At 67.0% G+C, this 110,412-nt stretch carries 112 protein-coding genes, 2 tRNA genes and 2 pseudogenes (2 of these 116 cut by a window edge); 77 read left to right on the forward strand and 39 right to left on the reverse strand.

Annotated elements, in window-relative coordinates; translation table 11 throughout:
• A protein-coding gene (locus QM789_RS02980) for a flagellar hook-length control protein FliK (RefSeq protein WP_420350474.1) crosses the window boundary here: on the reverse strand, window positions 1–678 show its 5' portion. It extends 561 nt beyond the left edge of the window; the window shows 678 of its 1,239 coding nt (coding positions 1–678); the start codon lies at window positions 676–678; its stop codon lies off the left edge, out of view.
• Between QM789_RS02980 and QM789_RS02985 the strand changes: the two genes are divergently transcribed.
• The 6 genes from QM789_RS02985 to QM789_RS03010 all read left to right on the forward strand — a co-directional run bounded on the left by QM789_RS02985 (window position 657) and on the right by QM789_RS03010 (window position 4,174).
• Window positions 657–983: a rod-binding protein gene (locus QM789_RS02985; RefSeq protein WP_420350475.1), complete on the forward strand. Its 327-nt coding sequence runs from the start codon at window positions 657–659 to the stop codon at window positions 981–983. The two genes, QM789_RS02980 and QM789_RS02985, sit on opposite strands and share 22 nt — an antisense overlap.
• Entirely contained in the window at window positions 970–1,314 is a 345-nt protein-coding gene (locus QM789_RS02990; RefSeq protein WP_420350476.1) for a hypothetical protein, read from the forward strand. The genes QM789_RS02985 and QM789_RS02990 overlap by 14 nt, the downstream gene beginning before the upstream one ends.
• 209 nt (window positions 1,315–1,523) lie before the next feature.
• Complete coding sequence (locus tag QM789_RS02995; RefSeq protein WP_420350477.1) at window positions 1,524–2,477, forward strand: flagellin; 954 nt, start codon at window positions 1,524–1,526, stop codon at window positions 2,475–2,477.
• Window positions 2,478–2,562: 85 nt separating this feature from the next.
• Window positions 2,563–2,940 carry a flagellar biosynthesis regulator FlaF gene (flaF, locus tag QM789_RS03000; RefSeq protein ID WP_420350478.1) on the forward strand — a complete coding sequence of 126 codons (378 nt, stop codon included), beginning with the start codon at window positions 2,563–2,565 and terminating at the stop codon, window positions 2,938–2,940.
• Window positions 2,937–3,341, forward strand: coding sequence for a flagellar biosynthesis repressor FlbT (gene flbT, locus QM789_RS03005; RefSeq protein WP_420350479.1), 405 nt, complete (start codon window positions 2,937–2,939; stop codon window positions 3,339–3,341). Before flaF ends, flbT begins: the two co-directional genes overlap by 4 nt.
• Window positions 3,338–4,174: a DUF1217 domain-containing protein gene (locus QM789_RS03010; protein ID WP_420350480.1), complete on the forward strand. Its 837-nt coding sequence runs from the start codon at window positions 3,338–3,340 to the stop codon at window positions 4,172–4,174. Before flbT ends, QM789_RS03010 begins: the two co-directional genes overlap by 4 nt.
• Here QM789_RS03010 and QM789_RS03015 read toward each other — a convergent pair whose 3' ends face one another.
• Window positions 4,175–4,729: an ActR/PrrA/RegA family redox response regulator transcription factor gene (locus QM789_RS03015; RefSeq protein WP_420350481.1), complete on the reverse strand. Its 555-nt coding sequence runs from the start codon at window positions 4,727–4,729 to the stop codon at window positions 4,175–4,177.
• 142 nt (window positions 4,730–4,871) lie between these two features.
• Here QM789_RS03015 and regB point away from each other — a divergent pair, with 142 nt between their 5' ends.
• The 13 genes from regB to QM789_RS03080 all read left to right on the forward strand — a co-directional run bounded on the left by regB (window position 4,872) and on the right by QM789_RS03080 (window position 22,584).
• Window positions 4,872–6,233, forward strand: a complete 1,362-nt coding sequence (gene regB / locus QM789_RS03020; RefSeq protein ID WP_420350482.1) for a sensor histidine kinase RegB — start codon at window positions 4,872–4,874, stop codon at window positions 6,231–6,233.
• Window positions 6,234–6,308: 75 nt separating this feature from the next.
• Window positions 6,309–7,862 (forward strand): PAS-domain containing protein, encoded by a 1,554-nt coding sequence (locus QM789_RS03025; RefSeq protein ID WP_420350483.1) that lies wholly within the window; start codon window positions 6,309–6,311, stop codon window positions 7,860–7,862.
• 51 nt (window positions 7,863–7,913) lie between these two features.
• On the forward strand, window positions 7,914–8,387 hold the full coding sequence (tsaE, locus tag QM789_RS03030) for a tRNA (adenosine(37)-N6)-threonylcarbamoyltransferase complex ATPase subunit type 1 TsaE (protein WP_420350484.1): 474 nt from the start codon (window positions 7,914–7,916) through the stop codon (window positions 8,385–8,387).
• Window positions 8,384–9,367, forward strand: coding sequence for an aminoglycoside phosphotransferase family protein (locus QM789_RS03035; RefSeq protein WP_420350485.1), 984 nt, complete (start codon window positions 8,384–8,386; stop codon window positions 9,365–9,367). The genes tsaE and QM789_RS03035 overlap by 4 nt, the downstream gene beginning before the upstream one ends.
• Window positions 9,343–10,023 carry a nucleotidyltransferase family protein gene (locus tag QM789_RS03040; RefSeq protein ID WP_420350486.1) on the forward strand — a complete coding sequence of 227 codons (681 nt, stop codon included), beginning with the start codon at window positions 9,343–9,345 and terminating at the stop codon, window positions 10,021–10,023. The genes QM789_RS03035 and QM789_RS03040 overlap by 25 nt, the downstream gene beginning before the upstream one ends.
• The gene (gene addB / locus QM789_RS03045; protein ID WP_420350487.1) at window positions 10,016–12,913 is read left to right on the forward strand and encodes a double-strand break repair protein AddB; all 2,898 of its coding nucleotides are present in this window, start codon (window positions 10,016–10,018) and stop codon (window positions 12,911–12,913) included. The genes QM789_RS03040 and addB overlap by 8 nt, the downstream gene beginning before the upstream one ends.
• Window positions 12,910–16,254, forward strand: coding sequence for a double-strand break repair helicase AddA (gene addA / locus QM789_RS03050; RefSeq protein WP_420350488.1), 3,345 nt, complete (start codon window positions 12,910–12,912; stop codon window positions 16,252–16,254). Before addB ends, addA begins: the two co-directional genes overlap by 4 nt.
• Window positions 16,223–16,630: a thioredoxin gene (gene trxA / locus QM789_RS03055; protein ID WP_420350489.1), complete on the forward strand. Its 408-nt coding sequence runs from the start codon at window positions 16,223–16,225 to the stop codon at window positions 16,628–16,630. Before addA ends, trxA (QM789_RS03055) begins: the two co-directional genes overlap by 32 nt.
• A 59-nt stretch (window positions 16,631–16,689) precedes the next feature.
• Complete coding sequence (locus QM789_RS03060) at window positions 16,690–17,181, forward strand: hypothetical protein (RefSeq protein ID WP_420350490.1); 492 nt, start codon at window positions 16,690–16,692, stop codon at window positions 17,179–17,181.
• A 79-nt stretch (window positions 17,182–17,260) separates the two neighbouring features.
• Entirely contained in the window at window positions 17,261–19,045 is a 1,785-nt protein-coding gene (locus tag QM789_RS03065; RefSeq protein ID WP_420350491.1) for an ABC transporter transmembrane domain-containing protein, read from the forward strand.
• Between the two features lie 74 nt (window positions 19,046–19,119).
• Window positions 19,120–19,563, forward strand: coding sequence for a peptidoglycan-binding protein LysM (gene lysM, locus QM789_RS03070; RefSeq protein ID WP_420350492.1), 444 nt, complete (start codon window positions 19,120–19,122; stop codon window positions 19,561–19,563).
• A gap of 126 nt (window positions 19,564–19,689) precedes the next feature.
• Window positions 19,690–21,570 carry an acyl-CoA synthetase gene (locus QM789_RS03075; protein WP_420350493.1) on the forward strand — a complete coding sequence of 627 codons (1,881 nt, stop codon included), beginning with the start codon at window positions 19,690–19,692 and terminating at the stop codon, window positions 21,568–21,570.
• A 120-nt stretch (window positions 21,571–21,690) separates the two neighbouring features.
• Window positions 21,691–22,584 carry a methyltransferase domain-containing protein gene (locus tag QM789_RS03080; RefSeq protein WP_420350494.1) on the forward strand — a complete coding sequence of 298 codons (894 nt, stop codon included), beginning with the start codon at window positions 21,691–21,693 and terminating at the stop codon, window positions 22,582–22,584.
• Between the two features lie 16 nt (window positions 22,585–22,600).
• Here QM789_RS03080 and ettA read toward each other — a convergent pair whose 3' ends face one another.
• Window positions 22,601–24,256, reverse strand: coding sequence for an energy-dependent translational throttle protein EttA (ettA, locus tag QM789_RS03085; RefSeq protein ID WP_420350495.1), 1,656 nt, complete (start codon window positions 24,254–24,256; stop codon window positions 22,601–22,603).
• A gap of 257 nt (window positions 24,257–24,513) precedes the next feature.
• Between ettA and QM789_RS03090 the strand changes: the two genes are divergently transcribed.
• The gene (locus QM789_RS03090) at window positions 24,514–24,918 is read left to right on the forward strand and encodes a hypothetical protein (protein ID WP_420350496.1); all 405 of its coding nucleotides are present in this window, start codon (window positions 24,514–24,516) and stop codon (window positions 24,916–24,918) included.
• Window positions 24,919–25,429: 511 nt separating this feature from the next.
• Here QM789_RS03090 and QM789_RS03095 read toward each other — a convergent pair.
• A tRNA-Arg gene (locus QM789_RS03095) sits at window positions 25,430–25,506 on the reverse strand.
• A gap of 377 nt (window positions 25,507–25,883) precedes the next feature.
• On the opposite strand from QM789_RS03095, the gene QM789_RS03100 reads away from it, so the two are divergent.
• Window positions 25,884–26,906 (forward strand): LacI family DNA-binding transcriptional regulator, encoded by a 1,023-nt coding sequence (locus QM789_RS03100; RefSeq protein ID WP_420350497.1) that lies wholly within the window; start codon window positions 25,884–25,886, stop codon window positions 26,904–26,906.
• Here QM789_RS03100 and QM789_RS03105 read toward each other — a convergent pair.
• Window positions 26,903–27,724 carry an ABC transporter permease gene (locus QM789_RS03105; RefSeq protein WP_420350498.1) on the reverse strand — a complete coding sequence of 274 codons (822 nt, stop codon included), beginning with the start codon at window positions 27,722–27,724 and terminating at the stop codon, window positions 26,903–26,905. The genes QM789_RS03100 and QM789_RS03105 overlap by 4 nt on opposite strands.
• Before the next feature lie 117 nt (window positions 27,725–27,841).
• On the opposite strand from QM789_RS03105, the gene cysQ reads away from it, so the two are divergent.
• The 14 genes and pseudogenes from cysQ (at window position 27,842) to QM789_RS03175 (ending at window position 41,908) form a co-directional block, all read left to right on the forward strand.
• Window positions 27,842–28,636 carry a 3'(2'),5'-bisphosphate nucleotidase CysQ gene (gene cysQ / locus QM789_RS03110; RefSeq protein WP_420350499.1) on the forward strand — a complete coding sequence of 265 codons (795 nt, stop codon included), beginning with the start codon at window positions 27,842–27,844 and terminating at the stop codon, window positions 28,634–28,636.
• Window positions 28,636–29,433 carry a 3-deoxy-manno-octulosonate cytidylyltransferase gene (locus tag QM789_RS03115; RefSeq protein ID WP_420350500.1) on the forward strand — a complete coding sequence of 266 codons (798 nt, stop codon included), beginning with the start codon at window positions 28,636–28,638 and terminating at the stop codon, window positions 29,431–29,433. Before cysQ ends, QM789_RS03115 begins: the two co-directional genes overlap by 1 nt.
• A 115-nt stretch (window positions 29,434–29,548) precedes the next feature.
• Window positions 29,549–31,252, forward strand: coding sequence for a type I secretion system permease/ATPase (locus tag QM789_RS03120; RefSeq protein WP_420350501.1), 1,704 nt, complete (start codon window positions 29,549–29,551; stop codon window positions 31,250–31,252).
• Window positions 31,253–31,290: 38 nt separating this feature from the next.
• Window positions 31,291–32,262: pseudogene (locus QM789_RS03125) on the forward strand (HlyD family type I secretion periplasmic adaptor subunit); the annotation flags it as partial.
• A 432-nt stretch (window positions 32,263–32,694) separates the two neighbouring features.
• Entirely contained in the window at window positions 32,695–34,002 is a 1,308-nt protein-coding gene (locus QM789_RS03130) for a replication-associated recombination protein A (protein WP_420350750.1), read from the forward strand.
• A 45-nt stretch (window positions 34,003–34,047) separates the two neighbouring features.
• A complete protein-coding gene (crcB, locus tag QM789_RS03135; RefSeq protein ID WP_420350502.1) occupies window positions 34,048–34,428 on the forward strand; it encodes a fluoride efflux transporter CrcB in 381 nt (126 codons plus the stop codon).
• The gene (locus QM789_RS03140; RefSeq protein ID WP_420350503.1) at window positions 34,425–35,465 is read left to right on the forward strand and encodes an RluA family pseudouridine synthase; all 1,041 of its coding nucleotides are present in this window, start codon (window positions 34,425–34,427) and stop codon (window positions 35,463–35,465) included. Before crcB ends, QM789_RS03140 begins: the two co-directional genes overlap by 4 nt.
• Window positions 35,462–36,118, forward strand: coding sequence for an HAD-IA family hydrolase (locus QM789_RS03145; protein WP_420350504.1), 657 nt, complete (start codon window positions 35,462–35,464; stop codon window positions 36,116–36,118). The genes QM789_RS03140 and QM789_RS03145 overlap by 4 nt, the downstream gene beginning before the upstream one ends.
• Window positions 36,115–36,825, forward strand: a complete 711-nt coding sequence (locus QM789_RS03150; protein WP_420350505.1) for an ATP12 family chaperone protein — start codon at window positions 36,115–36,117, stop codon at window positions 36,823–36,825. The genes QM789_RS03145 and QM789_RS03150 overlap by 4 nt, the downstream gene beginning before the upstream one ends.
• A gap of 199 nt (window positions 36,826–37,024) precedes the next feature.
• Window positions 37,025–38,041, forward strand: a complete 1,017-nt coding sequence (locus QM789_RS03155) for an amino acid ABC transporter substrate-binding protein (RefSeq protein ID WP_420350506.1) — start codon at window positions 37,025–37,027, stop codon at window positions 38,039–38,041.
• A gap of 111 nt (window positions 38,042–38,152) precedes the next feature.
• Window positions 38,153–39,418 carry an amino acid ABC transporter permease gene (locus tag QM789_RS03160; RefSeq protein ID WP_420350507.1) on the forward strand — a complete coding sequence of 422 codons (1,266 nt, stop codon included), beginning with the start codon at window positions 38,153–38,155 and terminating at the stop codon, window positions 39,416–39,418.
• 1 nt (window position 39,419) lies between these two features.
• Window positions 39,420–40,727 carry an ABC transporter permease subunit gene (locus QM789_RS03165; RefSeq protein WP_420350508.1) on the forward strand — a complete coding sequence of 436 codons (1,308 nt, stop codon included), beginning with the start codon at window positions 39,420–39,422 and terminating at the stop codon, window positions 40,725–40,727.
• Window positions 40,728–40,738: 11 nt separating this feature from the next.
• Entirely contained in the window at window positions 40,739–41,509 is a 771-nt protein-coding gene (locus QM789_RS03170) for an amino acid ABC transporter ATP-binding protein (RefSeq protein WP_420350509.1), read from the forward strand.
• Window positions 41,510–41,548: 39 nt separating this feature from the next.
• Window positions 41,549–41,908 carry a hypothetical protein gene (locus QM789_RS03175; protein WP_420350510.1) on the forward strand — a complete coding sequence of 120 codons (360 nt, stop codon included), beginning with the start codon at window positions 41,549–41,551 and terminating at the stop codon, window positions 41,906–41,908.
• A gap of 20 nt (window positions 41,909–41,928) precedes the next feature.
• Here QM789_RS03175 and QM789_RS03180 read toward each other — a convergent pair whose 3' ends face one another.
• From QM789_RS03180 to QM789_RS03190, 3 genes are all read right to left on the reverse strand, one after another.
• On the reverse strand, window positions 41,929–42,102 hold the full coding sequence (locus tag QM789_RS03180; protein ID WP_420350511.1) for a DUF1328 domain-containing protein: 174 nt from the start codon (window positions 42,100–42,102) through the stop codon (window positions 41,929–41,931).
• Between the two features lie 310 nt (window positions 42,103–42,412).
• Window positions 42,413–43,798, reverse strand: coding sequence for a glutamine synthetase family protein (locus QM789_RS03185; RefSeq protein WP_420350751.1), 1,386 nt, complete (start codon window positions 43,796–43,798; stop codon window positions 42,413–42,415).
• On the reverse strand, window positions 43,795–45,147 hold the full coding sequence (locus QM789_RS03190) for an aspartate aminotransferase family protein (protein ID WP_420350512.1): 1,353 nt from the start codon (window positions 45,145–45,147) through the stop codon (window positions 43,795–43,797). The genes QM789_RS03185 and QM789_RS03190 overlap by 4 nt, the downstream gene beginning before the upstream one ends.
• 343 nt (window positions 45,148–45,490) lie before the next feature.
• Between QM789_RS03190 and QM789_RS03195 the strand changes: the two genes are divergently transcribed.
• From QM789_RS03195 to QM789_RS03210, 4 genes are read left to right on the forward strand one after another with little or no spacing between them, the layout of a single operon-like run.
• A complete protein-coding gene (locus QM789_RS03195; RefSeq protein WP_420350513.1) occupies window positions 45,491–47,080 on the forward strand; it encodes a glucan biosynthesis protein in 1,590 nt (529 codons plus the stop codon).
• On the forward strand, window positions 47,077–47,301 hold the full coding sequence (locus QM789_RS03200) for a hypothetical protein (protein ID WP_420350514.1): 225 nt from the start codon (window positions 47,077–47,079) through the stop codon (window positions 47,299–47,301). The genes QM789_RS03195 and QM789_RS03200 overlap by 4 nt, the downstream gene beginning before the upstream one ends.
• A gap of 4 nt (window positions 47,302–47,305) precedes the next feature.
• Window positions 47,306–49,075, forward strand: coding sequence for a glucans biosynthesis glucosyltransferase MdoH (gene mdoH, locus QM789_RS03205; protein WP_420350515.1), 1,770 nt, complete (start codon window positions 47,306–47,308; stop codon window positions 49,073–49,075).
• Window positions 49,068–50,267: an OpgC family protein gene (locus tag QM789_RS03210; protein WP_420350516.1), complete on the forward strand. Its 1,200-nt coding sequence runs from the start codon at window positions 49,068–49,070 to the stop codon at window positions 50,265–50,267. The genes mdoH and QM789_RS03210 overlap by 8 nt, the downstream gene beginning before the upstream one ends.
• Here the strand turns inward: QM789_RS03210 and QM789_RS03215 are convergent.
• Complete coding sequence (locus tag QM789_RS03215; RefSeq protein ID WP_420350517.1) at window positions 50,264–51,154, reverse strand: LysR family transcriptional regulator; 891 nt, start codon at window positions 51,152–51,154, stop codon at window positions 50,264–50,266. The genes QM789_RS03210 and QM789_RS03215 overlap by 4 nt on opposite strands.
• Before the next feature lie 99 nt (window positions 51,155–51,253).
• Between QM789_RS03215 and QM789_RS03220 the strand changes: the two genes are divergently transcribed.
• The 14 genes from QM789_RS03220 to QM789_RS03285 all read left to right on the forward strand — a co-directional run bounded on the left by QM789_RS03220 (window position 51,254) and on the right by QM789_RS03285 (window position 59,696).
• Window positions 51,254–51,826 (forward strand): FMN-dependent NADH-azoreductase, encoded by a 573-nt coding sequence (locus QM789_RS03220; protein ID WP_420350518.1) that lies wholly within the window; start codon window positions 51,254–51,256, stop codon window positions 51,824–51,826.
• Window positions 51,827–51,998: 172 nt separating this feature from the next.
• The gene (gene ffh, locus QM789_RS03225; RefSeq protein WP_420350519.1) at window positions 51,999–53,495 is read left to right on the forward strand and encodes a signal recognition particle protein; all 1,497 of its coding nucleotides are present in this window, start codon (window positions 51,999–52,001) and stop codon (window positions 53,493–53,495) included.
• Window positions 53,492–54,028 carry a GNAT family N-acetyltransferase gene (locus QM789_RS03230; RefSeq protein WP_420350520.1) on the forward strand — a complete coding sequence of 179 codons (537 nt, stop codon included), beginning with the start codon at window positions 53,492–53,494 and terminating at the stop codon, window positions 54,026–54,028. The genes ffh and QM789_RS03230 overlap by 4 nt, the downstream gene beginning before the upstream one ends.
• Window positions 54,025–54,321 carry a chorismate mutase gene (locus tag QM789_RS03235; protein WP_420350521.1) on the forward strand — a complete coding sequence of 99 codons (297 nt, stop codon included), beginning with the start codon at window positions 54,025–54,027 and terminating at the stop codon, window positions 54,319–54,321. Before QM789_RS03230 ends, QM789_RS03235 begins: the two co-directional genes overlap by 4 nt.
• 40 nt (window positions 54,322–54,361) lie before the next feature.
• Complete coding sequence (gene rpsP / locus QM789_RS03240) at window positions 54,362–54,715, forward strand: 30S ribosomal protein S16 (RefSeq protein ID WP_420350522.1); 354 nt, start codon at window positions 54,362–54,364, stop codon at window positions 54,713–54,715.
• Window positions 54,716–54,788: 73 nt separating this feature from the next.
• Entirely contained in the window at window positions 54,789–55,298 is a 510-nt protein-coding gene (rimM, locus tag QM789_RS03245; RefSeq protein WP_420350523.1) for a ribosome maturation factor RimM, read from the forward strand.
• 158 nt (window positions 55,299–55,456) lie between these two features.
• Entirely contained in the window at window positions 55,457–56,215 is a 759-nt protein-coding gene (gene trmD / locus QM789_RS03250) for a tRNA (guanosine(37)-N1)-methyltransferase TrmD (RefSeq protein ID WP_420350752.1), read from the forward strand.
• 49 nt (window positions 56,216–56,264) lie between these two features.
• Window positions 56,265–56,636 carry a 50S ribosomal protein L19 gene (rplS, locus tag QM789_RS03255; RefSeq protein ID WP_420350524.1) on the forward strand — a complete coding sequence of 124 codons (372 nt, stop codon included), beginning with the start codon at window positions 56,265–56,267 and terminating at the stop codon, window positions 56,634–56,636.
• An 11-nt stretch (window positions 56,637–56,647) separates the two neighbouring features.
• Window positions 56,648–56,869 (forward strand): 50S ribosomal protein L31, encoded by a 222-nt coding sequence (gene rpmE, locus QM789_RS03260; protein ID WP_420350525.1) that lies wholly within the window; start codon window positions 56,648–56,650, stop codon window positions 56,867–56,869.
• A gap of 95 nt (window positions 56,870–56,964) precedes the next feature.
• Window positions 56,965–57,732: a hypothetical protein gene (locus QM789_RS03265; protein ID WP_420350526.1), complete on the forward strand. Its 768-nt coding sequence runs from the start codon at window positions 56,965–56,967 to the stop codon at window positions 57,730–57,732.
• A gap of 52 nt (window positions 57,733–57,784) precedes the next feature.
• On the forward strand, window positions 57,785–58,096 hold the full coding sequence (locus QM789_RS03270) for a hypothetical protein (protein WP_420350527.1): 312 nt from the start codon (window positions 57,785–57,787) through the stop codon (window positions 58,094–58,096).
• Entirely contained in the window at window positions 58,096–58,437 is a 342-nt protein-coding gene (locus QM789_RS03275; RefSeq protein ID WP_420350528.1) for a hypothetical protein, read from the forward strand. The genes QM789_RS03270 and QM789_RS03275 overlap by 1 nt, the downstream gene beginning before the upstream one ends.
• A 111-nt stretch (window positions 58,438–58,548) precedes the next feature.
• On the forward strand, window positions 58,549–59,355 hold the full coding sequence (locus QM789_RS03280; RefSeq protein ID WP_420350529.1) for a division plane positioning ATPase MipZ: 807 nt from the start codon (window positions 58,549–58,551) through the stop codon (window positions 59,353–59,355).
• Window positions 59,356–59,471: 116 nt separating this feature from the next.
• Window positions 59,472–59,696, forward strand: coding sequence for a hypothetical protein (locus tag QM789_RS03285; protein WP_420350530.1), 225 nt, complete (start codon window positions 59,472–59,474; stop codon window positions 59,694–59,696).
• On the opposite strand, the gene aroQ is transcribed toward QM789_RS03285, so the two are convergent.
• Together aroQ and QM789_RS03295 are read right to left on the reverse strand one after the other, a co-directional pair.
• The gene (gene aroQ, locus QM789_RS03290) at window positions 59,693–60,118 is read right to left on the reverse strand and encodes a type II 3-dehydroquinate dehydratase (RefSeq protein WP_420350531.1); all 426 of its coding nucleotides are present in this window, start codon (window positions 60,116–60,118) and stop codon (window positions 59,693–59,695) included. The two genes, QM789_RS03285 and aroQ, sit on opposite strands and share 4 nt — an antisense overlap.
• A gap of 51 nt (window positions 60,119–60,169) precedes the next feature.
• The gene (locus QM789_RS03295) at window positions 60,170–62,467 is read right to left on the reverse strand and encodes a Tex family protein (protein WP_420350532.1); all 2,298 of its coding nucleotides are present in this window, start codon (window positions 62,465–62,467) and stop codon (window positions 60,170–60,172) included.
• Between the two features lie 105 nt (window positions 62,468–62,572).
• Between QM789_RS03295 and pepT the strand changes: the two genes are divergently transcribed.
• Window positions 62,573–63,790 (forward strand): peptidase T, encoded by a 1,218-nt coding sequence (gene pepT, locus QM789_RS03300; RefSeq protein ID WP_420350533.1) that lies wholly within the window; start codon window positions 62,573–62,575, stop codon window positions 63,788–63,790.
• Here pepT and cobA read toward each other — a convergent pair.
• Window positions 63,787–64,503, reverse strand: coding sequence for a uroporphyrinogen-III C-methyltransferase (gene cobA, locus QM789_RS03305; RefSeq protein ID WP_420350534.1), 717 nt, complete (start codon window positions 64,501–64,503; stop codon window positions 63,787–63,789). The genes pepT and cobA overlap by 4 nt on opposite strands.
• Window positions 64,504–64,570: 67 nt before the next feature.
• Between cobA and QM789_RS03310 the strand changes: the two genes are divergently transcribed.
• Complete coding sequence (locus QM789_RS03310) at window positions 64,571–66,001, forward strand: cobyric acid synthase (protein ID WP_420350535.1); 1,431 nt, start codon at window positions 64,571–64,573, stop codon at window positions 65,999–66,001.
• Here QM789_RS03310 and cbiB read toward each other — a convergent pair.
• Both cbiB and QM789_RS03320 read right to left on the reverse strand, forming a co-directional pair.
• Window positions 65,998–66,909: an adenosylcobinamide-phosphate synthase CbiB gene (gene cbiB, locus QM789_RS03315; RefSeq protein WP_420350536.1), complete on the reverse strand. Its 912-nt coding sequence runs from the start codon at window positions 66,907–66,909 to the stop codon at window positions 65,998–66,000. The two genes, QM789_RS03310 and cbiB, sit on opposite strands and share 4 nt — an antisense overlap.
• Window positions 66,906–67,466, reverse strand: a complete 561-nt coding sequence (locus tag QM789_RS03320) for a histidine phosphatase family protein (RefSeq protein ID WP_420350537.1) — start codon at window positions 67,464–67,466, stop codon at window positions 66,906–66,908. Before QM789_RS03320 ends, cbiB begins: the two co-directional genes overlap by 4 nt.
• 70 nt (window positions 67,467–67,536) lie before the next feature.
• On the opposite strand from QM789_RS03320, the gene cobU reads away from it, so the two are divergent.
• From cobU to cobS, 3 genes are read left to right on the forward strand one after another with little or no spacing between them, the layout of a single operon-like run.
• Window positions 67,537–68,034, forward strand: coding sequence for a bifunctional adenosylcobinamide kinase/adenosylcobinamide-phosphate guanylyltransferase (cobU, locus tag QM789_RS03325; protein WP_420350538.1), 498 nt, complete (start codon window positions 67,537–67,539; stop codon window positions 68,032–68,034).
• Window positions 68,034–69,032 carry a nicotinate-nucleotide--dimethylbenzimidazole phosphoribosyltransferase gene (gene cobT, locus QM789_RS03330; RefSeq protein WP_420350539.1) on the forward strand — a complete coding sequence of 333 codons (999 nt, stop codon included), beginning with the start codon at window positions 68,034–68,036 and terminating at the stop codon, window positions 69,030–69,032. Before cobU ends, cobT begins: the two co-directional genes overlap by 1 nt.
• Window positions 69,029–69,733 (forward strand): adenosylcobinamide-GDP ribazoletransferase, encoded by a 705-nt coding sequence (gene cobS, locus QM789_RS03335; protein ID WP_420350540.1) that lies wholly within the window; start codon window positions 69,029–69,031, stop codon window positions 69,731–69,733. Before cobT ends, cobS begins: the two co-directional genes overlap by 4 nt.
• A gap of 24 nt (window positions 69,734–69,757) precedes the next feature.
• On the opposite strand, the gene QM789_RS03340 is transcribed toward cobS, so the two are convergent.
• The gene (locus tag QM789_RS03340; RefSeq protein WP_420350541.1) at window positions 69,758–70,174 is read right to left on the reverse strand and encodes a hypothetical protein; all 417 of its coding nucleotides are present in this window, start codon (window positions 70,172–70,174) and stop codon (window positions 69,758–69,760) included.
• Between QM789_RS03340 and QM789_RS03345 the strand changes: the two genes are divergently transcribed.
• Entirely contained in the window at window positions 70,173–70,598 is a 426-nt protein-coding gene (locus tag QM789_RS03345) for a hypothetical protein (RefSeq protein ID WP_420350542.1), read from the forward strand. The two genes, QM789_RS03340 and QM789_RS03345, sit on opposite strands and share 2 nt — an antisense overlap.
• Here the strand turns inward: QM789_RS03345 and QM789_RS03350 are convergent.
• Entirely contained in the window at window positions 70,595–71,650 is a 1,056-nt protein-coding gene (locus QM789_RS03350) for an AI-2E family transporter (protein WP_420350543.1), read from the reverse strand. The genes QM789_RS03345 and QM789_RS03350 overlap by 4 nt on opposite strands.
• A gap of 261 nt (window positions 71,651–71,911) precedes the next feature.
• Here QM789_RS03350 and QM789_RS03355 point away from each other — a divergent pair, with 261 nt between their 5' ends.
• Window positions 71,912–72,070 carry a hypothetical protein gene (locus QM789_RS03355; protein ID WP_420350544.1) on the forward strand — a complete coding sequence of 53 codons (159 nt, stop codon included), beginning with the start codon at window positions 71,912–71,914 and terminating at the stop codon, window positions 72,068–72,070.
• Window positions 72,071–72,268: 198 nt separating this feature from the next.
• On the opposite strand, the gene QM789_RS03360 is transcribed toward QM789_RS03355, so the two are convergent.
• The 5 genes and pseudogenes from QM789_RS03360 to QM789_RS03380 form a co-directional block, all read right to left on the reverse strand.
• Window positions 72,269–73,300 (reverse strand): phosphotransferase, encoded by a 1,032-nt coding sequence (locus QM789_RS03360; RefSeq protein ID WP_420350545.1) that lies wholly within the window; start codon window positions 73,298–73,300, stop codon window positions 72,269–72,271.
• Window positions 73,301–73,364: 64 nt separating this feature from the next.
• A pseudogene (locus QM789_RS03365) lies at window positions 73,365–74,142 on the reverse strand (MetQ/NlpA family ABC transporter substrate-binding protein).
• 24 nt (window positions 74,143–74,166) lie between these two features.
• On the reverse strand, window positions 74,167–74,841 hold the full coding sequence (locus QM789_RS03370) for a methionine ABC transporter permease (protein ID WP_420350546.1): 675 nt from the start codon (window positions 74,839–74,841) through the stop codon (window positions 74,167–74,169).
• The gene (locus QM789_RS03375) at window positions 74,831–75,880 is read right to left on the reverse strand and encodes a methionine ABC transporter ATP-binding protein (RefSeq protein ID WP_420350547.1); all 1,050 of its coding nucleotides are present in this window, start codon (window positions 75,878–75,880) and stop codon (window positions 74,831–74,833) included. Before QM789_RS03375 ends, QM789_RS03370 begins: the two co-directional genes overlap by 11 nt.
• Before the next feature lie 134 nt (window positions 75,881–76,014).
• Window positions 76,015–76,632: a short chain dehydrogenase gene (locus tag QM789_RS03380; protein ID WP_420350548.1), complete on the reverse strand. Its 618-nt coding sequence runs from the start codon at window positions 76,630–76,632 to the stop codon at window positions 76,015–76,017.
• 273 nt (window positions 76,633–76,905) lie between these two features.
• On the opposite strand from QM789_RS03380, the gene QM789_RS03385 reads away from it, so the two are divergent.
• On the forward strand, window positions 76,906–78,891 hold the full coding sequence (locus QM789_RS03385) for an FAD-dependent oxidoreductase (protein ID WP_420350549.1): 1,986 nt from the start codon (window positions 76,906–76,908) through the stop codon (window positions 78,889–78,891).
• Here QM789_RS03385 and QM789_RS03390 read toward each other — a convergent pair.
• On the reverse strand, window positions 78,888–79,481 hold the full coding sequence (locus QM789_RS03390; RefSeq protein WP_420350550.1) for a DUF6478 family protein: 594 nt from the start codon (window positions 79,479–79,481) through the stop codon (window positions 78,888–78,890). The genes QM789_RS03385 and QM789_RS03390 overlap by 4 nt on opposite strands.
• 60 nt (window positions 79,482–79,541) lie before the next feature.
• Window positions 79,542–79,976: a hypothetical protein gene (locus QM789_RS03395; RefSeq protein ID WP_420350551.1), complete on the reverse strand. Its 435-nt coding sequence runs from the start codon at window positions 79,974–79,976 to the stop codon at window positions 79,542–79,544.
• A 285-nt stretch (window positions 79,977–80,261) separates the two neighbouring features.
• Here QM789_RS03395 and QM789_RS03400 point away from each other — a divergent pair, with 285 nt between their 5' ends.
• Complete coding sequence (locus QM789_RS03400) at window positions 80,262–81,071, forward strand: BadF/BadG/BcrA/BcrD ATPase family protein (RefSeq protein ID WP_420350552.1); 810 nt, start codon at window positions 80,262–80,264, stop codon at window positions 81,069–81,071.
• Window positions 81,059–82,162: an N-acetylglucosamine-6-phosphate deacetylase gene (nagA, locus tag QM789_RS03405; protein ID WP_420350553.1), complete on the forward strand. Its 1,104-nt coding sequence runs from the start codon at window positions 81,059–81,061 to the stop codon at window positions 82,160–82,162. Before QM789_RS03400 ends, nagA begins: the two co-directional genes overlap by 13 nt.
• On the opposite strand, the gene serB is transcribed toward nagA, so the two are convergent.
• Together serB and QM789_RS03415 are read right to left on the reverse strand one after the other, a co-directional pair.
• On the reverse strand, window positions 82,138–83,010 hold the full coding sequence (serB, locus tag QM789_RS03410; protein ID WP_420350554.1) for a phosphoserine phosphatase SerB: 873 nt from the start codon (window positions 83,008–83,010) through the stop codon (window positions 82,138–82,140). The two genes, nagA and serB, sit on opposite strands and share 25 nt — an antisense overlap.
• Before the next feature lie 30 nt (window positions 83,011–83,040).
• Window positions 83,041–83,685, reverse strand: coding sequence for an HAD family hydrolase (locus tag QM789_RS03415; RefSeq protein WP_420350555.1), 645 nt, complete (start codon window positions 83,683–83,685; stop codon window positions 83,041–83,043).
• A 151-nt stretch (window positions 83,686–83,836) separates the two neighbouring features.
• On the opposite strand from QM789_RS03415, the gene QM789_RS03420 reads away from it, so the two are divergent.
• From QM789_RS03420 to QM789_RS03450, 7 genes are all read left to right on the forward strand, one after another.
• On the forward strand, window positions 83,837–86,101 hold the full coding sequence (locus tag QM789_RS03420) for an FdhF/YdeP family oxidoreductase (RefSeq protein WP_420350556.1): 2,265 nt from the start codon (window positions 83,837–83,839) through the stop codon (window positions 86,099–86,101).
• A gap of 11 nt (window positions 86,102–86,112) precedes the next feature.
• Window positions 86,113–86,409, forward strand: coding sequence for a hypothetical protein (locus tag QM789_RS03425; protein WP_420350557.1), 297 nt, complete (start codon window positions 86,113–86,115; stop codon window positions 86,407–86,409).
• The gene (locus QM789_RS03430) at window positions 86,406–87,194 is read left to right on the forward strand and encodes an exodeoxyribonuclease III (protein WP_420350558.1); all 789 of its coding nucleotides are present in this window, start codon (window positions 86,406–86,408) and stop codon (window positions 87,192–87,194) included. Before QM789_RS03425 ends, QM789_RS03430 begins: the two co-directional genes overlap by 4 nt.
• 64 nt (window positions 87,195–87,258) lie before the next feature.
• Window positions 87,259–88,158: a thioredoxin gene (trxA, locus tag QM789_RS03435; protein WP_420350559.1), complete on the forward strand. Its 900-nt coding sequence runs from the start codon at window positions 87,259–87,261 to the stop codon at window positions 88,156–88,158.
• 26 nt (window positions 88,159–88,184) lie between these two features.
• On the forward strand, window positions 88,185–88,823 hold the full coding sequence (locus tag QM789_RS03440; RefSeq protein ID WP_420350753.1) for an LON peptidase substrate-binding domain-containing protein: 639 nt from the start codon (window positions 88,185–88,187) through the stop codon (window positions 88,821–88,823).
• On the forward strand, window positions 88,820–89,005 hold the full coding sequence (locus QM789_RS03445; protein WP_420350560.1) for a Trm112 family protein: 186 nt from the start codon (window positions 88,820–88,822) through the stop codon (window positions 89,003–89,005). The genes QM789_RS03440 and QM789_RS03445 overlap by 4 nt, the downstream gene beginning before the upstream one ends.
• Before the next feature lie 67 nt (window positions 89,006–89,072).
• Entirely contained in the window at window positions 89,073–90,563 is a 1,491-nt protein-coding gene (locus tag QM789_RS03450) for an inorganic phosphate transporter (RefSeq protein WP_420350561.1), read from the forward strand.
• Here the strand turns inward: QM789_RS03450 and pncB are convergent.
• Window positions 90,560–91,867 carry a nicotinate phosphoribosyltransferase gene (gene pncB / locus QM789_RS03455; protein ID WP_420350562.1) on the reverse strand — a complete coding sequence of 436 codons (1,308 nt, stop codon included), beginning with the start codon at window positions 91,865–91,867 and terminating at the stop codon, window positions 90,560–90,562. The two genes, QM789_RS03450 and pncB, sit on opposite strands and share 4 nt — an antisense overlap.
• A 4-nt stretch (window positions 91,868–91,871) precedes the next feature.
• A complete protein-coding gene (gene pncA, locus QM789_RS03460) occupies window positions 91,872–92,477 on the reverse strand; it encodes a bifunctional nicotinamidase/pyrazinamidase (protein WP_420350563.1) in 606 nt (201 codons plus the stop codon).
• 94 nt (window positions 92,478–92,571) lie between these two features.
• Here pncA and QM789_RS03465 point away from each other — a divergent pair, with 94 nt between their 5' ends.
• Both QM789_RS03465 and QM789_RS03470 read left to right on the forward strand, forming a co-directional pair.
• Window positions 92,572–93,474 (forward strand): rhodanese-related sulfurtransferase, encoded by a 903-nt coding sequence (locus QM789_RS03465; RefSeq protein WP_420350564.1) that lies wholly within the window; start codon window positions 92,572–92,574, stop codon window positions 93,472–93,474.
• Window positions 93,475–93,778: 304 nt separating this feature from the next.
• Complete coding sequence (locus QM789_RS03470) at window positions 93,779–93,922, forward strand: recombinase family protein (RefSeq protein WP_420350565.1); 144 nt, start codon at window positions 93,779–93,781, stop codon at window positions 93,920–93,922.
• A gap of 904 nt (window positions 93,923–94,826) precedes the next feature.
• Here QM789_RS03470 and QM789_RS03475 read toward each other — a convergent pair.
• Together QM789_RS03475 and QM789_RS03480 are read right to left on the reverse strand one after the other, a co-directional pair.
• Complete coding sequence (locus QM789_RS03475) at window positions 94,827–95,165, reverse strand: hypothetical protein (RefSeq protein ID WP_420350566.1); 339 nt, start codon at window positions 95,163–95,165, stop codon at window positions 94,827–94,829.
• Window positions 95,166–95,303: 138 nt separating this feature from the next.
• Window positions 95,304–96,233 (reverse strand): L-lactate dehydrogenase, encoded by a 930-nt coding sequence (locus tag QM789_RS03480; RefSeq protein ID WP_420350567.1) that lies wholly within the window; start codon window positions 96,231–96,233, stop codon window positions 95,304–95,306.
• Window positions 96,234–96,424: 191 nt separating this feature from the next.
• Here QM789_RS03480 and QM789_RS03485 point away from each other — a divergent pair, with 191 nt between their 5' ends.
• The 3 genes from QM789_RS03485 to murC are packed head-to-tail and all read left to right on the forward strand — an operon-like array spanning window position 96,425 to window position 100,107.
• Window positions 96,425–97,585 (forward strand): peptidoglycan glycosyltransferase FtsW, encoded by a 1,161-nt coding sequence (locus QM789_RS03485; RefSeq protein WP_420350568.1) that lies wholly within the window; start codon window positions 96,425–96,427, stop codon window positions 97,583–97,585.
• 9 nt (window positions 97,586–97,594) lie between these two features.
• Complete coding sequence (locus QM789_RS03490; protein WP_420350569.1) at window positions 97,595–98,698, forward strand: UDP-N-acetylglucosamine--N-acetylmuramyl-(pentapeptide) pyrophosphoryl-undecaprenol N-acetylglucosamine transferase; 1,104 nt, start codon at window positions 97,595–97,597, stop codon at window positions 98,696–98,698.
• The gene (gene murC / locus QM789_RS03495) at window positions 98,695–100,107 is read left to right on the forward strand and encodes a UDP-N-acetylmuramate--L-alanine ligase (protein WP_420350570.1); all 1,413 of its coding nucleotides are present in this window, start codon (window positions 98,695–98,697) and stop codon (window positions 100,105–100,107) included. The genes QM789_RS03490 and murC overlap by 4 nt, the downstream gene beginning before the upstream one ends.
• Window positions 100,108–100,110: 3 nt before the next feature.
• Here the strand turns inward: murC and QM789_RS03500 are convergent, their stop codons facing one another.
• Together QM789_RS03500 and dksA are read right to left on the reverse strand one after the other, a co-directional pair.
• Window positions 100,111–101,277, reverse strand: a complete 1,167-nt coding sequence (locus QM789_RS03500) for an FAD-dependent monooxygenase (RefSeq protein ID WP_420350571.1) — start codon at window positions 101,275–101,277, stop codon at window positions 100,111–100,113.
• A 70-nt stretch (window positions 101,278–101,347) separates the two neighbouring features.
• Window positions 101,348–101,770 (reverse strand): RNA polymerase-binding protein DksA, encoded by a 423-nt coding sequence (dksA, locus tag QM789_RS03505; RefSeq protein ID WP_420350572.1) that lies wholly within the window; start codon window positions 101,768–101,770, stop codon window positions 101,348–101,350.
• A gap of 192 nt (window positions 101,771–101,962) precedes the next feature.
• On the opposite strand from dksA, the gene QM789_RS03510 reads away from it, so the two are divergent.
• Window positions 101,963–102,802, forward strand: coding sequence for an AAA family ATPase (locus QM789_RS03510; protein ID WP_420350573.1), 840 nt, complete (start codon window positions 101,963–101,965; stop codon window positions 102,800–102,802).
• A gap of 55 nt (window positions 102,803–102,857) precedes the next feature.
• Window positions 102,858–102,931, forward strand: a tRNA-Gly gene (locus QM789_RS03515).
• A 1,321-nt stretch (window positions 102,932–104,252) separates the two neighbouring features.
• Here QM789_RS03515 and rplQ read toward each other — a convergent pair.
• From rplQ to QM789_RS03555, 8 genes are all read right to left on the reverse strand, one after another.
• Window positions 104,253–104,666: a 50S ribosomal protein L17 gene (gene rplQ, locus QM789_RS03520; protein WP_420350574.1), complete on the reverse strand. Its 414-nt coding sequence runs from the start codon at window positions 104,664–104,666 to the stop codon at window positions 104,253–104,255.
• Window positions 104,667–104,808: 142 nt separating this feature from the next.
• Window positions 104,809–105,825: a DNA-directed RNA polymerase subunit alpha gene (locus QM789_RS03525; RefSeq protein ID WP_420350575.1), complete on the reverse strand. Its 1,017-nt coding sequence runs from the start codon at window positions 105,823–105,825 to the stop codon at window positions 104,809–104,811.
• 118 nt (window positions 105,826–105,943) lie between these two features.
• Window positions 105,944–106,333, reverse strand: coding sequence for a 30S ribosomal protein S11 (gene rpsK, locus QM789_RS03530; RefSeq protein WP_420350576.1), 390 nt, complete (start codon window positions 106,331–106,333; stop codon window positions 105,944–105,946).
• A 15-nt stretch (window positions 106,334–106,348) separates the two neighbouring features.
• Window positions 106,349–106,717 (reverse strand): 30S ribosomal protein S13, encoded by a 369-nt coding sequence (gene rpsM / locus QM789_RS03535; RefSeq protein ID WP_420350754.1) that lies wholly within the window; start codon window positions 106,715–106,717, stop codon window positions 106,349–106,351.
• Between the two features lie 161 nt (window positions 106,718–106,878).
• Window positions 106,879–107,535, reverse strand: coding sequence for an adenylate kinase (locus QM789_RS03540; protein WP_420350577.1), 657 nt, complete (start codon window positions 107,533–107,535; stop codon window positions 106,879–106,881).
• Between the two features lie 18 nt (window positions 107,536–107,553).
• Complete coding sequence (secY, locus tag QM789_RS03545; RefSeq protein WP_420350578.1) at window positions 107,554–108,915, reverse strand: preprotein translocase subunit SecY; 1,362 nt, start codon at window positions 108,913–108,915, stop codon at window positions 107,554–107,556.
• 104 nt (window positions 108,916–109,019) lie between these two features.
• A complete protein-coding gene (rplO, locus tag QM789_RS03550) occupies window positions 109,020–109,490 on the reverse strand; it encodes a 50S ribosomal protein L15 (protein ID WP_420350579.1) in 471 nt (156 codons plus the stop codon).
• 117 nt (window positions 109,491–109,607) lie between these two features.
• Window positions 109,608–110,412: the 3' portion of a hypothetical protein gene (locus tag QM789_RS03555; RefSeq protein WP_420350580.1), read on the reverse strand. 254 nt of this gene lie beyond the right edge of the window; 805 of the gene's 1,059 nt are visible here — the last part of the coding sequence; its start codon lies off the right edge, out of view; its stop codon occupies window positions 109,608–109,610.

Consider the following 110,412-nt stretch of genomic DNA (forward strand, 5'->3'; position numbering starts at 1 on the left):
ATCGTCCGAAGCTTCCCCGCCCGAGGCATCAGCCCCCTCCCCGGCTGGTCGGATCTCCACCTCTCCCGCCTCTTCTCCGGCGGATTGGGGCTCTCCCGTCGCGGCCCTCGGCCCGGCCTCCCGCGGCTTCTCAGCCACGGCGACCTCCGGCTCCGGCATCGCCCCCGAAGCATCCGGCCCATCAACGGTGAACTGCGTGGCCTCACCCGCCGGATCTCCGGAATCCGCGGGGGGCGCAATCTCCCCGGGAGCCCCGCCGACCGCGGGCATCATGTCCAAACTTCCGGTGGCCTCCGCGCCGGATTGGAGCCGCGCCCCGCCAAGCCCATCCACAGGATTTGCCGTACCCTCGCCCACCGGGTCCGAATCGGTCGGCAGGAGCAAGCCGGACAAGCAGATCACCCCGGACGCGGGCGCGGCCTCATCCGCCGTATCGTCCCGCTCCTCCTCCGACCGGACGGGATCGGCATCCCCCACCAAAGCCTCGAAGGCCCCCGCCCCTTCGTGGACATCTCCTGCGGCAACCTGCTCCGCCGGAGGCGGAAGGCTGGTCATATGATCGAATGCGGCAATGGCTTGCATGGGCTCACGACTTCTGTCTGCGATTTCTCCTTCATGACAGCACAAGATTACCGCTTCTTTACTTCGTTCAGGCAATGATCGGGAAAATCGCGCCAATTGAAGGGATCCGAATGGCGAACGGCATTCAACTCACGACCGCGCCCCCCCCTGCCAGCCGGGCGGACGATACTCTCCTGCGCAAGAAGGCGGTGGAGCTGGAGGCGAATTTCCTCTCCGAAATGCTCGGCCATGCGGGATTCGGGGAAATGCAGGGCGGCTTCGGCGGCGGGATCGGGGAGGAACAGTTCTCCTCCTTCCTGCGCAGCGCCTATGCCCAGAAAATGTCGGAGGCCGGTGGAATTGGCCTCGCCGAATCAATCTTTCAGGCCATGTCCAAAGGGGCCCCCAATGTCCGCGAATGAAACGACCACGCTTGCCGAACTGAAGACCCTGCTCGCGCAGGAGCGCGATGTCATCCGGACCGCGGATTTCGCCCGGCTCGGCTCTCTCGTGCAGCGCAAGCAGGACCTGATTGACGCGCTTGCAGGCACCCCGACCGCCGCCCTTGGGAATATCCGGGCCGAGGCCGAACAGAATCAGCGCCTGCTCGAAGCGGCCCTGCGCGGGGTGCGCAATGCCCAGATCCGCTTGCAGCAGATCCGCGAAGGCGCGCGCGGCTTCACCGGATATGACCGCCACGGCCAGGCGCAGCATATCACCCGCGCGGAAGGCACCGTGGAAATGCGCGCCTGACGCGAACCGTGAAAATCTTAAATAATCTCGGGCCGACCTTCGGGTCGGCCTTAGCTTTTCATTAGTCCCCCGAGTGCAAGGATGACAACGCATCCAAAAGGATGGCGCGGCACCGAAACCATCGCCGCACCTGTCAGAACGCAGGATGCCGTCATGGGACGGCGGATCAACCCCGGCGCAAAAGCGCCAATTGCATGAAGGACGACGACATGACCAGCATTCTGACGAATACCAGTGCCATGACCGCGCTGCAAACCCTCAAGAACACCAACAACAATCTGGCCAAGGCGCAAAGCGAGATTTCGACTGGTAAATCCATCGCCACGGCGAAGGACAATGCGGCAATCTGGTCGATCACCAAGGTCATGGAAGCGGATGTCAACGGCATCAACGCGATCAAGAGTGCGCTCAATCTGGGCGGTTCCAGCGTCAAGGTTGCCAGCGACGCCTCCGATGCGGTCGTGAAGGAACTGAAGGGCATCCAGGGCCTTCTGGTCAACGCTCAAGCAGAGAACATGGATCGCAAGACTCTGCAAACCTCGATCGACAATGCCAAGGCCAGCATCAGCGGCTACGTCACGAGCGCGCAGTTCAACGGCCTGAACCTGATCAACGGCAAAGATTCCGCCGGTGCGGATTATACGCCCGATGCGGATGGCACCGGCCCGGCCGGGACCGAAGTCAACGTTCTGGCGGCCCTCAACCGCTCGCCGACCGGAACTGTCAGCACCGAATCGATCTCGATCGAGCGTATGTCGCTTGCCTATGTCAAGCCGGCGGCCGACGCTGCGCCGACCGGAAGCCCTGCTGCCGGCGCCTCGTTCCAGGATCTGATGGACGGGATCGTCGTCAACATTGGCGGGGGCACCGCGCTGACTTCGGAACAGCTGGGACAAGCGCTGGAATTTGTCAACGCGGCCCTTTCCTACGCGACCAATGTCGCGTCCTATTTCGGCGCCAAGGAAGCTCAGATCTCCAACCAGGCGGATTTCATGAGCAAGATTTCCGATGCGATGACCGCGGGTATCGGCTCGCTCGTTGACGCGGATATGGAAGAGGCTTCGGCGCGCCTGGCTGCACTGCAAACGCAGCAGCAGCTCGGCGTTCAGGCACTGTCGATTGCGAACCAAACCCCGCAAACGCTCCTGTTGCTGTTCCGCTAACGCGAAAGCGGAGGGCCGCAATGGCCCTCCGCCCCTCCCCCGAGCAACACCCCTCCTGAAACTCCCATTTGCAGGATGATTCATCGTGAACGCCACTCTCATGGCCCGATCGGCCTATGCCGGTACCGACAGCGCCATTCGCACCCCGCGCGATATCGAATACGAGGCCTTCGCACGCGTCACGCATCGGCTCAAACGGGCTGGCCAGCACGCCAAGGAAGACTATCCCGGTCTGGTTCGCGCCATTCACGACAACCGGGAGCTGTGGTCCCTGCTGGCTGCGGATGTCGCGCTTCCGGAAAACGGACTACCGCTCGAATTGCGCAAGCGGGTGGCCTTTCTAGCCGAATTCACACGCGTCCAATCGCGCAAAGTTCTGTCTGAAAACGCCTCTCTGGACATCCTGATCGAAGTCAACACCGCGATCATGCGAGGACTGCGAAACGACGGTGGCACCGCATGACCGGGCTGGTCCTGAAGCTCGCGCCAAAGGAACGGGTGCTCATAAACGGCGCCGTGATCGAGAATGGCGAACGGCGCTCGCGCCTCGCCATCATGACGCCCAACGCCCATATCCTCCGCCTGCGCGACGCCATTCACCCCGAGGAGGTGAACACCCCGGTTCGCCGCGTGGTCTATATCGCACAACTGGTTCTCTCGGGCGACATCACCCCCGACGAAGCCCGCCTGCAACTGCTGCGGGGCATCGAACAACTTAGTCAGGTGCTTGTCGATCCCGACAGCCGCAAACAATTGGCACTGGCTACCGCGGCAGTGATCGAAAATCAGCATTACAATGCGCTCAAGGCCCTTCGCAGCCTGCTGCCCCGGGAAGAGCGGATCCTTGCAGCGGGGCGGAAATGAGCTACAAACCGGTCATCGCGCTGAGTGGATATTCCGGCTGGGTGGTGCTCAACAAGACGATGGAGCGCCAAAAGGCCACCTTCAACGCCTCGTCACAGAGCCAGAACCTGTCGGATTACTTCCGCGCGAAGATCGGCAGCATTTCCTCGGCGGAGGAGCTCGTCAATGACCGCCGCCTGCTTACGGTCGCACTTGGCGCCTTCGGCCTGGAGAGCGACATCAACAGCAAGGCGTTCATCCGCAAAGTGCTGGAACAGGGCACATTGGACGAAACGTCCTTTGCCAACCGGCTCGTCGACAAGTCCTATTACAAACTGTCCGCCGCCTTTGGCTTCGGCGATTTTAAAACTCCGCTGTCACAGAAAACCGGCTTCGCCGACAAGATACTGACCCAATATCAGAGCCACGCTTTTGAGGCGGCCGTCGGCGATTCGAATAAATCCTATCGGATTGCCATAGCGGCTCAGCGGGATCTTCCGGCGCTGGCCAAAAGCTCATCTTCCGAAAACACGAAATGGTATTCGGTCATCGGCTCGAAAATCCTCAGCAGCTTCATGCGCACGGCACTGGGCCTTCCGGCATCCGTTTCGAGCCTGAACGTCGATCAGCAGCTCCAAGTCTACAAGAACAAGGCCAAAACCATGTACGGGGCAGATAAATTCGCCGATCTTCTTGCCGATGGCGGCATGGAGAAATTGACGAAAAGCTATGTGATCCGCGCCGAATTGGTCGATGGCATCACATCCACCACAGCCACGCCACCTGTTCTCGCGCTCTTTCAGGGCGGTGCATCCGGAAACGCGGGGAACACCGTCCTCTCGCTTCTGCTCTGATCAGCGCGGGCTTCGCTTCGCAAGAATCCGCTGTAGGGTCCGGCGGTGCATGTTCAGCCGCCGCGCCGTTTCCGACACATTCCGGTCGCACAACTCATAGACGCGCTGAATATGTTCCCACCGAACGCGATCGGCGCTCATCGGGTTCTCCGGCGGCGGGGGAAGGTCCACGCCTTTGGCAAGCAGGGCAGTCGTGATGTCATGCGCATCCGCGGGCTTCGACAGGTAATCCGTCGCGCCCATCTTGACCGCGGCGACGGCCGTCGCGATCGCCCCATAGCCGGTCAGCACGACGATTCGTGCTTCGGGCCGCCGCTCGCGCAGCAGTTCGACCACTTCGAGGCCATTCCCGTCTTCAAGCCGCAAATCAATCACGGCATAGGCGGGGGGCCGCGCATGCACGACCGCCTTCCCTGCGGCCACGGTTTCGGCTGTCTCCGTCTGGAACCCGCGTTTTTCCATGGCACGCGCGAGCCGGGTCAGAAAGGGCGCGTCATCATCCACCAGAAGCAGCGTCCGGTCCTGTCCCAGTTCCGCGAATTCATCCTCAGACATGCCAGCCCTTTCGTCCAGAACGCCTTGATCTTCTAATGCCTTCGTCCCGCAGGGTCAATTTGCCACACCGGCCCGCGCAGCGCCATTGCCGCGCATGCGTTGCGCCGGTATCCCGGAGCGGTGTGCATGCGAGGGGAAAACCATGAGCAAACCGACCCGGCGCGGCCTGTGGCGCGCGACCGGCAATCAGGACTGGGTGCGCCTGCGGACGCTGATCTTCCTCAGATGGGCGGCCATCGCGGGCCAGTGTGCCGCGGTCCTGATCGCGTGGCAGGTCTACGACATCTCCCTCGACCTGCCGCTCTGCCTGGCCGCGATCGGCGCCTCGGTCGTGGCGAATCTCGCGGCGATCTTCGTTTTTCCGCAAAGCCGCCGCCTCAGCCAGACCGAGATGACCGCCACCCTGCTGTTCGACACCGCGCAGCTTGCCCTGCTGCTCGCGCTGACCGGCGGGCTGAACAACCCCTTCGCGCTGCTGATCCTCGTGCCGGTCACCATCGCCGCCACGGCGCTCGAACTGCGCCCGACGATCTTCCTCGGCGTCTGCACCATCGCGATGATCAGCCTGGTCGCGGGAATCAACATCCCGCTGATGCGGCGCGACGGGTCCGAAATGGCCGTGCCGCCGCTGTTTGAATTCGGCTACTGGCTGGCGATCGTGATCGGGGTGGTGTTTCTGGGCGCCTATGCCCACCGGATCGCGGCGGAAATCCGGGCGATGGCGGATGCGCTGCTGGCGACTCAGCTCGCGCTTTCCCGCGAGCAGAAGCTGACCGATCTCGGCGGTGTCGTGGCCGCGGCGGCGCATGAACTCGGCACGCCGCTCGCGACCATCAAGCTCGTCTCCTCGGAGCTTGCCGACGAACTCGACGGCGATGCCCGGGACGACGCCCTGCTGATTCGCGAGCAGGCGAATCGGTGTCGCGACATTCTCCGCTCGATGGGGCGTGCCGGAAAGGACGATATGCAGATGCGATCGGCGCCGCTTCTGGCCGTGCTGCGCGAGGCCGCCGAACCGCATCTGGACCGCGGCAAGACGCTGCATTTCGACCTTGCCCCCGGCCCCGGCGGCAGCGAGCGCCAGCCCACTATCTACCGCACCCCCGAATTGATCCACGCGCTGCGCAACCTGATCCAGAACGCCGTCGATTTCGCCCGCGGCACCGTCTGGATCCGGGCGGAATGGACCGAAAGGACGATTCGCCTGCGGATCATCGACGACGGGCCGGGCTATGCGCCGGGCGTGCTTGGGCGGATCGGCGATCCCTATCTGCACGACCGCTCCGGAGGGCAGCGCGGCGAATATGAGGGCATGGGCCTCGGCCTGTTCATCGCCAAGACGCTGCTGCAACGCACGGGCGCCCAACTCCGGTTTTCCAACGGCCCCGACGCGGGCATCCCGCCCGAAGGCACCGGCGCGATCGTCGAGCTGCGCTGGCCCGCGCACCGCCTGGTCGCCCCCGATACCGGCCCGCTCGGCGAGAACCGGCAGATCACTGTGTAACCGGCCCGGCTCGATTTAACGGCACCTTAACCACTTATCCCCAAATATCCCGCAACGAGGCTTGCGAGGATTCAGATGCAGATCGAATGGATTCAGTCGGTGATGATCGCCGCGACATCGGTTGGTTCGGCGCTTCTGGCGATGATGGTGCATGCACGCCTGTCGGCCCGCACGGCGCCCCGGACGAAGGCCTCTGCCCTGCCTGCGCCGGAACCCGCCGTCTTTCTGTTCGAGAATCACGAACTGGTCGATGCCACCGGTCCCGCGCGGACCCTGCTCGACTGCGCTCCGGTTTCCGGCAGTGACTGGGCAAGGCTGGTGGCTTTCGTCACGCCGCGTTTCAACAATTTCGAAGCGGCGATCGCGACCCTGCCGCTGCGTGGCCGCGTCGATCTGACGGCCCCCGGGGAGCGGGACCAGCATCTGCGCATCGTGGCCGAGGATGTGAACGGCCTGTCCCGAATCACCCTCATCGACCCGGAGGCGGAGGGGCGGGGCCTGCTCGTCGATGCGCTCTCCCATCGCGCGTTCGAGGATGAACTCGACATGATGCGCGAGACGCTCGACCGCCTGCCCGCCCTCGCCTGGCGCGAGGGCGAGAATGGCGCCGTCACCTGGGCGAACCGGGCCTATATGCTGCAATCGCAAGCCCTCTCGCCCGATGTCGAGGGGCTGGTCTGGCCCCTGCCCCGGCTGTTTCCGCTGATCGAACCCGTCCCCGGCGAGGGGCCGCGCCGCGCCAAGCTCGACATGGGCGCGGACAAGGCGATCTGGTTCGACCGCTTCAGCTTCCCGCTCGACAATGGCAGCCTGCAATTCGCCCTTCCCGCCGATGCCGCCGTCCGGGCCGAACGCTCGCTGCGCAGTTTCGTGCAGACCCTGACCAAGACCTTCGCGGATCTGCCGATCGGGCTCGCCGTCTTCGACCGGCAGCGCAAGCTGCAACTGTTCAATCCCGCGCTGATCGACCTCACGCAGCTCTCGACCGAATTCCTTTCGGCGCGCCCCTCGCTCTATGCCTTCCTCGACCGCCTGCGCGAAGCCCGGATGATGCCCGAACCGAAAGATTACCGCAGTTGGCGGCTGCAAATGACCGAACTCGAACAGGCGGCGGCAGCGGGATTCCATTCCGAGACATGGAGCCTGCCGGGTGGTCAGACCTATCGCGTCACCGGCCGGCCCCATCCGGACGGCGCCGTCGCCTTCCTGTTCGAGGATATCACCTCGGAAATCTCGCTGACCCGGCGTTTCCGGGCCGATCTGGAACTGGGCCAGGAAGTGCTCGACCACATGCAGGAGGCGGTGGCGGTCTTTGGTCCCTCCGGGGAACTCGCATTGTCGAACGCGGCCTATGACCAGCTCTGGGGGGTCGAGCCATCAACGACGCTGGCGCGGGTGACGATCCTGGATTCCGTGCGGATCTGGCAGCAGGAGAGCGAGGCGCATCCGGTCTGGAGCGAGGCGCGCGGCTTCTGCTTCAAGGCGGGCGACAGGGCTCCGGTGACCGGCGAAGTGCGCAAACGCGACGGCACCACCCTGTCGTGCCACTTCACGGCGATCGGCGGGGGCGCGATGATGGCCCGCTTCATGACGGTCCCCGTGGCGGCCATGGCGCGCGAACTCGGCTGACCCTCTCGCGTTTACGGTTGCCCGTGCCGGTGGCGCGGGTAGATTGCGCCCATGTCCAGCGCAGCCCCCTTCCTGACCCTCGACCTGCCCGGTCCCGACGCCACCGACCGGCTGGGCCGTGCGCTTGCCGCGACCCTGCGCGCGGGCGATGTCCTTCTGCTCGAAGGCCCGATCGGCGCGGGCAAGAGCCACCTCTCCCGCGCCCTCATCCGCGCCCGACTGGGGCGGGAGGAAGACGTCCCCTCGCCGACCTTCACCCTGATCCAGACCTACGACGCCACCCCGGACATCTGGCACGCCGACCTTTACCGGCTGACCCATCCGGACGAAGTGGTGGAACTGGGCCTTGAGGAAGCCTTCGATCAGGCGATCTGTCTCATCGAATGGCCCGACCGGCTGGGCTCCCTGCGCCCGGCCAAGGTGCTGACGCTGCGCTTCACGCTGACCGAAGACGGCGCCGCCCGAAAACTCTCCTTCTTCGGCCCCGCCGATTGGGCAGACCGGCTGACGGGGCTTACACCATGATCGCCGATTTCCTCGCCGCCGCGGGCTGGGCCGATGCCGCCCGGACCCCGCTGGCCGGAGACGCCTCCGCCCGCCGCTACGAACGGCTGCGCCGGGGCGACGACCGCGCCGTGCTGATGATCGCCCCCCCCGGTCCCGAGGTTCGCCGCTTCGCCGAGGTGGACGACTGGCTCCGGATGCGCGGTTTTTCCGCGCCGCAGATCCTCGCCGCCGACCCTGCCCTCGGCCTGATGCTTCTGGAGGATCTGGGCGACGATCTGCTGTTTACCCTGCTTGACCGCGACCCTACCCGCGAAGCCGCGCTTTACGGCCAGGTCACCGATTTCCTGCTCGATCTGCACCGCCATGCCCCGCCGGGGTTCATCACCCCGCTCGACGGCCCCGCGCTTGGGCACCTGCTCGACCTCACCGCCGACTGGGCGCCGGTGGCCGCGTGTGATGCGGCGCGGGCCCTCCCCGGCCTCGTCGCCGAACAATTCACCGCGCTGGACGACCTGCCGCCGGTGATGTGCCTGCGGGATTTCCACGCGCAGAACATGCTTTGGCTGCCGGAGCGGAGCGGGACCGCCCGCCTCGGCCTGCTGGATTTTCAGGACGCGGTGGCGGGGCATCCGGCCTATGATCTCGTTTCCGCACTTCAGGACGTGCGCCGCGATGTTTCCGCCGCCGTCGAAACCCGCGAATGCGCCCGCTACATCGCTGCCCGGGGCCTCGATCCGGAGCGTTTCGGCACCGTCTATGCCCTGCTCGGCGCGCAGCGCGCCCTGCGCATCCACGGCATCTTCGCCCGGCTCTGCCTCGCGATGGGCAAGGCACAGTACCTGGACCTGATGCCGCGCAACTGGCGCAACCTGGAGCGCAACCTGTCCCACCCCGCGCTCGCCCCGCTCGCCGCCACCGTCCGCGCCGCCTATCCGGCGCCGACCCCGGACATATTGCACAGCCTGAGGACCGCATGCGGAACCCGCCCGACGCCCTGATGCTTTTCGCCGCCGGGTTCGGCACCCGGATGGGCGCGCTGACCCGGACCCGCCCGAAGCCGCTGGTCGAGGTCGCCGGACGGCCGCTGATCGACCATGCGCTGAACCTCGCGCAGGGCGCGGGTATCCGCCGGATCGTCGCCAATACCCATTATCTGGGTGATCAGATCGCCGCGCATCTGGCGGGCCGCGATGTGGCGATTTCCGATGAAACGGACCGGATTCTCGACACCGGTGGCGGGTTGCGCAAGGCGCTGCCGCTGCTTGGCCCCGGGCCGGTCTTCACGCTCAATACCGATGCGGTCTGGACCGGGCCGAACGTGCTGTCCGCGCTGCGCGACGCCTGGCGGCCGGGGATGGCGGCGCTGCTCGCGCTGATCCCGGCGGAGCGAGCGACGGGCCATGCCGGGCCGGGCGATTTCACCCTTGCGCCGGATGGGCGGATCGCGCGCGGGCCGGGCCATATCTATACCGGCGCGCAGATCATCGACCCTTCGGGCCTGTCGGGCATTCCCGAAGACGTGTTTTCCCTGAACCTGCTGTGGGACCGGCTGCTGCCCGGGGGGCAGGTTTTCGGACTGGTCCACACCGGCGGCTGGTGCGATGTCGGCCGGGCGGAGACGATCCCCCTGGCCGAGGCGATGCTGCATGGGTAGCCTCTATGCCCTGCCCTCGGGCGTGGATTTCCCGGCCGAGCTGGTCGCGGGCCTGATCGAGCGGATGCGCCCGGAGCCGCCCGAGGCGATGGCACGGCTCAGGCTGTTCCTGAACTCCGGCCGGATGCTGCGCCGCGTGCGCGAGGAATTCGACCGGCACGGCGCGCGCTACCTGCCGCGGCTGGGGCTGATCGCCGATCTGGCGCGGCTGCCGGTGGCGGAGATCCCGCCCGCCGTCCCGCCCCTGCGGCGGCGGCTGGAGCTGGCGCAGCTGGTCGCCGGTCTGGCCGCGCGGATGCCGCAGTTCGAGCCGGGCGCCGGGGTGTTTTCGCTGGCCGACAGTCTGGCCGATCTGCTGGCCGAGATGCAGGACGAAAACGTTCCCCCCGCTGCGATCGAGGCGCTGGACATTCAGGACAGCCATGCCGCCCATTGGCAGGCGAGCCTTGGCTTCATCCGCATCGTCGCGCGCTATTTCGAGGACGAGGCCGAACCCGACCCCACCGGCCGCCTGCGCCGGGTGATCGAGGCGATGGCGCGGAACTGGGCCGCGCGCCCGACACAGGATCGTATCGTCATCGCCGGCTCCACCGGCTCGCGCGGCACCACGGCGGAATTCATGCAGGCGGTCGCGGCGCTGCCGAACGGGATGATCGTGCTGCCGGGCTATGATTTCGACATGCCGGATTTCGCCTGGGACGCGCTGGATGCCGGAACCGTGCCGATCGAGGATCATCCGCAATACCGCTACCGCGCGCTGCGCCGCCGTCTGGGGATGGAGATCACCCGCTGGACCGAGGCGCGCTCCCCCGCCCCCGGGCGCGATGCGCTGGTGTCGCTGGCGCTGCGGCCCGCGCCGGTCACCGATCAGTGGATGCGGGAGGGCGCGGCGCTGAGCGACCTCACCGGCGCCTGTTCCGGCCTGACCCTGATCGAGGCGCCTGACGAACGGCACGAGGCGCTGTCGCTCGCGCTGGTGCTGCGCCGCGCGGTCGAGGAGGGGCAGACCGCCGCGCTGATCACGCCGAACCGGATGCTGACCCGGCGGGTAGCGGCGGCGCTCGACCGCTGGGGGATCGTGCCCGACGATTCCGGCGGCGAGCCGTTGCAACTCACCGCGCCCGGTCGGTTCCTGCGCCATATCGCGCGGCTGCGCGGGCGCAAGCTGATGCTGGAGCCGCTGCTGGTGTTGCTGAAGCAGCCGCTGACGGCGACGGGCTGCGCCACGCGGGGGTATCATCTGCTTTACGCGCGGGAGTTGGAACTCTGGCTGCGGCGGCGGGGTCCGGCCTTTCCCGACCGGGCCGCGCTGACCCGCTGGGCCGGGGCGGAACCGGCGCGCCAGCTTTGGGCCGATTGGGTGGCGGATGTGATCGAAGCCTTCACCGAGGGCCCCGAAGCGCCGCTTGCGCATGTGATCGCCGCCCATCTGGATCTTGCCGCGCGGCTGGCCGCAGGCCCGGGCGGTTCGGTCGCGGCCAGCAGCCTGTGGCAGCGCGAGGCCGGGCAGGAATGCCTGCGCATCCTTACCGACCTGACCGAAGAGGCGCCCCATGCCGGGCGCTACGGCGCCGCCGATTATGCCGATCTGCTGGACACGCTTCTGGGCACCGGGCAGGTGCGGCGGACGGCGGCGGTCCATCCCGGGGTGCTGATCCTCGGCACGCTGGAGGCGCGGGTGCAGGCGGCGGATCTGGTGCTGCTGGCCGGGCTGAACGAAGGCAGCTGGCCCGAGGCGCCGACCCCGGACCCCTGGCTCAGCCGCCGGATGCGGCTCGATGCCGGGTTGTTGCTGCCGGAGCGGCAGATCGGCCTGTCGGCGCATGACTTCCAACAGGCGATCGCCGCGCCGCGGGTGGTTCTGTCACGCGCGCGCCGCGATGGCGGGGCGGAGACGGTGCCGTCGCGCTGGCTCAACCGGATGACCAATCTGCTGTCCGGCCTGCCGCCCGAAGGCCCCGAGGCGCTGCAACAGATGCGCGCGCGGGGGGCGGAGTGGCTGGCGCTGGCGAGTGCGCTGCAACAGCCGCGCGCGCGGACGGAACCGGCGCCGCGCCCCTCGCCCCGCCCGCCCGCCGAGGCCCGCCCGCGCGAACTCCCGGTGACGGCGATCAAGACCCTGATCCGCGACCCCTACGCCATTTATGCGCAGCGGATCTTGCGGCTGCGGCCGCTGAACCCGCTCCGGCCGGAGCCCGATCCGCGCCTGCGCGGCGAGGTGCTGCACCTGATCGTCGAACGGTTCCTGCGCGACCGGCCCACGGCCGAGACGCTGGCCGAGGCCGAAACCCGGCTGATCGCCATTGCGCGCGCCGTTCTCGAAGAAACCATCGCCTGGCCCGGGGCGCAGGTGCTCTGGCTCGCGCGGATCCGGCGGATCGCGGCGAAGCTGGTGGCGGATGAGGCGGAGCGCCAGGCCGCCGGAACCCCCGTGGTGATCGAGGAACGCGGCGCCGTCACCCTGCCGAACGGCTTCCGCCTGACGGCGAAGCCCGACCGGATCGACATCCTGACCGGGGGCGAGGCGCATCTGTTCGACTACAAATCCGGCAAGCCGCCCACGGATGCCGAGATGCTGCATTTCGACAAGCAGCTTCTCCTGGAGGCGGCGATGATCGAGCGCGGCGCCTTTGCCGCCATCGGCCCGCGCGCGGTGTCGGCGATGACCTATGTCCATCTCGGCGGCAATGGCGAGACGCGCGATGCCGATCTGCTCGCCGAGGTCGCCCCGACATGGGCGAAATTCGAGCGTCTGATCGCGCGCTACCTCGACCCGCGGACCGGCTATACCGCGCGCCGGGCGCTGCGCAAGGTGAGCGATCCCAGCGATTACGACCACCTGTCGCGCTATGGCGAATGGGATCTGTCCAACCTGCCGGAGGGCAAATGAACCTCGCGAGTGAACGGCAGATCCGCGCGGCGGAACCCACGGCCTCGACCTGGCTTTCGGCCAATGCGGGCTCGGGCAAGACCAAGGTACTGACCGACCGGGTGGCGCGGCTGCTGCTCAACGGGACCGAACCGCAGAAGGTGCTGTGCCTGACCTATACCAAGGCCGCCGCGAACGAGATGCAGAACCGGCTGCTGAAGCGGCTGGGCGAATGGGCGATGCTGCCCGAAGGCGATCTGCGCGGGGAACTGTTGCGGTTGGGCGAGCCCGAGGGGATCGGCACCGACCGTCTGGCACAGGCGCGGCGGCTGTTCGCGCAGGCGATCGAGACGCCGGGCGGGCTGAAGATCCAGACGATCCATTCGTTCTGCGGCGCGCTCCTGCGGCGGTTTCCGCTGGAGGCCGGGGTGCCGCATGGCTTCAGCGAGCTGGACGACCGTTCCGCCACCGAAATCCGCGCCGATATTGTCGAGGAAATCGCCGCCGGGCCGGATCGCCCGGTGCTGGACGACCTCGCGCTGTTCCACGGCGGCAATGACCTGAACAGCCTGATCGCCGCGATCACCCGCCATGCCGATGCCTTCGCCACCACGCCCACGCGCGAAGCGGTCCTGCGCGCGCTGGACCTGCCGCCGATCACGGTGGCGGACCTGCCGGGGATGGTGTTCGACGGCAGCGAAAGGGCGCTCTTCGATCAGGTGATCCCGGTCCTGAAGGGACAGGCAAAGACGATGCAGGCGCTGGCCGCGACGCTGGCCGGGGTGAGGCCGGGGCCGGAGGGGCTGGCGGTCCTGCAAGAGGCGCTGCTTTACAAGGGAAAGGCCGAGGCAAAGACGCCCTCAATCCCGACCAAGGTTGCCGTGCGCGAGCTGGGCGAGGATCTGACCGAGGAATTCCACGCCTTCATGGCCCGCGTCGCCGAGACCCGGGCTGCGCAATTCGGCCTCGCCGTGGCGGAGCGGACGCTCGCGCTCGCGCGGTTCGCCGCGGTGTTCCTGCCGCGCTACCGGGCGCGGAAGGCGGCGGGCGGCTGGCTCGACTTCGACGATCTGATCGAACGGGCGGGGGCGCTCCTGTCCTCGCCCTCGGTCGCGCAATGGGTGCTGTTCCGGCTCGATGGCGGCATCGACCACATTCTGGTGGACGAGGCGCAGGACACTTCCCCCGGCCAGTGGCAGGTGATCGAACGGCTGGCCGATGAATTCACCGCGGGCGAAGGCGCGCGGGCCGAGACCCGGACGATCTTCGTCGTCGGCGACCGCAAGCAGTCGATCTATTCCTTCCAGGGCGCGGACCTGCAACGGTTCGAGGCGATGCGCACCCATTTCAGCGACAAATTCGCCGCCATCGACCGCCCCCTGCGCAGCGCGGAATTGCAGCATTCGTTCCGCTCATCGCTCGCGGTTCTGCGGCTGGTGGACCTGACCTTCGCGGGCGGGGGCTCGGTCGGGTTGGGGGGGGCGCCGGAACATGTGGCGTTCTTCGACGCGCTGCCGGGGCGGGTGGATCTGTGGCCCGCCGTGCAGCCCGCCGATGCGCCCGGCGATGACGATTGGGAAGACCCGGTGGACCTGCCAGGGGCCGAAGACAAGGATGTCGTCCTCGCCCGCACCATCGCCGCAGAAATCCGCGCGATGATCCGCGCGGGCACCCGCATCCCGGATCGCGGCGACTCCCGCCCGATGCACGAGGGCGACGTTCTGATCCTGGTGCAGCGCCGCTCCGCCCTGTTCGGCGAAATCATCCGCGCCTGCAAGGCCGCCGGGCTCGCCGTTGCGGGGGCGGACCGGCTGAAGCTGGGGGCGGAACTGGCGGTGAAGGATCTGTGCGCGGTGCTGGCCTTTCTGGCGACGCCGGAGGATGACCTGTCGCTCGCCTGTGCGCTGCGCTCGCCGCTGTTCGGCTGGACCGAGGAGGAGCTTTATGCGCTGGCCCATCCGCGCAAGGGCTATCTGTGGGCCGCGCTGCGGGCCTCCGGGCGCGAGGACACCTTGGCGGTGCTTCAGGATCTGCTCGACCTGACCGACTTCCTGCGGCCCTATGATCTGGTCGAACGGCTGCTGAACCGGCACGGCGGGCGCGAACGGCTGATCGCGCGGCTGGGGCCGGAGGCGGAGGATGGCATCGACGAGCTGATCGCGCAATCGCTGGCCTATGAGGCGACCGAGATCCCGAGCCTGACCGGCTTCCTCGGCTGGCTCGGCGCGGATGAGATCGAGGTGAAGCGGCAGATGGAGGCCGGGGGCCGCGCGATCCGGGTGATGTCCGTCCATGGCGCGAAGGGGCTGGAGGCGCCGATCGTCATCCTGCCCGACACCGCGAAACCCGGGCCGCCGCGCAGTGCCGAGACCTATCGGACCAATGACACCGTGCTGTGGAAGGGCGGCCCCGGCACGCCCCCGGCGCTGCGCGCGCTGATGGAGGACGAGACCGCCCGCGCCCGCGAGGAGAAGATGCGGCTGCTTTACGTTGCGCTGACCCGGGCGGAGACCTGGCTGATCGTCGCGGCGGCGGGAGAGACCGGAACGGGCGAGGACAGTTGGTATTCGCTGATCGCGGAGGGGATGGCGCGTGCGGGCGCGACCGAGGCGCAGGCGCTCTCCGATGAGGCGCAGGCGCTTGGCCCCCTGCGCCGCCATGCGCATGGCGACTGGCCCGAGCCGGGCGCGTCCGAGACCGCCGCCGGGGCGCCGCCCGTCCAACTGCCCGACTGGGCGTTCACCCGCGCGGCGCATCCGGAACGGGTGGTGGGGGCGCTGTCGCCTTCGGACCTGGGCGGGGCGAAGGCGCTGCCGGGGGAGACGGAATTCGCCGATGACGAGGCGTCGAGACGGCGCGGGCGGCAGTTGCACCTGCTGCTGGAGCATCTGCCCGGCGCGGAACCCGACGACTGGCCCCGGCTGGCCACCCGGCTGCTGGGCACGGGACCGGACCGGGCGAGCGAGGCAGAGGCGGTCGCGCTGCTCACCACGGCGCGGCGCGCGCTGGAGGTGGCGCAAAGCGAGGGGTTCCTGAGCGCCGACACGCTGGCCGAGGTGGAGATCACCGCCGAACTCCCGGAACTGGACGGGCGGCGGATCCATGGCACGATCGACCGGCTGCGGGTGATGCCGGGGCGGGTGCGGGTGCTCGACTACAAATCGAACGCGGTGGTGCCGGGCGATGCGCAGGCGATTCCGCTGGGTCTTGTGCGGCAGATGGCGGCCTATCGCGCGGCGCTGCGGCAGGTGCATCCGGGGGCGGTGGTCGAATGCCTGCTGCTCTGGACCGCGACGGGGGCGCTGATGCGGCTGTCGGATGCACAGATGGATGAGGCGCTGCGCACATGGGCCGCGCCTTGACGCCCCGGGGGGCGAGACATACCTTCGCCGCAACGCGACATTCAGGAGAGCGCTCATGGCTACCGTCAAAGTTACCGACACCACCTTCGACGCCGAGGTCCGTCAGTCCGACGTGCCCGTCGTCGTGGATTTCTGGGCCGAATGGTGCGGCCCGTGCCGGATGATCGGCCCCGCGCTTGAGGAACTGGCCGAGGAATACGGCGGCAAGATCAAGATCGCCAAGGTCAACGTGGATGAAAACCCCGACGCTCCGGCAACGCTGGGCGTGCGCGGCATTCCGGCGCTGTTCCTGTTCAAGAACGGCGAAGTGGTGTCGAACAAGATCGGCGCCGCGCCGAAGGCCGCGCTGAAGGCCTGGATCGACTCGGCGATCTGAACCGGGCGGCGCCGCGCCCATATTATCCAGGCCCATATTATCCAGGACGGAGGAATGCGATGAGTGGACAGGATGCCTTCACCCCCGAGGAATGGGCGCGGATCATCGCATCGCCGATGCTGGTCGGCATGGCGGTGACGGCGGCCGACCCCGGCGGGCTGTTCAGCGCCTTTCAGGAGAGCGCGGCGGTTGCCGGGGCGATCGCGGAGGGCCGTGACGCCGGAAACGGCCTGATCGCGGCGGTCTCCGGCGGCTATGCCAGCCCCGACAACCGTGCCGCGTTGATGGAGAGCATCCGCACCGCCATCGGCCCCGCGACGGCACCCGCCGATGTGGTCGCCGCCTGCGAAACGGAACTGGGCCGGATCGCGGGGATCGTCCGGGCCAAGGCGGAGCCCGATGCGCCTGCCTTCGCGGACTGGCTGCTGGGCATCGCGCGGAGCGTGGCCGAGGCGGGCAAGGAAGGCGGCTTCCTGGGCTTTGGCGGCGTCGCCGTCAGCGCCGCCGAAACCGCGACGCTCGAAAGACTGCGCCAGACGCTTACCGCCTGACGAGGCCGCCGTGCGACCAAAGGCCGCTTGCCGCCCGCGCGGCAGGCGCCTAAACGGGCGCAAAGCGACAGGAGAGCCCATGGCGCGCAGAGCACAAGCCCCGATCGACCGCCCGACATCGAAACGCATCGGCGCGCTGCGGGGGCTTGCCCCGTTCATCCGGCCCTATCGCGCGATGGCGACGGCGGCGCTTCTGGCGCTGGCGCTCACGGCGTCGATCAGCCTGATCCTGCCGATCGCGGTGCGCCGCGTCGTCGACGGGTTCCAGCAGGGCGGCGGGCTGCTCGACTATTACTTCGAGGCGGCGCTGATCATCGCGGCGGCGCTCGCGGTGGGCACCGGCGCGCGCTACTGGCTGGTGACGCGGTTCGGCGAACGCGTCGTGGCCGACATCCGCAAGGCGGTGTTCGACCGGGTGATCGCGATGTCGCCCGCATTTTTCGAGCGGATCCTGACCGGGGAAATCATCTCCCGCATCACCACGGACACCACGCTGATCCTGTCGGTGATCGGCTCTTCGGTCTCGGTCGCGCTGCGCAACCTGATGATCTTGCTGGGCGGCATGGTGATGCTGCTGTTCACCTCGGCCAAGCTGACGGCGCTGGTGCTTTTGCTGGTGCCGCTGGTGGTGGTGCCGATCGTGGTGATGGGGCGGCGGCTGCGCGGGCTGAGCCGGGAAAATCAGGACTGGATCGCGGCTTCTTCGGGCGCGGCATCGGAGGCGCTGCTTTCCGCGCAGACGGTGCAGGCCTTTACCCATGAACCGCTGACCCGGCGCAAGTTCGACGAGGTGACGGAGAAAAGTTTCGTCTCCGCGCAGAAGCGGATCACCACCCGCGCCTTCATGACGATGATCGTGATCTTCCTGGCCTTCGCCGGGGTGGTCGGCGTGCTCTGGGTCGGCGCGCGGGATGTGCGCGAGGGCGCAATGTCGGTGGGCGAGCTGGTGCAGTTCGTGATCTATGCCGTCATGGTCGCCGGGGCCGCCGGGGCGCTGTCGGAGATCTGGGGCGAGTTGCAACGCGCGGCGGGCGCGACCGAACGGCTGGTGGAGCTTCTGGGGGCCGAGGACACGATCCGCGATCCGGACCATCCCCTGCCGCTGCCGATGCCCGCGAAGGGCGCGATCCGGTTCGAGGATGTCAGCTTCCACTACCCGTCGCGTCCCGATGCGTCGGCGCTGCGCGACGTGACGCTGGAGATTCCGCCCGGCGAGACGGTTGCGCTGGTCGGTCCCTCGGGCGCCGGCAAGACCACGGTGATCCAGTTGATCCAGCGGTTCTGGGATCCGGAGAGCGGGACGGTTTCGATCGACGGCCATGACCTGCGTTCTCTCGCGCGGGCCGATTTCCGCAAGGCGATCGCGCTCGTGCCACAAGATCCGGTGATCTTTGCCGCAACGGCGCGGGAGAACATCCGCTTCGGCCGCCCGGAGGCGAGCGACGCCGATGTCGAACTGGCCGCCCGTGCCGCCCATGCGCATGACTTCCTGACCGCCCTGCCCGAGGGCTACGACACCTATGTCGGCGAGCGCGGCGTGATGCTGTCGGGCGGGCAGAAGCAGCGGATCGCCATCGCCCGGGCGATCCTGCGCGACGCGCCGATCCTACTGCTGGACGAGGCGACATCGGCGCTGGATGCGGCCTCGGAACGCGAGGTGCAGGCGGCGGTCGACCGGTTGTCGGTCGGGCGCACCACAGTCATCGTCGCGCACCGGCTGGCCACGGTGAAGCGCGCGCATCGGATCGTGGTGTTCGACGCCGGGCGGATCGTCGCGCAGGGCACGCATGAGGAACTGGTGGCGCAGGGCGGGCTTTATGCCGAACTGGCGCGGTTGCAGTTTACCGATGGGAAAGGCGTCTGAGTTTTCCCTCTGTTTTCCCGATCCGTTCCGGGGCATGCTTCCGCCGGAGGAACGCCAGCAGAAAGGAGACTGCCATGGGTCTGTGGAACTTTGTGAAGGACGCCGGGAAATCGCTGTTCGGCTCCAAGGCCGAGGCCGCCGAGGCACCGAAGGAAGAGGTGCTGAAATCCGAGCTGAAGGGCCTTGGCCTGAACACCGACGGGATCGACCTGAAGGTCGAGGGCGACAAGGTTACCGTTTCCGGCAAGGCGGTCGATGCGGCGACGAAGGAAAAGATCATCCTCGCGGTCGGCAATGTGGATGGCGTCGCCAATGTCGAGACCGACCACGATGACGACACCACCGAGGCGGTGTTCCACACGGTGGCGAAGGGCGACACGCTTTCGGCCATCGCAAAGAAATATCTGGGCAATGCCAACCGCTTCAACGAGATCTTCGAGGCCAACAAGCCGATGCTGACCCATCCGGACAAGATCTATCCCGGGCAGGTGCTGCGGATTCCGGGCGGCAAGGCCTGATCCGCTTGCCCGAACGTCATGCGGTTGTGACGTGACGTTCGGGTCAACTCGATCTTGCCGAGGACGGGCTGAGTCCTTCATGCTCGTCCTGTGCGCCGGGGAGGACGGGGCACGGTGGAGGGAACCATGCCGGATGTTTTCGCAACCGTCGCCGACCGCGACCGTGTTGAACACGAAATGCCGTGGGACAGCCGTGACCGGGCGACCACGATCTATGAATTTGTCAGCCGCGCCGCAGCGCGCCACGGACCGCGGCCAGCGCTGTCGTTCCAACTGACCTCCGGGCCCACGGATCCGGCGGTCACGCTGAACTGGAACGATCTGCACGGGCGGGTGACGCAGGCGGCCAACCTGCTGCGCAGCCTGGGGGTGGGCGAAGGCGATACCGTCGCCTATATGCTGCCGAACTGCCTTGAAACGGCGGTCGTGCTGCTGGCGGGGGCAACGGCGGGGATCGTCAATCCGGTCAACCCGCTGCTGGAACCCGAACAGATCGCCGCCATCCTGCGCGAGACGAAGGCGAAGGTTCTGGTCACACTGAAGGCTTTCCCGAAGACCGACATCGCGCAGAAGGCCGCGCTGGCGGTGGCACAGGCGCCGGGGGTTCAGGCGGTGCTGGAGGTGGATCTGAACGCCTATCTGCCCCCGCCGAAACGCTGGATCGTGCCCTTCATCCGGCCAAAGGTTCCGACGCGGCATCAGGCGAAAGTGCTGGATTTCGCCCGCGAATGCGCGCGCCAGCCGCGCGCCCTGACATTCCCGGACAGCACGGGCGACCGCGTGGCGGCCTATTTCCACACCGGCGGCACGACCGGCATGCCGAAGGTCGCGCAGCACAAATATTCCGGCATGATCTACAACGGCTGGCTGGGCGGAACGCTGCTGTTCAGCGAGAACGACGTGCTGATCTGCCCGCTGCCGCTGTTCCATGTCTTTGCCGCCTATCCGATCCTGATGTCGGCGATCCAGTCGGGGGCGCATGTGGTGATGCCCACGCCCGCGGGCTATCGCGGCGAAGGGGTGTTCGACAATTTCTGGAAGCTGATCGACCGGTGGAAGGTGACCTTCCTGATCACCGTTCCCACGGCGATTTCCGCGCTGATGCAGCGGCCGGTGAATGCGGATATCTCGTCGCTGCGGACCGCCATTTCGGGCTCGGCGCCGCTGCCGGTGGAGCTCTACAACCGCTTCCACGAGGCGACCGGGGTCGAGATCTGCGAGGGCTACGGCCTGACCGAGGCGACCTGTCTCGTCTCCGTCAACCCACCCGACGGGGTAAAGAAGGTGGGCTCGGTGGGCATCCCGCTGCCCTATACCCATGTCCGCATCCTGCGCCGGGTGGATGGCCAGTGGCTGGAATGCGCGACCGACGAGGTGGGCGAGATCTGCATCGCCAATCCCGGCGTGTTCGAGGGCTCAACCTATACCGAGCGCGACAAGAACCACGACCTGTTCGCCGAGGACCGCTTCCTGCGCACCGGCGATCTGGGGCGGCTGGATGCCGACGGCTACCTGTGGATCACCGGGCGGGCCAAGGATCTGATCATCCGGGGCGGCCACAACATCGACCCCGCCGAGATCGAGGAGGCCCTGCTGCGTCACCCCGCCGTGGCCTTCGCGGGCGCGATCGGCCAGCCGGACGGCTTTGCCGGGGAACTGCCCTGCGCCTATGTCGAACTGGTCGCCGGGGCGCAGGTGAGCGCCGAAGACCTGATGGCCTTTGCCGCCGATGCCATCCACGAACGCGCCGCCGTGCCGAAGGTGATCGAGATCCTGCCCGAACTGCCGAAGACCGCCATCGGCAAGGTGTTCAAGCCCGACCTGCGCAAGCGGGCCATCACCCGCGTGCTGAACGCGACCCTTGCGGCGGCGGGCCTGCCGGCGCAGGTGGTTTCCGTGACCGAGGACCGCAAGCGCGGGCTGGTCGCCAGCATTTCGGGCGCCGACGAGGCGCAACTGCGCGCGGTGCTTGGCGCCTTTACCGTGCCCTGGGATCGGGTCGGCTGATCATGCCCCCTTGACGGAAAGGCCGCGCCGCGCCACATGCGGCGCAGCTTTTTTCGTGGACCCGGATGCGCGAACCCTAGCCCTGCCTCCCTGCCCTTTCACAGGACTTGCGGAGGCATCATGACACCTTTGGAATTTTCTTCCGGCGATCTGATCGCCGACCGGCGTGCGGATTACGCCGAGGGGTTGCTGGCGGCGGGCGATCCGCAGGCGGCGGCGGATCTGTATGCGCAGGCGCTGGAGGTTTCTCCCGGCTGGGCGGTGGGCTGGTATCGGCTGGGGGAAATTCGGGCCGATCATGGCCTGCCCGGAGCCGAGGAGGCGCTGGCCGAGGCGCTGCGCCGCGACCCGGCCGATACGATGGGCGCGGGGCCGAAGCTCGACCTGCTGCGCGGCAAGGTGGCGGCCCTGCCCCCGGCCTTCGTCGAGGCGCTGTTCGACCAGTATGCCGGGCGGTTCGAGGACTCGCTGGTCGGCGCGCTCGGGTATCGCGCGCCGCAGCGGCTACGGGCCGGGCTGCCCGGGCGGTTCGGGCGCGCCCTGGATCTCGGCTGCGGAACCGGGCTGATGGGGGCGGAACTGCGCCCTGCGGTGGATTGGCTCGAAGGCTGGGACATTTCCGCCGAGATGCTGCGCGAGGCCGGGGCGAAGGGGATCTATGACCGGCTGGAGAAACGCGACCTGTCGGCCCCGCCCGCCTGTGCCGGAGCCTGGGATCTGATCACGGCGGCGGATGTGTTTTCCTATCTGGGCGCGTTGGAAGGGATCATCGGCTGGGCGGCGGTGGCGCTGCGCCCGGCGGGACGGCTGGCCTTCACCGTCGAGCGGCACGACGGCACGGGCTATGTCCTGCGCGACAGCCGCCGCTATGCCCATTCCGAGGTCTATGTTCGAAAACTGCTGGCCGACCACGGTTTCGCCGCCGATTTCGACCGTGCGATGTTGCGAATGGACAGGGGCGCGCCGATCGAAGCGCTGTTCGTTCAGGCCCGGCGCGAAGCCCCCCGCCCATAGGGCGAGGGGCAGAAGATCAGCGGCTGAACTTCTTGTACTTCACCCGCTTCGGTTCCAGCGCATCCGGGCCGAGGCGGCGCATCTTGTCCGCTTCGTAATCCTCGAAGTTGCCCTCGAAATACTCGACATGGGCATCGCCCTCGAAGGCCAGGATATGGGTGCAGAGCCGGTCGAGGAAGAAACGGTCGTGCGAGATGATGATCGCGCAGCCCGCGAAATCCTCGATCGCCGCTTCCAGCGCCTGAAGCGTTTCGACGTCCAGGTCGTTCGTCGGTTCGTCGAGCAGCAGCACGTTGCCGCCGGATTTCAGCAGCTTCGCCATATGCACGCGGTTGCGTTCCCCGCCCGAAAGCAGACCGACCTTCTTCTGCTGGTCCGAGCCCTTGAAGTTGAACGCACCGACATAGCTGCGCGAATTCACCGTCGCCTCGCCAAGCTGGATCAGCTCCGCCCCGCCGGAGATTTCCTCCCAGACGTTCTTCGCATCATCCAGCGCATCGCGCGACTGGTCGACATAGGCCAGCTTCACGGTTTCGCCGATGGTGACGGTGCCCGTGTCGGGTTGCTCCTGCCCGGTGATCATCTTGAACAGCGTCGATTTCCCGGCGCCGTTCGGGCCGATCACGCCGACGATGGCGCCCGGCGGGATCGACAGCGACAGGTTCTCGATCAGCTGCTTGTCGCCATAATGCTTGGAGATGCCTTCGAGTTCGATCACCTTGCCGCCAAGGCGCGGGCCATTCGGAATGATGATCTGCGCAGTGCCGACGCGTTCCTTCTCCGACTGGTCCGCCATCTTTTCATAGGCCGCGATCCGGGCCTTCGACTTCGCCTGACGGGCCTTGGCGCCGGCGCGGATCCATTCGAGTTCCTTGGCCATGACCTTCTGCTTGGCCTTGTCCTCGCGGGCTTCCTGCTCCAGCCGCTTCGCCTTCTGTTCCAGCCAGGCGGAGTAGTTGCCCTCGTAGGGGATGCCACGGCCGCGTTCCAGTTCCAGGATCCACGAGGTGATGTCATCCAGGAAGTAACGGTCGTGGGTCACGATCAGGATCGTGCCCTTGTATTCGATCAGGTGCTTTTGCAGCCAGGCGATGGTTTCCGCATCGAGGTGGTTCGTCGGTTCGTCAAGCAGCAGCATGTCCGGCGCTTCGAGCAGCAGCTTGCACAGCGCGACCCGGCGCCGTTCGCCGCCCGACAGCGTTTCGACATCCGCGTCATCGGGCGGGCAGCGCAGCGCTTCCATCGCAATGTCGACCTGATTGTCCAGATCCCACAGGTTTTCCGAATCAATCTCGTCCTGAAGCCGCGCCATTTCATCGGCGGTTTCGTCCGAATAGTTCATCGCAAGCTCGTTGTAGCGGTCGAGCTTCGCCTGCTTCGCCGCCACGCCGCACATCACGTTGCCGCGCACGTTCAGCGCCGGGTCGAGTTCCGGCTCCTGCGAGAGATAGCCGACCTTGGCATCCTTCGCGGCCCAGGCCTCACCCTGAAAATCCTTGTCGATCCCCGCCATGATCTTCAGCAGCGTCGATTTACCGGCACCGTTGACGCCGACGACGCCGATCTTCACGCCGGGAAGGAAGTTCAGGCGGATGTTCTCAAAGCACTTCTTGCCGCCGGGATAGGTCTTCGACACCCCATCCATGTGATAGACATACTGATACGAGGCCATTGGGGCACCTTTCGCGGGATTTGCGGATCTCCCGCTAGATAAGGGAAATACCGGCACGAGGAAAGGGGCGCCGCCTCTTCCGCTGCCCGGAGGACACCCGGATTTCAATGATCCGATATGTGCGAATTCGCACATTTATGTGGTCACATTCCGTCATTTTCTTTCCAATCGCGCAGAACTATCTGTGTCTCACGCAAGGCGGAACACCCGCCGAGACGGAACAAGTTACTGATAATACAAAGAAATGGAGACTTTCCATGAAACGCAATCTGGGTATCGCCGCTGTCGTCCTGGCTCTGAGCGCTGGTGTTGCTTCGGCGAGCGAAGTGAACCCCGGCCTGCAACAGATCGCCAACCAGCTTGGCGTTGACGCCGGGGCCTACAGCGCGTCGGAACTGGTGCAACTGCTCAACGCCGACGACGATTTCGTCTATAACAACCTGCTCAACCGGGTTGGCGCTTCGGCGAATACGGTGTCGCAAGGGCGCGAACAGCTCGCCGCGCAAGCCGGGGTGAATGCCGCCGATTACACCACGGCTGAAATCATCCGGATCCGTGATGCGCAACGGAAGGGCGACCTGCAAGCCGTGAGCTTCTACATCAACCATGAGAACCGCAACACGGTGAACTTGCCGGTGGTGCGCATGGGCAGGGACTCGTGATCACACCGATCACCACAAGCAGAGCGGCGGCCTTCAGGGCCGCCGTTCTCGTTACAGCCGCAAACCGCATCCACAGCCAGCCTGAGCGCCTCCGCCAAAAGCTGATCGGATCAGGCTCTTCCCTGCCTTGACCTGACGCGGTGGCGCTGTTGAAGATTTCAGCCGACCACGCCCCCCGGCAAATCAACTCGTCCCGGCGAAAAGGCCGGGCGCACACAGGTTCCCGGTTTTGTGCGACCGACACGTCGGCAGAGCGAACACCACCTCCATCGGCATATCCAGATGCACCCGACGGATACATGGGATGGCGCTTGCCACGCCCCATTGCGCAGCCACTCCGAGTATCAGGAGAAGGCGACACTGCCCCGATGGCCCGCCTGACAGGCGGGGCCGGACCCCTGCCGCGGATCAACGTCCCCACCATCTTTGACGCCAGGCGCGTGCCGCATCAAAGATGCGCACAACCAGCCTGAAGCACAAAAACAGCCCGAAAAACAATGATTTGATTATTTGGTGGACCCGGAGCAATTCGAACGCCCGACCCTCAAATTCGTAGTCTGATGCTCTATCCAGCTGAGCTACGGGTCCACTGTGGGGGCGATGTACCCCCTGGGCCGGGGGTTGGCAAGAGCAAAATTGCTTTGCGATGAACGGAATTGAAAATTGCGTCCGGCTCCGGGAAAATCGAAACCGGGCTGCGGGCACCCTGCTCCTTTCGCGGCACGGAATTCACGGCCGGACGTACCGGAACCCGCGCGGCACAAAGCGGAACGTGAGCGTCGCGGCATGATGGCCTCCGATGCGGGCCGCGCCGCCCGGAGACCGGGACCATGGGGCGGATCATCCCCGGACCAAGGCGTTTCGGCGCCAAACCCGGTAGGTTATCGCTAACGTGCAGAGCTTCCTATGCTTGGCAGACGAAATGTTTGGCGATATGGAAACAAAACGCATTGAAAGGTATTCGCTTGGCCCGTCCTCCCGCCGATTCCCGCCGCCCATTGACCTTGCGCGACGTCTCCGAAGCCTCGGGCGTTTCAGAGATGACGGTCAGCCGGGTGTTGCGCAATCGGGGCGATGTGTCTGATTCGACCCGCGAAAAGGTGCTCGAAGCGGCGCGCAGGCTGGGCTATGTGCCGAACAAGATCGCGGGGGCGCTGGCGTCGCAGCGCGTGAATCTGGTCGGCGTGGTGATCCCCTCCCTGTCGAATCTGGTCTTCCCCGAGGTTCTGACCGGGATTTCCGAGGAGCTGGACGACACCGGGCTGCAACCCGTGATCGGCGTCACCGGCTATTCCAGCGCGAAGGAGGAGACCGTCCTTTACGAAATGCTGTCCTGGCGGCCCTCGGGGATGATTGTTGCCGGGATCGAGCATTCCGAAGCGTCCCGCGCGATCCTGAGGAATGCGGGCGTGCCGGTCGTCGAGATCATGGATGTGGACGGCGAAGGGGTGGATTCGGTCGTCGGGATCTCGCATCTGCGGGCGGGGCGGACCATGGCGGCGGCGATCATCGCGGCGGGCTATCGCCGGATCGGCTTTCTGGGCACCAAGATGCCGGACGATCACCGGGCGCGCAAACGGCTGGAAGGCTTCACCGCGGGGCTCGCCGAGGCGGGCCTGACCCTTGCCGATACCGAATTCTATCAGGGCGGCTCCGCGCTGCTGAAGGGGCGGGAGATGACGCAGGCCATCCTGTCGCGCACGCCGGACATCGACTTTCTCTATTATTCCAATGACATGATCGGCGCGGGCGGGCTGCTGTGGTGCCTTGAGAACGGCTATGACGTGCCGGGCAGGCTCGGGCTGGCCGGGTTCAACGGTGTCGATCTGCTGGACGGTCTGCCGCGGCGCCTCGCCACGATGGATTCGTGCCGGCGCGAGATCGGCCGCAAGGCCGCGGCGATCATCGCCGGGCGCTCGCAACCGGGCAGCGAGGTCATCGAACTTGCCCCCGTGCTGCAATATGGCGACACGATCCGCCGGGTCTAACGCCGCGCGCTCCAGCTCGCCGAGGCATGCTGCCGGGTGTAGAATTCCCCCATCAGCCCGATCATCAGCACCGCGAGCCCGAAATACAGCGGATACTGCCAGTTCGAGAAATGCGGGTTGTAGTTGATGAAGGCAAAGCCCCGCGCCTGGTCGATGGTATGGAACAGCGGGTTCCAGTCAAACAATATCAGGGTCTTGTGCGGCAGGTAATTGGCCAGGAACATCTTGCCCGAGGTGATCATGTTGGTCCGGGCATAGACCTGCTGCACCAGACCGACCGTGCCCGGCGCCCAAGGTTTCATCGCCAGAAACAGCACCCCGAACGCGACGCCGGTGAACCACGACAGCATCAGCATCCCCAGCGTGCCGGCCCAGTCGTGGATCGTGATCGGCGTGAAGGCCACATGGTAGACATAAAGCACCACCATCGCCGACAGCACCTGTAGATACAGCGCGCCCAGTGCCGAGGATGCGATCGCGATTGCCGTGGTCATCGGCGCGTGTTTCATCATCGCGGAGGTCGGGCTTTCCGAACCGAAGACCGCCCCCATCGCGCGGGTATGCGTCATGAACAGAAAGATCCCGGTCATGATGTAGACGACGAAATCGCCGCGCACCGTCCCGCGCCGCATGCCGAGGATGTTCATCAGCGCGTAGAAGGAGACGATCAGCAGCACCGTCTGAAAGATATTGCGCAACAGGCCAAGCACCGCATTGCCCTGCGACCGGCGGATATTGCGCACCGTGGCGTGATAGACCAGCCCGAGCACGCCAAGCGCCGAGCCGAGGGTCGTGGTGCTTTGTTGCCGCGTGAACATGCGGTTCTCCACTCCGAGGGTTCTGCCCTTCTCGCACGGATGGGTTGCCGTTCCGTTGACGGCGGATCATAAGTTCGGGGTCCGATCATGGCAATCGACAGTCCGACGGAGGAACCCATGGATTATGACCGCCTCGTCACCGTGATGCGCAGGCTGGCGCTGGAGGCCGGGGACCGGATCCTTCAGGTTTATCACGCGCCCGATTTCGAGGTCCGCTCGAAATCCGACGCTTCGCCGGTGACCGAGGCCGACGAGGCCGCCGATGCCCTGATCTCCGAAGGTCTGGCCGAGGCCTTCCCGCCGGTTCCGTTGGTGACCGAGGAACAGGCCGAAACGCACACCCAGCATGTCAGCACCTTCCTGATCGTCGATCCGCTCGACGGGACCAAGGAATTCGTGCAGCGGCGCGGCGATTTCACCGTCAACATCGCCTATGTCGAGGACGGCGTTCCGGTGCGCGGCGTGGTCTATGCCCCGGCGAAGGGGCGGCTGTTCTATACGCTGGCCGATGGCCGTTCGGTCGAGGAGACCGGCCCCTTCGACAAGGAAGCCCCCGGCCCGCTGGTGCCGCTGTCCGTCTCCATCCCCGACAACCGCGCGCTGCTGGTGGTGGCCTCGAAATCGCACCGCGATCAGGCGACGGACGATTACATCGCGCGCTATGCGGTGCGCGACATGACCTCGGCCGGGTCTTCGCTGAAATTCTGTCTGGTCGCGGCGGGGGAGGCGGATCTGTATCCGCGCCTTGGCCGGACGATGGAATGGGATACCGCCGCGGGCGATGCCGTCCTGCGCGGCGCGGGGGGCCGGATGGTGCGGTTCGACGACCATGCGCCCTTCACTTACGGCAAGCCCGGTTTCGAAAACCCCTTCTTCATCGCCTATGCTCCCGGCGTTCTTCTGGTGAAATGATGTCCGTTCTGATCGTGATCCCCGCCCGCTATGCCTCGACCCGCTATCCGGCGAAGCCGCTGGTGGCGCTGAAGGGCGCGACCGGCGAGGCGAAGACCCTGATCCGTCGTAGCTGGGAGGCCGCCTGTGCCGTGCGGGGCGTGGATCGCGTCGTGGTGGCGACCGACGACGACCGCATCCGTGCCGAGGCCGAGGGCTTCGGCGCCGAGGTGGTGATGACCTCGGCCGATTGCGCCAATGGCACGGAGCGCTGCGCCGAGGCGATGGCGCAACTGGGCGGCTATGAGATCGTCGTGAACCTGCAAGGCGATGCGCCGCTGACCCCCGCCTGGTTCGTCGAGGATCTGGTCGCCGGGCTGCGCGCGCATCCCTGGGCGGAACTGGCGACGCCGGTGCTGCGCTGCGAAGGCGCGATGCTCGACAGTCTGCGCGAGGACCGCGCGCAGGGCCGGGTCGGCGGCACGACCGCCGTTTTCGGCGCGCAGAACCGGGCGCTGTATTTCTCCAAGGAAGTCATCCCCTATACCGGCAGGGGCTATGGCGCGACCGAACCCACGCCGGTGTTCCACCATGTCGGCGTCTATGCCTACCGCCCCGAGACGCTGGCCGCCTATCCGGGCTGGCCGGCGGGGCCGCTCGAAGGGCTGGAGGGGCTGGAGCAGCTGCGGTTCCTGGAAAACCACCGCCCCGTTCTGTGTGTCGAGGTCGAGGCCCGCGGGCGGCAGTTCTGGGAACTGAACAACCCCACCGATGTGCCGAAGATCGAGGCGATGATGGCGGAAATGGGCCTCGCCTGACCGAGGGCGTTTCGCGCGCAGAGCCGCGCCCTTCCGGATGGCGGGGAGGTTTCGCGGAAACCAATTGCTCATCATCTCGCGCTACGCTGTCCCCCGGACAAGGGGACAGGCCGAGATGACACCTGACGGACAGGCCGAATTGCGGCAGGCACGGGCGGCGCTCAGACCGCTGTTTCTGGCGGTGATCCTGTTTTCCGCCTTCGTGAACCTGCTGATGCTCACCGGGCCGCTGTTCATGCTACAGGTCTATGACCGTGTACTGGGCAGCGGGTCGGAGGCGACCTTGCTCGCGCTGTTCCTGCTGGTGGCCTTTCTATATGGCGCGATGGCGGTGCTGGATGTGGTGCGCGGTCAGATCATGTCGCGTGCCGGGGCCCGGTTTCAGGCCGCGCTGGACCGGCGGGTCTTTGACGCCGCGCTGCGCCGCACCGATGATCCCGCCGCAGAGCGGGATCTGGATCTGCTGCGGCAGTTCATCGCCTCTCCGGTGCTGCTCGCCCTCATCGACCTGCCCTGGACACCGCTTTTCGTGCTGGGGATCTTCCTGTTCCATCCGCTGATGGGCGGGCTTGCGGTGGCCGGAGGGGCGGGCCTGCTGGCGCTCGCCATCGCGAATCAGATGACCACCGCGCGCAAACGGGCCGAGGCCGCGCGCGCCGGTATCGCCACCGACCGGCTCGCGGCGCAGTTCCGGGCCGACGCGGAACCCCTCGGTGCGCTCGGCATGCGCAAGGCGGCACATGACCGATGGGAGGCCGCGCGGCGGCGGATGCTCGACCAAGCGGTCGCGGCGGGCGATCTGGGGGCGGCGTTCGGCGCCACCACGAAAACGCTGCGACAGTTCCTGCAATCGGCGATGCTCGCGCTTGGCGCCTGGCTGGTGCTGCGCCATGAGGTGACTTCGGGGGCGATGATCGCCGGTTCGGTGCTGCTTGGCCGCGCGCTGGCGCCCATTGAAACGCTTGTCGGGCAGTGGAGCCTGCTGCAATCCGCCCGCCTCGCCTGGACCCGGCTGGCCCATCTGCTCGGCGCCGCGCCGGAGCGGCCGAAACGCATGGCGCTGAACCGCCCCGCCGCGCGGCTTGAGGTGCAGGATCTGGTCCTCGCCGCGCCGGGCAAGCGGGTGCCGGTGCTGCAACGGATCGCCTTTTCGGTCGCGCCCGGGCAGGCGGTCGGCGTGATCGGGGCCTCCGCCGCGGGGAAGACCGCGCTCGCCCGTGCGCTGGCGGGCATCTGGCCCCCCGCCGCGGGGACGATCCGCCTGGATGGCGTGGCGATCGACCAATATGGCGAAGATGTTCTGGGCGGGCTGCTCGGCTACCTGCCGCAGCAGGTCCGCCTGTTCGACGGCACCGTGGCCGAAAATATCGCCCGGCTTTCCCCCGATCCGGATCCGCAGGCGGTGCTGCGCGCGGCCCGGCGGGCGGGTGTGCATGAGATGATCCTGCGCCTGCCGGACGGCTATGACACCCGGATCACCGCAGAGGGCGGACAGCTTTCAGGCGGGCAGATCCAGCGGATCGGCCTTGCGCGCGCCTTTTTCGGCGATCCGGTGATGCTGATTCTGGACGAGCCGAATGCGAACCTCGACAATGACGGCTGCATGGCCGTGAACCGCGCGATCCGCGACATCAAGGCGGCGGGCGGAATCGCCTTGATCATGGCCCACCGCCCCGCCGCATTGCAGGAATGCGACCTGCTGCTGATGCTCGACAGTGGGCGGCAGGTGGCTTTCGGCCCGCGCGACGAGGTGTTGCGCAGCCGGGTCCGCAACAGTCCGCAGATCATGCTTGCCGCGCACGCCGGAGGCGGCGCATGACCCGTTCCGCAAAGGGGCCGGTGACGATCGGCCTTGCCATGATCGCGGTTCTGCTGCTCGGCTTCGGCGGCTGGGGCGCCTATGCGCCGATCGACGGGGCCGTGGTCACCTCGGGCCGGGTCGAGGTGCAGAATCAGCGCCAGATCCTCCAGCACCTCGATGGCGGGATGGTCGCGGCGCTCTTCGTCAAGGAAGGCGATCTGGTGCAGGAGGGGCAGCCGCTCCTGCTGTTCGACGGCGCCACGCTGCGCGCCGAAAGCGCGATGGCGGATGCACAATATTACGAGATCCTCGCCCGCAGCGACCGGCTCGAAGCGGAACGCGACGGGCGGGAGGCCATGGTCTTCCGCCCCGATCTGACCGCGCGCGGCGCGCAGGAGGCTTCGGTCGCCGCGCTGATGCAGGGGCAGCGCGACCTGTTCGCGGCCCGCGCACAAACGCTCGCGGGGCAGCGCGGACAGTTGGGCGAGCGCATCGCGCAGATCGAGAGCCAGCTTGTGGGCCTTGATGCGCAGGCCGCGGCGCTGGAACGGCAACGCCTGCTGATCGGCCGCGAGGTGCGGGACAAGCGCAGCCTGCTCGACCGTGGACTGGCACAGGCCTCCGCGGTGATGACGCTCGACCGGGAGGCCGCGCGGCTCGAAGGCGAACGCGGCGCGCTGATCGCCCGGGCGGCGGAGGCGCGGGGCCGGATCGTGGAAACCCGGCTTGAGATCCTCAACCTCGATGCCCGGCGCCGCGAGGATGCCTCTGCCGAACTGCGCGACCTGAATGTGCAGGAACTGCAACTGGCCGAGAAACGCGCGGCGCTGGCCGAGAAGATCGCGCGCCTCGAACTGAAGGCGCCGGTGAGCGGCGTGGTCTACGGACTGACGGTGCCGGGGCCGCATGCGGTGGTGCGCGCGGCGGAAACGGTGGGCTATCTCGTCCCGCAGGACCGGCCTCTGGTCGTCGTCGCGCGGATCGCCCCGGGGGATGTCGACAACGTTCATCCGGCGCAGGAGGCGAAGCTGCGGTTCACCGCCTTCTCCGCCCGCACCACGCCGGAGCTGCGCGGCCATGTGGTGCAGCTTCTCGGCGGATGCGTTCGAGGATGCGCAGTCGCGACAAAGCTATTTCCGGGCCGAAGTGGCGATCGACCCCGACGACCTGCCCGGGCTCGGCGCGCCGCTGCTGCCCGGCATGCAGGTGGAGGTGATGCTGGCCACCGGCGCGCGCCCGGCGCTGAGCTATCTGCTGAAGCCGGTGTCCGACTATTTCACCCGCGCCTTCCGGGAAAGCTGACGACAGCGCGGCACCCGCCGCAATGCCCTCCCTCAGGGCGGTCCTGTCGGAGTGCCGGCACGTCCCGGGATGAACTTTCGGGTATTTCTGTCCACAGTCGGATGCCGGGATCTTCCCTTTTCGCCCCGGAGTGTTTTCATAGGGGCAAAGAGGATCCCATGCCCGACCTGTTCGACAGCCCCAAACCCGATCATGCCGAGGCGCCGCGGCCGCTGGCGGACCGTATCCGGCCGCAGGCCCTGTCCGAGGTGATCGGCCAGGAAAAGGTGCTGGGGCCGGAGGGGCCGCTGGGCGCGATGCTGGCGGCGGGGTCGCTGTCCTCGGTGATTCTCTGGGGCCCGCCCGGGGTCGGCAAGACCACCATCGCGCGGCTTCTGGCCCATGCCACCGACCGCCATTTCGTGCAGATCTCCGCGATCTTCAGCGGTGTTCCAGAACTGCGCAAAGTGTTCGAGGCGGCGAAGCTGCGCCGCGATCAGGGCCGCGGCACGCTGCTTTTCGTCGATGAAATCCACCGCTTCAACAAGGCGCAGCAGGACAGTTTCCTGCCCTGGATGGAAGACGGCACGATCCTTCTGGTCGGCGCCACGACGGAAAACCCGTCCTTTGAACTCAACGCCGCCGTGCTCAGCCGCGCGCAGGTGGTGGTGCTGGAACGGCTCACCCTCGCCGATCTGGAACGCCTCGCGCAGCGCGCGGAACAGGCGCTCGGCCGGGCGCTGCCGCTGAAGGGTCCGGCGCGGGAGGCGCTGCTGGAGATGGCGGATGGCGACGGGCGCGCGCTGCTGAACCTGATCGAACAGGTGATGGCGTGGAAGGTCGCGCAGCCGCTTGATGCGCAGGCGCTCGGCCAACGGCTGGCCCGGCGCGCGGCGAAATACGACAAATCGGGGGATGAACATTACAACCTGATCTCGGCGCTGCATAAATCGGTGCGCGGCTCGGATCCGGATGCGGCGCTCTACTGGTTCGCGCGGATGCTGGAGGGGGGCGAGGATCCGCGGTTCCTCGCCCGGCGGCTGGTGCGGATGTCGGTCGAGGATATCGGCCTCGCCGATCCGCAGGCACAGACACAGACGCTGCATGCCTGGGAGGTCTATGAGCGGCTGGGCTCGCCCGAGGGGGAACTGGCGCTGGCGCAGGCGGTGATCTATCTCGCGCTCGCGCCGAAATCCAATGCGGGCTATATCGCCTACAAGGGCGCGCGGGCGCTGGCGAAGAAAACCGGATCGGAGCCGCCGCCGAAGCATATCCTGAACGCCCCCACCCGGCTGATGGAGGAACAGGGCTATGGCGCGGGCTATGCCTATGACCACGACGCCGAGGACGGGTTTTCCGGCCAGAACTATTTCCCCGACGGCATCAAACGCCCGGTGCTTTATGCCCCCGTGGAGCGCGGCTTCGAGCGCGACCTGAAGAAACGTGTCGACTGGTTCGCGAAGCTGCGCGAGAAGCGCAACGGTTGACATTCCCCCGGTCAGGGGGTCAGTGGCGCCGAAAAGGAGAGGCGGATGTTCCTCACGGCAATGCAGGTCGCCCTGGGCGGCGCGATGGGCGCGGTGACGCGGTATCTGGTGGGTGTGGGCGTGCTGCGGGCCTTCGGGCCACAGCCGATGCCGCTCGGCGTGCTGCTGATCAACATCACCGGGTCGCTTCTGATGGGGATGCTGGTGACCTTTCTGGGGCTGAAGGAACTGACCCATTGGAACGCCTTTCTGGCGACGGGGATTCTGGGCGGCTACACCACGTTTTCGTCGTTTTCGCTGGAAACCTGGACGCTGATCGAGCGCGGGGATCTCGGGCTGGCGGCGGCCTATGTGGTCCTGTCGGTGGCGGTGTCGCTGATCGCGCTGATCGCGGGGGTTCATCTGATGCGGTGGGGGATGGCATGAGCGTTCAGCTGATCCGGGTGACCGAGGCCGAGGGCGAACAGCGCCTCGACCGCTGGTTGAAGAAGCGGTTTCCGCAGCTCAGCCAGATCATGGTCGAAAAGATGTGCCGCAAGGGCGAATTGCGCGTCGATGGCGGCCGGGTGAAGGCCAACACCCGCGTCGCGCCCGGGCAGGAGGTGCGCGTGCCGCCGCTTCCCGCCGCGCAGCCGCGCCGCGAGGAAGGCCCCCGGATTTCCGACACCGACGCCGAGATGATCCAGTCCTGCGTGCTGTGGAAGGACGAGCATATCATCGCGCTCGACAAGCCGCCGGGCCTGCCGTCGCAGGGCGGCTCGGGTCAGGGTGACCGGCATGTGGACGGGCTGCTCGACGCGCTGCGCTTCGGCTACAAGGACCGGCCGAAGATGGTCCACCGGCTGGACAAGGATACCTCGGGCGTGCTGCTGATCGCGCGGACGGACCGGATCGCGCGGGCGCTGTCCGAAGCGTTCCGGCTGAAGACCACGCGCAAGATCTATTGGGCCGCCGTGGCGGGCGTGCCGAACCCGAAGATGGGCACGGTGCGCTATGGCCTGATGAAGGCGCCGGGGCATGGCCGGGGCGGCGAGGGCGAAAAGATGGTCTGCATCCATCCCGCGAAGATCAGCGCCCATCCCGATGCGAAACGCGCGACGACGGATTATGCCGTGCTCGACGCGCTCGGCACGCGCTGCGCCTGGGTCGCGCTGGTGCCGATCACCGGGCGGACGCATCAGTTGCGGGCACATATGGCGGAACTGGGCCATCCGATCGTGGGCGATGGCAAATATGGCGGCTCCGGGCAGGAGAACCTGGGCGATGGCTGGGGCGCGCAATTGGGTGGCGAAATCAGCCGCAAGCTGCACCTGCACGCCCGCCAGATCAGCTTTGACCATCCGATCACGAAGAAGCGCATCACCGTGACGGCCCCCCTGCCCTCCCACATGAAGCGGACGTGGAAGACAGTCGGCTGGCACGAGAACGATGTCCCCGCCGATCCGTTCGAGGAGATCGAATGAAGCTCGCGATCTTCGACGTCGACGGCACGATTTCCGACAGTCAGGCGCATATCGTCGCCTCGGTCGCGCATGGGTTCACCGAGGTCGGCCTTGCGGTGCCCGCGCGCGACGCGATCCTGTCGATCGTCGGCCTGTCCCTGCCCGAGGCGATGGCGCGGCTGGCGCCGGAGGCCAGCGCCGAACAGCGCGCCGCGATCGTCGAAGGCTACAAGGCCAGCTATCAGCTCGAACGCCTGCGCCAGCCCGCGCCGCTTTATCCCGGCGCGGTGGAGGTGATCGACCGGCTGGCGGGGCGGGCGGAAATGCTGCTCGGCATCGCGACCGGCAAATCGCGCCGCGGGCTGGATGCGCTATGTGCCCATCACGGCATCGGCGGCTATTTCATCACCCGGCAGGTTTCGGACAACCATCCGTCGAAACCGCATCCCGCGATGGTCGAGGCCGCGCTGGCCGAAGCCGGAGTGGATGCGCGCGACGCGGTGATGATCGGCGACACCACCTATGACATCGACATGGGCCGCGCGGCGGGCGTGGCGACCATCGGCGTAAGCTGGGGCTACCACCCGGTCAGTGCGCTGCGCGACGCCGGGGCGGGAACCATCGTCGACACATTCGATGCGCTCGAACGCGCGGTGCTGGAGGTTCTGGGATGAGTGTCTGGGCGCCGAAACGGTTCTGGAAGCAATCCACGGTGACCGAGGCAGATGGCGGCTATGGCATCGCGCTGGACGGTCGCCCGGTGAAGACCCCGGCGAAGGCGCCGCTGATCGTGCCAACCCGCGCGCTGGCCGAGGCATTGGCCGCCGAATGGGATGCGCAGCAGGACACCGTGCGCCCCGAAACCATGCCCGCGACCCGCGCCGCCAATGCGGCGATCGACAAGGTGCGGCCGCAGCGGGCGGAGGTCGCCGAACTGATCGCGGCCTATGGCGGCACCGATCTGCTGTGCTACCGCGCCGAGCGTCCGGCGGAACTGATCGCGCTTCAGGCCGAGGGCTGGGATCCGCTGCTCGACTGGTTCGAAGGGGCGTTCGGCGTCCGGCTGGTGGTGACGGAGGGCGTTGTGCCGGTGGCGCAGCCCGAGGGTCTGGCGGCGGTGGCGGCCCATGTCGGCGGGCTCGACGAATGGCAATTGTCGGCGCTCCACGATCTGGTCGGGCTGACCGGATCGCTGGTTCTGGGGCTCGCGGTGGCAGCGGGGCGGCTGACGGCGGAGGACGCCTGGACCCTTTCGCGCATCGACGAGGACTGGCAATCCGCACAATGGGGCGCGGACGAAGAGGCGCAGGAACATGCCGCGCTGCGGCGGGCCGCGCTGCTGGATGCAGGCCGGTTCTGGACCCTGCGCCACACCGGCTGAAGCGATCAAATTTTACGCCGGGATCGCCCGGATGCCTATCCAGAGGGCAATGCGGGCGGATTTTCCGGCACGTCAGCCTTGACCTGACCGTAAGGATTTGCCCAAACTCAGGATATTGGGAACACCAGACCCAACAACATCCAGACCCCGACAGGGGCACCACGGCTGCCTTCGGGCGGAAACTCAGGAAGAGGTAGAAATGAAGACATCGGTATTCTTCGGCACGCTGGTGGCGGCCGGTCTCGGCGCCGGTTTCGCATCCGCCGGGACGCTGGACGACGTTAAGGCCCGCGGCGTGCTGAACTGTGGCGTGAACACCGGCCTCGTCGGCTTTGCCGCGCCGGATGCGAACGGCAACTGGTCGGGCTTCGACGTGGCGCTGTGCAAGGCGGTCGCGGCCGCCGTCCTCGGCGATCCGGCAAAGGTGAAATACGTCCCCACCACCGGCCAGACCCGCTTCACCGCGCTGGCCTCGGGCGAGGTGGATCTGCTGGTGCGCAACACCACCTGGACCTTCTCGCGCGATACCGACCTGAAGATGGATTTCCCGGCGATCAACTATTACGACGGTCAGGGTTTCATGGTCCACAAGGGATCGGGCATCACCTCGGCGAAACAGCTCGACGGCGCCTCGATCTGCATCCAGACCGGCACCACGACGGAACTCAACCTCGCCGACTACTTCAAGGCGAACGGCATGAGCTACCAGCCGATCGCGATCGACTCGAACGCAGAGGGCGAACAGCAGTACATCGCCGGGGCCTGCGACGCCTATACCACGGATGCCTCGGGCCTCGCCTCGACCCGCGCGGCCTTCGCCGATCCGCAGGACCATATCATCCTGCCGGAAATCATCTCCAAGGAACCGCTCGGGCCGGCCGTGCGCCATGGCGACAGCCAGTGGAAGGATATCGTCGGCTGGACCTTCTATGCGCTGGTCGCGGCGGAGGAATACGGCGTCACCGCGGCCAATGTCGATGAGATGGCCAAGGGCGTGGAAAACCCGGAAATCAACCGCCTGCTGGGCGTCGAGGGCGAGTTGGGCAAGATGACCGGCCTCGACAACGACTGGGCGATCAAGGCGATCAAGGCCGGCGGCAACTACGGCGAGATCTTCGCCGCCACTATCGGCAAATCGACCCCGATCGGGCTGGCGCGCGGGCTGAACGCCCAATGGACCCAGGGCGGGCTGCTCTACGCACCGCCGTTCCGCTGATCCATCCGGGGCGCCGCCGCAGGCGCCCCCTCCAACGATATGACCTGTCCAGAGATGACACGCGATAACCGGGCCTGAACCCGGACGCCGGACAGGAACAGGGGAAACAGAATGACCAGCGCACCCGATGCGCCGGAACAGGGATTCCGGCTCAGTCAGCTTATCTACGATACCCGCTACCGGTCGCTGACGATCCAGGTGGTGGTGCTGCTTCTGGTGATGGCGGGGGCAGCGTGGCTTGTCGACAACACGATCCGCAACCTCAACGTGCTGGGCAAGGATTTCAACTTCGGCTTCCTGGGCAACCGCGCCGGATATGACATCGCGCAATATCTGGTCCCCTATACCAACGACAGCACCCATGCCCGGGCGATGCTGGTCGGGCTGCTGAACACGCTCTGGGTCTCGATCCTTGGCTGCGCGACGGCCACTTTGATCGGCGTTTTCGTGGGGGTGATGCGGCTGTCGCCGAACTGGCTCGTGTCGCGGCTGATGACGGTTTATGTCGAGGTGTTCCGCAACATCCCGGTGCTGCTGTGGATTCTGGTCGCGATCGCCCTGCTGACCGAAATGACGCCCGCGCCCAATGCCTACAAGGTGAACCCCGCCACCGGGACCGCGAATGCCTCGATGGTGCTGTTCGATTCGGTGGCCTTCACCAACCGCTACACCGCGATTCCGGGGGCCGATTTCTCCCGCTCGCTCGGGGTGCTCGATACGCCGCTGGCGCCGGTTTCGCTGAACTGGGTGGCAGTTCTGGTGGTGCTGGCGGGCTCGGTCTGGGCGAACCGCCGGTTCCGCGCCCGCGCCGACCGGATCCAGGAACAGACCGGCAAGCGCCCGGCGACCTGGTGGGGCAGCGCGCTGATCCTGCTCGGGCCGCTGGTGGTGGTGCTGCTGGCGCTCGGCTTCCGGATCCATGAGCCGGAACTGAAGGGCTTCAACTTCACCGGCGGGACCAATGTCTCGAACGCCTTCATCGCGCTCTGGGCGGGGCTGTCGCTCTATACCGGCGCCTTCATTGCCGAAATCGTCCGCGCCGGGATCATGGCGGTCTCCAAGGGCCAGACCGAGGCGGCCTTTGCCCTCGGCCTGCGCCCGGGGGTGACGATGCGGCTTGTCGTGCTGCCGCAGGCGCTGCGGGTGATCGTGCCGCCGCTGATCTCGCAATTCCTGAACCTGACGAAGAACTCCTCCCTCGCCATCGCCGTGGGCTACATGGATCTGCGCGGCACGCTGGGCGGCATCACGCTGAACCAGACCGGGCGCGAACTCGAATGTATCCTGCTGATGATGCTGATCTATCTGGCGATCTCGCTGGTGATTTCGGGCGTGATGAACCTTTACAACAAAAAAGTCCGGCTGAAGGAGCGTTGAGATGATCCCTGAGACCGCCTCCTTCGTGCGCAAGACGATGATCCCGCCCGAACCGCCCCCTGCCCGCGATGCGGGCGCGGTGAAATGGGTGCGGGAAAACCTGTTCTCCTCCTGGGGCAATGCCGTGCTGACGGTGATCGGGCTGCTGATCGTCTACCTGGCTCTGAGCCATTTCGCCCCCTGGTTCCTGCATGGCGTCTGGAAGGCGGACTCGCTCGCGCAATGCCGGCAGATCATCGCGGAACGCTGGGGCGAAGGGGCCAGCGGCGCCTGCTGGGCGGTGATCCGGGCGCGCTGGAACCAGTTCCTGTTCGGCTTCTACCCGCCTGAGCTTTATTGGCGCCCGGTGCTGGTATTCCTCGGCCTGTTCGTCGCGATCGCGCCGGTGCTGTTCACCGCGCTGCCGCGCCGGATGCTGTGGCTCACCGCGGCCTATCCGCTGATCGCGATCTGGCTGCTCTGGGGCGGCTCGGTCTGGCCGGTGGCGATGATCGCGGTGGGCTTCGGCCTCGGCGCGCTGGCGTTCCGGCTGATCCTGGCGAAAAGCTCGATCCTTGCGGTGATCGGCGCGGTTCTGGTGCCGGTGCTGTTCTGGCTGTTCCTGACCGGGCCGGTGGACCGGATGCTGGCCTCTGTCCTGCCGATTGCGCTCGAACCGGTGCCCTCGCGGCAGTTCGGCGGTTTTCTCCTCGCCATCGTCATCGGCGCAGGCGGAATCGCGATGTCGCTGCCGCTCGGCATCATCCTCGCACTTGGGCGGCAGTCGGACATGCTGCTGGTCAAGGCCTTCTCGGTCGGCTTCATCGAATTCATCCGGGGTGTGCCGCTGATCACGCTGCTGTTCGTGGCCTCGCTCCTGCTGAACTACTTCCTGCCGCCGGGGACGAATTTCGACATCATCCTGCGGGTGATGATCCTCGTCACGCTGTTCTCCGCCGCCTATATCGCCGAGGTGATCCGCGGCGGGCTCGCGGCGCTGCCGCGCGGGCAGTATGAGGCGGCGGATGCCCTTGGCCTCGACTACTGGAAGGCGCAGCGGCTGATCATCCTGCCGCAGGCGCTGAAAATCTCGATCCCCGGCATCGTCTCCACCTTCATCGGCATGTTCAAGGACACGACGCTGGTCACCTTCGTCGGTCTGTTCGAGCCGCTGAAGTCGATCCCCGACACGATCCGCGCCGTTTTTGAATGGAAGGGCATCTACTGGGAGCCCTTCGTCTTCGTCGGCGCAATCTTCTTCATCTTCAACTTCAGCATGAGCCGCTATTCGATGTATCTCGAACGCAAGCTCAAGCGCGATCATCACTAAGGAGCCCATCCATGTCCCAACCCGCCCCGAACATGCAGGTCTCCGATGAGGTCGCGATCCAGCTTATCCGGATGAACAAGTGGTATGGCCAGTTTCATGTGCTGCGCGACATCGACCTGACGGTGCGGCGCGGCGAGCGGATCGTGATCGCGGGGCCCTCGGGGTCCGGGAAATCGACGATGATCCGCTGCATCAACCGGCTGGAGGAACATCAGTCGGGCAAGATCATCGTCGACGGCACGGAACTGACCTCGGACCTGAAGAACATCGACAAGGTGCGCTCCGAGGTCGGCATGGTGTTCCAGCATTTCAACCTGTTCCCGCATCTGACGATCCTGGAAAACTGCACGCTGGCGCCGATCTGGGTGCGCAAGGTGCCGAAGAAGGAAGCCGAGGAAACGGCGATGTATTTCCTCGAAAAGGTGAAGATCCCGGATCAGGCGCGCAAATATCCCGGGCAGTTGTCGGGCGGGCAGCAGCAGCGGGTGGCGATCGCGCGCAGCCTGTGCATGCGGCCGCGGATCATGCTGTTCGACGAGCCGACCTCGGCGCTTGATCCCGAGATGATCAAGGAGGTTCTGGACACGATGATCCAGTTGGCCGAAGAGGGTATGACGATGCTCTGCGTCACGCACGAAATGGGCTTCGCGCAGGCCGTGGCGAACCGGGTGATCTTTATGGCGGATGGCCAGATCGTCGAGCAGAACAACCCGCACGACTTCTTCCACAACCCGCAAAGCGAGCGCACGAAACAGTTCCTCAGCCAGATCCTCGGCCATTGAAAACCCCGCACCCCACATGACGTCAGACAGGGGGCGATGATGACCGATATCCACACGGCACTGGACGACCTGCTGAACCATCAGGACGTCCCGCTGGACACGGTTCTGGACCGGCATTTCAGCCCGCCCTACCGGCAGCGGACGAATGGGGGCTGGGAGGATCGGCACGGTTTGCGCGGGCGCTGCGCGAGGTGGTCGCCTCCGCCGAAATCGAGGCTCTGGACGGCACGCGCTGATCGTCATATCGTGCGCGTGGCCAAGCGCGATGGCGCCACGGTGGTGCAGGAGGTCTACCTGTTCGCCGAACTCGACGTCGCGGGGCGTTTCGCCCGTGTCGAGGAAACGACCCTGATGCTGAATGGCGCGGAGGCGGATCGCGCGCTCGGAAGCGTGAAATAGCTTCGACCCGCCCCGGAGTCTCACACCGGCGGCTTGCCCCGCACGGCGCGGGCCACCATGGCGACCACGAACAGGATGATAAAGATCAGGAACAGGATCTTCGCGATCCCGGCCGAAGCCCCGGCGATGCCGCCAAAGCCCAGTGCCGCCGCGATCAGCGCGATGACGAGAAAGGTCAGTGCCCATCCAAGCATGATTGTCTCCTCCATTCTGGCCCGGTCATTGAGCAGTTACGGGAAGAGAACGCGCGGGCGGCGGCGGAGTTCCCCGCGTATCGGGGCGACGAAACGTATCGCAATCTGACAACATGTTCGAACGCTTCGCCCCCCACACCGGGGCGGCGGAGGCATCCCCGGGGCCTCCCCAAGCTGCCAAAGCGCGAGACCCCACGCCCGCAACTCCGGAACACCAAGGCCGCCGAACTTCGACACGGGCACTGTATTCCCCTGCCCGCCGCCGCACGCCTGCCTCCGCCATCCCGTCGCGACCGCCCCGCCCCCGGCGTCAGACGTTGTGCAGGTACAGTTCGTAATCCACATCCGCAATCCAGCGGGCAACGCGCTGATACTCCGCCGCCTTGATCGCGGTGAAGGTGCGGTGCATGTCCGCGCCCAACGCCGATTTCAGGAATTCCGAGTCCTGCGCCGCGCGGATCGCCTCGCGCCAGTCGCCGGGGATCGGCAGGTCGGGCGCGCCTTCGTAGCCGTTGCCCGTGGTTTCGGGGCCCGGGTCGATGCGGCCCGCCAGCCCGTGGCGGATCCCGGCCAGGATCACCGCGCCCACCAGATAGGGATTGGCATCCACCCCCGCCGGGCGATGCTCGATCCGCCGGGCGCGCACCTCCCCCGCCGGGATCCGCAGCGCGACGGAGCGGTTGTTCACCCCCCAACTGGGCGAGACCGGGGCATAGCTCTGGTTCGCGAAGCGGCGCCAGGAATTGGCATGCGGCGCAAAGACCAGCATCGACTCGCCCATCGTCTGCCGCAGCCCGCCGATCGCGTGGCGGATGGTGTCGGTCCACTGGCCCTCGACCGCCTCGGCAAAGACATTGCGGCCCGCGCCGTCGCACAGGCTGACGTGGAAATGCATGCCGGAGCCCGCGTATTTCTCGACCGGCTTCGCCATGAAACAGGCCACCACCCCATGCCGGCGCGCCTGCATCCGCACGATCCGCTTCAGCCGGACCAGATCGTCCGCCGCCTGCATCACATCGGTGCGGTAATGCAGGGTCAGTTCGTATTGCCCGGGCGCATATTCGGAAATCACCGTCTCGGCCTGGATGTCCATCTGCGCCGCCGCGCGGTAGATGTCGGAAAACAGCGGCTCCATCCCGTGCAGATGATCGACCGAATAGACCTCGGTCCAGTCCGACCGCCGCCCGTCCAGAACCGCCGCAGCGGGCCGCACGCCCTGCGACCGGTCCGGATCCAGCAGGAAGAATTCCAGCTCGAACGCGCCCGCCGGATAGAGCCCCTCCGCCGCCATCGCCGCCACCTGCCGGTGCAGCGCATGGCGCGGGTCCGAGGTCATCTCGGCGCCGTCCAGATGATACATGCTCATCAGCAGCTCGCCCCGCGGCGGGTTGGTGCCATGCAGCGGCTTCAGCGTGCCGGGAATCGGCCAGGCGCGCAGGTCGCCGTCGCCCTGATCCCAGATCAGCCCGGTTTCATGCACATCCTCGCCGACGATATCGAGGCCCAGGATGGAAATCGGCAGGTGGCGCCCGCCCTTGTACAGCCCGATCAACTCGTGGCGTCGGATGATCTTGCCCCGGCCGATGCCGTTCGCATCATGCAGCACGATGTCGAAGGCCTCGATCTCGGGATGGGCGGCGAGGAAATCCTCGGCCTCCTGAACGGCGGAACCGGAAGGGGAATGCGTCATGGTCAGGTCTCGGTCAAATGGCCCAGAACCGCGTCGAAGGCAGCGACCAGCCGGTCGATCTGCCGCCGCGTGGTGGCGGGCGAAATCAGCATCATGTTGTGGAAGGGCGCGATCAGACAGCCCCGGTTCAGAAGCCCGACATGCACCGCGGCCTCCAGCGCGGGGGCATGGGCGCGGGCGGCCTCGGCGCCGTTGCGCAAGGGGCCGGGGGCGCAGATGAATTCCACCCGCGCGCCCACGCGCACCACATGCCAGGGCAGGCCATGGCGAGCGATGGCTTTCGTCAGGCCGGCGGCAAGCCGCGCGGCGCCCGCCTCCATCCGGGCGTAATTGCCGGGCGTCATCACCTCGGACAGCGTGGCCGCCAGCGCGGCGAACTGCATCGGATTGGCGGAAAGCGTGGTGCCCATGCCGCTATGGCCCGGCACGGCCTCCCGCGCGGCGAAACGGGCCGCGACCTCGGGCGACAGCCCCCAGACGGCGGCGGGCACACCCCCCGCCACGCATTTGCCGGCGACCAGCATATCGGGCCGCAGCCCATGCACCCGGCCATAGCCGCCAAGGCCCGATGAAATCGTATGCGTCTCGTCGAGGATCAGCAGCGCGCCATGGCGGCTGGCCAGATCCCGCAGGCCCTGATGAAACCCCGGATCGGGCAGGACCATGCAGCAGTTGGTCATCACCGGCTCGGTCAGGATCGCCGCGACCTCGCCGGTGGCAAGCGCCGCCGCGACCGCATCCAGATCGTTGAACGGAACCGCCACCGCCAGTTGCGACAGATCCGCGACCTGACCGACCAGCCCGGGCCGCGCCACCGTCCGGCCATCGCGCAGGCAGACCATCGTGTCATCGACCGTGCCGTGATAGCAGCCGTCGAAGACCAGAACCTTCGGCCGCCCCGTCACCGCCCGCGCGACCCGCAGGGCAAAGCGGTTGGCATCGGTGGCGGTGGTGGCAAGCTGCCATTTCATCCGTCCGAAGACCTGCGTCAGCAGCGCCCCGGCCCGATGCGCGGCCTCGGACGGCAGCATATAGGTCAGCCCGCGCCCGGCCTGTGCCCGGAGCGCGCGGGCGACCGGAGCGGGCGAATGGCCGAACATCGAACCGGTATCGCCCAGGCAGAAATCGTCGATCGCATGGCCGTCGACATCCGTGATCACGGCGCCCTTCGCCCGGGCCACGACGATCGGGAAGGGCTGCGGCCAGTCGCGCATCCAGTGCATCGGCACGCCGTCGAGCCAGTCCTCCGACACCACCCGCGCGCGCGGATGCGTCCGGGCGAACGCCGCCGCCTCGCGCGCGGCGAAAGCCGCGATCCGCCCGGCCCCGATGCCGCCGATCCTGTCGCCCGACATGCCCCCTCCCCTCGGTGGTTCAGGTCCAATATCGCGCCGGGGTCGGCAAGTCCACGGCCCGCGACTCACCCGGCGCGGCGGCTGCGGCAGCCATGCGCGGACGGCCCGGCAACCGGCGGGTTTCCGCAAGATCGCGCCGGTTTCCGCCGCTGATGCGGCAACAATGCGCTGCAACCATGCCGCATGAACAGGTTTGAATATCTTGTGACACGAAGCTCTCTTGCAAGTTCATGGGCACTATGCGTAAGCATCGGGGAACGGGCTGCCTTTTGGCGGCCCCAAGAACTATCTGAGAACGCTTGGAAAATAGATGCTCCCCCACAGCGCTGCACGCCAGTCCTCCATGACCCGCCGCCGCCTTCTGGGCACGCTTTCGACGGGGGCGGCCTTTGCCTGCCTGGGCGGATATGCCCGCGCGCAGGATGCCGCGGCACCGGAACCCGCCGCGGAGCCCGCAGCCCCGCCGCAACTGCCCTTCAGCTTCGACACGCTGACGAATGAGATGCGTGCTGCGGCGACCAAGCCGATGCAGGGCGCGCAACTGCCCGACAGCTTCCTGACACAGCTGAACTACGACGATTACCGGCTGATCCGCTTCAACCCGGACCGCGCGCGCTTTGGCGATGCGCCGGGGTCGCGGTTCCGGCTGCATGCCTTCCACATGGGCTGGCTGTTCAAGGAGCCGGTGCTGCTTTACGAAGTCTCGAACGGCCAGGCCTGGCTGATGGGCTTCGACACCGACGATTTCATCTATGAGCGCGAGGCGCGCGAGCGTGTGCCCGAACATGTCGCCCTGCCCGGCGTGGCCGGGTTCCGGCTGCACAACCCGATCAACCGCCCCGACCTGTTCGACGAACTGGTGGCCTTTCAGGGCGCGTCCTACTTCCGGGCGCTCGGGCGCGGCTCGGCCTACGGGCTGTCGGCGCGCGGGCTGGCGGTGAACACCGGTCTGCCGGTGGCCGAGGAATTCCCCCGCTTCACCCGGTTCTGGATTCAGAAGCCGGTCGATGGCTCGAACACGATCTCGGTCTGGGCCGCGCTCGACAGTGCCTCGCTGACCGGCGCCTATCAGTTCGTCATCACCCCGGGCGAGGAGACATTGATCGACGTCACCGCGCGGCTGTTCTTCCGCTCGGACATCCAGCAGCTGGGCATCGCGCCGCTGACCTCGATGTTCCTGTATGGCGACCGCAACCGTAACAGGTTCGACGACTTCCGCCCGAAGGTGCATGACAGCGACGGCCTCGCGATCATGCGCGACGATGGGGAGCGGCTGTGGCGGCCGCTGTCCAACCCCAAATCTCTGGCGTCGAGCTATTTCGTCGAGGAGAACCCCCGCTCCTTCGGCCTGTTCCAGCGCGACCGCGATTTCGACCATTATCAGGACGCCGCCGCGATCTACGAACGCCGCCCCTCCTGTATCGTCGAGCCGATCGGCGACTGGGGCAAGGGCATGGTGCGTCTGGTCGAAATCCCCTCCGAATCCGAGGTGAACGACAATATCGTCGCCTTCTGGGTGCCGGATGCGGCGGCGAAGGCGGGCCAGACGATGGAATTCAGCTATCGGCTGCGCTTCGGCGACCTGTCGCCCGATCCGATGGCGAACCGCGCCTATGTCCTCGCCTCCCGCGCCGGGCAGGGCGGGGTGTCGGGCCTTCCGAATACCGATGGATCGCGCAAATTCGTCATCGACTTCGCGGGGGGTACGCTGGCGCGCTTCCCCGCCGCGCGGGTGGATCAGTTGCAGATCGTCGCCACCGCCGCACAGGGCGAGATCGTCGGCAAGACCCTGCAATATGTCCCCGAAAGCAGCGTCTGGCGGGTGGTGCTTGACGTGAAACCGCAAGGCAATGTCGTGGAACTATCGGCCCATGTCGCCGGTTTCGATCAGAAGCTGACCGAAACCTGGCTCTTTCAATGGATCAACGCATGACCGCAGACATCCCCACCGTCGCGCCGAAGCCCGCTCAGCGGGCCGCCGCGGGCCGCAAGCCGCGCGCGAAGAAGCCCGCCGATCCCGCGGCGATGTCCCCGGCCGATCTGGTCGCGGGGCCCTGCGCGCTGCCCGATGCGCCGCTCGCCATGCCGCAGCAGGTGATCGAGCGGGCGCATCGCACGGCGGCGCCTTCCGCCTCTGCCAGCGTCGGCATCTAGGGCCATGCCCCCCCGGTCCATATCGCGCGCAGGGCTGATCGTGCTGCGCCTTCTGGCAATGGCCCTGAGCCTCGCGGCAGGGCTGGGTGCCTTCGTGCTGTTCCTGCAATTCGGCGATGCCGACGGGCTGGACACGCTGGATGTGATCCGGGCACTCCTGATCCTGATCTCGACGCTGTGGCTCGCCTGGGGGGCGGTGCAGGCGCTGATCGGGCTGACCTCGGCCGCGCGCCCGCCCGCCTATGACCCGAAGGCACCGATCCGGGGCCGGACCTGCATCCTGATGCCGGTCTACAACGAGGATCCGCTTGAGACCTTTTCCCGCGTCGCGGCGATGGAGGCTTCGCTGCGCGCCACCGGCGACCCCGCCGAGATCCATTTCGCGATCCTGTCCGACACCCGCAACGAAACCATCGCGCGGCGCGAACTGGTGCTGTTCAAGCATCTGGTGATGGACCGCGACGGGATGGGCCGGTTCTTCTATCGTCGACGCGAGAACAACACCGGCAAGAAGGCCGGGAATATCGAGGATTTCGTCACCCGCTCCGGCGGTGCCTATGATTTCGCGGTGATTCTGGATGCCGACAGCCTGATGGAAGGCGAGACGATCCTGCAAATGATCCGCCGGATGGAGGCGGAGCCGCGTCTGGGCCTGTTGCAGACCCTGCCGAAGGTGATCCGGGCGCGGTCGCGCTTTGGCCGCGCGATGCAGTTCTCGGCGGCCTTCTTCTCCCCCGTCTTTGCGCGGGGCCTGGCGATGATGCAGGGCGAGACCGGGCCGTTCTGGGGCCACAACGCCATCGTCCGCGTCCGCGCCTTTGCCGAATCCTGCGGCTTGCCGCCCCTGCGCGGCAAGCCCCCGTTCGGCGGCCATGTCATGAGCCACGATTACGTCGAGGCGGCGCTGCTTGCCCGCGCGGGCTGGATCGTGCGGCTGGACGACGACCTTGAGGGCAGCTTCGAGGAAGGCCCCGAGAACATCGTCGATCACGCGAAACGTGACCGCCGCTGGTGTCAGGGCAACCTGCAACATACGCGGATCATCGGTGCCCCCGGGTTGCGGCCCTGGTCGCGCTTCGTCTTCGCGCAGGGCATCATGGCCTATATCGCGCCGCTGTTCTGGCTGGGCTTCATCCTCGCCTCGATCGCGGCGCCGCTGACCGCGCCGCCGCCGGATTACTTCCCGGAACCCGGCTGGCCCTTCCCCTATTTCCCGCCGTCGGAGGCATCGAAAGCGATCGGCCTGTTCATCGGCATCTTCGTCCTGCTGCTGCTGCCGAAGATCCTGATCGCCGCGCGGGCCGCGCTTTCGGGCCGGGCACGGGGCTTCGGGGGGACGGGGCTGGCCTTTCTGTCGACGCTGGCGGAGCTGGTGCTGTCCTCGCTCACCGCGCCGGTGCTGTTGATGTATTCGACACGCTCGGTGTTGCAGGTGTTGCAGGGGCGCGACGGCGGCTGGCCCACCAACAACCGTGGCGACGGCACCCTTGGCTGGCGCGAGGCCTTTGTCGCCTCGTGGTGGATCGTGCTGATCGGCGCCAGTGGCCTTGCGGCGACCTGGGCCTTCGCGCCGGGGCTGCTGCTGTGGCTGCTGCCCGTGGGCGTGCCGATGGTTCTCGGCCCGGCGCTCTTGCGCTGGACCTCGCTGCCGTCGCATGGCCGGATCATGGGCGTGCCCACGGAATATACGCCCGCGCCGGTGATGCAGGTACATGACGCGATTCTGGAACGCTGGACCGCCGAGGCGGGTGTGGGAGGCAACACCGATGGCTGATACGACGACCGGCCTTCCGCGTGGCGCGCGCGATCCGCGGCTCGACCTGTTCCGGGGCCTCAGCCTGGTGATGATCTACATCAACCACGTTCCGGGCACGATCTATGAAAACTTCACCTCGCGCAATTTCGGCCTGTCCGACGCGGCGGAGGGCTTCGTCTTCATGTCGGGCTGTGCCGTCGCGCTGGCCTATGGGCCGCGTCTGGCCGATGGCCTCGCGCCCGGGGCGGTGCTGAAATCCTGGGGCCGGGCCTGGACGCTCTACCTCGCGCATCTGCTGACCACGGTCTGGGCAATGGCGATCGTCGCCGGGGCGGTGCTGTGGTTCGGCGCGGATGAGGTACTGAAGAACAACTCCTTCATCATGATGTGGCATCAACCGGTCGAGGTGACGCTGGGCGTCGCCACGCTGGGCCATCAGTTCGGCTATGTGAACATCCTGCCGATGTATGCGGTGCTGATGCTGATGGCGCCGTTCCTCGTCCGGCTCGGGCAGCGCAGCCCGAAGATGCTTCTGGGCGGCAGCATCCTGTTCTGGGTCGTGACCGGTGAGTTGAAGCTCGACCTGCCGAACTATCCGCAGCCGGGGGGCTGGTTCTTCAACCCCTTCGCCTGGCAACTGATCTTCTCGCTCGGCATCCTGACCGGGCTGGGCCTGCGCTCGGGGCAGCGGTTCGTGCCGGTGCGCGGCTGGCTGTTCTGGGGCGCGGTGGCCTGGCTGCTGTTCTGCCTTGTCTGGGTCAAGGTGCCGGATGTGATGGCGCTGATGAACCAGAGCCTCGCGCGGCTGGTCGAGGCGGGCGTGCCGCCCCTCCTCGCCGGGTTCGACAAGACCTATGTCTCGCTGCCGCGGCTCGCGCATTTCCTTGTGCTTGCCTATGTGCTGTCGATGCCGGGGCTGGTGCCCCGGATCGCGGCGGCGCGCGTGCTCGAACCGATCCGGCTGATCGGCCGCCACAGCCTGCCCGTTTTCGCGGCGGGAACGGTTCTGGCGATTCTGGCGCAGACGGTGAAGGACGTGCATCCGGCGGGGCTGCTACAGGATACGGTGCTGGTTCTGGGCGGCGTGGTCCTGCTCTGGGCCCTTGCCCGGGCGCTGGACTGGAATGCCCGCTCGGGTGGTCAGCCGCCACGCGGGCGGAGCATCACCCTGCCCACCCTTGCGCCCGCGCCGCAGGCGGCACTGCGCTAAACCCCTTCGCCCTGCCCCAGAACGGCGGACTTGATCGCCTTCAGCGCCGCCTGAACCTTTGGCGTGCGGTGCAGATCGACATGGGTCACCAGCCAGAGCGGCGCCTCCCAGTCCGGCAGCGGATCCATCACTTCGACCAGATCGCCGCGGTGCCGCCCCTCGACCACCGGCATGAAGCCGATGCCGACACCCGCGCGCACCGCCACCGCCACGCCCTCAAGCGAATTCGTCGAATAGACCACCGACTCTTCGGGCACGGTCTCCGCCAGCCAGCGGTAGAACCGCGCCCGGGTTTCGCGCGACTCGCTGCCGATGAAGCGGTGCCGCGGCAGGTCTTCGATCCCCGAGGGCAGGCCATGACGGTCGATATATCCCTGCGAGGCATAAAGCCCCACCCGGCTGTGGCCGAGCGACTGCACCACATTGTCGGGTTCAGTCGGCTTCGTCCCGGCGCGGATCGCGACATGGGCTTCGCCATATTCCAGCCGGAACACCCGCAGATCGGTCAGAAAATGCAGCCGCAGCCCCGGATGGTCTTCCAGCAGCATGGTGAAGGCCGGTGCCAGCAGCGAACCGATCGTGGGCGGCGCGGTGATGATCAGCTCGCCGGAAATCTCTTCCCCGGAGCCGGAAATCCGTGCGGCGAGTTGCGCGAACTGGTCCTCCGTCGCCTGCCCCACCGCCAGAAGCTGCATCCCGGCCTCCGTCGGCGTATAGCCGCGCGGGTGGCGCTGGAACAGCTTCGTGCCCATCCGCTCCTCCAGCGCATCGACATGCCGGATCACCGTCGCGTGGTGAACGCCCAGCACCTCGGCGGCGCCTGAAACCGTGCCGACCTTGGCCACCTGAAAGGCGGTCCGGATCTCGTCCCAATTGTCGAATTGCATCCTGTGCGCCCGCAAACATAATCTGCGCAATGATGCCGGTTGCGTTCGGCAAGGCAAGCACAGAAATCTTGCCGGAGTTACAAATTCCGGAGCCCTCCCATGACCAAGATCCTTCGCCTTGATACCTCGATCAAAGGCACCCAGTCGGTTTCGCTGAAACTGGCGGAAAAGATCACCGCGAAACTCGGCGGCGATGTCACCGTGCGCGACTGCACCGCGCTTCCCGCGATCGACGGCGCCTGGATCGGCGCGGCCTATACCCCGGCCGAGACCCGCACCGCCGACCAAAAGGCGCTGCTGGCGCTGTCGGACGACCTGATCGCCGAACTGAAGGCCGTCGATACCGTCGTGATCGGCTGCGGCGTCTACAATTTCGGCGTCACCGGCCCGCTGAAACACTGGATCGACATGGTTTGCCGTGTCGGCGAGACCTTCAAATACACCGAAACCGGCCCGGTCGGCCTGGCCGGGGACAAGCGCGTGATCGCCGCCTATGCCTCGGGCGGCGTGCCGATGGGTTCGGCCTATGACTTCGCCACCCCCTATCTGAAGCAGGTGCTGGGCTTCATCGGCATCACCCGGGTCGAAATCGTCGCGGCGCAGGGCGTGAACCTCGACGAAGCCGCCGCCTTCGCCCGCGCCGATGAACAGATCGCGGCGCTCGCCGCCTGATCCCCCGGCCCTCCGGTTGACTCCGGGGGGCTTTTCGTTTACCCAACCCCAGATTCCCCGGAGGTCCGTTCCTCCGGTCCCCGCAGTCCGCAGGGATCGCCACCAGTCAGCGCGTCGCGCCCACTGGTGCGCTTGTCGTTTGTCCTGGCCCGATGGCCACATGGAGGTGACCATGTTCGAGAATCTCTCCGAGCGCCTTGGCGGCGTGTTCGAGCGTCTCACGAAACAGGGCGCGCTTTCGGCCGACGACGTGCGCACCGCGCTGCGCGAGGTCCGGACCGCGCTGCTTGAGGCCGACGTGTCGCTGCCCGTGGTGCGCGACTTCGTGAAGAAGGTCGAGGCGAAGGCCACCGGCGCTGCGGTGACGAAATCGGTCACGCCGGGGCAGCAGGTGGTGAAGATCGTCCATGACGAGCTGGTCGCCATGCTGGCGGGCGACGGCCCCGCCGATGCGCTCAAGATCGACAACCCGCCCGCGCCGATCCTGATGGTCGGGCTTCAGGGCGGCGGCAAGACCACCACCACGGCAAAGCTCGCCCGCCGCCTGAAAGAGCGCGACAAGAAGCGCGTGCTGATGGCCTCGCTCGACATCTACCGCCCGGCGGCGATGGAGCAGTTGCAGATCCTCGGCACACAGATCGGCGTCGATACCCTGCCGATCGTGCCGGGCGAAAGCGCGGTGCAGATCGCGAAGCGGGCGAAACAGGCGGCGATGCTGGGCGGCTATGACGTCTATCTGCTCGACACTGCGGGGCGTCTGCATATCGACCAGGTGCTGATGGACGAGGTGGCGCAGGTCCGCGATGCGGTCAACCCGCGCGAAACCCTGCTGGTCGTCGACGGCCTTACCGGGCAGGTCGCGGTCGAGGTCGCGCAGGAATTCGAGGATAAGGTCGGCATCACCGGCGTCGTGCTGACGCGGATGGACGGCGACGGGCGCGGCGGCGCGGCGCTGTCGATGCGCGCGACCACCGGCAAGCCGATCCGCTTCGTCGGCCTTGGCGAGAAGATGGACGCGCTGGAGACCTTCGAGGCGGGCCGGATCGCGGGCCGGATCCTCGGCATGGGCGATATCGTCGCGCTGGTCGAAAAGGCGCAGGAGGTCTTCGAGCAGGAGCAGGCCGAGCGCATGATGAAGCGGTTCCAGAAGGGCCTCTTCAACATGAACGACATGAAGAGCCAGCTCGACCAGATGCTCAAGATGGGCGGCATGCAGGGCGTGATGCAGATGATGCCGGGCATGGGCAAGATGGCCAAGGCCGCCGAGGATGCGGGCTTCAGCGACATCGCGATCCGCCGCCAGATCGCGCTGATCAATTCGATGACGAAGAAGGAACGCGCCAACCCCGAACTGTTGCAGGCCAGCCGCAAGAAGCGGATCGCCGCGGGCGCGGGGCTGGAGGTGGCCGAACTGAACCGGCTGCTGAAGATGCACCGGCAGATGGCCGACACGATGAAGAAGCTCGGCAAGATGGGCAAGGGCGGCATGCTGAAACAGGCGATGGCCGCGATGCAGGGCAAGGGCGGCGGCCTGCCCGGCGCGGGCGAGATGGACCCGGCGAAGATGGAAGAGGCGGCGAAGGCGCTCGGCCAGATGAAGGGCCTGCCGGGCCTGCCCGGGATGGGTGGCCTTGGCGGGCTGTCGGGCCTGATGGGGCGGAAGAAATGATCCGCCTCGACATCCCCGTGATCGAGACCGAGCGGATGGTGATGCGCGCGCCCTGCGCCGACGACCTGCCCGCGCTCTATGAGTTCTACGAGTCCGACCGGTCGCGCCATGTCGGCGGCCCCTGCTCGCATGAACAGGCGTGGCGGTCGCTGGCGATGGAAATCGGCCATTGGGCGCTGCGCGGCTACGGCCGCTGGACGCTGATCGAAAAGGCGAGCGAGGAGATCGTCGGCATGGTCGGCATCTTCAACCCCGAGGGCTGGCCGGAGCCGGAAGTCGGCTGGGATCTGTTCAACGGATACGAGGGCCGGGGTTATGCCACCGAAGCGGGCCGTGCCGCCCGCGCCTATGCCTATGACACGCTGGGGATGAAAACGATCATCAGCCTGACGCGCCTTGCCAACACGCAATCGGCGGCGGTGGCACAGCGGCTGGGCGCCACGCTGGAAGGCACGTTTCAGCACGAACGCCACGGCATGATGAACGTCTGGCGGCACCCCTCCGCCGCGCAGCTGAAGGGAGAGGCCGCATGAGCGATGTTATTGCCCGCGCCGCGGAACTGCTCCGCGAACACCGCGATTCGATCGACCGGCTGGACGCGATCCTTGTGTTCACGCTGGCCGAACGCTTCAAACATACGCAGTCGGTCGGGCGCCTGAAGGCCGAACACCACCTGCCCCCCGCCGATCCCGCCCGCGAGGCGATCCAGATCGAGCGGCTTGAAAAACTGGCGAAGGAAGCGGATCTCGATCCGGAATTCGCCAGGAAATTCCTGAACTTCGTGATTTCGGAAGTGATCCGGAACCACGAAACCTTCCAGAAATGACGGGCCACGGCCCGAAACCAGCCATCACAGGAGATACACCATGGCTATGAAGATCCGGCTCGCCCGCGGCGGCTCCAAGAAGCGTCCCCATTACGCGATCGTCGCGTCCGATTCGCGCATGCCGCGCGACGGCCGCTTCCTCGAAAAGCTGGGCACCTACAACCCGCTGCTGGCCAAGGATTCCGAAGACCGCGTGAAGATGGACATGGAGCGCGTGCAATACTGGCTCGGCCAGGGCGCGCAGCCGACCGACCGCGTGGCCCGCTTCCTCGAAGCCGCCGGCGTGACCACGAAGACCGAGCGCGCCAACCTGAAGAAGGGCGAACCGGGCGACAAGGCGAAGAAGCGCGCCGAAGAAAAGGCCGCGAAGGCTGCGGCTCCGGCGGAAGAATAATTCCGCTCCGGTCCGATCTGGGCCAATATCGGGCCGGGCAGCGATGCCCGGCCTGTTGCGCAAGGAGACCCCCATGGCGAAAGAAGATCGTGTCTGCGTCGGTGCCATCGCCGGGGCCTTCGGCGTGAAGGGCGAGGTGCGGCTGAAAAGCTTCTGCTCGACGCCCGAGGATATCGCCGCCTACGGCCCGCTCTGGACCGAGGACGGCGCGCGCAGTTTCACCGTGACGCTGACCCGCCCGGTCACCGGCGGCCTCGGCGCGCGGCTTTCGGGCGTAGCGACGAAAGAAGACGGCGATGCGCTGCGGGGCGTGACGCTCTGGGCCGACCGGACCCGCCTGCCCTCGCTCCCCGACGATGAGTTCTACCATGCCGACCTGATCGGGATGGAGGTTTTCGACACCGGCGGGGCGCCGCTCGGCAAGGTCCGGGCGATCCAGAATTTCGGCGCCTCGGACATTCTCGAAATTTTCGTCCCCGGCCGCCGGACGACGCTGCTCCTGCCCTTCACCCGCGCCGTGGTGCCGACGGTGGACCTGAAGGCACGCCGGATCGTCGCCGACCCGCCGGAGGAAACGGAATGAGCGACGACCTGCCGAAACCGATCGCGCAATACAAGGGCGCGCAGAAATTCTCGACCGCCGGTTTCACCGGGGATGCGCCCGACACCGCGCCGAGCCGGGCGCTCGGCCACCGGCATGTGGTCACTTCGCTCGCGGGCGCCGCGCGGCCCCGCGACCTGATGGAAGAGGCCCCGCAGAAAACGGCGGGCTGGACCGCGAAGATCGTCACCCTCTTCCCCGAAGCCTTCCCCGGCGTCCTGGGGCTGAGCCTGACCGGCAAGGCGCTGGAGGAAGGGCTCTGGGCGCTCGACACCATCGACCTGCGGACCTTCGGCATCGGTCGGCACCGCAATGTGGACGACACCCCCGCGGGCGGCGGCGCCGGGATGGTGCTGCGCGCCGATGTGGTGGCCGCGGCGCTGAGCGCGGCGGGGATGCCCGAAGACCGCGCCGACTGGCCGGTGATCTACATGTCGCCACGCGGCCGCCCGCTGACCCAGGCGATGGCGCACCGCTTCAGCCAGGCCCGGGGCATGACCATCCTGTGCGGCCGGTTCGAGGGGGTGGACGAGCGCGTCTTGCAGGAATACGGTATCGAAGAAGTGTCGATCGGCGATTTCGTCCTGACCGGCGGCGAGATTGCCGCGCAGGTCTTGATCGACGCGACCGTTCGCCTTATACCGCGCGTGCTGGGGAATCAGGCGTCGACGGAGGAGGAATCCTTTTCCGACGGTTTGCTTGAGCACCCGCAATACACCCGCCCCGCGCTTTGGCAAGGTCGCGCGATCCCGGAAGTGCTTCAGTCCGGGCATCATGCGAAGATAGAAGCGTGGAAACGGGCCGAAGCCGAAAGGCTGACGAAGGAACGACGACCTGATCTCTGGCGGGCTTGGTGTGCGGCGCACAACAGGGACCCGGATGAAGACCGAGAGCTCTGAGGGCGCGCACACCATCGTGGAACCACCACGAGCCAGGAAAGGACCAGCGATGAACCTGATCGCACAACTTGAGGCGGAACAGATCGCCGCTCTCGGCAAGACCATCCCGGACTTCAAGGCCGGCGATACCGTGAAAGTCGGCTACAAGGTGACCGAAGGCACCCGCACCCGCGTGCAGATGTATGAAGGCGTCTGCATCTCGCGCAAGGGCGGTTCGACCCTCGCGGCCTCGTTCACCGTCCGCAAGATTTCCTTCGGCGAAGGCGTCGAGCGCGTCTTCCCGCTGTATTCGACCAATATCGACTCGATCGAAGTGGTCCGTCGCGGTCGCGTCCGTCGTGCGAAGCTGTATTACCTGCGCACCCGCCGCGGCAAATCGGCCCGTATTGCCGAAGACACCACCTATAAAGCCAAGGCCTGAGGAGTGGACCGATGAAAGCCGACCTGCATCCCGACTACCACTTCATCACCGTCAAGATGACCGACGGCACCGAGTATCAGACCAAATCGACCTGGGGCAAGGAAGGCGACGTGATGTCGCTCGACATCGACCCCACCTCGCACCCGGCCTGGACCGGCGGCAACGCGCGCCTGATGGACACCGGTGGCCGCGTATCGAAGTTCAAGAACAAATACGCCGGCTTGGGCTTCTGATCCCGGCCAACACTTCCAAAAGGCGCGCCCCCGGCGCGCCTTTTTGCATTGTCGGGAACATTGACGTTTCGTGAAATCCATCAGAAAATGAACGTATGACTCCGATCTCAACTGAGTTCCCTGTAAAACCCCGCGCTGCATACGGTGCTTTTGTCGCGGAAGTGATCGCATGGCTGCGCGGCACGACCTACAGCACCGTCCTTTCTGAAGCGACCGATCAGGAATTGTCCGGCGAGTATGCTCATTTGACGACCGCATCGGGTGAGGCCCTCCGCATTCGGGTATTGACCGAAGGGGATGACTGGCAGGCTGTCGGCTTTCGGCACGATGTTCGGGATCAGAGCGGTTTTGAGTGGCGCACGGAGGCCGTTCTGCGGCGCAAGGCGGTTGCAGGAGGAGAAGACCTTCTGAGGGTCCGGGCACAGTGCATCGCAGCACCGGACGGGAAGCCACTTCCTACGGCGAAGAAGCCCTATCTTGTCAAAGCCCTCCTCAATGCCGGTTGGGGTGGCACGGATGGCGTTCTTGAGGTTTCCAATGCACCACATCGTCTGGAAGCAGATGACGATGGGCTTGCGCTGGCAGCAGCGATCGTAAAGGGCGATGCGAGTGAAACACTGCCTATTATATACATATCGTCATGTGACAACAGTCGGCACGCATTTTCTGAAAACAGCATGAAAACGTTGGCCTATGAGCTTGGCGGTATTGCACATGTGGTCATCGAACCGAACAGGGGATTTTCATTCGACCTGCGAGACAGGATTGATGGCGAGAACGTTTACGGTGGAGGCATCGGCATCGCCCTGCCGAAGCGAGGATTCACACATCGACGCTATTTCAAATCACAGAATCCAAAGTGAAACGCAGTTCAAAGATGTCATCAGCTCTGTCGCGCGAAACCTCCGCGCACAAATGCCTGCGCCCGGCTGGGACTGGACCGAGCTTCAGGAACAAGCGCTGCGGAGACAGCGGGAACTCGATGCGCGATCCCTGACCGCGAAAGAGCGCGAAGCCCTGTATGAGGAAGAAATCGACAACCTCAAGGAACGCATCCGCGATCTGGAAGCCAAGCTCGACACCGAGCCGCGGCTTGATGACATCGGAGCAAAGGAAAATGGACTGTCCGAGCTGACGGCCGCGATTGGCCCTGAAATCTACAACGGCGAATTCTACGATCGGTTTCGCGTTGCCGCGTCGGAGGCACTGAAGAATCGAGAGCCTTGATGTGCGCACGCGGCATGTCCCCTCGACATTTCTGGAGAAACAGCCTGAAATCCCTCGCATTCGCAGAATTGCGCAAGGAACTTGAACGTGCGGTAAAGGGAGGAAGTCGGTTTGCCGCCGACGTCCAGCGCTTTCTGGAACGGTATGGCTATCGACTGACGGCCCAAAACACGCACCTGAAATTTGAGGCGAAAAGTGGATGCCAAGGCCTCCAAACAATCACTGTAATGAAAACCCCCAGCGATTACCGCGGACAGAAAAACACGAAAAGTCAGATTGAAGAGATACTCGGCATCACTACGATAAAAGGCCTGACACAAGGCAAGCCGAAAGCGCGTTGACATTTCTGCAACACCGGAATCCGTCCCCCCTTGCGCCCGCGCGCATCCTTGGCTAGCCCGTCAGGGACTGCTCCGCGCCCTGCCAGGCGCGTCAAATCCGGGGGATGCCAATTGGCGCATATCATCGTTTTCGGCAACGAAAAGGGTGGGTCGGGCAAATCGACCACCTGCATGCATGTCGCAACCGCGCTGGTGCGCATGGGGTTCCGGGTCGGCGGGCTCGACCTCGACCTGCGGCAGCGCAGCTTTGGCCGGTATGTCGAGAACCGCCGCGCCACGAACGAGCGCGAGGGCCTGAGCCTGCCGGTGCCCGACTACCGCAACCTGCCCGAGGTCGCCCCCGAAGCGGTGCCCGAGGGCGAAAATCCGATGGATTTCCGCATCTCCCGGCTGGTGGGCACGCTGTCGGACAACGACTTCATCGTCATCGACTGCCCCGGTTCGCACACCCGCGCGAGCCAGGTCGCCCATTCGCTGGCCGATACGCTGGTGACACCGCTGAACGACAGCTTCATCGACTTCGACCTGCTCGCGCGGATCGACCCGCAGACGATGAAGGTCATCGGGCCCTCGATCTATTCGGAAATGGTCTGGTCGGCGCGGCAGCTGCGCGCGCGCGCCGGGCTGAAGCCGATCGACTGGATCGTGCTGCGCAACCGGATGGGCGCGCAGCAGATGCACAACAAGCGCAAGGTGGGCTCGGCGCTCGAAGAACTCTCCCGCCGGATCGGCTTCCGCGTCGCGCCGGGCTTTTCGGAACGCGTGATCTTCCGCGAACTGTTCCCGCGCGGGCTGACGCTCCTGGACCTGAAGGACATCGGGATCGAGAACCTGAACATGTCCAACATCGCCGCCCGGCAGGAGCTGCGTGAACTGCTGAAGGAACTGAGGCTGCCCGGGGTCGAGGTCAACTTCTGACCGCCGCCTCACGGTGGAACCGCAGCCGTTTTCCTGTTAGGCTGCACAGGTCGGGGCATAGGCCCCGGCCTTTTTTCATTACACATTCCGTTTCCAGAGGCATATTGATGGACCCCATGGCATTTGCATTCCTCGTCCGGCTGATCCGCTACGAGGATGGCACGATCGACTGGGTAATGATCGAGGACGAGATGTTCGGGTTTCACTCCCCCGGCGGCGCGGGCGCGCGGCTGGCGGGATCGGGCAGCGGGCTGCCCATGCTCACCGCGCAGATCGAGACCCGGATCGCGGATCGCCTGCCGCGCCCGGAAGCCTGCCTGCCGGAGCACGACGATGGTTAACCCAGCAGCGTCAGCACCCGCCGCACCGCCAGCGCATACCCCTCGATGCCCAGCCCGGCGATCACCCCGTCCGCCCGCAGGCTGACATAGGAGTGGTGCCGGAACGCCTCGCGCTTGTGGACGTTCGAGATATGCACCTCGATCACCGGCCCCTCATAGGCGTTCAGCGCATCCAGCACCGCGACCGAGGTATGCGTCCAGGCCGCCGGGTTGATGACAATACCCCGGGCCCGGTCGCGCGCCTCGTGAATCCAGTCGATCATCTGCCCTTCCCAATTGGTCTGGAGCAGCTTCACCGGCACTTCGCCCGCCGCTTCGGCACAGAGCCGCTCGACATCCTCAAGCGTCTCGCGCCCGTAGATCTCGGGCTGGCGTTTGCCAAGCAGGTTCAGGTTCGGGCCGTTCAGGATATAGATGGTCATGGGCGCCTCCGTTCCACCCTTTCTGCGGCGGACGGAGGCGCTTGCCAAGCCCTATCGCCGCTTCATCGCATCCAGAAGCGCGGCGCCGAAGCTGCCGGTATCGGTCTTCGGCCCGGCGGACATCGGGCCCTTCGGTTTCGGCCCCTTCTGCGGGCCGCGCGCGGCATGATCCTCGCGCGCGGTGGTGCCGCCGTCCTTGCGCATGGTCAGGCCGATCCGCTTCCTTGGAATGTCGACCTCGGTCACCCGGACCTTCACCACATCGCCGGCCTTCACCACCTCATGCGGATCCTTGACGAAGCGGTCGGCCAACTGGCTGACATGGACGAGCCCGTCCTGATGCACGCCAATATCCACAAAGGCGCCGAAGGCCGCGACATTGGTCACCGTGCCCTCCAGCTGCATCCCCACGCGCAGATCCTTGATATCCTCGATCCCATCCGCGAAGGCGGCGGTGACAAAGGACGGGCGCGGGTCGCGGCCCGGCTTTTCCAGTTCCGCCAGAATGTCGCGCACCGTCGGCAGGCCGAAACGCTCATCCACGAACTCCGCCGGATTCAGCCGTTTCAGCGCCGCGCCATCGCCCATCAGCGACCGGATATCCCGTCCGCAGGCCTTCACGATCCGGCGCGCGACGTCATAGGCCTCGGGGTGAACCGAGGAGGCATCGAGCGGCTCGTCCCCCTCGCGGATCCGCAGGAAGCCCGCGCATTGTTCGAACGCGCGCGGCCCCAGCCGGGTGACCTTCAGCAACTGCTTGCGCGAGCGGAACGCCCCGTTCGCGTCGCGATGCGCCACGATCGCCTCGGCCAGCCCCGGCCCGAGGCCCGAGACATGCGCGAGCAGCGGCGCCGAAGCCGTGTTCAGGTCCACCCCCACCGCGTTCACCGCATCCTCGACCACGCCTTCGAGCGCGCGGCCGAGCTTCGACTGATCCACGTCATGCTGATACTGGCCGACGCCGATGGATTTCGGTTCGATCTTCACGAGTTCGGCCAAGGGATCCTGCAACCGCCGCGCAATCGACACCGCGCCGCGCAAGCTGACATCCAGTTCCGGGAATTCCCGCGCCGCAAGTTCCGAGGCCGAATAGACCGAGGCCCCCGCCTCCGACACCACCACCTTCACCGGCGCCTTCACCCCCGGGGGCAGGGCCTTCAGCACCTCGGCCACCAGTCGCTCCGTCTCGCGCGAGGCGGTGCCGTTGCCGATGGCGATCAGCTCCACCCCATGCGCCGCGATCAGCCGCAGGATCGCCGCCTGCGCCCCGCGCAGATCGTTCTTCGGCTGGAACGGATAGAGCGTATCGGTGGCCAGCAGCTTCCCCGTGGCATCCACCACCGCCGCCTTCACCCCGGTCCGGATGCCGGGATCAAGGCCCAGCGTCGTCTTCGCCCCGGCGGGCGCGGCCAGCAGCAGATCCTTCAGGTTGCGCGAAAAAACGGTGATCGCCTCCTCCTGCGCGCGTGCCCGCATGTCCCCCATCAGGTCGAGCATCATCGAGAGCGACAGCTTCACCCGCCAGGTCCAGCCCGCCACCGCGCGCAGCCAGACATCCCCCGGCCCCTGCGTGCGGGCATCGAAGACCGCCGCCACCATCGCCACGGCGCGCTCCGCCCCGGCCTCGTCGGGCGCGATGTCCAGCGTCACCACCCCTTCGTTCGACGCGCGCAGAAGCGCCAGCGCGCGGTGGCCGGGGATCGTCGACCAATCCTCGGAATGGGAGAAATAGTCGGAGAATTTCGCCCCCTTCTCCTCCTGCCCGGCCACGACCTTCGCCGTCACCTTCGCCGCGCGGTGCAGGAAGGCGCGCAGATCGCCCAGCAGCGCGGCATTCTCCACCAGCCCCTCGGCCAGAATTTCCCGCGCGCCGTTCAGCGCGTCCTTCACCGTGGCGACCGCTTCCGTCAGATAGGCCCCGGCCAGCGCCTCCGGGTCCGCCCGGCGGTCGGCCAGAATCCCCTCCGCCAGCGGCGCGAGGCCGTTTTCCCGCGCGATCATCGCCTTGGTGCGGCGCTTCGGCTTGTAGGGCAGATAGATGTCCTCAAGCTCCGCCTTCGTCGCAGCCCCGGCGATGGCGCGGGCGAGGTCATCGGTCATCTTGCCCTGATCGGTGACGCTCGCCGCAATCGCCGCGCGCCGGGCCTCCATCTCGCGCAGATAGACCAGCCGTTCATCGAGCTTGCGCAGCTGCGTATCGTCCAGCCCCCCCGTCACCTCCTTGCGGTAGCGCGCAACGAAGGGCACCGTCGCGCCTTCGTCCAGCAGCCCCACCGCCGCCGTGACCTGTTCCGGGCGCGCGCCGATCTCGGCGGCGATGGTGCGGGCGATGCGTTGAGCGGTATCCATGGTTCCTCCTGATCGGGGCGCCTTTCTACCGCCCTGCGGCCCCGCCGCCAAGGTCTTGACATGCGCCCCCCACGCGCGCCTGATCGGCGCGAAACGGAGGCTCCGATGGAACGCGAACTCGAAGACCGGCTGATGCGCTATTGCGCCGTGGACACGCAAAGCGACGAGGGATCGGCGAGCCGACCCAGCACGGCGATCCAATTGAACCTGGCCCGGATGCTGGCCGAAGACCTGCGCGCGGCGGGGGCCGAGGAGGTGACGATCACCGATTACGGCGCGGTTCTGGCGACGGTGCCGGGGACGGCGCCCGGGCCGGTGATCGGGCTTTGCGCGCATATGGACACGGCGCCGGCCTTCAACGCCACCGGGGTAAAGCCGCGCGTGATCCGGGGCTACAACGGCGGGGCGATCACCTATCCGGACAGCGCGCTGATGCTGACGCCCGAACATTCGCCCTATCTGGCGACGAAGGTCGGGCATGACATCGTTACCGCCTCCGGCACCACGCTTCTGGGCGCGGATGACAAGGCGGGGGTGGCGATCATCCTGACCGCCGTGCGCGAAATCATCGCCACCGGTGCCCCCCGGCCGAAGCTGCGCGTGGCCTTTACCCCGGACGAGGAAATCGGCCGGGGCGTCGATCCGCGCCTGCCCGCCGATCTGGGCGTCGATTTCGCCTATACCTTCGACGGCGGCGCGGTGGGCGAGGTCGAGCACGAGACCTTCTCCGCCGATGGGGCGAAGATCCGGATCGAAGGGGTCTCGACCCATACCGGCACGGCGAAGGGCAAGATGGTCAACGCGCTGCATCTGGCGGCGAAGATCATCGCCACCCTGCCGCAGGCGACCGAAACGCCCGAAGTCACCGATGGCCGCGAGGGCTTCTGGCATATCCATGCGCTGACCGGCACGGCGGCGGTGGCGGAAATGTCGGTGATCCTGCGCGATTTCGAACTCGACGGGCTGGCCGCGCGCGGGGCGATGCTGCAACAGGTCTGTGCCGCCGTGGCGGCGACCGAACCGCGCGCCACGATCACCTGCGAAATCCGGCCACAATATCGCAACATGCGCTACTGGCTGGAAAAGGACATGACGCCGGTGACGCTCGCCCATGCCGCCTGCCGGGCCGAAGGGATCGAACCGGTGTCGAACCCAATCCGGGGCGGCACCGATGGCTCGCGGCTGACAGAGATGGGCGTGCCCTGCCCCAATGTCTTCACCGGCATGCAGGACATTCACGGCCCGCTGGAATGGGTTTCGGTGCAGGATATGGCGGCGGCGACGCGGGTCTGTATCCGGCTGGTCGGGCTGGCAGCCACCTAATCCGCCAGCGGACCATAAAGGATCAGCGCCGGGTGTTCCGGCGCGGTCCCCGCCAGCCGCTGCGCCAACCCCGCCACCGTGCTGCGCAACAGCGCCTGTTCCGGATGCCCCACCGCCGTCGCGAGCAGCGCGGGCGTATCGCCGGGCAGGCCATGCGACAGCAGCCCCTCGGCCAGCCGCGCGAAGGTCCGCTGCCCCATGAACACCACGGTCGTCGCCGCCGGATCCGCAAGCGCCGCCCAGTTCACATCGCCGGGCAGCCCGCCCGTCACATCCGCGCCGGTCACGAACTGCACCCGCCGCGCGGTCATCCGCCGGGTCAGCGGGATCTCCGCCGCCGCAGCCGCCGCGCTGGCCGAGGTCACGCCCGGGATGATCTCATGCCCAAGGCCCGCCGCATTGACCGCCTCAAGCTCCTCCTCCAGCCGCCCGAAAATCCCCGCATCGCCGGATTTGAGCCGCACCACCCGCCGCCCCGCCAGCCCGTGTTCGACCAGAAGCGCGTTGACATGATCCTGCTTTGCCGAAGGCCGCCCCGCGCGCTTGCCCACCGCGATCAGCTCCGCCCCCGGCCCGGCATGGCCCAGCACCGGCCCCGAGGCCAGATCGTCGAACAGCACGACATCCGCCCGCCGCAGCCGGTCCACGGCCTTGAGCGTCAGCAGATCGGGGTCGCCCGGACCCGCGGAAACGAAGGAAATGAAACCCGCCATGCGCCAGCCCTAGCGCGGCGCTTCCCCCTTGGCAATCCACAGGCTATCACGGCGCAAAGGAGGCCCGATGCCCGCGCTCATGATCCAGGGAACCGGCTCGAATGTCGGCAAGTCGATGCTGGTGGCGGGGCTGTGCCGCGCGGCGCTGCGGCGCGGGCTGAAGGTGGCGCCGTTCAAGCCGCAGAACATGTCGAACAATGCCGCCGTCACCGCCGACGGCGGCGAGATCGGCCGCGCGCAGGCGTTGCAGGCGCGGGCCTGCGGGCTGGAACCGGTCGTGGACATGAACCCCATCCTGCTGAAGCCCGAATCCGAAACCGGGGCGCAGGTGGTGGTGCAGGGCCGGCGGCTGACCACGACGCGGGCCGCCGATTATGCCGCGCTGAAACCCCGGCTGATGGGCGCGGTGCTGGAGAGTTTCCACCGGCTCAGCGCCGGGCATCTGGTGATCGTCGAGGGCGCGGGCTCCCCCGCCGAGGTCAACCTGCGCGCGGGCGACATCGCCAATATGGGCTTCGCGCGGGCGGCGGGCGTGCCGGTGGTTCTGGCGGGCGACATCGACCGGGGCGGCGTCATCGCGCAGATCGTCGGCACGCAGGCGGTGATCGACCCGGAGGATGCGGCGATGGTCGCGGGCTTCCTGATCAACAAGTTCCGCGGCGATCCGCGCCTGTTCGAGGATGGCTATCGCTGGATTGCCGAGCGCACCGGCTGGCGCGGTTTCGGGGTGCTGCCGTGGTTTCCGCAGGCGCATCTGCTGCCCGCCGAGGATGCGCTCGATCTGCGCTCCGGCCCCACGGGCGGCGTGCGGATCGCGGTGCCGGTGCTGTCGCGGATCGCCAATTTCGATGACCTCGATCCGCTGGCGGCGGAGCCGGGGGTGGAGCTGGTCATGGTCCGCCCCGGTCAGCCGATCCCGGAGTGCCGCGCGGTGATCCTGCCCGGGACGAAATCGACGCGGGGCGATCTGGCCTTTCTGCGCGCGCAGGGCTGGGACATCGACATCGCCGCGCATCACCGGCGCGGCGGGCATGTGCTGGGCATCTGCGGCGGCTATCAGATGCTGGGGCGCACCGTGGCGGACCCGGAGGGGATCGAGGGCCCGCCGGGCGAGACGCCGGGCCTTGGCCTTCTGGACGTGACGACCACGATGACCCCCGACAAGCGCCTGACCCGCACGCGGGCGGTGCATGTGGCGACGGGCGAGCCGATCGCGGGGTATGAAATCCACATCGGCCGCACCGAAGGCCCGGACCGCGCCCGCCCCTTTGCCCGGATCGGGGACGCACCCGAAGGCGCCACCGCGCCGGGGGTGGAGGGCAGCTACCTGCACGGCATGTTCTCGGGCGATGCGTTCCGGGCGGCGTGGCTCGCGCGGCTGGGGGTGCGGGTGTCCGGCCTGTCGCATGACGCGGTGGTGGAGGCCACGCTCGATGCGCTGGCCGATCATGTCGAGGCGCATCTGGATGTGGCGGAGCTCCTCGCCCTCGCGCGCTAAAGCAGCAAGATCACCGCAACCGCAACCATCGCCCGGCGATAGAGCGCCAGCCCCCGGACAATATCCGCCGCCCCCGGATCGGGGCACCCGGCGTTGACATAGGGCTCCTGCGCCACCCGGTCGCCATAGATCCGCGGGCCGGAGACGCGGACGCCAAGGCCCCCGGCCATCGCGGCCTCGGGCCAGCCCGCGTTGGGCGAACGGTGATGCCGGGCGTCGCGCGCCATGCAGCGCAGCGCCGCCCGGGGCCGCGGCGAGACCAGCGCAAAAATCAACCCCGTCAGCCGCGCCGGGATCAGGTTCACCCCATCGTCGATCCGCGCCGAGGCCCAGCCAAACATCTCGTAGCGCTCGTTCCGGTGGCCGATCATCGAATCGAGCGTATTGACCGCCTTGTAGGCCGCGATCCCCGGCAGGCCCAGAACCGCGCCCCAGAAGATCGGCGCGACGATCCCGTCGGAGGTATTCTCGGCAAGGCTTTCGAGCGCCGCCCGCGCCACACCGGGCGCATCGAGCGCGTTCGGATCGCGCCCGACGATCATCGCCACCGCCTGCCGCGCGCCGGGCAGATCCCCCGCCGCCAGGGGCCGCGCCACGGCGGCAACGTGATCGTGCATCGAGCGCACCGCAACCAGCGGCCAGGCCAGCACGCCGCCGATCACCACCCCCGGCCAGCCCGCAGGCAGCGCCGCCTGCACCGCCCAGCCGATCGCTCCGGCCAGCCCGATCACCACCAGCGCCACCACCACCCCCGGCATCCGGCGACGATCGTTCAACCGCCGCTCCAGCGCCGCAATCAGCCGCCCGAGCCAGGTCACCGGATGGCCGATCCGCGCATATAGCCAGCCGGGCCAGCCGAAGGCCACATCCACCGCCATCGCGATCAGCATCATCGCGGCAAAGCTCATCCGAACCTCCGGTTCACTTCGACCACGGCCCAGCCACCGGGCGCGCGCAGCACCCGGGTGAGCGACAGGGGCGCCACCTGAAACGCCAGCGCGCCCGCCACCGACCCGGTCGCAAGCGCCAGCGCCGCGCGCACCGTGCCCGCATGAGCCACCACCGCGACCCGCCCTGACCATTCGGCAAAGGCGGACGCCACCCGGTCGCACAGCGCGGCGAAACTCTCGCCCTGCGGCGGGCAATGCGCGGCCAGCGCCTCGGGCGGCAGCGGGCCAAGGTCGGGAAGGTCGGCATAGGCCATTCCCTCCCACTGGCCGAAATCCTGCTCCCACAGGCGCGGGTCGGTTTCGCAAAGGCCGAACAGCGCCTCGGCGGTGGCGACGCAGCGCCGCGCGGGCGAGGCGATCACCCGCGCCGCCCCCACCGCCGCCCGCAGATCCGCCGCAACCCCCGGGCCGACCGGCGCGCAGGGCACATCGCGCCGCCCCGCCATCCGCCCGCCATCCAGCGCGGGGGCATGGCGGATCAGCACGATCTCGGCCCCGGCATGCTCTTGCGCCATGGATTTCTCCTTTATCCCGCGTGCCGTTTCTGCTTTGTCATCGCGCAGGGAACAAGGGGGGCCGCGAAGAATGATCGTCCTCGTCACCGGTGGGGCGCGCTCGGGCAAAAGCGCGATCGCCGAAGGCCGCGCCCTGGGCTTTGGCCCGCGGGCCGTCTACATCGCCACGGCGCAGGCGTTCGACAGCGAGATGGAGGCCCGCATCGCCACCCATCAGGCGCGGCGCGGCGCGGAATGGGTGACGCATCAGGAGCCGCTGGACCTGTGCGGGGCGCTGATGGCGACGGATGGCCTGCCCCGGCTGATCGATTGCCTGACGCTGTGGCTGACGAACCTGATGCTTGGGGAACGCGACTGGCGCAGCGAAGGCGAACGGCTGGTCGAGACCCTGCGCGCACAGGCCGCGCCGGTGGTACTGGTGACGAACGAAGTCGGCCTCGGCATCGTGCCGGACAACCGCCTCGCCCGCGAATTCCGCGATGCGGCGGGGCTTCTGAACCAATGGGTGGCGGCGGCGGCGGATGAGGTGATCCTGGCCGTCGCGGGCCTGCCGATGAAGGTGAAATGATGGAATTCCAATCGCTTGAGGACATCGCCGCGCGGGCGGACACGCACCCGGATGAGGCCGCGCGCGCGGCGGCGCTGGCGCGGCAGAACAGCCTGACGAAGCCGCCGGGGTCTCTCGGTCGGCTTGAGGAACTGGCACTGTTCATGGCCGCCTGGCGCGGCACGGCGCGGCCCCGGATCAACCGGGCGCAGGCGGTGGTCTTCGCCGGAAACCACGGCATCTGCGCGCAGGGCGTGAACCCCTATCCGCAGGCGGTGACCGCGCAGATGGTGGCGAATTTCGAGGCGGGCGGCGCCTCGATCAACCAGTTGTGCCGGGTGAATGGCGCGGATCTGTCGGTGGTGGCGCTGGACCTTGACCATCCCACCGCCGATTTCACCCAAGGCCCCGCGATGACCGGGGCCGAAACGCTCGCCGCGCTGAACCGGGGCGCGGCGGCGGTGGACCCGGGGGCCGATGTGCTGGTGCTGGGCGAAATGGGGATCGGCAATTCCACCATCGCCGCCGCGCTGGCCGCCGCGCTGTTCGGCGGCGCGGTGGCGGATTGGGTCGGGCCGGGGACCGGTTCGGATCCGGCGGGGCTGCGGCGCAAGATCGCGGCGATCGAGGCGGGGCTGGCGCGGCACCGGGGGCTCGCGCCGATGCAGGTTCTGGCGGCGCTCGGCGGGCGGGAACAGGCGGCGATCTGCGGCGCGGTTCTGGCGGCGCGCCGCCACCGGATCCCGGTGATCCTCGACGGTTTCATCTGCACCGCCGCCGCCGCGCCGCTCCATGCCGCCGATCCGGGGTTGCTGGACCATTGCCTCGTCGGCCATGTCTCCGCCGAACCGGGGCACCGCAAACTACTGGCCGCGCTCGACAAAACCGCCGTTCTGGATTTCGAGATGCGGCTGGGCGAAGGCTCCGGGGCGGCGCTGGCGCTCGGCATCCTGCGCGCGGCGCTCGAATGCCACAACGGCATGGCGACCTTCGGCGAGGCCGGGGTCAGCGCGGCATGATCCGCGCCCGGCTGGCCGAACTGCAACTGGCGGTGATGCTGCTGACACGGGCCCCCGCCGGGCGGCTGCCGGAGCCCGCGCCGGCCATCGCGGCGGCGGCCTGGGCCTTTCCGCTGGCGGGGCTGGTGCCGGGGCTCCTTGGCGCCGCCGTGCTGGCCTCCGGCCTGCCGGTGATGCTCGCGGCGGGGCTGGCGCTCGCGGCACAGATGGCGGTGACGGGCGCGCTGCACGAAGACGGGCTCGCCGATGTCGCCGATGGCTTCTGGGGCGGGCGCACGCGCGACCGGCGGCTTGAGATCATGCGCGATTCGCGGATCGGCTCCTATGGCACGCTCGCGCTGATCGTGGCGGCGGGGCTGCGCTGGCAGGCGATGGCGCTGGCGGGTCCGGTCGCGCTGATCCTCGCGGCGGTGGCGAGCCGGGTGGCGCCGGTCGCGCTGATGGCCACGCTGCCGCCTGCGCGGAGCGACGGCATGGGCCATGCGGCGCGGGCGGTCACGGCGGGGCCGCTGGCGCTGGCCGCCCTGATCGGGCTTGGTCCGCTGATCCTGTGCGGGCAGGTTCCGGCCGTTGCCGTGGCGGCGGCAGTGGTGATCGCGCTCGCGCTGATCGCGCGGCGCAAAATCGGCGGGCAGACCGGCGATGTGCTGGGCGCGGGGCAGCAACTGGCCGAAATCGCCCTGCTCATCGCCCTGATCTGAGGAACCGGCGCGCCGGAGCCGCGTTCACAAAGGGACTTGCCCGGCGCGCCATTCCGGCGCTTCATGCCAGGGCCCGACCGCAGGAGAGAACCGATGGGTTTGAAGGAAGAAATCAAGCAACTGCGCGGCGAACTGGACCGGCCCGATGCGGAAGAGAAGATCGCCGATCACCTCCGCAAGGGCGCCGAAACGGTGACAGAGGGGCTCGATCAGGTCGAAAAGCGGGTCCGTGCGGCGAAGGAAGCCCTGTCCGAAGCCGCCTCCGCCGATAACATCGCCTCGCTGCGGCAATCGGTTTCGGCGACGCTGGCGCAGGTGGGCGAGGATCTGGAACGTGTGCCCGGGAGATATCCGACGCTGACGGCGCTTCTCGGCGCTTGGTGTCGGGCTGATGCTCGGCCTGTCGCTCGGGCGCAGGCTGCGCTGATCGGAGGATGGCATGACGACGGTCGAATCGGCGCGGATCTATGCGCGCATCGCGCTGTTGCGGCGCAGGGTTCTGTTGCGGCTGGCGCTGCGGCGCGCGGTGGCGGGGCTGTTCGCGGGGCTGGCGCTGATCGTGGCGGTGGGGTTCGGCACGCGCGCGGCCTATCTGGCGCTGCTGCCCCGGCTGGGCGATCTGGGCGCCACGGCGGCGGTGGGGGGCGGCTATCTGGTCGTCGCGCTGATCCTGGCCGCCATCGCGCTGCGCGAACCCGCCTCGCCCGAACTCGACGCGCTCGGCGCAATGGAGGAAGAGGCGCGGCTCAAGGCGATGGTCGCCGCGCGCGGCATCGGCGCGCGGGCCGAGCTGTTCACCGGCAACATTCTGACCGGGATCAACCTCGTTGGCCTGTTGCGGCGGTTCCTCCGGCGCAAATCCTAGTTGCCGTTTTCGCGGTCCTGGATCCTGAGCGACCAGACCGCGAAGAACAGCGCCGCGACCAGCGGGCCGAGCACGAATCCATTGATCCCCAGCACCGCCAGCCCGCCCAGCGTCGAGATCAGGATGACGTAATCGGGCAGGCGCGTGTCCTTCCCCACCAGCGAGGGCCGCAGCAGGTTGTCGATCAGGCTGATGACGAAGACGCCCACCAGCATCAGCACGATGCCCTGAAACCAGTCCCCCGCGATCAGCAGATAGACCGCGACCGGCGCCCAGACCAGCCCCGCCCCCACCGCCGGGATCAGCGACAGCACCGTCATCACCACCCCCCACAGCAGCGCCGCGCGGATGCCGAGCAGCCAGAACGCCATGCCGCCGATCGCCCCCTGCACCAGCGCGATGATCAGATTGCCCTTCACCGTCGCCTTCACCACCGACACGAAGGCCGTCAGCAACCGGTCGGTATGGGGGTCCGACAGCGGGCTCGCGCGGCGGATGGTGCCCGCGATCCGCGGCCCGTCGCGGAACAGGAAGAACAGCAGATACAGCATCACGCCGACGCCGATGAAGAACTGCGCCGTGCCCTGCCCGATGAAGAACACCCGCTTCGCCACCACCTGCATCGTGCTTTCGAGAAAGCCGGTGACCTTCGCCTGAATGTCCGAGAACTCCGCCAGATTGAGCTGCGCAAGGACATCCTGCACCCGATAGGGCAGCGCGGCGCGGACCTGTTCCAGCATCCCGGCCGGGTCGAACTCGCGCCGCCCGAGCGAGGCATAAAGCTCGCTCGCCTGCCGCGCCATCGCGCTCAGCAGCAAGGTGCCCGGTATCACCACGATGCAGATGCAGGCCAGCACCGTCGCCACCGCCGCCAGCGACCGGCGCCCGCCGAACAGCGCCGTCAGCCGCGTCTGCATCGGCAGGAACAGGATCGCCAGGATCACCGCCCACAGGACCGCCCCGTAATAGGGCAGCACCAGCCAGATCATCGCCAGGCTGACCACCCAGATCAGCACCGTGAAGCTGTTCGTCTGTTCCGAGGGGTTCGCCATCTCTGCTCCGCCGTCATATCCTGTTCAGCATAGCGCACGAACCCCTGCCGCGACAGGACATCCCGTTGATGGCCCGCAGGTTTCGCTCCCCCCTGCCGGTTTGTCGCGAAGCGCGCATGAAGGGGGCGAGGGCGAAGACCGGCATCGCGCAGCCGAATGCGGTTCCGGTCGGCGGAGGCCAGACCGCTTCACGCGGTTCGATGACCGCGGGGCCGCAGCCGGATCGCGGCGGTTCCGGTCGGTGAAGGCCAGAGCGGCTCAATGGTGCAGGCGCAGCTTCTGGCGGCGGGCACACCGATCGGGACGCTGTTGGATCTGACCGGGGTGTGCCACCGCTACGGCACTGTCACCGCGCCAGATGGGGCGGATTCCGGCGGGCGGATCGGGTCCGATGGGGGGGGGAAATCCCCGCGCTGGTAGGCGCAGGCCGCAATCTGGTCCGGGCGGAAACCACGCGGGGCCATGCCACCGGCCAGTTCGCTCACCGTCCGGAACGGCTTCCTGTTATCCGGCGCTCAAGAACACCCATGCCATGGTGCCCTCGGTCCATGATCGTGGCGGCGGGAGACGAAATGAATAACAGCCTCGCCAATGGGCTGGCGGTGGTGGCCTTCGCGGTTACGCTCCCGCGCTTCCGCTAGGGGCTGTCGGGCTGAGCGCGGCGCGGAGTCGTGCGCCGACCTCGGCGCGCGGCAGCGGCGCGAACCGCGCGAGCGCCGCCCGCACGCCGGGGGTGTTGCGCAGGATATAGGCCGCGTTCTCCGGATACATCCGCGCCCGCGATTCCGAAATCACCACCGAAGTCACCAGCCGCGCCACGATCAGGTCGCGCAACAGCGCCACTTCCTCAGGCCGCAGCGGCAGGACGGCGTGATAGGCCGCCAGCATCCGCCCCACCCGCGCCACCGGATCGGGCTCATCGGCCACCAGATAGGCCGCCGCCACCGCCACATCGCAGATCAGCGGCGTGTGGACCATATCGCCCAGATCAATCACCCCCGCGATCCGCGCGGAGTCCTGCGGGTCCACCAGAATGTTGTGGTGGTTCATGTCGTTATGCACCACCTGCGCGCGCAGGCGCGGCAGGACGGGGGTAACGCGGGCCTCGAAACCGGCGATCTCAGCGGCCAGATCCTCCTGCCCGGGCACCAGCATCGGGCGCAGGCCGGGGGTGTGGCGGATGTCCCATTGCAGATAATGCCCCGCCGCCGGATGCGCATAGCCCGCCAGCGCCCGCGTCAGCCGGGCGAGCATCCGGCCGATCCCGGCCTCCATCCCCGGCGCGAAGGGCACGCGCGCGAGCGGCACCCCCTCGACCCAGGTCAGCAGCCGCGCGACCGAGACCCGGCCATCGCGCAAGGGTACCGGCACTTCATGCCGCCCGTCGCGCGCCACCACCACCCGCGGCAGCGGCAGGCCGGGATCGCGCGCGGCGACCCAGAGCAGGGCTTCGGTCTGGAAATTCGTGTCCTGCGGCGGCTCGGCGGGGTTCGACAGCTTCAGCACATGGCCGGAATCGAGCCGGAAATTCGCGTCGCGCTCGCAGGCGATGGGCTGTGCCCGCGCCGCGATCCCCCAAAGCGCACGCACCAGCGCCTCGGCCTCGGCGGGGCTGACGGCGGGGGGCGGGCTGTCGAGTGGATCGCTCATGCTGTCTCCGGGCCGATGATCCGGCCCGGAAAGTGCTAGCGCCCCACGGCGGGGCCGTCAAACCTTACCACGAGGTCAGGACGGTGCCGTGATATTTCTCCTCGATGAATTTCTTCACCTCGGGCGAATGATAGCTTCTCGACCAGTTCCTTGGCCCAGGGCTTGTCCTGATCGCCGTTCTTCACCACCAGCACGTTGACATAGGGGTTGTCGGCGCTTTCCACCGCGATCGCATCGGTCTTCGGGTTCAGGCCCGAGGCGGTGGCATAGTTCGTGTTGATCAGCGCGGCATCCAGATCGGCGAGCGAACGCGGAAGCTGCGCGGCGTCCAGTTCCTGGAACTTCAGCTTCTTCGGGTTTTCGACCACATCGAGAACCGTCGGCTTCAGCCCGGCCTCCGGCGCCACCTTGATCACGCCCAGCTGTTGCAGCACCAGAAGCGCGCGCCCGCCATTCGTCGGATCGTTCGGAATGCCGACGGTCGCGCCGTCCTTCAGGTCCGCCAGCGCCTTGAGGTGATGCGAATAGACCCCCATCGGCGTGGTGATCGTGGTGCCGATGACCGTCAGGTCAAAGCCCCGGTCCTTCATCTGGTTTTCCAGATAGGGCCCGTGCTGGAACGAATTCGCCTGGATGTCGCCATCGGCCAGCGCCTGGTTCGGCACGACGTAATCCGAGAATTCGACGACCTTGATGTTGAGCCCCTTCGGCGCCGCGACCTTGGCGACTTCTTCCATGATTTCGGCATGTTCGCCCGGCGAAACGCCGACCTTGATGTCTTCGGCCATCGCCATGCCCGCCATCAGGGCCAGCGCGGAAACGAGGGTGGTGAGACGCAGCATGAAGATACTCCTTTGCCGGTGATGTCAGTGACCGCGATTGCGCGGCGCGCGTTTGTCGACCCGGGCGGCGATCCATTCGCCGATGGATTGCACGAGCTGGACGAGGACAATGAGAATGACGACGACGGCCAGCATCACCTCGGGCATGAAACGCTGATAGCCGTAACGGATGCCAAGGTCGCCCAGCCCCTCGCCGCCCACCGCGCCGACCATGGCGGAATAGCCGATCAGGCTGACCACGGCGAGGGTGAGGCCGAGTGTGATGCCGGGAAGCGCCTCGGGCACCAGAACCTTGCGGATGATCTGCAAGGGTGTCGCGCCCATCGCGCGGGCGGCCTCGATCAGACCGGCATCGACCTCGCGGATCGCGTTTTCGACCAGCCGCGCGATGAAGGGCACGGCGGCGATGGTCAGCGGCACGATCGCCGCCGTGGTGCCGATCGACGTGCCCGCAATGGCCCGCGTAAAGGGGATGATCGCGACGACGAGGATGATGAACGGCACCGAGCGCGTGGCATTGACCACCAGCCCCAGCACCTTGTTCACCCAAGGCATCGAGAGCAGTTCGCCGCGCTGCGAGGTGGCGAGGAACACGCCCAGCGGCAGCCCCAGCACCGTGCCCAGCACCGCCGAGATCGCCACCATGTAAAGCGTCTGCCCGGTCGACGAGATCAGCAGGTTGATCAGGTTACTCGACATAGCCCAGCACCTCCGTCAGCAGGCCGTGGCGTTCCAGATAGTCGCGCGCGGCCTCGCCCTGCGCGGCATCCACGGCGATCAGCAGGTTGCCGAAGGGATGCGCGCCGATTTCCTCGATCGCGCCGGCCAGGATATTCACCGGAACTCCCAGTTCGGAGGTCAGCATCGACAGCATCGGATCCGTCGCATGGGCACCCGCGAAGGTGACGCGGATCACCTCCTGCGCCTCGACCTCGGGGCATTCCTGTTGCAGCCGCCCGGCGATGAAGGCGGGCAGCGTCAGCCCGGTGACACCGCCAAGGAAGCTGCGCGTCGTCGGATGCTGCGGATGGGTGAAGACGTCATAGGTCGGCCCGGATTCGACGATCCGCCCGCCGTCGATGACCGCGACATGCGAGGCAATATCCCGCACCACCGCCATTTCATGGGTGATGAGCAGGATCGTCAGGCCCAGATCGCGGTTGATCTCGGCCAGAAGCGCCAGCACCGTCTGCGTGGTCTCCGGGTCGAGCGCGGAGGTCGCCTCGTCCGACAGGAGCACCTTCGGCTGCGTCGCCAGCGCGCGGGCAATCCCCACCCGCTGCTTCTGTCCGCCCGAAAGCTCCGCCGGATAGCGGTCGCGCAGATCGGTGAGGCCCACCCGCTCGATCAGTTCCTCCACCCGGGGGCGGATCGGCGCGATCCCCGCGATTTCCAGCGGCAGGGCGACGTTTTCGTAGACGGTGCGCGAGGACAACAGGTTGAAATGCTGGAAGATCATGCCGACGTCGCGGCGGATTTCGCGCAGTGCGGCGCCATGGGCCGCCCCCACGTCGCGCCCGCCGACCAGCACCCGGCCCGAGGTCGGACGTTCGAGCCCGTTCACCATCCGCAAAAGCGTGGATTTCCCCGCGCCGGACCGCCCGATGATGCCGGTCACCGTGCCCGGCTCCACCACCAGCGAAACATCGTCAAGCGCCATGACCTGCCCGCCCTTCTGTGCGAAGGACTTGCCCACATGGTCGAAGAGGATCGCGGCACCGCTGCCGTCTGAGGTCATGCTGACTCTCCGGTCAAGGTTCTGGCCTGCCGCCCGGCGCAGTGTTTTCCGCGCAGGCGGCGCTGCGCGCGATGCTTGGCACCTTTGAAAGACCACCGGGCTGACTGGGCCGAATCCACACCGCGCCGTGCTCTTTACCAAGTATCCCGCGACCAGCCAATCCGATAGATGCGCCCGGTCTGCGCGCCCTCCACGCTTCTCGCGTAGCCCAAAGCCGCCTCACTGGCGGGGACAGGCTTGATCCCACGGAAGAAAGGCCCATAGCTCGGCAATGCCTCCTCGATGACGGTCGGGCTGACCGCATTGATGCGAATACCCCGTGGCAGCTCGATGGCGGCACCCCGCACGAAGCCGTCCAGACCACCATTGACCAGAGCCGCGGAAACACCCTGACGGATCGGAGCTTCGCTGAGCAGGCCTGTCGTGAGGGTGAATGACCCGCCCTCGCGAATGTGGGCAAGACCGAGCATCACCAGATTGACTTGCCCCATCAGCTTGTCGCGCAGCCCCACCTCGAACTGCTCGGCGGTGAAGGATTCAAGCGGCCCGAAATGCACCGAACCCGTCGCGCTGACCAGAGCATCGAAAGGGCCGACTTGCGCGTAAAGGCGCCGGATCGCATCGGGATCGGAAATATCGGCACGCACATCGCCGCTGTTGCGACCGACGCGGACGATTTCATGGCGTTGGCCCAATTCGGCGGCAACGGCTTTGCCGATCGTGCCGCTTGCGCCGACAAGGATGATTTTCATGCGACGCGCCCCTTGATTGCTTTGAGATACAATGTGTTGACGATTTCCCCTAGCGCGAATCCGCCCGGAAAGGCAAGGGGCGCGCGGCGCGACACCGGCCCGGCGGGGGCGCCGATCCGGGGCGGGTTTTCCGGGGCGGCGGGCGATGCGGGGCCAAAGTTCCGGCCCTGCGACGCGCCATGGAATGGCCTCCCTTTCTGCTGTGACGCAGCGTTGCGGATGACGGCGGCTTCCGTCCCGGGCAATGTCGCCGCAGCGAATGGAGGGAGACCCATGAGCCAGTATCCACATCTGTTGCGCCCGCTCGACCTTGGGCATGTCGTCTTGCCGAACCGGGTTCTGATGGGCTCGATGCACACCAATCTGGAGGAGCACGGCGACTGGAACCGGGTGGCCGAGTTCTATGCCGAGCGTGCGCGGGGCGGTGTCGGGCTGATGGTCACCGGGGGGATGGCGCCGAACCGGGAGGGGGCCGTGTTTCCCGGCGCCTCGGGCCTGTTCACGCCCGAAGACATCGCGCAGCATCGGATGGTCACGGCGCGGGTGCAGGATGCGGGCGGGCGGATCGTGATGCAGATCCTGCATGCCGGGCGCTATGCCTATGGGGCGGATTGCGTCTCGGCTTCGGCGGTGAAATCGCCGATCTCGCCCTTTGCCCCCGTCGCGCTGGACGAAGCCGGGATCGAGAAACAGATCGCCGACATCGCCACCGCCGCCGCCCGCGCCCGCGAGGCGGGCTATGACGGGGTGGAGGTGATGGGATCGGAGGGCTATTTCCTCAACCAGTTCCTGGTCCGCCACGTCAACCGGCGCGAAGACCGCTGGGGCGGGCCCTATGAAAACCGGATGCGCCTGCCGGTCGAGGTGATGCGCCGGGTGCGGGCCGCCGTCGGGCCGGATTTCATCGTGATCTTCCGGATCTCGCTGATCGACCTGGTGCCCGAGGGGTCCACCTGGGAGGAGGTGGTGACGCTGGCGAAGGCCATCGAATCCGCCGGGGCGAGCATGCTCAACACCGGCATCGGCTGGCACGAGGCGCGGGTGCCGACCATCGCCACATCGGTGCCGCGCGCGGCCTTCACCTGGCTCACCGCGCGGCTGCGGCCCGAGGTCGGGATCCCGGTGATCGCCTCGAACCGGATCAACCGGCCGGAGGTCGCCGAAGAGATCCTGAGCCGGGGCGAGGCGGATATGGTGTCGATGGCGCGCCCCTTCCTTGCCGACCCGGAATTCATCCGCAAGGCCGCCGAGGGGCGCGCGGAGGAAATCGCCCCCTGCATCGCCTGCAATCAGGCCTGCCTCGACCATACCTTCTCGGGCAAGGTGTCGTCCTGTCTGGTCAACCCGCGCGCCGGGCATGAGACCGACCTGATCCTCACCCCGGCCACGCCGCGGAATATCGCCGTGGTGGGCGCGGGCCCGGCGGGCCTCGCCGCCGCGATCACCGCCGCCGGGCGCGGCCATCGCGTCACGCTGTTCGACCGCAGCGCCGAGATCGGCGGCCAGTTGAAGATGGCCCGCCGCATCCCCGGCAAGGAGGAATTCCACGGCCTGACCGACTGGTTCGCGGTGATGCTGACGCGCACGGGGGTGACGCTGCGGCTGAACACCGAGGCCACGGCGGACATGCTCGCCCCCTTCGACGCGGTGGTGGTGGCAACCGGCGTCCTGCCGCGCAGCCCCGGCATCCCGGGCGAGGATCTGGCCGCGAGCTATATCGACATCCTCACCGGGCGCGTCATCGCCGGGCCGCGCGTGGCCGTCGTCGGCGCCGGGGGTATCGGCTTCGACGTGGCCGAATTCCTGACGGTCAGCGAAAGCCCGACGCTTCACCCGGCGGAATGGGCGCGCGAATGGGGCGTGGGCGATCCCGCGCGCACGCCCGGCGGGCTGGCAAAACCCCAGCCGGAGCCCCCCGCCCGGCAGGTGACGCTGTTGCAGCGCAAACCGGAAAAGCCCGGGCGGCATCTGGGCAAGACCACCGGCTGGATCCACCGCGCGGCACTGGCGGCGAAGGGGGTAAAGATGCTCGGCGGGGTGAATTACGAACGCATCACACCGGAGGGCCTGCACGTCACCTTCGGCCCCGCGCGCGAAAACCCCACCCTGATCGAAGCGGATACGGTCGTACTCTGCGCCGGGCAGGTCAGCCTGCGCGATCTGCCCGGAACCCATGTGATCGGCGGCGCCGATGTGGCGGGAGAGCTGGACGCGAAACGCGCGATCGACCAGGGCGTGCGGCTGGGGGCAGAGCTTTAGATATCGGCGCGGGGGTGGCGCAGCACGACCAGATCGTGCAGGAGCGCCCGCCCCCGCCGTGGCGCCTCAAGGATCACGTCGAGCCAGACCTGCTCCAGCCGCTTCTCGTTCATCCGGGTATAGGCGAGGTCGAAGGCCGCCGTCCCGCCGCCCTCCGGCAGGCCGCGCAAAAGCTGCTCGACATTCGGGCCATGGCGCAGGTTCAGCCGGCAAAACAGCCGCGCCGCGCCGGTATCGGCGGGCACGATCGCCCGGACGACATGCGTCCGGCTCAGCCCGGTCACCCCCGCAAGCGGCAGGTCGATGGAGAGCGAAACGAAGCTGCCGTCGAACCCCTCCGTCTCGCACAGCACCCCGTCCCCGGTCCGGCGCAGGATCAGCCCCGGCCTCGCGGCATCGTGAAACAGCGTCACCCCCGGCGCGACCGGCGTGCCCGAGGGCAGCGCCACACATTCCTCCGCCTCCGCCAGCACCGGCCGCCAGATCCAGTCGCAGCCCAGCGGATTGCCCCCCGGAAGCGTGAAGGCCGGGGCCGGAGCCTCCGCCCGCCCGCGCCACCGCCGCCAGAAACCGCCCTGCCCTTGCGCCATGATCCGCCATCCGATGCCCTGCCCCGTCTAAGCAGAAACCGGCCCGGATTTGAAGCGGTGCTAGAGCCGCCCCGGATTGGCGGCGCGGATCGCGGCATCGAAGTCGCGCAGCAGGCGGATCTGCTGCGCATCGCCCATCGTGCTGCCCGCGGCGGGCAGGACCGACAGCGCGGTGATCCGGCCCCGCAGCCCGGTGATCGCGCGCCAGTAGGTTTCGCTCACCGGGGTGCCCTTCTGCCGCGAGCGGTCGCGGATCTTCAGCAGCAGGAGCCCGTCGCGGCGCGTCACCTGTTCGATCGTCACATCCTGCGCCATCCCCGAACGCGCCAGCGCCGCGCGCCCGGCGGGGGAGTGGAAGAATTTCTCGAAACCGGGGAAGGTCTGTTGCAATGGCCCCGGCGTTTCGGGGCCGATGGTCGCGCTCAGCATCGCCCGATGGGCGGGCCGGGCGGCGGCGGCATCGCCCGAGATCGCCGCGCAACTGCCGAACAGCACGAAGCTGCCGCCGCGCAGATCGCGCAGCGACGCGGGATCGACGCAATAGCCCGGCGGCGCCGCCAGAAGTCACCGCCCCGTTCAGCACCGCGATACGGTCGCGCGCCCCCCCCGGCGCGACACAGGCCGCGAGGCTGAGCAGCAGACAGACGATGAGAGGGGTCCGGACCATGCGCCCCCTTAGAGCGCGGGGCCGCGCGCGGCAAGCCCGGCCCGCACACCTTCGCGCGATCTCTTGCCCCGGCGGGGCGGGCGGGGCATGGTCGCGCCGAAACGGAGGGCGCGATGTTCTACCTGGGGATCGACGGAGGCGGCAGCGGCTGCCGCGCGGCGCTGGCGGATGCCGGTGGCACGGTGATCGCGCGGGCCGAGGGCGGGCCTGCGAATATCGCCTCGGACTACCCCGGCGCGCTGCGGTCGCTTCTGGCGGTGGCGGAGCAGGTCGCACAGGGGCGCGCGGTGCGGGCCGTACTGGGCCTTGCGGGGGCGAATCTGTCGGGGGCGGCGGGGCGGCTCGAACGCGACCTGCCCTTTCCGGCGCGGGTGGTGCAGGATGTCACCACATCGGTGCGCGGCGCGCTCGGGCCTGCGGATGGCATCGTCGCGGCAATCGGCACCGGCTCGGTCTTTGCGCGGCAGCAGGGGGGCCGGGTCACGGCGATCGGCGGCTGGGGCCTCAGGCTTGGCGACGAGGCTTCGGGCGGCTGGATCGGGCAACGGCTGGTGGCGCGGGTGACGCGGGGGCTCGATGGCTTCGTGCCGATGACACCGCTGTTGCAGGCGCTGGCCGAAGAACTGGGCGGGCCTGCGGGGATCGTCGCCTTTTCGCTGCGCGCGACGCCGCCGGATTGGGCGGCCTTCGCGCCCCGCGCGCTCGAAAACGACCCCGCCGCGCAGGCGGTGCGCGCCGAGGCCGAGGCCGAGATCCGCGCCGCGATCGGCCTGTTGCAGACCCGCCCGGTGCTGCCGGTGACATGGCTGGGCGGGCTTGGCCCCCGGCTGGCGCTGGACGACTGGCCACAGCGGGCCGCATTGGGAACCGCGCTCGACGGCGCGCTGGCTCTGGCACGAGAGGACATGACATGGACATCCTGACCGGCGCGCGGATCTTTGACGGCACGCGCTTCATCGAAGGCGAAATCGGCATCGAAGACGGCCATTTCACCGCCCCCGGTTCCGGGCGGCGGATCGACCTTGGCGGCGGGGTGCTGGCGCCGGGGCTGATCGACCTACAGGTCAACGGCGGCGGCGGGATCATGCTCGACGGCCGGGCAACGGTCGCGCGGATCGCCACGATCTGCGAAGCCCATGCGCGGCTTGGCACCACGGGCCTTTTGCCGACGCTGATCACCGACAGCCGGGCCGCCACGCAATCGGTCCTGGCCGCCGGGATCGCCGCGGTGCCGCGGGTGCCGGGGTTCCTGGGGCTGCATCTCGAAGGGCCGCACCTCGACCCGCGCCGCCCCGGCTGCCACCCGCCGCAGCATATCCGGCCGATGGACGAAGACGACATCCTGATCCTGCTGGAGGCGAAGACCGGCCTGCCCGCGCTGATGCTCACCGTCGCGCCCTGCGCGGTGACGGCGGAGCAGATCGCCCGGCTGACGGCGGCGGGGATCGTCGTTTCGCTCGGCCATGCCGAGGCCACCATGACCGAGGTCCGCGCCTGTGTCGCAGCGGGCGCGCGCGGCCTCACCCATCTGTTCAACGCGATGAGCCCGCTTGGTTCGCGCGAACCGGGGATGGTGGGGGCCGGGCTCACGCTGCCGCTGGCCTGCGGGCTGATCGCGGACGGGATCCATGTCTGCGACGACACGATGCGGCTGGCGCTGCGGCTGGCGGAGGAGCGGATCTATCTGGTCACCGATGCGATGGCCGTGGCGGGGACGGAGATGACCGAATTCCCGCTGGCCGGGCGGCGGATCCTGCGGCAGGCGGGCGCGCTGCGGCTTGAAAACGGCACGCTGGCGGGGGCGGACCTGACCCTGCCCGAGGCGGTGCGCCATGTCATCGGGCTGGGCCTCGCGCCGGAACAGGCGCTGGCGATGGTAACCACGCGCCCCGCGCGGCTGATCGGGGCGGAGGCGCGGATCGCCCCCGGCCTGCCCGCCAACATGGTGCATTTCGATGACGACTGGCGCCTGACCCGGGTCTGGCAGGCTCAGGCGAAGTCTTCGACGGCATAGCCCTGCATATAGAGCAGCGCCGTCAGGTCACCGTGGTTCACCCGGATGTCGCATTGCGCGGCGACCGAGGGTTTCGCATGCAGCGCCACCCCCACCCCCGCCAGATGCAGCATGCCGAGGTCATTCGCCCCGTCACCCACCGCCATCACCTCATCCGCCCGCAGGCCAAGGCGCGCGGAAATCTCGTGGAACGCCTGCACCTTCGCCTCGCGCCCCAGGATCGGGCGCGAGGGCACGCCGGTCAGGTGACCATCCTCGACCAGCAGCACATTGGCGCGGTTCTCGTCGAACCCAAGCGCCTGCGCGACATAGCCGGTGAAGGCCGTGAACCCGCCCGAGACCAGCGCACAATAGGCGCCGTTCGCCTTCATCGTCCGGATCAGCTCCGCCCCGCCCGGCATGAAGGTGAGGCGTTCCTCGATCACCTGCCGGATCACGGTTTCGGGCAGGCCCTTGAGCAGCCCGACCCGCTCGGTCAGCGCGCCCTCGAAATCCAGTTCGCCATTCATCGCCCGCGCGGTGATCTCCTTCACCCGCGCGCCGACACCCGCCACATCGGCCAGTTCGTCGATACATTCCTGCTGGATCATCGTGCTGTCCATATCGGCGAGCAGCATCCGCTTGCGCCGGCCATCAGCGCGCTGCACCACCAGATCGAGGCCCAGCCCCTGCAACCCCTGCCACACGTCCCAGCGGTTCGCGGGCACTTCGGCCAGCGGGAATTCCGCCGCGATGCCATAGTTCAGCCAGCGCACCTCGCCCCCACCCCAGGCGTCGCGCAGCGACTCCACGGTAACACGGTCGAGCTTCGGGGCCTTCGGATCGGCCAGCAGGGTGACGATGAACATGATCGCTCCGCAGGGGTTGTTTGCGCCGCCTTAGCGCAACCCGCCCCGCAGCACCAGCGCCGGAAGCTCACTGAGCGAGCCGATCGGATGGCCGCCCACCGTCTGCGCCGCCCCGAGCGCCGCCAGCCGCAGCCCCGCCGTGCGCGCCGAACGCGCCCCGGTGCCCGAATCCTCCACCGCCAGCACCTGCTGCGCCGGCAGGCCGAGCAGCGCCAGCCCCTTGCGGTAGGGCTCCGGATCCGGCTTGCCATGAGTCACGTCGTCAAAGCTGACCATGCCGCGCAGGAAGGGCGCCATGCCATGGGTGCTCAGGCTGGCCTCCATCACCCGGCGGCCGGAGTTCGACACCGCCACCTGCGCGATCCCGGCCTCGGCAAAGGCCCGCATCACGTCGAGCGCGCCGGGCATCGGATGGGCCTCATGCACGGCGGCGACGAAATGGTCCTGCAACCGGGTCTTCCAGCCCGCGCGGTCGATCCCCTCCGGCATCTGCGGCGCCAGAACCGCCCAGATCGCATCCTGATTCATCCCCAGAAACCGCTCCGGCGGATCGGCGCGCAGATCCACGCCCAGTTCCAGGCAAACGGCGATCAAGCCACGATGATGCACCGGCTCGCTGTCGACAAGCGTGCCGTCCACGTCCCATGCAATGCCGGAAATGGCGGGTTCGGTCATCTGGTTCCCCCTATTGTCGGGCTCAGATGACCTTGGATCGCGCGCAATGTCCAGCCGTCGCTTCGCTGGCGCGACATGCCCCGCCGTGGGAAAACGTTGCTGTATCTGACCGCGCGGCACCATGCTAATCTGTTCGGGAGGGAGACGGCAGATGACGGATGACTTCATGGGGCGGGCATCGAAGGCGGCCGGGGGCTGGGGCGCGCTGAAAAGCTGTGGCGCGCGGTTGCTGGACATGGGGCGGCCGGTGACCGGGGCGCGGACGATGCTGAAGGCGAACCAGCCCGATGGGTTCGACTGCCCCGGCTGCGCCTGGGGCGATCCGGAACATGGCTCGTCCTTCGAGTTCTGCGAAAACGGCGTGAAGGCGGTATCGTGGGAGGCCACGGCCAAGCGCGTGACGCCCGGGTTCTTTGCCGAACACAGCGTGGCCGAACTGCGCGGCTGGACGGATTACGAGCTGGAACATCAGGGCCGCCTGACGCATCCGATGCGCTATGACGCCGCCTCGGACCGCTACCTGCCGGTGGACTGGGACGCGGCCTTCGCCGAAATCGGCGCCACGCTGCGCGGCCTCGACAGCCCCGACCGGGCGGAGTTCTACACCTCGGGCCGGGCCAGCAACGAGGCGGCGTTCCTCTATCAGATGTTCGTGCGGCTTTACGGCACCAACAACTTCCCCGACTGTTCCAACATGTGTCACGAAGCCTCGGGCGTCGGGCTGAACGAATCCATCGGCATCGGCAAGGGCACCGTGCGGCTGGAGGATTTCGAGCTTGCCGATGCGATCTTCGTGATCGGGCAGAACCCCGGCACGAACCATCCCCGGATGCTGGCCGATCTGCGCAAGGCCGCCACGCGCGGGGCGCGGGTGGTGGTGTTCAACACGCTGAAGGAAAAGGGGCTGCAACGTTTCGCCGATCCGCAGAACAAGATCGAGATGCTCCTCGGCGGCTCGGAACCCACCTCGACGGATTATTACCAGCCGCGCCTGGGCGGTGACATGGCGGCGGTGCGCGGCATGGCGAAGGCGGTCTTCGCCGCCGAAGCCGCCGGGCGCGCGGTGATCGACCATGCCTTCGTCGCGGAACATACCGATGGCATCGACGCCTGGGCCGCGCAGGTGGCGGCCACGCCCTGGGCGGTGATCGAGGAACAATCCGGCCTGACCCGCACGCAGATCGAGGCGGCGGCCGAGGTCTATATGGGCGCGGATCGTGTGATCACGACCTGGGCCATGGGCGTGACGCAGCACCGCCATTCGGTCCAGACCATCCGCGAAATCGCGAATCTGATGCTCTTGCGCGGCAATATCGGGCGGCCCGGCGCGGGGCTGTGCCCGGTGCGGGGCCATTCCAACGTGCAGGGCGACCGCACGATGGGGATCAACGAAAAGGCGCCCGAGGCCTTCATCGCCGCGCTGGAACGCGAACTGGGCGTCCCGCTGCCGCGCGGGCATGGGCATAACGTGCTGGCGGCGATGGGGGCGATGCTGGACGGCTCGGCGCGGGTGTTCATGGGGCTGGGCGGGAATTTCGCGCGCGCGACGCCCGACAGCGCGCTGATCGCCGGGGCGATGGACCGGCTGGACATGACGGTGCATGTGGCGACGAAGCTGAACCACGGCCATCTGCTGCCGGGCAAGGTCGGCTTCCTGCTGCCCTGTCTGGGCCGGACCGAAATCGACCGCAACGCAGCGGGGGCGCGCCAGATCGTCACCGTCGAGGATTCGATGTCGATGGTGCATGGCTCGGGCGGGATCAACCTGCCCGCGTCGGAACATCTGCGCTCGGAAGTCGCCATCGTCGCCGGGATCGCACGGGCGACGGTGGGCGATGTGGTCGACTGGAACGGCCTTGCGCAGGATTACGACAAGATCCGCGAGATGATCGCCCGGGTGCTGCCCGCATTCGCGGATTTCAACAGGCGGGTGCGGGTGCCGCGCGGCTTCTGGCTGCGCAATCCGGCCTCGGAACGGGAGTTCCGCACGCCCACCGGCAAGGCGCGGTTCTCGGACGCGTCGCTCCCCGACCTGACCGAATGGCAGAAGGCCGCGCGCGGCGAGGGGCTGTTCGTGCTGCAAACCTTCCGCTCGCATGACCAATACAACACCACGATCTATGGCATGGATGACCGCTATCGCGGCGTCTATGGCGAACGCCGCGTGGTCTTCATGAACCCCGCGGACATCGCCGCGATGGGGGCGCGGGCGGGCGAGCGGGTCGATGTGATCGGCCCCACGGATGGCGGCGTGACGCGGATCGCGCGGGACTTCCGGCTGGTGCCCTATGACATTCCGCCGGGCTGCGTCGCAGGCTATTACCCCGAACTGAACGCGCTGGTGCCGGTGGAGGCCTTCGGTGACAAGAGCTTCACCCCCGCGTCGAAATCCATCCTCGTCTCTTTCCGCCGATGACCGAAGACTTCATGGCGCTGGCCGAACGGCTGGCGGGGGACGGTCTGGACGGGCTGAGCGCGGGGATCGTCGCGGCGGCGGCGCTCGACATTGCGCGCGACAGCCGGAGTTTCGCGAACCGGCTGGGTGTTGCCCATGCGCTGGTGCTGCGGGCCTGTGTGACGCTGGCCGAGGACGGTATCCTGACCCTCGGGCAGCGCGACGAGCGGACCCAGCGGCTGTTCTACGACCTGACCCTGCAAGGCGAGCGGCTTGCCCTTGCCCCGTTCCCGGTCCAGTATCGCGGCCCGGAACGGAGACAGCCATGACATTCACCCTCGCCACCTGGAACATCAACTCGGTTCGCCTGCGCGAGGGCCTCGTCGCGCGGCTTTTGCGCGAGGAAGCGCCCGATGTGCTGTGCCTTCAGGAATGCAAGAGCCCGGTCGAGAAGATCCCGGTCGAGGCGTTCCGCGCGCTCGGCTACAACTGGATGGTCGCGCGCGGGCAGAAGGGCTACAACGGCGTCGCGATCCTGTCGCGGCTGCCGCTGAGCGAGGTGGGCGCGGGCGATTACGCGGGGCTCGGCCATGCCCGCCATGTGGCCGCGCGGCTGGAAAACGGGGTCACCATCCACAACTTCTACGTCCCCGCGGGCGGCGACATCCCGGACCGGGAGCAGAATGTGAAATTCGGGCAAAAGCTCGATTTCCTGACCCATATGCGCGACGATTTCCACGCCAGCCGCCCGGAAAAGGCGATTCTGGTGGGCGACCTGAACATCGCCCCGCGCGAGGATGACGTGTGGAACCACAAGGCGCTGCTGAAGATCGTGTCCCATACCCCGGTCGAGGTCGCGCAACTCGCCGAAACGCAGGACGCCGGGCATTGGGTCGATGTCACGCGGCAGGACGTGCCGGAGGGGCGGCTCTATTCGTGGTGGTCCTATCGCGCGGCGGATTGGGATGCGGCGGACAAGGGGCGCAGGCTCGATCACGTCTGGGCGACGCCCGACATTTCCGGCGCGGCGCATGGCTCGCGCGTGCTGCGCGCGGCGCGGGGATGGGAACAGCCCTCGGACCATGCGCCGGTCTTCGCGACTTTCGATCTGTGACCCTTGGCGGGCGGGCCTTTCGGGCGCATATAGGGGGCCAACCGAAGTCCGGGGAGAGATCACGATGCTGGGCGCAGACCTGCAAGCCAAACCCGCCGAATATGTGAAGGACGTGTCCGAGGCCAATTTCATGGCCGAGGTGGTGGACAAGTCGATGACCGTGCCGGTCATCGTCGACTTCTGGGCGCCGTGGTGCGGCCCGTGCAAGACACTCGGCCCGCAGCTAGAGGCCGAGGTCAACGCCGCCAAGGGCAAGGTCGTCATGGCCAAGGTCAATGTCGACGAGAACCAGATGATTTCGGCGCAGCTGCGGATCCAGTCGATCCCGACGGTCTATGCCTTCTGGCAGGGCCAACCGGTCGATGCCTTCCAGGGCGCGCTGCCGCAGTCGGAACTGAGGGCCTTCGTGCAGAAGCTGGCGGGGCTTGCCGGGGATGGCGGGCTGGCCGATGCCATTGCCGCCGCCGAGGAGATGCTGACCGAGGGCGCCGCCGCCGATGCGGCCGAGACCTTCGCCGCGATCCTGGGCGAGGAGCCCGAGAATGCCGAGGCCTATTCCGGGCTGGTCCGGGCGCATATCGCGGCGGACAATCTGGATCAGGCGGAGGGCCTTCTGGCCGCCGTGCCCGCCGTCATCGCCAATGCCGCGCCGGTCGAGGCCGCGCGCGCGCAGCTTGCCCTTGCGCGGCAGGCGGCGAAGGCCGGTCCGCTCGACGCGCTCAAGGCGAAGGTCGAGGCCGATCCCGCCGACCATCAGGCGCGCTTCGACTATGCCACCGCGCTGCATGCGGCGGGCGATGTCGAGGAGGCGGTGAACCAGCTTCTGGACCTGTTCCGCCGCGACCGCGAATGGAACGACGGCGCCGCGAAAACGCAGCTTTTCACCATCTTCGACGCGCTGAAGCCGAACGATCCGATCGGGATCAAGGGTCGGCGTCGGCTGTCGTCGATGATATTTGCCTGACGCGGGGGGCGGGCTAGATCATGCGCATGATGAAAGCCTGCGACCTGCCCGACCAGATCCCGCTGTTTCCGCTCGCGGGGGCGCTTTTGCTGCCCCGCGGGCGGCTGCCGTTGCATGTGTTCGAGCCACGCTACCTGCAAATGGTCGAGGATTGCCTGAAGACCGATGCCCGGCTGATCGGCATGATCCAGCCCTGCCGTGGACGGGACGGGGCGCAGCGGCTGAGCGCGATCGGCTGCGCGGGCCGCCTCACCGGGTTTTCGGAAACCGAGGACGGGCGCTATATGATCACGCTCTCGGGCGTGTCGCGGTTCCGGCTGCTGCGCGAGGTTTCGGGCTTTTGCCCCTATCTGAAGGGCGACATCCGCTGGAGCGACTTCGCCCGCGATCTGGGCCGGGCGGAGATGGACCCGGGGTTCGAGCGGGAGAGCTTCCTCGACCTCCTGGCGCGGTTCTTTCAGGCGCAGGGGCTGGATACCGATTGGGACTCGCTCAAGGACGCCGAGGATGAGTTGCTGATCAACACCCTGTCGATGCTGCTGCCGCTGGCGCCCGAGGACAAGCAGGCCCTGCTCGAAGCACCCAGCCTGACCACCCGTCGCGAAACGCTGGTGACGCTTCTGGAATTCCGCCTGCACGGCGGCCCGATGGAGCGGCGGCAATGAGCGAGGACGACCGCCTGTTCGATCCGCATATGCTGGAGGCGCTGGTCTGCCCCTATACCCATGCCGCGCTGCATTATGACGCCGAGCGGCAGGAGCTGATTTCCCGCCCTGCCCGTCTGGCCTTTCCGATCCGGGGCGGCATTCCGATCCTGCTGGCCGAGGAAGCCCGGCGGCTCGACTGATCCCCGTTGTGCCGTCCCGCCGGAACGTATAGTCCGCGTGGGAATGTAACAATGGCGTGACGATTGCATGACAGACCCAGCCCAGCCGCCGAAACCGGGCGTCAACCAGTGGAAGACGCTCGACAAGGATCTGCACCGTATCGGCCTGCTGGAAGAAGCGACGCAATTCGTCTCGCGCCCGCTGGTGGCGCCGGGCCTCGCGCTGGCCTTCGTCGTGCTGGCGGGTCTGCTGGCCGCCGTGCTGACCGGGGCGCAGGCGGGGACGGCGATCATCGTCGCGGCGGCGGTGATCGGGGCCTATATGGCGCTGAACATCGGCGCGAATGACGTGGCGAACAACATGGGCCCGGCAGTGGGCGCCAAGGCACTCAGCCTCGGCTGGGCACTGCTGATCGCGGCGGTGTTCGAAACGGCGGGTGCGCTGATCGCCGGGGGTGATGTGGTGAAAACCGTCGCGACCGGGATCCTGTCGCCTGACGCGGTGCCCGACAGCGGACAATTCACCTGGGCGATGATGGCGGCGCTTCTGGCTTCGGCGCTGTGGCTGAACCTGGCGACATGGCTGGGCGCGCCGGTCTCGACCACGCATTCGATCATCGGCGGCGTCGCCGGGGCGGGGATCGTCGCGGCGGGCTGGGGTGCGGTGAACTGGGGTTCGCTCGGCATGATCGCGCTGAGCTGGGTCGTCTCGCCGATCCTGGGCGGGCTGATCGCGGCGGGGTTCCTCGCACTGATCAAGGCCCGGATCATGTATGTCGCGGACAAGATCGCCGCCGCGCTGTTCTGGGTGCCGGTGCTGATCGGCGTCATGGCCGGGGGCTTTGCCACCTATCTCATCTACAAGGGGCTGGGCGCGCTGCTGCATGTGTCGCTCGGCACGGCGACGGTGATCGGGCTGGCGACGGGCGTCATCGTCTGGGCGCTGTGGCGCCCGGTGGTGCGGCGGCAGGCGGCGGGGCTGGAGAACCGCAAGAAATCCCTGCGCAAGCTCTTCGCCTTCCCGCTGGTCGCCTCGGCGGCGCTGCTGTCCTTTGCCCATGGCGCGAATGACGTGTCGAATGCGGTCGGCCCGCTGGCGGCGATCGTGCAGATGGCGGGCGGGAACGGGATTTCCGGCGAGGTCAGCATCCCGCTCTGGGTGATGGTGGTCGGCGCGCTCGGCATTTCGGTCGGGCTGGTGCTGTTCGGGCCGAAGCTGATTCAGCTGATCGGCTCGGAAATCACCAAGCTGAACCCGATGCGGGCCTTCTGCGTCGCTCTGTCGGCAGCGGTGACGGTGATCGCGGCGTCCTGGCTCGGCCTGCCGGTGAGTTCGACCCATATCGCGGTGGGCGGCATCTTCGGCGTCGGCTTCTACCGGGAATGGCACGCCGAACGGCGGGCGCAGATGCTGGGCCTGCAAAAGGGCCGCCCGGTGCCGGTCGAGGAACGCTCGCGGCGCTACCTCGTGCGGCGCGCGCATCTCGCGACGATCGGCACCGCCTGGGTGGTGACAGTGCCGGTTTCGGCGCTGATCGCGGCGGGGCTCTACCTCGCGATGACCGCCTTCGCGGGTTAAACGACGACGGCCCGCGCCTGCTGCCCGCCGACGCCGAACACCCGGTGGTAGCGGGCGATTTCCTCCGCCGGGCCGGTGGCCTTTTCCGGATTGTCCGAAAGCTTCACCGTCGGGCGGCCATCCGCCGACACCGCCTTGCACACCAGGCTGAAGGGCGCCAGCGCATCGCCGGGCACCAGCCCGCGGAAATCGTTGGTGAGCAGCGTGCCCCAGCCGAAGCTGACCTTCACCCGGCCATGGAAGCGGGCGTAAAGGTCGCGGATTTCCGCGACATCGAGCCCGTCCGAGAAGATGATCAGCTTCTGCGTCGGATCCTCGCCCCGCGCCTTCCACCAAGCGATGGCGGTTTCGGCATTGATGACCGGATCGCCGGAATCGACCCGGATCCCGGTCCAGCCGGCCAGCCAGTCGGGCGCATGGTCAAGGAACCCCTTCGTGCCATAGGTATCGGGCAGGATGATCCGCAGCATCCCGTCATGTTCCTCGTGCCAGTCGGCCAGAACACGATAGGGCGCCTTGCGCAATTCGTCCTCGGTATCGGCGAGCGCGGCATAGACCATCGGCAGTTCATGCGCATTGGTGCCCACCGCCTCCAGGTCGCGCCGCATCGCGATCAGGCAGTTCGACGTGCCGGTAAAGGCCCCGCCCCGCGCGGCATCGCCCAGCCCCTCGATCATCGCCTGCACGCACCAGTCCTGCCACAGAAAGCCATGCCGCCGCCTTGTGCCGAAATCGGCGATCTTCAGGCCGGGCAGCTTGCGCAGGTTCTCGATCTTTTCCCAGATCCGCGTCATCGCCCGGGCATAAAGCACCTGTAGCTCGAACCGCCCCATCCGGTTCAGCACCGCGCGCGAGCGCAGTTCCATCAGGATCGACAGCGCCGGGATTTCCCACAGCATCACCTCGGGCCAGGCACCCTCGAAGGTCAGCTCATACTGCCCGTCGCGCTTTTCCAGGTGATAGGGCGGAAGCTGGTAGTTCTCGAACCATTCCATGAAATCCGGGCGGAACATCTGCCGCTTGCCATAGAAGGTATTGCCGCGCAGCCAGGTGCTTTCGCCCCGGGTCAGCCGCAGCCCGCGCGCATAGTCGAGCTGCTCGCGCAATTCGCCCTCGTCGATCAACTCCGCCAGCCGGATGGATTTCGAGCGGTTGATCAGGCTGAACTCCACCCGCGTATCGGGCCGGTTGCGGAACACCGACTGACACATCAGCAGCTTGTAGAAATCCGTGTCGATCAGCGACCGCACGATCGGGTCGATCTTCCACTTGTGGTTATAGACGCGGGTTGCGATATCCATCATGCCCTCACTCCGCCAGAACCACGCCCGCCGCGCGCATCGCATCGCGCGCCGCGGCGAGGGAACCATTCAGGTCGATCGCCCGGCAGGCACCTTCGAGAACCTTCACCCGGAACCCGAGCTTCGCCGCGTCAATGGCCGACCAGGCCACGCAGAAATCATGCGCCAGCCCGACGAAGGCCAGATCGGTGATCCCCCGTTCGCGCAGATAGCCGGTCAGGCCGGTGGGGGTCAGGTGGTCATTCTCGAAAAATGCCGAATAGCTGTCCACCTCGGGCCGGAAGCCCTTGCGCAGGATCAGATCCGCCGGATCGACCGACAGCTTCGGGTGAAACGCCGCGCCCTCGCTTCCCCAGACGCAATGCACCGGCCAGAGCGTCTGCGGCCCATAGGGCATCTGGATCGTGCTGAACGGCGCCGCGTCATGCAGCGCGGCAAAGGAGGAATGTTCCTCCGGATGCCAGTCCTGCGTCAGCACCGTGACCGGGAATTCCTGCATCAGCGCGTTGACGCGGGGGATGATCTCGTCGCCGCCCGCCACCGCCAGCGCACCGCCGGGGCAGAAGTCGTTCTGGATGTCGATCACGATCAGGGCTTCGGTCGCTGCGGCCATTTCCACCTCCCGTCTTTGTGACATGCCTAGGGTGCCTGTGCCGCGGGGTCAATCGCGCTTGCGCCCGGGCGGGCGGCGGGGCTATGGGAAATCCATGCTGACCGTTGCCGCGCTTTATCATTTCACCCGGTTCGAGGATCCTGCCGCGCTGAAGCCGCCGCTGGCGCGGCTGGCCTGTGCGCGCGGGGTGAAGGGGACGCTGCTGCTCGCGCGCGAGGGGATCAACGGCACCATCGCCGGCACGCGTGAGGGCATCGACGCGGTGCTGGCCCATATCCGCGCCCTGCCCGGCTGTGCCGGTCTGGAGTGGAAGGAAAGCACGGCGTCCGAGATGCCCTTCGGCCGGATGAAGGTGCGGCTGAAGGCCGAGATCGTGACGATGGGCGAACCCGATGTGGACCCGCGCGCCGCCGTGGGCCATTATGTCGATCCCGCCGACTGGAACGCGCTGATTTCCGCGCCGGATGTCGTCGTGATCGACACCCGCAACGATTACGAAGTAGCCATCGGCACGTTCGAGGGCGCCATCGACCCGAAAACGAAGACATTTCGGGATTTCCCGAAATGGTGGCAAGAGAATGCTGCGCGGTTCCACAACAAGCGCGTGGCGATGTTCTGCACCGGCGGCATCCGCTGCGAGAAATCGACGAACTACCTGCTGGCCCAGGGTGTCGATGAGGTCTTTCACCTCAGGGGCGGGATCCTGAAATACCTTGAGGAGGTGCCCGAGGCGGAAAGCCTCTGGCAGGGCGAATGCTTCGTCTTCGACGGGCGCGTCAGCCTGAAGCACGGGTTGAAACAAGGCGCGCATGACCTGTGCCACGCCTGCCGCCGCCCGATCTCCGCCGAGGACAAGCGCAGCCCGGCCTATGAACCGGGCGTCAGCTGTCCGCAGTGCATCGACGAATACACCGAGGCCGACCGCGCCCGGTTCCGCGAACGCGAACGGCAGGTGCAACTGGCCGCCACGCGGGGCGAGCGCCATATCGGTCCGTGATACCACAGCGCATGGGCACGGCCTTCTGGTTCCTCTGATCCCGTCTCACGACCGTCGCGCCAAGCCGCTCCTTGCCCTGTTGTGCTCCGACCTTGACGGCTTACGCCGCCGTGGCCGGAGCCTTGTAGACGCCCCCTCGCCTCAAGGCCCAGACGATCCGCGCCGTTCGCGATGAGCTTGGTCTCGGGGCAAGTCAAAATAGGGCCATAGTGGAAAGACACAGGAATGGGCTTTGGCTTTTGGCAGGGCCTTCCCGTCCGGCCCACGGACCTATTGGCAGACAACCCCAGAAAGGAACCAGACCATGACCACCATCATCGGCTATGCCCGTACCAGTACCACGGACCAGATCGCCGGATATGAAGCCCAGATCGCCACATTGACGGCGCAGGGGGTTACCAAGCTATTCCGGGAACAGGTCAGTGCAGCCGGACATCGGCCCAATTGAAGGCCTGCCTTGATTACGTCCGGGAGCCCCCGATTCCTGCCCTGATAGTTACCCTTTGTGCCTCTCCGGCGTTGTCCCAAGGCACCCCTGTCGAAACCACCGCAGAATGTCTTGAGCTTCGGGAACTTTTCGCCTTCGGTCAGGGCAGGCACCGCGCCCTTGATGTCACCGCCCAGAACATCCGAGTAGTGAGCAACGTGGCAGTCAAGCGGGGTTCCGGAGAGGATACCTTGCGGGCGCTGGCGGCGATCTTAGTCATTGCCGAACGGGATATGGCACAGGCTGCTGATGCCACTAGCTCCGTTGGCGGGGTGGCGTGTGCGGTCTGTGGGGACTGCCCCAACCCCGTCCCCCTGCCAACCCCCTGAGCCCCATCCCGCGTTCACACTCGGGGTGGGGCTTTTTATGCCTTCCCCTGAAAAGCCGGACCCATGTCCCCTGTCTGCCGCCCTTGCAGGCCTCGGGGTTACACCAACGGGCACACACAATCCCCGGATGGGTGGACAGTCTCCGGGCAATATGCTGATATTGTGTATCTTTTAGCATGGCTGTATGCCGCCCGACGATCCCCCGGTTGTTTCCTGCCAGCCCCTGAGCTGAAAGGCCCGCTGAACCGTGTTCTTGCGAGCCTCGGAAGCCAGGCCACGGTTCGGTAGTCGAAAGACGGCCCCTGCTCGATCATGGCCTTGATCGGCTCGGCAAAGTGCGGCTCGACCCTCGGAGCCGCCCCGGTTGCCCCCCACGCGCAAGGGCCGAGGCAGCCTGCCTGCGGTTCTGGAACTGATCGTCATCCGCGATCAGCGACACGATCCCGTTCGACATTCGAGCGATGGGGCCGGGCTGCGATCTCGCGAATTTCGCCCACGCGCGTCATCGGTCTCGCGATGATCGAAACAATGGCGATCTACCCCGCGGTCTCGGATCGCTGCTCTTCGCCAATCCATTCGTGTCGTGAGATGCAGGTCAACTTGATCACCTTCGTCTTTATACTGAGGAACGTGCCAGTGCAGCCGGTCATCCGCAACGCTTCCCGTTCAAGCCGGTGGCGGCGATCATCGCGCAGCGGCAGGCGGCGACCGATGCCGCCTGCCACAATGCACTCACCGCCGCCCGCGCCGATGCAGGGCCAAAGCCCGCGCGCAGGCGGCCGTCGCCGTGGCGGGTGAAACGCTGAAAAGCGGTCCGGCCCCATGCCGCTGACAACAGCGATCGGCGGGTGCGGGATATGGCGGGCAGGCGGCAACAGGACATCTCCAGCGCGCCCGTCAGGAGCAGAGAACGACCGGGATCGACCCTGCCACCGTCGCGGAAGCCGTTTCCGGCACCTGACGGGCGGCGCGGTGGGTTATGGGCGGCGGGCATCCCGCCACCCAAGCCCGGATCAGCCCAGGCTGGCCGAGGTTTCCCGCAGGACCTCCGCCGACCGGCGCAGCGCGGCGGCTTCGTCGGGCGAAATCTCCGGGTCGAGCGTCATGAGAATGCCTTCCCGCCCGATCACCCGCGGCAGCGACAGCGCGACATCGCCCACGCCCATGAAATCGGGCGTGACGATGGAACAGGACTGGACCGAGCGCTGATCATCGCGGATCGCCTGCACGATGCGCGCAAGCCCCGCGCCGATGCCATACCAAGTGGCGCCCTTGCCCTCGATGATGCGATAGGCGGCGCGGCGGACGCCTTCGTCAATCCGGGCGCGGACCTCCTGCGTCAACGGCACGCCGATATGGGACGCGAAACGCTCGACCCCTTCGGTGCCGGCACGGGCCGAGGACCAGACCAGAACCTCGCTGTCGCCATGCTCGCCCAGCACATAGGCATGGACCGACTGCGCCGCGATTCCCAGATGCTCGCCCAGCAGGCTGCGGAACCGCGCGGTGTCCAGCACCGTGCCCGAGCCGATCACCCGATGCGGCGGCAGACCGGAGGCCCGCAGCGCGATCTCGGTCATGATGTCCACCGGGTTCGAGGCCACCAGCAGAATCGCATCCGGCGCGGCCTTCACCACCTGCCCGACGACGCCCGAGAACACCTCCGCATTGCGCGCCAGCAGGCTCAGCCGGCTTTCGCCCGGCTTCTGCGGCACGCCGGCGGCGAGAATCACCACCCCCGCGCCTTCCAGCGCGTCATAGTCCCCGGCGCGCACCTTGCAGGGATGCGCGAAAGGCACGGCATGGGCGACATCCTCGGCCTGTGCCGCGGCAAGCGCCGGTTTGTAATCGACGAAGACCACCTCGCTCGCCCCGCCCCGCAGCGCGAGCGCATAGCCCGCCGCCGATCCAACCATGCCCGATCCGACGATCCCGACTTTCATTTGCACCTCCATTTTGTCCGTGCAGTTTGCCCGTCAACCTCGCATGAATAGGCCCCCACGTCATCCCGGCAAAACATCGCACTTTCCGGGGAAACATACCTGCCTCCCCTATTCATCCGGGTGCGATTGCGGTAAGGTCTCCGTCAGACCCGGAAAACGGGCGCAATCGAGGCAGTATCGGCGGACAGACCATGACAGAAATGGTTTTCGGCACCGCGCCCGTCCGGGCCGGTGATCCTGTTCTTCCCCGTTGGTGGCGGACGATCGACAAATGGGCGCTGACGGCGGTTCTCATCCTGTTCGGGGTGGGGATGCTGCTCGGGCTCGCGGCATCGGTCCCGCTGGCGGAACGGAACAACCTGGAGCCCTTCTATTATGTGAAGCGGCAGTTGTTCTTCGGCACCGTCGCGCTGGTGGTGATGCTGCTGCTGTCGATGCTCAGCCCGCGTCAGGTCCGGCGCGTCGGCGTCGTCGGCTTCTTCGGCGCCTTCGTCTGCATCCTGCTGCTGCCGCTCTTCGGCACCGATTTCGGCAAGGGCGCGGTGCGGTGGTTCTCGCTCGGCTTCGCCTCGTTCCAGCCGTCGGAATTCCTCAAACCCGGCTTCGTCATCATCACCGCCTGGTTCATGGCCGCCGCGCATGAGGTGGCGGGCCCGCCCGGGCGGCTTTACTCCTTCATCCTGACCGCGGTGATCGTGATCCTGCTCGCGCTGCAACCGGATTTCGGGCAGGCGTCGCTCGTGCTGTTCAGCTGGATGGTGATGTATTTCATCGCCGGGGCGCCGATCTTCCTGCTCAGTGGGATCGGCGGGCTGACGGTGGTGGGCGGGCTTTTCGCCTATAACACCTCGGAACACTTCGCCCGCCGGATCAACGGCTACCTGAGCAGCGAGATCGACCCCCGCACCCAGATCGGCTATGCCACCAACGCCATTCAGGAAGGCGGCTTCTTCGGCGTCGGCGTCGGCGAGGGCACGGTGAAATGGTCGCTGCCCGATGCGCATACCGACTTCATCATCGCCGTCGCGGCGGAGGAATTCGGCCTCCTTCTCGTGCTGTGCATCCTCGCGCTTTATGCGGTGATCGTCGCGCGCTCCATGCTGCGGCTGATGCGCGAACGCGATCCGTTCACGCGGCTTGCCGGGGCGGGGCTGGCCTGTTCCTTCGGCGTGCAGGCGCTGATCAACATGGGCGTCGCGGTGCGTCTGTTGCCTGCGAAGGGGATGACCCTGCCGCTGGTCAGCTATGGCGGCTCCTCGGTCATCGCCACCGGGATCACGCTGGGCTTCCTGCTCGCGCTGACCCGCACCCGCCCGCAGGGCCAGATCTCCGACATCCTCGCCCGCCGATAGGAAACCGCCATGTCCGACAGCAGACTGCCCCTTCTCCTGATCGCGGCGGGAGGGACCGGGGGCCATATGTTCCCGGCCCAGGCGCTGGCCGAAGCGATGGTGCGCCGTGGCTGGCGGGTGAAACTCTCGACCGATCCGCGCGGCGCGCGCTACACCGGCGGCTTCCCCCATGTGGTCGAGGTCGAGCAGGTCGCCTCCGCCACCTTCGCGCGCGGCGGGCTGGCGGCGAAGCTGGCGGCGCCGTTCCGGATCGCGGGGGGCGTGTTCTCGGCGCTGATGCGCAACATCTCGGACCGGCCCGCGGTGGTGGTGGGGTTCGGCGGCTATCCGACGATTCCGGCGCTGTCCTCGGCGTGGCTGCTGCGGATCCCGCGCGCGATCCATGAACAGAACGGCGTGATGGGCAAGGTCAACCGCACCTTCGCGAAACATGTCGATGCCTTTGCCTGCGGCACCTGGCCCACCGACCTGCCGCCGGGGGTGGAGGGGATCCATACCGGCAACCCGGTCCGCGCGGCGGTGCTGGAACGTTACGGCGCCTCTTATATCGTGCCCGGGGATTATCCGATGTCGATCCTGGTGATCGGCGGGTCGCAGGGCGCGCGGGTGCTGTCCGATGTGGTGCCCGCCGCCATCGCCGCCCTGCCCGACCGGCTGCGCGGGCTGCTGCGCGTCGCCCATCAGGCCCGGCCCGAGGATCAGGAGCGCGTCATCGCCGCCTATGCCGAAGCCGGGATCGAGGCCGAGGTCCAGCCCTTCTTCCGCGACGTGCCGAAGCGGCTGGCGGAATGCCAGCTGGTGATCTCGCGCTCGGGCGCCTCCTCTGTCGCCGATATTTCGGTGATCGGGCGGCCCTCGATCCTGATCCCCTATGCCGCCGCGGCGGGGGACCATCAGACGGCGAATGCGCATGGGCTGGTCGAGGCCGGGGGCGCGATCCTCGTGCCCGAATCCGCCGCGACGCCCACCTCCATCGCCGAACAGATCGCGCTCGTGCTGGGCCATCCCGAGGGGGCCGCGCATATGGCCCGCTCGGCGCTGGCCTATGGCGTCCCCGATGCGACCGAGCGCCTTGTCATCCTTGTCGAAGAACTTGCAGGAATACCGCAATGAACGCCGCCACCAAGCTGCCGGGCGAACTCGGCCCCATCCATTTCATCGGCATCGGCGGCATCGGCATGTCGGGCATCGCCGAGGTGCTGATCACGCTGGGCTATCGGGTGCAGGGGTCGGATGCGAAGGCGTCGAAAATCACCGACCGTCTGGTTTCGCTGGGCGCGCGGTTCTTCGAGGGCCAGCGCTCCGACAACATCACCGATGACGTGGCGGTGGTGGTGATTTCCTCCGCCATCAAACCCGGCAACCCGGAACTGGAAGAGGCCCGCAAGCGCCACCTGCCCGTGGTGCGCCGCGCCGAAATGCTGGCCGAACTGATGCGGATGAAGTCGAATATCGCCATCGCCGGGACGCATGGCAAGACGACGACGACGACGATGGTGGCGACGCTGCTCGACAAGGGCGGCTTCGATCCGACGGTCATCAACGGCGGGATCATCCATGCCTACGGCTCGAACGCGCGGGCGGGCGCGGGCGAATGGATGGTGGTGGAGGCCGACGAATCCGACGGCTCCTTCAACCGGCTGCCGGCGACCATCGCCATCGTCACCAACATCGACCCGGAGCATATGGAGCATTGGGGCACGATCGAGAACCTGCGCAAGGGCTTCTATGATTTCGTCACCAACATCCCGTTCTACGGGCTCGCCGTGTGCTGCACCGACCACCCCGAGGTGCAGGCGCTGGTGGGCCGGGTGCATGACCGCCGCGTCACCACCTTCGGCTTCAACGCGCAGGCGGATGTGCGGGCGGTGAACCTGAAATACGCCGACGGGCGCGCGCATTTCGACGTGCTGCTGCAATTCGAGGGCACGGAGATCGAGGGCTGCACCCTGCCGATGCCGGGCGACCACAACGTGTCGAACGCGCTCGCCGCCGTGGCGGTGGCGCGGCACCTGGGCATGAAGCGCGACGAGATCCGCGAGGCGCTGGCCAATTTCGGCGGCGTCAACCGGCGCTTCACCAAGGTTGGCGAGGTTCTGGGCGGCGTCACCATCATCGACGATTACGGCCACCACCCGGTGGAAATCGCCGCCGTGCTCAAGGCCGCGCGGCAATATGTGTCGGGCACGCCCGGGGCGCGGGTGATCGCGGCGCATCAGCCGCACCGCTATTCCCGCCTGCACAGCCTGTTCGATGATTTCTGCACCTGTTTCAACGAGGCCGATGTCGTCGCCATCGCCGAGGTCTATGCCGCGGGTGAAGAGCCGATTCCGGGCGCCACGCGCGACGATCTGGTGTCGGGCCTGATCCGCCACGGCCACCGCCATGCCCGCGCGCTGCTGAACGAAGACGATCTCGCGCGGCTGGTGCGGGAACAGGCCCGGCCGGGCGATATCGTCGTCTGCCTTGGTGCGGGGACGATCTCGGCCTGGGCCAATGCGCTGCCCGCGAAACTCGGCTGAGGGTCAGGGCCGGGTCACATCCTGCTGGTAGATCCAGTCGAACCGGCCCAACAGCTTTTCGGGCGCCAGTCGCGAAATCATCCGCAGGCCGAGATGGCCCACGGCGCGCTGCGCGCCCGACAGGTGATAGTTGCGCGCATTGCGGTTCGCGGCCTCGACGATCGCGGCGCAGCGCCCGGCCCGCTGCGCCTGATAGGCGGCGAGCGCTTCCGCATCCTCGTCATGCAGCGCCAGTAGCGCGGCCAGCACCCAGGCATCCTCCAGCGCCATCGACGCGCCCTGCGCCATGAACGGCAGTGTGGGATGCGCCGCATCGCCCAGGATCACCGCGCCATTGCCATGCCAGCGCTCCGCCACCGGATGCCGGAACAGGCCCCACAGCCAAGGCCGTTCCGCCTGCGCAAGCCAGCCCTGCACCTGCGGACAGAAATCCGCGAAGGCCGCGCGCAGGGTCAGGTCGTCGTCGCGCAGGCTCCAGCTTTCCTCGACCCACTGGCGCCGCTCCTCCACCGCGACGATGTTGCGCTTGCGGTGGCCGAGCGGGTAGCTGACCAGATGCTTGCCCGCGCCCATGAAGACCTGTGCAACCGGCGCTTCGCCATCCTCGGAGGGGATCACCGCGCGCCAGGCGATCTGATGGGTGAAGAACGGCGCCACCGCCCCGTTCAGCGCCGCGCGGGTGGGCGAATGCAGCCCGTCCGCCCCGATCAGCAGATCGGCCTCGGTCACCGCGCCCTGTTCAGTGGTCAGCCGCGGCGGATGATCGCCCAGCTCGACCTTCGCGATCTTCTGCAACAGCCGGATCTGCACGCCCGCGTCGCGCGCCCCCTCGGCCAGGATCGCGATCAGCCGGGCGCGGTGCAGGAAGCGGTATTCCTCCGCCGGGCGCAGCCGCGCCATGTCCAGCCGCGCCACCTGCGATCCGGTCTCGCCGTCGATCAGCTGAACCGCCGCGCAGCGCGGCCCGGCGGCGGAGAATTCATCCCCAAGACCGAGCGCATGCAGCACCCGCGCGCCATTGGGCGAGATCTGGATCCCCGCCCCCACTTCGCGGATCGCCTCGGCCTGTTCCAGCACCGTCACCTCGGCCCCGCGCAGCGCCAGCGCCCGCGCGACGGCCAACCCGCCGATCCCCGCGCCAATCACCGTGATCCGTCTTCCGATCAGCATCTGGCCCCCGATATGAAAACACCGGCACCATGGCGGCGCCGGCGGGATATGTCCTTGAGGCAGGTCAAGGTCAGTCGTCGCGATGGACGCGCTCGCGCCGCTCGTGGCGCTCCTGTGCCTCAAGCGTCATCGTCGCGATCGGCCGGGCGTCCAGCCGCCGCAGGCTGATCGGCTCACCCGTCATCTCGCAATAGCCGTATTCGCCGCTGTCGATCCGGCGCAGCGCGGAATCAATCTTGGACACCAGCTTGCGCTGCCGGTCCCGCGTCCGCAGTTCCAGCGCGCGGTCGGTCTCCTCGCTCGCCCGGTCGGCCACGTCCGGCACGTTGCGCCCGGATTCCGCGAGACCTTCCAGCGTCTCCGCCGATTGCTCCAGAAGTTCCGCCTTCCACGCCAGCAGTTTGCGGCGGAAATATTCGAGCTGACGATCGTTCATGAACGGCTCGTCCTCGGCGGGGCGATAGTCATCCGGAAGGAAGATTTCGGCCTTCATCTCTACCCTCATGCTGCTGCCCTCGGTTCCGGCGCGGCTTGGTCCTGCCGGTCTTTCGCCGGTCCCATACCGCACCACGCCTGGGTTGTCACGCCCTCCGCTCGGGCTGCGGCGTATTTGGACAGGTCGCGGTTGCGGCGCGGCGGCAGGAGCGCTACCTTTTGCGACAGATCATGGATGGAGCCCCGAACCTTGCGTTTCCACTCGACCGAAAGCTACGTCGCGCCAGCGGATCTGGTGGTTGCCGTCAATGCCGCAGTGGCGCTCGAACGGCCGCTTCTGGTCAAGGGTGAACCCGGGACGGGCAAGACCGAACTGGCGCGGCAGGTGGCGCAGGCGCTCGGCCTGCCGATGCTGGAATGGAACGTTAAGTCCACCACCAAGGCACAGCAGGGCCTCTATGAATACGATGCCGTCAGCCGACTGCGCGACAGCCAGCTCGGCGATCCGCGGGTGTCCGACGTGCGCAACTACCTGCGCAAGGGCAAGCTGTGGCAGGCGTTCGAGGCCGAGGGCCGGGTCGTGCTGCTGATCGACGAGGTGGACAAGGCCGACATCGAATTCCCGAACGACCTGCTTCAGGAACTCGACCGGATGGAGTTCCACGTCTACGAGACCGGCGAGACGATTCGCGCAAAGCAGCGCCCGATCGTCATCATCACCTCGAACAACGAAAAGGAACTGCCCGACGCCTTCCTGCGCCGCTGCTTCTTCCACTACATCAAATTCCCCGATGCCGAGACGCTGGCCGCGATCGTCCGCGTCCATTTCCCCGGCATCAAGGAAGCCCTTCTGGCCACCGCCCTGACCCGCTTCTACGAGATCCGCGAAACGCCGGGCCTGAAGAAGAAGCCGTCGACCTCGGAGGTGCTGGACTGGCTGAAGCTCCTGCTGGCCGAGGATCTGCCGCCCGAAGACCTGAAATCCGACGGCACGCATCTGCTGCCAAAGCTGCACGGCGCGCTGCTGAAGAACGAACAGGACGTGCATCTGTTCGAGCGCCTGGCCTTCATGGCACGCCGCCCGCGCTGAATCGTGCCGATTCCGTCTTGAAGAGGCCGCGCCGAATCGGTAATCAGAAAGCGTCGCGGGTGTAGCTCAATGGCAGAGCGAGAGCTTCCCAAGCTCCAGACGAGGGTTCGATTCCCTTCACCCGCTCCAATATGGGCCTGCGTAGGCCATATTTATCAATCGTTTCCGTGAGACAAACGTAGGCTCGATGCGCATTCGGGCGCACATGCGGTTTGTTCTGAACCACATCAAGCCACCGCAGCCGGATCTTCCCGGTAGCGTCGCAGGGCTCCGAAGGACGTGGATCGGCAAGGCAACCTTCACGAAAGAGCTGGAAGACCGCCGCCTCCAAGGCTACTGGCCACCTGTCCAATGCCCCGCCGACGCGGCATCATCGCTTACGGCATCGCGGCGCGAACACAGATTGGGAACTGACTCGGCACGGCGGCCACCACTGCCTCCGACGGGCGGTACGGACTCGGGTGCGGGGTAATGTCGGTTTGAGCCCATTGCGGTCATTCGGTGCCGTTCGATGTAGAGGAACAAGAGAAATCCAGCATCCAAGCCCCGTGAACCCCATAAGGACCGCGCCAGTTCATCCGGGTTTCAGATCCTTCGACGGGAACCTGACAAAACCTCATGGCAGCTCCCAACATTCTCTTGCGAGGTACTTCCTTGTTGTTGGAGTAGTAAAACGTGCTTGCCGTATGGGAATATTTCTGGTCGCGGGCATCATCATTCGCCGATCTGGGTATGATTTCGACCTGAGAGCATCCAGAAACCAGTAGGAAGAGCAGAGCAGCGCTGACTCGCATCACAATCACCCCAAATACTGTTTCTTTATCACGACTTTGCGTATGGAATAGCACCGTCCGCTTCGTCCTACAGAGCAGGCGTTGACCGCAGCCACGAGTTCATCTTGGTGCGTACGGCAATGCCACCTCCAACACAGATCCAAATTGGACATGGCATCCAGAAAATCGCACTTGTCGGCAGCCTTCTCTTGCGCGCCATATGACGTTCATCGGAAGGGCTGAAGAACCCGAGAGGTCGAGCCCCCTGGTTGCGAGGTTGATGACCGCCAACCTGATGGACAGTTCCCTGCTGACAGTCGCAAAGCTGACCTTCGCGCTCCCATTGCACCCCGTCTACCTCACCCGATCCAGCATCTCATCACAGACCTTGCGGGTGTCTTCCTGTGTCAGAAAGGCCAACACCAGGCTACTCCCGAGGGTCTTTATCGTCCTGTCGATGCCCCTGTTCGTCAGGTCAACCGTGCCTGGGCTTCACATCCGACCACCTGGGTCGATGCCCGACACCACGGGGCTTCGGCATAGGTATTCCGCCTGCTTCGTCCCGCGGAGCGGGCTTCCCGATCGTGCCCTATCTGAGGGCAGATCATCCCCGACCGGGCGATCAAACGAAAAATCCCGCCTTGCGGCGGGATTTCAAACCGGATGTTCCGAAGATCTTATTCCGCGTCTTCGGCTTCGAGGCGGGCCTTGTCGGCCTTGCCCTTGGCTTCGACGTCGCGGTCGACGAATTCGATGATCGCCATCGGCGCCATGTCACCATAGCGGAAGCCGGCTTTCAGGACGCGGATGTAACCACCGTTGCGTTCCTTGTAGCGCGGGCCCAGCACCTCGAACAGCTTCGCGACGTCCTTGTCTTCCTTCAGCTGCGAGGCAGCCAGACGACGGGCGTGCAGATCGCCGCGCTTCGCCAGTGTGATCAGCTTTTCAACGACCGGGCGCAGTTCCTTGGCCTTCGGCAGGGTCGTCTTGATCTGCTCGTGCTCGATCAGCGAACCGGCCATGTTGGCGAACAGCGCCTTGCGGTGCTCGTGGGTGCGGTTCAGGCGGCGGTATCCGCGGGCGTGACGCATGGGTCTCTCCTTCAGCGTTTTACTTTGTGTTGCCCCGCCTGCGTTGGGCGGAACGTCGTTGGGGCACCATGCCCATATGTTCCCCGGCCTTCCGGGCATTGACCGGGGGCGTGTAGGCCACGCCCCCGCAATCTGTCAAGGATCAGAACTGATCCTCGTAGCGCTTCGCCAGATCCTCGATGTTCTCCGGCGGCCAGTCCTCGACTTCCATCCCGAGGTGCAGGCCCATGCCCGAGAGCACTTCCTTGATCTCGTTCAACGACTTGCGGCCGAAGTTCGGGGTGCGCAGCATCTCGGCTTCGGTCTTCTGGATCAGGTCGCCGATGTAGACGATGTTGTCGTTCTTCAGGCAGTTCGCCGAACGGACCGACAGTTCCAGCTCGTCGACCTTCTTCAGCAGCAGCGGGTTGAATTCCAGCCCGTCGTCCGTATCCTGCTTCGAGGCCGATTCCGGTTCCTCGAAGTTCACGAAGATCGCCAGCTGGTCTTGCAGAATCCGCGCGGCATAGGCCACGGCGTCATCCGGCGTCAGAGACCCGTCGGTTTCGATCTTCATCGTCAGCTTGTCATAGTCCAGCACCTGGCCCTCACGGGTCGGCGCGACTTCGTAAGCGACCTTCTTCACCGGCGAATAGATCGCGTCGATGGCGATCAGCCCGATCGGCGCATCTTCCGGCTTGTTCTTGTCGGCCGCGACATAGCCCTTGCCGGTGTTGACCGTCAGTTCCATGAACAGATCGGCGCCATCGTCCAGGTGGCAGATGACATGATCCTTGTTCAGGACTTCGATCCCCGCCGATTTCGAAATATCGCCGCCGGTGACCACGCCCGGCCCCTTGGCCGAGATCGACAGGCGCTTCGGCCCCTCGACGTCCATCTTCAGCGAGATGCCCTTCAGGTTCAGGATGATGTCGGTGACGTCTTCACGCACGCCCGCGACCGAGGAGAACTCGTGCAGCACGTTGTCGATCTGCACCGAGGTGATCGCGGCGCCTTGCAGCGACGACATCAGCACACGGCGCAGCGCATTGCCCAGCGTCAGGCCGAAACCGCGTTCCAGCGGTTCGGCGACGACGGTGGCCAGACGTTGCGGATCGTTGCCCGGCCTGACTTCAAGCTGCGTCGGCTTGATCAGTTCGGCCCAATTCTTGTGGATCATGCGTTCTGCCTCCATACCTGTCTCCAGCTCATGTCCAAACGCCGGAAACGCCCGAGGATATAAACGTAAGAGACCGGGCCGCGCGGCGATCCGCACGGCCCGGCCGGAATTCGATGGATCAGACGCGGCGGCGCTTCGGCGGGCGGCAGCCGTTATGCGCGATCGGCGTCACGTCACGGATCGAGGTGACGGTCAGGCCGACGGCAGCCAGCGCGCGCAGCGCCGATTTACGCCCCGAACCCGGGCCCTGCACTTCGACGTCGACCGTCTTCAGGCCGTGATCCTGCGCCTTCTTGGCGGCGTCTTCGGCGGCCATCTGCGCGGCATAGGGGGTCGACTTGCGCGAACCCTTGAAGCCCATCGTGCCCGAGGAGGACCACGAAATCGCGTTGCCCTGCACGTCCGAGATCAGGATCTTGGTGTTGTTGAACGACGAGTTGATGTGAACCACACCAGCAGCGATGTTCTTGCGTTCCTTGCGCTTCACGCGCGTCTTGTCACGAGCCATTGTGTCAGCCTCCCCTTACTTCTTCTTGCCGGCGATCGGCTTGGCCGGGCCCTTGCGGGTGCGGGCGTTGGTATGGGTGCGCTGACCGCGAACCGGCAGGTTCTTGCGGTGACGCAGGCCGCGGTAGCAGCCGAGGTCCATCAGGCGCTTGATGTTCATCGAGACTTCGCGACGCAGGTCGCCCTCGACGGTCAGGTTGGCGTCGATGTATTCACGGATCGACAGCACTTCGGCGTCGGTCAGGTCGTTCACACGGCGGGTCGGGTCGATGCCGACGGCGGAAACGATCTGGTTCGCAATATGCGAGCCGATGCCCGCGATATAGGTCAGAGCGATCGGGACGCGTTTCCCGGTCGGAATGTTGACGCCAGCAATACGTGCCAAAGCGTGTATCCCTTCGTTGCGGTTCCGTATCACCAGAACCTTTTCTCACAACTAGGCCCGGAACCGCATGCCCCGCGCCCTCCTACCCGGAAACCCGGGCGATTCCCCCGAGGGGGACGCCGTGACCTAGAGGCTTTCGCCCCTCAGGTCAAGCGGCAATCTCACGTCGCGGGATTGTCAAGAACCTTCGCGATTTCGGCGGCCACCGCCTCGATCTCCGCCAGACCATCCACCACATGCAGCTTCTTCGCATGGTAGTAATAGCCGACCAGCGGCGAGGTCTTCTTGTAATATTCCATCAGCCGGGTGCGCAGGCTGTCTTCGTTGTCATCCGCGCGCCGCTTCAGGTTGGTGCTGCCGCAGACATCGCAGACGCCGGGAACCTTCGTCGGCTTGGTGACGTCGTGATAGACCTCGCCGCAGTCGCCGCAGGTGAAGCGGCCGGTGATCCGCGCGACCAGCGCCGCGTCGTCGACCCGCATCTCGATCACCGCATCCAGCGTGCTGCCGTGCTTCGCCAGCAGATCGCCGAGCGCATCCGCCTGCCCCAGCGTGCGCGGGAAACCGTCGAAGATGAAGCCGGGCGCCTTCACCGTGCTCAGCTTCTCCTCAATCAGGCCGATGACGATTTCATCGGTGACCAACTGCCCCGCATCCATCACCGCGGCGACCTTCTTGCCCATCTCGGTGCCCGAGGTCCGGGCCTCGCGCAGCATGTCGCCGGTCGACAGCTGCACCATGCCCCGCTCCTCGACGAGCTTGCGTGCCTGCGTCCCCTTCCCCGCACCCGGCGGTCCAAGAAGAATGATGTTGGTCATTGCGTAGGTCCCCCCGGATCAGCGGCGCGTCGGAGCCTTCTTGGCCCCCGACTTCTTGCGGCCGCGCAATTGCGAACGTTCGATCAGGCCTTCGTATTGATGCGCCAGAAGATGCGACTGCACCTGATTGATCGTGTCCATCGTCACCGACACGACGATCAGAACCGAAGTCCCGCCGAAGTAGAACGGCACCGCCAGTTGATGGCGCAGGATCTCGGGTAGCAGGCAGACCGCGGCCAGATAGGCGGAACCGATCACCAGCACCCGGGTCACGACGTAATCGAGGTAGTCCTCCGTCTTCTTGCCGGGGCGGATGCCGGGGATGAAACCGCCCTGATTCTTCAGGTTGTCCGCCACTTCGTCCGATTTGAAGGCCACGTTCGCCGTGTAGAAATAGGCGAAGAACACGATCATCACGACCATGAACAGCAGGTAGAGCGGCTGGCCGGGGCCGAAATAGGCCAGCACCATCGACATCACCGGCCCGGTCTGCGCGCCGGAGAAAGTCGCGATCGTGGTCGGCAGCAGCAGCAGCGACGAGGCGAAGATCGCCGGGATGACGCCCGCCGGGTTTACCTTGATCGGCAGATGGCTCGAACCGCCGTCATAGACCTTCATGCCGACCTGGCGGCGGGGATACTGGATATGGATCTTGCGCAGCGCGCGCTCCATGAACACGACGAAGGCGATGACCGCGACGACCATCACGATCACGCCCAGAATCACCGGCGTCGAGATCGCGCCCGCCCGGCCCTGCGCGAAGAACTGCGCCAGAGCGGCGGGGATTTCCGCGACGATGCCCACGAAGATGATCAGCGAAACGCCGTTGCCGATACCGCGCGCGGTGATCTGCTCGCCCAGCCACATCAGGAACATCGTGCCGCCGACCAGCGTGATGACGACCGAGGCGATGAAGAACATCCCCGTTTCATGCGCCAGCCCCCCGGCCTCCAGCGACTTCGCCAACCCATAGGCTTGGAACAGCGCGAGGGCGACGGTCGAATAGCGGGTGATCTGGTTGATCTTCTTGCGGCCCTGCTCGCCTTCCTTCTTCATCGCCTCCAGCGAGGGCACCAGTGCCGTCAGCAACTGGATGATGATCGAAGCCGAGATATAGGGCATGATGCCGAGCGCGAAGATCCCCATCCGGCCAAGCGCGCCGCCGGTGAACATCGACAGGATCCCGCCCAGCCCCGCCGCCGCGCCCGACATGAAGTTGCGCAGCGCGTCAGCATCAATGCCGGGGACCGGGATATAGGTGCCGAGCCGGTAGATGATCAGCAGCCCGATGGTGAAGAAGATGCGCTGCCGCAGCTCGGTCGCCTTGCTCAGGGCACCCCAGCTGAGGTTCGCCGCCATTTGCTCTGCAGCAGAAGCCATATGCCGTCTCTTTCATGCGAGAGGCGCCGCGCGACCGTTTCCCGGTCGGCGGCGCCTGGAAAACTGTTGCCTATGTAAGCGGGCCGAAGCCCGCCCACAACCGCTTATTCAGCGGCAGCAGCGGCAACGTTCAGCTTGCCGCCCGCCTTTTCGACGGCTTCGATCGCCGACTTCGAGGCGCCGGTGACGGTCAGCGTGACAGCCGCGCCGATTTCACCCTTCGCCAGGACGCGCACGCCATCCAGCTTGCGGCGCACGAGGCCCGAAGCCACCAGCACGTCCTCGGTGATCTCGGCCTTGCCGTCGATCTTGCCTTCGGCGATGAACTTCGCGATCAGGCCGAGGTTGACGACGGCGTAGCTCAGGCGGTTCGGCTTGGTGAAGCCGCGCTTCGGCAGACGCCGGTAGAGCGGCATCTGGCCGCCTTCGTAGCCGTTCAGCGCCACGCCCGAGCGGGACTTCTGGCCCTTGATCCCGCGACCGGCGGTCTTGCCCTTGCCCGAACCCGGGCCGCGCGCAACGCGCTTCTTCTTGCGGGCAGCGCCTTCGTTGTCGCGCAGTTCATTGAGTTTCATGTCGCTTCTCCTTGGCCGGAAACCCCCTCACAAGCGACAGAAGGGAGCACGCGGCGTTTCTTGTTGATACGATGGCACGGGGCCACCGCGCGCGTATAAAGGGCGATGCCCCGCAGATCAACCCCTCTCCGCATCGCGCAGGATCGACGCGGGCCAATAGCGCGCGACATCCGGGGCCTTCATCTCCGCCTTCAGCGCGGCCTTTTCCGCGCCCAGATCCTTCAGTTCCTGCGTCTCCGCCGCGGTCCGGTCGGGCTTCACCTTCAATTCCCGGAACCGGCGCCAGACCTCGGCCCGGTGCGCCTCCCGCGCGCGGGACGGCGCGATCATCGTGGCCAGGTCGGGATAGATCGTCGCCCGCGCCAGAGCGGCATCCACGATCCGCTCGTAGCGCGTCCCGCACAGGAACACCGGCTGATGGTGATGCACGATTCGCGCATCGGCGGCATCAAGCTGCGCGACATCGGCTTCGCTATGCCCGCCCTTCCGGGGCGAAACCGACAGGTTCCACTCCCGCCCCAACACCCGGTCGCGCAGCCCGGCGCGGCGGATCGCCACCGGAAGCGCGATCTGATCCAGCCAGGGCCGCCGGTTGGGCAACGATTCGTCGGCATCGAGCGCAAGGGCCGTCTCCAGCCAAAGTCGTGCGAAATCCGAACCGGTCGGAAAGGCCACGACGCCCGCATTGTAGTAGGGCAAACTCTCACGCCCCGAACGGGTCAGCGTGACACGTTCATTGGGCAGCGCCATGCCAAAACGGTCGTAAACCCTCTGCCAGTCCGACAGAGTCGCGCCCCAGGTGATCACCCCTTCGGGCACGACGCCGACCTCCCCCTCCCCCACCATCTGCGCCCGTGAAAACGCGCGCGTCACCGCCACATCGGTATCCAGGAACAGGGTAAAGCGCGCATCGCGCGGCTGA

The sequence above is a fragment of the Paenirhodobacter sp. genome, assembly GCF_047600745.1.
Classification (GTDB): domain Bacteria; phylum Pseudomonadota; class Alphaproteobacteria; order Rhodobacterales; family Rhodobacteraceae; genus Rhodobacter.

Bases quoted from the DNA above. Each gene is read 5' to 3' on its own strand.
- QM789_RS02985 (WP_420350475.1), top strand. From the start codon at position 657: ATGATCGGGAAAATCGCGCCAATTGAAGGGATCCGAATGGCGAACGGC.
- QM789_RS02990 (WP_420350476.1), top strand. From the start codon at position 970: ATGTCCGCGAATGAAACGACCACGCTTGCCGAACTGAAGACCCTGCTC.
- QM789_RS02995 (WP_420350477.1), top strand. From the start codon at position 1,524: ATGACCAGCATTCTGACGAATACCAGTGCCATGACCGCGCTGCAAACC.
- flbT (WP_420350479.1), top strand. From the start codon at position 2,937: ATGACCGGGCTGGTCCTGAAGCTCGCGCCAAAGGAACGGGTGCTCATA.
- QM789_RS03010 (WP_420350480.1), top strand. From the start codon at position 3,338: ATGAGCTACAAACCGGTCATCGCGCTGAGTGGATATTCCGGCTGGGTG.
- QM789_RS03015 (WP_420350481.1), bottom strand. From the start codon at position 4,729: ATGTCTGAGGATGAATTCGCGGAACTGGGACAGGACCGGACGCTGCTT.
- regB (WP_420350482.1), top strand. From the start codon at position 4,872: ATGAGCAAACCGACCCGGCGCGGCCTGTGGCGCGCGACCGGCAATCAG.
- QM789_RS03025 (WP_420350483.1), top strand. From the start codon at position 6,309: ATGCAGATCGAATGGATTCAGTCGGTGATGATCGCCGCGACATCGGTT.
- tsaE (WP_420350484.1), top strand. From the start codon at position 7,914: ATGTCCAGCGCAGCCCCCTTCCTGACCCTCGACCTGCCCGGTCCCGAC.
- QM789_RS03035 (WP_420350485.1), top strand. From the start codon at position 8,384: ATGATCGCCGATTTCCTCGCCGCCGCGGGCTGGGCCGATGCCGCCCGG.
- QM789_RS03040 (WP_420350486.1), top strand. From the start codon at position 9,343: ATGCGGAACCCGCCCGACGCCCTGATGCTTTTCGCCGCCGGGTTCGGC.
- addB (WP_420350487.1), top strand. From the start codon at position 10,016: ATGGGTAGCCTCTATGCCCTGCCCTCGGGCGTGGATTTCCCGGCCGAG.
- addA (WP_420350488.1), top strand. From the start codon at position 12,910: ATGAACCTCGCGAGTGAACGGCAGATCCGCGCGGCGGAACCCACGGCC.
- trxA (WP_420350489.1), top strand. From the start codon at position 16,223: ATGAGGCGCTGCGCACATGGGCCGCGCCTTGACGCCCCGGGGGGCGAG.
- QM789_RS03060 (WP_420350490.1), top strand. From the start codon at position 16,690: ATGAGTGGACAGGATGCCTTCACCCCCGAGGAATGGGCGCGGATCATC.
- QM789_RS03065 (WP_420350491.1), top strand. From the start codon at position 17,261: ATGGCGCGCAGAGCACAAGCCCCGATCGACCGCCCGACATCGAAACGC.
- lysM (WP_420350492.1), top strand. From the start codon at position 19,120: ATGGGTCTGTGGAACTTTGTGAAGGACGCCGGGAAATCGCTGTTCGGC.
- QM789_RS03075 (WP_420350493.1), top strand. From the start codon at position 19,690: ATGCCGGATGTTTTCGCAACCGTCGCCGACCGCGACCGTGTTGAACAC.
- QM789_RS03080 (WP_420350494.1), top strand. From the start codon at position 21,691: ATGACACCTTTGGAATTTTCTTCCGGCGATCTGATCGCCGACCGGCGT.
- ettA (WP_420350495.1), bottom strand. From the start codon at position 24,256: ATGGCCTCGTATCAGTATGTCTATCACATGGATGGGGTGTCGAAGACC.
- QM789_RS03090 (WP_420350496.1), top strand. From the start codon at position 24,514: ATGAAACGCAATCTGGGTATCGCCGCTGTCGTCCTGGCTCTGAGCGCT.
- QM789_RS03105 (WP_420350498.1), bottom strand. From the start codon at position 27,724: ATGTTCACGCGGCAACAAAGCACCACGACCCTCGGCTCGGCGCTTGGC.
- cysQ (WP_420350499.1), top strand. From the start codon at position 27,842: ATGGATTATGACCGCCTCGTCACCGTGATGCGCAGGCTGGCGCTGGAG.
- QM789_RS03115 (WP_420350500.1), top strand. From the start codon at position 28,636: ATGTCCGTTCTGATCGTGATCCCCGCCCGCTATGCCTCGACCCGCTAT.
- QM789_RS03120 (WP_420350501.1), top strand. From the start codon at position 29,549: ATGACACCTGACGGACAGGCCGAATTGCGGCAGGCACGGGCGGCGCTC.
- QM789_RS03130 (WP_420350750.1), top strand. From the start codon at position 32,695: ATGCCCGACCTGTTCGACAGCCCCAAACCCGATCATGCCGAGGCGCCG.
- crcB (WP_420350502.1), top strand. From the start codon at position 34,048: ATGTTCCTCACGGCAATGCAGGTCGCCCTGGGCGGCGCGATGGGCGCG.
- QM789_RS03140 (WP_420350503.1), top strand. From the start codon at position 34,425: ATGAGCGTTCAGCTGATCCGGGTGACCGAGGCCGAGGGCGAACAGCGC.
- QM789_RS03145 (WP_420350504.1), top strand. From the start codon at position 35,462: ATGAAGCTCGCGATCTTCGACGTCGACGGCACGATTTCCGACAGTCAG.
- QM789_RS03150 (WP_420350505.1), top strand. From the start codon at position 36,115: ATGAGTGTCTGGGCGCCGAAACGGTTCTGGAAGCAATCCACGGTGACC.
- QM789_RS03155 (WP_420350506.1), top strand. From the start codon at position 37,025: ATGAAGACATCGGTATTCTTCGGCACGCTGGTGGCGGCCGGTCTCGGC.
- QM789_RS03160 (WP_420350507.1), top strand. From the start codon at position 38,153: ATGACCAGCGCACCCGATGCGCCGGAACAGGGATTCCGGCTCAGTCAG.
- QM789_RS03165 (WP_420350508.1), top strand. From the start codon at position 39,420: ATGATCCCTGAGACCGCCTCCTTCGTGCGCAAGACGATGATCCCGCCC.
- QM789_RS03170 (WP_420350509.1), top strand. From the start codon at position 40,739: ATGTCCCAACCCGCCCCGAACATGCAGGTCTCCGATGAGGTCGCGATC.
- QM789_RS03175 (WP_420350510.1), top strand. From the start codon at position 41,549: ATGACCGATATCCACACGGCACTGGACGACCTGCTGAACCATCAGGAC.
- QM789_RS03180 (WP_420350511.1), bottom strand. From the start codon at position 42,102: ATGCTTGGATGGGCACTGACCTTTCTCGTCATCGCGCTGATCGCGGCG.
- QM789_RS03190 (WP_420350512.1), bottom strand. From the start codon at position 45,147: ATGTCGGGCGACAGGATCGGCGGCATCGGGGCCGGGCGGATCGCGGCT.
- QM789_RS03195 (WP_420350513.1), top strand. From the start codon at position 45,491: ATGACCCGCCGCCGCCTTCTGGGCACGCTTTCGACGGGGGCGGCCTTT.
- QM789_RS03200 (WP_420350514.1), top strand. From the start codon at position 47,077: ATGACCGCAGACATCCCCACCGTCGCGCCGAAGCCCGCTCAGCGGGCC.
- mdoH (WP_420350515.1), top strand. From the start codon at position 47,306: ATGCCCCCCCGGTCCATATCGCGCGCAGGGCTGATCGTGCTGCGCCTT.
- QM789_RS03210 (WP_420350516.1), top strand. From the start codon at position 49,068: ATGGCTGATACGACGACCGGCCTTCCGCGTGGCGCGCGCGATCCGCGG.
- QM789_RS03215 (WP_420350517.1), bottom strand. From the start codon at position 51,154: ATGCAATTCGACAATTGGGACGAGATCCGGACCGCCTTTCAGGTGGCC.
- QM789_RS03220 (WP_420350518.1), top strand. From the start codon at position 51,254: ATGACCAAGATCCTTCGCCTTGATACCTCGATCAAAGGCACCCAGTCG.
- ffh (WP_420350519.1), top strand. From the start codon at position 51,999: ATGTTCGAGAATCTCTCCGAGCGCCTTGGCGGCGTGTTCGAGCGTCTC.
- QM789_RS03230 (WP_420350520.1), top strand. From the start codon at position 53,492: ATGATCCGCCTCGACATCCCCGTGATCGAGACCGAGCGGATGGTGATG.
- QM789_RS03235 (WP_420350521.1), top strand. From the start codon at position 54,025: ATGAGCGATGTTATTGCCCGCGCCGCGGAACTGCTCCGCGAACACCGC.
- rpsP (WP_420350522.1), top strand. From the start codon at position 54,362: ATGGCTATGAAGATCCGGCTCGCCCGCGGCGGCTCCAAGAAGCGTCCC.
- rimM (WP_420350523.1), top strand. From the start codon at position 54,789: ATGGCGAAAGAAGATCGTGTCTGCGTCGGTGCCATCGCCGGGGCCTTC.
- trmD (WP_420350752.1), top strand. From the start codon at position 55,457: ATGGAAGAGGCCCCGCAGAAAACGGCGGGCTGGACCGCGAAGATCGTC.
- rplS (WP_420350524.1), top strand. From the start codon at position 56,265: ATGAACCTGATCGCACAACTTGAGGCGGAACAGATCGCCGCTCTCGGC.
- rpmE (WP_420350525.1), top strand. From the start codon at position 56,648: ATGAAAGCCGACCTGCATCCCGACTACCACTTCATCACCGTCAAGATG.
- QM789_RS03265 (WP_420350526.1), top strand. From the start codon at position 56,965: ATGACTCCGATCTCAACTGAGTTCCCTGTAAAACCCCGCGCTGCATAC.
- QM789_RS03270 (WP_420350527.1), top strand. From the start codon at position 57,785: ATGCCTGCGCCCGGCTGGGACTGGACCGAGCTTCAGGAACAAGCGCTG.
- QM789_RS03275 (WP_420350528.1), top strand. From the start codon at position 58,096: ATGTGCGCACGCGGCATGTCCCCTCGACATTTCTGGAGAAACAGCCTG.
- QM789_RS03285 (WP_420350530.1), top strand. From the start codon at position 59,472: ATGGCATTTGCATTCCTCGTCCGGCTGATCCGCTACGAGGATGGCACG.
- aroQ (WP_420350531.1), bottom strand. From the start codon at position 60,118: ATGACCATCTATATCCTGAACGGCCCGAACCTGAACCTGCTTGGCAAA.
- QM789_RS03295 (WP_420350532.1), bottom strand. From the start codon at position 62,467: ATGGATACCGCTCAACGCATCGCCCGCACCATCGCCGCCGAGATCGGC.
- pepT (WP_420350533.1), top strand. From the start codon at position 62,573: ATGGAACGCGAACTCGAAGACCGGCTGATGCGCTATTGCGCCGTGGAC.
- cobA (WP_420350534.1), bottom strand. From the start codon at position 64,503: ATGGCGGGTTTCATTTCCTTCGTTTCCGCGGGTCCGGGCGACCCCGAT.
- QM789_RS03310 (WP_420350535.1), top strand. From the start codon at position 64,571: ATGCCCGCGCTCATGATCCAGGGAACCGGCTCGAATGTCGGCAAGTCG.
- cbiB (WP_420350536.1), bottom strand. From the start codon at position 66,909: ATGAGCTTTGCCGCGATGATGCTGATCGCGATGGCGGTGGATGTGGCC.
- QM789_RS03320 (WP_420350537.1), bottom strand. From the start codon at position 67,466: ATGGCGCAAGAGCATGCCGGGGCCGAGATCGTGCTGATCCGCCATGCC.
- cobU (WP_420350538.1), top strand. From the start codon at position 67,537: ATGATCGTCCTCGTCACCGGTGGGGCGCGCTCGGGCAAAAGCGCGATC.
- cobT (WP_420350539.1), top strand. From the start codon at position 68,034: ATGGAATTCCAATCGCTTGAGGACATCGCCGCGCGGGCGGACACGCAC.
- cobS (WP_420350540.1), top strand. From the start codon at position 69,029: ATGATCCGCGCCCGGCTGGCCGAACTGCAACTGGCGGTGATGCTGCTG.
- QM789_RS03345 (WP_420350542.1), top strand. From the start codon at position 70,173: ATGACGACGGTCGAATCGGCGCGGATCTATGCGCGCATCGCGCTGTTG.
- QM789_RS03340 (WP_420350541.1), bottom strand. From the start codon at position 70,174: ATGCCATCCTCCGATCAGCGCAGCCTGCGCCCGAGCGACAGGCCGAGC.
- QM789_RS03350 (WP_420350543.1), bottom strand. From the start codon at position 71,650: ATGGCGAACCCCTCGGAACAGACGAACAGCTTCACGGTGCTGATCTGG.
- QM789_RS03355 (WP_420350544.1), top strand. From the start codon at position 71,912: ATGGTGCAGGCGCAGCTTCTGGCGGCGGGCACACCGATCGGGACGCTG.
- QM789_RS03360 (WP_420350545.1), bottom strand. From the start codon at position 73,300: ATGAGCGATCCACTCGACAGCCCGCCCCCCGCCGTCAGCCCCGCCGAG.
- QM789_RS03370 (WP_420350546.1), bottom strand. From the start codon at position 74,841: ATGTCGAGTAACCTGATCAACCTGCTGATCTCGTCGACCGGGCAGACG.
- QM789_RS03375 (WP_420350547.1), bottom strand. From the start codon at position 75,880: ATGACCTCAGACGGCAGCGGTGCCGCGATCCTCTTCGACCATGTGGGC.
- QM789_RS03380 (WP_420350548.1), bottom strand. From the start codon at position 76,632: ATGAAAATCATCCTTGTCGGCGCAAGCGGCACGATCGGCAAAGCCGTT.
- QM789_RS03385 (WP_420350549.1), top strand. From the start codon at position 76,906: ATGAGCCAGTATCCACATCTGTTGCGCCCGCTCGACCTTGGGCATGTC.
- QM789_RS03390 (WP_420350550.1), bottom strand. From the start codon at position 79,481: ATGGCGCAAGGGCAGGGCGGTTTCTGGCGGCGGTGGCGCGGGCGGGCG.
- QM789_RS03400 (WP_420350552.1), top strand. From the start codon at position 80,262: ATGTTCTACCTGGGGATCGACGGAGGCGGCAGCGGCTGCCGCGCGGCG.
- nagA (WP_420350553.1), top strand. From the start codon at position 81,059: ATGGACATCCTGACCGGCGCGCGGATCTTTGACGGCACGCGCTTCATC.
- serB (WP_420350554.1), bottom strand. From the start codon at position 83,010: ATGTTCATCGTCACCCTGCTGGCCGATCCGAAGGCCCCGAAGCTCGAC.
- QM789_RS03415 (WP_420350555.1), bottom strand. From the start codon at position 83,685: ATGACCGAACCCGCCATTTCCGGCATTGCATGGGACGTGGACGGCACG.
- QM789_RS03420 (WP_420350556.1), top strand. From the start codon at position 83,837: ATGACGGATGACTTCATGGGGCGGGCATCGAAGGCGGCCGGGGGCTGG.
- QM789_RS03425 (WP_420350557.1), top strand. From the start codon at position 86,113: ATGGCGCTGGCCGAACGGCTGGCGGGGGACGGTCTGGACGGGCTGAGC.
- QM789_RS03430 (WP_420350558.1), top strand. From the start codon at position 86,406: ATGACATTCACCCTCGCCACCTGGAACATCAACTCGGTTCGCCTGCGC.
- trxA (WP_420350559.1), top strand. From the start codon at position 87,259: ATGCTGGGCGCAGACCTGCAAGCCAAACCCGCCGAATATGTGAAGGAC.
- QM789_RS03440 (WP_420350753.1), top strand. From the start codon at position 88,185: ATGATGAAAGCCTGCGACCTGCCCGACCAGATCCCGCTGTTTCCGCTC.
- QM789_RS03445 (WP_420350560.1), top strand. From the start codon at position 88,820: ATGAGCGAGGACGACCGCCTGTTCGATCCGCATATGCTGGAGGCGCTG.
- QM789_RS03450 (WP_420350561.1), top strand. From the start codon at position 89,073: ATGACAGACCCAGCCCAGCCGCCGAAACCGGGCGTCAACCAGTGGAAG.
- pncB (WP_420350562.1), bottom strand. From the start codon at position 91,867: ATGATGGATATCGCAACCCGCGTCTATAACCACAAGTGGAAGATCGAC.
- pncA (WP_420350563.1), bottom strand. From the start codon at position 92,477: ATGGCCGCAGCGACCGAAGCCCTGATCGTGATCGACATCCAGAACGAC.
- QM789_RS03465 (WP_420350564.1), top strand. From the start codon at position 92,572: ATGCTGACCGTTGCCGCGCTTTATCATTTCACCCGGTTCGAGGATCCT.
- QM789_RS03470 (WP_420350565.1), top strand. From the start codon at position 93,779: ATGACCACCATCATCGGCTATGCCCGTACCAGTACCACGGACCAGATC.
- QM789_RS03480 (WP_420350567.1), bottom strand. From the start codon at position 96,233: ATGAAAGTCGGGATCGTCGGATCGGGCATGGTTGGATCGGCGGCGGGC.
- QM789_RS03485 (WP_420350568.1), top strand. From the start codon at position 96,425: ATGACAGAAATGGTTTTCGGCACCGCGCCCGTCCGGGCCGGTGATCCT.
- QM789_RS03490 (WP_420350569.1), top strand. From the start codon at position 97,595: ATGTCCGACAGCAGACTGCCCCTTCTCCTGATCGCGGCGGGAGGGACC.
- murC (WP_420350570.1), top strand. From the start codon at position 98,695: ATGAACGCCGCCACCAAGCTGCCGGGCGAACTCGGCCCCATCCATTTC.
- QM789_RS03500 (WP_420350571.1), bottom strand. From the start codon at position 101,277: ATGCTGATCGGAAGACGGATCACGGTGATTGGCGCGGGGATCGGCGGG.
- dksA (WP_420350572.1), bottom strand. From the start codon at position 101,770: ATGAAGGCCGAAATCTTCCTTCCGGATGACTATCGCCCCGCCGAGGAC.
- rplQ (WP_420350574.1), bottom strand. From the start codon at position 104,666: ATGCGTCACGCCCGCGGATACCGCCGCCTGAACCGCACCCACGAGCAC.
- QM789_RS03525 (WP_420350575.1), bottom strand. From the start codon at position 105,825: ATGATCCACAAGAATTGGGCCGAACTGATCAAGCCGACGCAGCTTGAA.
- rpsK (WP_420350576.1), bottom strand. From the start codon at position 106,333: ATGGCTCGTGACAAGACGCGCGTGAAGCGCAAGGAACGCAAGAACATC.
- QM789_RS03540 (WP_420350577.1), bottom strand. From the start codon at position 107,535: ATGACCAACATCATTCTTCTTGGACCGCCGGGTGCGGGGAAGGGGACG.
- secY (WP_420350578.1), bottom strand. From the start codon at position 108,915: ATGGCTTCTGCTGCAGAGCAAATGGCGGCGAACCTCAGCTGGGGTGCC.
- rplO (WP_420350579.1), bottom strand. From the start codon at position 109,490: ATGAAACTCAATGAACTGCGCGACAACGAAGGCGCTGCCCGCAAGAAG.